A 115,343-nucleotide genomic window follows, 5' to 3' on the forward strand; every position below is an offset into this window, starting at 1 on the left:
GTAAAGATTATCTACTGCAGTTACCTTAATCGTTCTTGGTTTTGTATCTGGTTTTACTATATTTGTGTTTTTGTATGTGATCGCTTTTATTAATGCCTCAACATTGGTATCGTTTGCATTTAAATTTAGTAAAACGGTTAATCCCGTTCCTGAAGTTCCTCCTGAATACGTGCCAATAGAGGTTCCGCTATAGAGGACATCGCTTCCGCAACGTGTGATCCCACCTGTCTGGGCAATTTCAAGCACATCTTCTGAAGCAACTTTATTACTGGTAATGGAAGCAGTAACTGAACCGCCAGTATAGAAACTGCCGTGAGCGGAATCTACCTTTACTGTGGAATCGCTGTCTTTATCCAGAGGTAATGCAGATCCTCCTTCTGTAAATGACACTGTATCTCCATCTAAATTTGAGATAATGGGAGGTGCGGCTGCGTCAGTAAGTGCTACACTCAGACCGTCAAAATCCACATAGTCACCTGCATCGCCTAAGTAAGTGACTTCGGCTTCCAGCACAACACGTATCATTTTAACTTTTGATTTTACATACAGAACCGGCACCGTAACTGTTTCCCAGGCAGGAGTACCTGTGCTTATCCCAGCTGTGCTCTTACTCACCTCATAATTGCTCTCAACAGGCTCGCCACTTCCTGTTTCATTATCGTACAATTCAATTCGCAGTGTTCCTTTATCTGTATTCATATAGGGAAAAACCTGAACAGAAGCATTCAGATTATAGTATCCCGGAGTCTTTACAATATAATCTTTATATATTTTCCCCACAGCCGTATTGGTACCATATGCAGTACAGTATTCTATAATATCATTGTTACCATCGTTATCGTTCAGATCCTTAGGTGAAGGTACCCCTTCCAGGTTTAATTGATTATACTGATACCATCCTTTCTCTGGGAACACCGTGGTAAAATCAAAATTATTGTTGAAATCAATGTTTCCAATCCAGTCTGAAATTGAGGTTGCATCCTGATCTTCTGTACTAAATAATTCTCCTGTTTCACCATAAACACACACTGGCACTGTAGTAACAAGCAGTACCACGGTCAGTGCCCCGCTTAAGCAGCGTAACTTTTTATTTAAAAACATTCAATCCCTCTCTCCCATACAATTCTCAAAGGCATAGAGGGGAAACAAGCTTCCTCCTCTATGCCGCTGAAAATATTTTTGCATATTATGACGTCTTATTTATATTGAAAATATAGGTTCTGCTATCAAGTCCAGTCTTAGAAGCTACCACAATCTCGATTGGATTTAAGCCTTTAATAAGTGATATTGCCTGACCGCTGTTAAATGTGGTGCCATTTAAAGAAATGATAACAACTGCTTCTTGATCTTCAGGTGTTGGAGTGACTTTTGTACTGGCAAGATTCCGGGTTGTAAGATTATAACTATACGTGGTCTTTGAAAAACCGGGTATGCGGAATCCTGTCATTGTCACAGAAGCCAGATAAGGGCTGCTGGCCCTTGTAACAGTTACCATATATGTCACTGTATAACCGCCTGCTGAAGTCACCTTAATTTCAACGTTATTCAAACCACTAGTCATTGTAACAGAAGCTTTTCCCCCTATCAATTCCTGCCCATTAACCGTAATAGCTGCCGTAGTTTTTGATGCAACCGGAATTACTGTGATGCAATCAGAATCATATCCCACATTGGAAGTATATGACAGTGTATCTGAATGAAAAGCAGGAGTCAGCACTGCTGTGTGTTCTTCCTTATCTTTTATTACCAATGAAGTCAGTACGTCTACATCTGTTTCTATCAGCTCCAGCTCCATGACAGACGCGGCGGATTTATTGGCTAGTAATCCTCCATTATCAGGAACAAAGAGCCTGAAATATCTGGCATATACGGGGCTGGCCAACACACGGGTACAAACATTATATGTATTGCCTGCTACTGAATCAACTGTGATCCAATTAGTTCCATCTATGCTTCTCTCTAAACTAAATGAAGTCATACGATAATCGGCCGGCCAGCCAGCATATCCACTAATACTTTTCACTGTCCATTCACCGATCCAACATGATTTATTCAGATCCAGACGCAGCCATCCTGGCAATGCAGCACACAACCATCTGGAGGTTGGGTCACTTACTATACCGTTTACAGCTCTGCCAGGTTCGTAAGGATCGACATAACTGCTTGCAGTTATATCCGCATTTAAAGCTAAATTTTTACCCATATTTATCTCATCAATCCTTTCCGGTAAATTGAAATACGGTTATTCTTTCATCCCCAGCCTGATGACTATGACCGAGTGGGATAGTAACCATACATGGCAATAACATAATGAACTCCGGGATTTGGCTCAAACCCCTTTAAATTGGGTACACAAAATGTGGTATTAACATTGCCTCCAAATGTATATCCAAGCAAAGAAAACAACGCCTGATATTGCATTATGGGGTATTCCTTTCCATCGCAATACACTGAGCCCATAGGAGCAAACGTATAGGGTACAAGTAATATTTGACCTAACAAAACTTCATCCATGTATCTTCTCTCCTTTCCTATCCAGAAATCACTGCAAAATCATGGTCTCTGGGGATACAGACCTTCGACTGCAATGTAATATTTCATCTGATTGGTTACAGCAAGGGGATTTGCATTTCTCAAGTCCGGCAGCTTAAAACTAGTAGAATTTCCTCCAAAGGTGATGCCTAATAGTGAATATAATGCCTGGTTGTAAGCAATTTCTAATGATCTTCCATCACAGAGCATCCAGCCTCTCGGTTCAAAGTTATAGGGAAATAACTGAATTTGGCCAATTATTGGATCCATAAATAATTCCTCCTTAATCTGATTGTTTTTGTCAATCGGTTGATTGAAACAAGCTCCGCTTGATTGGGCGGTATGCAGAATAGACGCGAGGTGAGAATGGCTTGTTAAAATTAAGCCTGCCTATTGCGTTTTATCATGCTGAGTATGCTTTATGATACCAATTAGAGAGGTATAAAACCCGAAATTATTTATGACTTTTTGATCAAAACCAAATGCAACAATCCGCAGCTATACGGTTAACTCCCCAAATTTCCAAATTAATTTGCAACATATCATTTACTATCCACAATTATCATGTAAAATAGAAATTATATATAAAACAGATACAAAGGATGGGGAAACGTGAAAAGCATGACAAAAAGGCAATATTCAAACAATCAGTGGCTAATCCGTCAGGAAAAAGCTGCAAAAATAACCGGGTTCTGGCATACCATAGAATTTCTAAACCAGTCCACTTTTCCTGCAGAAAGCAGAGCTAATCGGAAACTGATTAAAAAAGAAGAAGAAATCCTTCTTCTGGCAGAAGATACAAAACCCAGCGGCAGTCTTTCCATGTATCACAAACTGGACTGCACCAGCATATTAAATGATCTTATAAAAGCAGATGACAGTAAATTCGTCAGACACCCCGAAAAAGGGCGGGAATGCTGGATATGTATCGGTATGCTAGAGCGCAGAGAATTAGTCAAAAAGCTGGATGAACTGTTAAATATCCAGGAAGAAGAAATCGAAAAAGATCCTGGAGTATTAGTATGCTTTGGGCTTAAAACTGATTCTTCCGGTTATTATATTGAGAATTCTTTTAATATTTCCCCTCTTTTATGGGGTATTGGCATGATTGCCCGTTATGGTACTAACGCGCAGATGGAAATTACCACTGAAAGATATCATAATGATCTGGAAAAATACGAAAATATTTTACAAAAAGATAAAATAATTACCAATGAACTACTGGATCATACTTTGCAGGAGCTTAATCATGACTATATTATTCCCTTAATAAAAAAGGCCTGTACTTACGAAGGTTTATTAATCTATAACAGATATATTAATCAAAAGGTTCTTGAAAAATCAGATGGTAAAACAGAGGATTACAGTGATTTATCCCACGGATACTTTACAAAGGATCTGATGATGGTGACAGATGCAATTCTTGATAATAGATTTGGCAGCTACAGCGAAATCCAGGAGAACGTAATTGACTATATCATCTCGCCATGGGGTACAGACTGCAGCGATCAGACCTCAGTTAATTCCGAAAGCAGAATTGATATTAAAAATGACCGGGCTGAAATCACCAAATGGCTTATGCCAGATAGACTCCCGCTTGGTAAGTGGCCTTCCAAATATGTCCCTTCCCTTATGCAGCAGGTTGCAATCAACCTCCAGATATCCGAGGATCCCTCAACTAATCCCGTCTTTTCAGTAAACGGACCTCCTGGTACCGGAAAAACGACTTTGTTGAAAGAAATCATTTCCCACAATCTGGTGGAACGTGCCAGACTGTTAGTGGAATATGATACTCCTGATGATGCCTTCCTGGAATGTTTTTATTCCGATGGGAAAAAGAAGTATAATGGGTATGATGAATATTATTACCGTTATTTCAAATTAAAAGATAAGGCAATATCCAATTATGGAATGCTTGTTGCCTCCTGTAACAACGATGCTGTTGAGAATATTACAAAAGAATTGCCAAATGGATTAGATTTGGTAAAAGCCTTAAAAAGCGATAATAACAGTGATTCTGAACAATTAAAATGTGGATTATCTGAAATAGAAAATCTTTTTCATCTTCAAAATGTCAAACAGCGTGAGACATATAAAGTAAAGCGAAAGATAAACGATAAAACATATATCACTGAATCTGCCGATCTCCCGGATATCTACTTTTCCTGGCTGGCGCACAGACTTATTACCGGTGATGAAGCTATGGAGAAAGAATTTACGGAATGGGGGATGATTTCCGCTCCATTAGGTAAGCGTTCCAATATTAATCAATACTATTATCACGTTTTAAATCCCCTTATCGACGAATTTTTAATACCAAATGATAAGCGCAGTGACCGATTAGCTACTTACAGAGAAAGTGCTGCCGTATTTAAAGAGCAGCTGGAAATTGTAAAAAGACAGCAGACGGAACTAACTGAATTCAGCCGACTGAATAAAACTTTTGAAACTGAAATTCATAAACATGAAATATCAGCGGAACAACAAAATCTCCTTATTAACGAAAAAAGAAATGCAATTCAAGAAGCCAAAAGCAGGAAGAACGTGACGGAAGCCTCACTTTACGAAGCAGAGAGTGAATTATTCTCAATTGAACGCCAGCTTTCTGCATCAAATCAGGAACGGCAACGGCTGATCGCCGGGCTGGAAGAATGCAGACAGTCACGTACTGCGCTATCTGACCGCATAATTGAATTGGAAAATTCATATAAATTGTTTGATCATATTTACAATATCATCGGTAAGGATACAGAGAAAATACGCCGACACAAGGAATTCACCATAGAAAAGAGCGATCTTACAGCCAGAGAGTCCTGTATAAATGAAGAACTATCAAAAAATTCAGACATCTGTTCTCAGCTCATTGGAAAACAGCAATATTATATTAACTGCATACAAAATATGAAGAAAGTAATCAGCAGCCTTACACAAGACATTAGGGAACAGGAGTCCTTCCTTATGGTCTGTCAGAAGAAAGTAGAAAGCATAGATCAATCCATTTTAAGCTTGAAACTAAAATTAGTAGAGAGAATGAATGAGGCCAGAAAACAGGTTGATGTGCTTGACTCTCCATTCTGGGAAGATTTTTACAGCAAAGAGGAGAAAGCCAGCACCAGGGCTCAATTAATTAATCCTTGGATAACTGAGGAATTTAACCGCTCCAGAGAAAAACTTTTTTATCTTGCACTTCAGGTACACAAGGAATTTATACTATCCTCTACCGCCTGCAGAGATAATTTCATCAATTTATCCATGATGTGGAGGGTAAGAAATAACACTGATGGTGATTTAGTAAACTACAGTAGAAGTGACAGAGAAAAGGTATTTCCAGAACTTTTAAATACCCTTTTTCTTTTCACGCCTGTTATATCTACCACATTTGCTTCCGTACAGACTTTTCTAGCAGATATTAAAGAACCAGGTAAAATAGGACTGCTAATAATAGACGAAGCCGGACAAGCCGCTCCGCACATGGCTGCTGGTGCCCTTTTCCGATCTAAAAAAGCTATCATTGTGGGAGATCCAAGACAAGTAGAGCCTGTAGTAACAAACGATGCTGACCATATAAAAACAGTCTTCTCCGACGAAAATCTAAAACCCTATATTTCAAAGCATATCTCTGTGCAGGAATTTGCTGACCGCATCAATAATTATGGTACCTATCTGAAAGGTCTAAATGAAAATGATTCAGGCACGTGGGTCGGCTGCCCTCTGATTGTACACAGAAGATGTATTAACCCTATGTTCCGAATCTCCAACCACATATCTTACGGAGATTCCATGAAGTTAAAAACCGCCTCGCCCAAACCGGAATTAGCAGTTAAATTCTTATATAATAAGGCAAAATGGCTGGATGTACCGGGAACAGAAAAAGATACACAGGGAAAAAATCATTATGTAGAAAAACAGGGAGAGAAGGTCTGTGAACTGATTGCAGAAAGCTTCCGAAGATACTCCGGCTCACCGGATTTATTTGTGATCTCACCATTTAAGTCCGTTATATCTGGTATAGTAAAACAGTTAGAGACCTGTACGGAATTGTCCGAATACGGAGATGCGTTGGAAGACTGGTGTCTTGATAACTGCGGTACCGTCCACAAATTCCAGGGAAAGGAAGCCGCAGAGGTAATCTTTATATTGGGATGTGACAGAAACTCTTTAGGAGCAGTCAGATGGGTGAATAGCAATATTGTAAATGTCGCCGTCACCAGAGCCAAATACCGGATCTATGTTATTGGTGACAGTGAGGTGTGGAGGCATTCGAAATATGTGGAAATCTTGCGGGAGGGGCTTTTTTAAGGTTCTATACTGAATGTTGGGGTGTGCTTGATAAGCACACTTCCAACATTCTTTTTGTTGTATTAAAATACATCTATAAGAAGCCTCCTAAATTCATTATCCCGACGAAAGTTTAATGTTAACTGAGGTGACCTCTCATAGATGTACCCTAATTATAGCAAGGCTTTCTTAGACTTAAAAGATGTTTTTGTAAAAAATGTTATACAGGCAGACTCCTTTTTAAAGGTTTTCATTGAAACTAAACCTTCTGAGCAGATCTGTCCTTGTTGTGGCTGCAAAACAAAAAGAGTTCATGACTATCGAATCCAGAAAATCAATGATACTCCTTTTCACGGAAAATCTGTTACCCTGGTCCTTCGCAAACTTCGTTATCTCTGTTCCTCCTGCGGAAAAAGATTTTTGGAACACTATTCTTTTCTTCCTTCCTATCACCGCAGAACAAGGAGACTGGCTTTTTATGTTATATCTCTCCTTCGACAGACTTTTTCTCTCAAGCAGGTTTCAATCCTTACTGGGGTTTCCGTCCCTACAATCTGCAGACTTTTGGATACCATCCATTATTCACCACCAGATAAACTTCCTGAGGCTGTTTTTATTGATGAATTTAAAGGCAATGCCTCTACTGGAAAATATCAGTGTATCCTCGTTGATCCTAAAAGCACCGGATTCTGGATATTCTTCCAGACCGCACTCAGAGCCATCTGGCTGATTACTGGAGAAACATTACCAGAAAGGAAAGGCTGAAAGTAAAGTTCTTTATTTGTGACATGTGGCTTCCCTATGTGGAGCTAGCCAGAACCTTCTTTCCAAACGCAAAGATTATCGTGGACAAGTATCATTTCATTCGTCAGGTCACATGGGCTATCGAAAATGTTCGTAAACGGCTCCAGAAATCCATGCCGGCTTCTCTTCGAAAATACTATAAACGAAGCCGGAAGTTGATTTTGACCCGCTATAGAATGCTAAAAAATGAGAACAAACAGGCCTGTGATCTGATGCTCCTCTATAGTGATGACCTACGGCTAGCGCATATGATGAAAGAATGGTTTTATGACATCAGCCAGCTACAGTCCTATCGTAAGCAACAGCAGGAATTCGATGATTGGATTTCTAATGCAAGAGGATGCGGTATTAAAGAATTCGAAAAATGTGCGAAAACATTCCAGTCTTGGAGAAAAGAAATCTTAAATGTCTTTAAATATGGCATTACAAACGGCGTTACAGAAGGATTTAACAATAAGATTAAGGTATTAAAACGAAGTTCTTATGGAATCCGAAACTTTAACCGGTTCCGGACCCGAATACTTCATTGTACATCATAGTACAGAGGTCTTTGCAGGTTTTTTCAGATATCTTATGAAATCTGGGTTGGTGTATACAAAAGAAAAAACTCTAATAGAGATTATAAATAGGATTGGTTTTTTGAAATGAGGGAATGAGAATAGAAATATGTATGTAATAGGGTCGAGATAAGACATTGCATATCAGTGAAAATGTCAATTGGACGGATTCTTCATTTGATTTACGATTCAGTCCTGCATTAACAAGTTTGTATGCTTCATGATCCAGTTAACTTTGCATTGTTAAAAAATAGCTAATCAATTGGAGTTAAAATGATCTCACTACAAAATACAGTGGTATTTGTACATGCTCCGGTTGAATGGATAGGCATGAGTGACAATGTGAATATTCTCATAAATTTGATCGCAGTGTTAAAAAACTAATCAGCAATTTATTATCCATACATCATCTCATGCCTTTTATCATAAATTATGTATTATATACATTCAATCATTTAATGGTCTAAAAAAATCATTATATATTTTTTTTGACAGTTTTATACCATTTAAATCAATATATTTATATACATAATAAGATAAAGATATTATTACACCTAATGATATTATTAATACTATAAAAAAAGCGTGAGAATATTTATAATAATTAACAAGATTTATAAATAAAAAGCTGGAAAGTGAATTTAAAATCATAAAGTGTATTATATACATCGAAAATGATATTTTACCTAGAAAAACAAATAATTTATTAGAAAATATTTGTTTAAGCTTAGCTGAACTTAATATTACTATCATAATTAAAAAAGAGCCTACTGAGTGATAAAAATAATATACATTTTCAATAAAATTTATTTTCATAAACTTATACATAGTATTTTCCACTGGCATATATGGTGGATATGAAGCTAAAAAAAGACCCAATAATAATAGAATTGAATTTAGATATTTTGTATTATATTTATCCATAACATGTAGTTTAGTATTATATAAATCACTTAAAATTAATCCAAATATAAAAGGTAAAAATTTAGTATGAATTGTTATATATAAAGCTACAACATAAACGATATATCTATTCCTGCTTTTTCCAATCAACAATACAAAAGATAATACAATTAATGAACCATAAAATTCATAATACATAGTCCATAAAGTGGGATTATATATTACGGATTGTCTAAAAAGGACTCCCCATATTCCGTGCTTAAACATTTCCAATATATTAGGGCTAAAATTATAAAAGCTTCCTAACCAAAAAGATGTTGTTATCTCTGATGCTTTTACATTATAAAATAACCGTAACTTCATGAGTATATAGGCTATAAATACCGAAAACAATACTGGCGGCATTAGCCTAAAATATCTTCTAATACCGGCTGAAATTATTGCACTGGTATCGTTATATTTAAAGAATTTATATGTGAGTACATATCCGCTTAATATAAAAAAAATACAAACCGATACATCACCATCATATATTAAGTTTAAAGGTGTACTAGCAATAAACAACTCAACCCCGCTACCTGTTCTAACATTATTAATATTTCCGTAATATAAAGCAGGATAAAATCCTGAAATGTAGTGGTAAATGACAACAATAAAGGCAGCTATCCCCCTTATTCCATCTAAATGTTTTTCTTTTTGCATATTTTCTCCTTTTTGTATATAATTTTATCGAAATCTTATAGTCAAAGGTTTTATATAATTTTTTTGATATAAAAAAAGAGTAACTTTAATAAGTCATATGACATAGATGACTCTAACGCGCTTTTTCTCCACATGAGTAATCGCAACTCAATGTAGCTTGCCTTCTCCGCGTTTCTTGGAATAATAAGTTGCAAAAGTCATATCAAAACGGATTAATGGAAGACAACAATTAATTAGAACATACCGTAGCTAGATAATCAGCACTTGACAAGGCTTGATCACCCCCAAGTACCGACATGTCGCACAAACAGTTGGATCAACTCGCTTCAAGGAGTAAGGCTGTGATAGATAATTATGCAAATGTAAAATAAAGCGCTTGCATCTCTGGCAATCTAGTAAAGAGATGCAAGATTATTTTTGATGACCGTAGAATTACTTTGCGGTTATATTAAATAAAGCATTTTATAATTTCAATAACATCAATGAGTTAAAAAGTACTAGCATATACACTTAATAAAAACATTATCAAGTGCAGTTGTTGAAACAACAATATTAAGAAATATAAATACGCTACTTTATTTAACAATTATGAACCATAAGAGCCAACCTACCGCTGTAAGGTCCACTCTTATGGTTATTCTAATAGAAGTTTTGCCATACCTAATGCTGAGGCAATAACTGCATCCATATCATAATATTTGTATTCTCCCAATCTACCCCCAAATATTACATGTTCCTCTTTTTTTGCAAGTTCTTTATATTGCTGATATAGCTTATTATTCTTCTCATCGTTTACAGGATAGTAGGGCACATCCCCTAACTTCCATTCAGTACTATATTCTCGACTGATAATAGTTTTTGGAATGTCATTTCCATTTTCATCCTTACCAAACTCAAACCATTTATGTTCTATAATTCGAGTCCAAGGAGTCTCCTTATCAGTATAATTTACTGCAGCATTTCCCTGAAAATTCGAGGTGTCTAAAATCTCAGTCTCAAACCTTACAGACCTATATTCCAGATTGCCTAAGCAATAATTGAAATATTCATCTATAGCTCCTGTAAAAATTACTTTATCCGCTAATGCATCATACTCTATCTTATTTATAAAATAGTCTTTATTAAGATGCACCTCAATTCCATCAAGTAGATTCTCTACCAGCTTTGTATATCCACCAATTGGTATTCCTTGATATAATGCATTAAAATAATTATTGTCAAAAGTGAATCTAACCGGAAGTCTTTTAATAATAAAAGTTGGTAAATCTTTGCAATCTCTCCCCCATTGCTTCTCTGTATATCCCTTTATTAATTTCTCATAGATATCTCTACCAACTAAAGAAATTGCTTGTTCCTCAAGATTACCAGGTTCTCTAGTTATTTCTTTCTTTTGCTTCTCAATCATTGCTAAAGCCTCATCAGGAGTAACGACTCCCCACATTTTGTTAAATGTAAACATATTAAATGGCAACGAGTATAGTTCACCTTTATAGTTCGCAACTGGGGAATTAGTAAATCTGTTAAACGATGAAAATTGATTAATGTAGTTCCACACCTCAGTATTATTAGTATGAAAAATATGAGCTCCATATTTATGAAAGTTAATTTTTTCAATATTTTTTGTATATATATTTCCTGCTATATTAGATCGCTTATCTATCACTAAAACCTTTTTTCCAGCACGCTTTGCTTGTTGAGCAAAAGTTGCGCCATATAATCCTGCACCAACAATTAAATAGTCGAACATTCTAACCTCTCTGCAATCATAAATTAATCAATCTCAATCCACTTATCTCTTAATTACACATTTTTGCTATTCTTAAAAATAATCAATTTGCTAGCAATATAATTCAACACTATTACCAATATATTAGCTGCTATTTTTATAATAACGTCATTATATTTAAGAATATCAACACAAATAAACATACATAGCCAGTCCACAGCACCTGTCGCCAATCTACAAGCAAAAAAAGAAAACAACTCCCTAATAATCGCTTTAATACCTTTTGCTCGACTATGAAATACCCATTTTCGATTTGTAATATATGCAAATGACACCGCAATAGTCCATGCTAATATAGTCCCAATCATAACAGGGAGTAAAAATAAGTGAACAGCTATCCAATATGTAATAACGTTAACTATAGTAGTTAATACACCAAATATTACATAAGAAATGATATCTCTAAACTTATTGATCAATCTCACTATACTCGACATATATTATAATTCCTTCTTAAATTTTCTAAATCCTTTCAATGCATTCCACCCGATCTTAATAATTCTTGGTATGTTAACTGAATTTACACCTCCTTGTCGAGGTTTAAACGATATTTCTTTAAATACCATCTTTTCGTTATAGTGTGCAAAATATGTTGTCATCATAATATTGGGTATATTATAATCATATGGCAGTTTATTTATATATTTTTCAACAACTTTAACCTTCATTAATCTAAATGGCGCATTAGCATCTGGAACTTTAATTCCAAAGTATATTCTCAGCAATAGACAGACTACATGCTCAACAAACGCTCTTGATTTCCCGTCACCACGAACGGATCGATGCCCAATAATACAATCATATTTATCTCTCAAATGCCAGAATTCATCAAATTCATTAGGATTCGTTTGTCCATCTGAATCCGTCTGAAAAACATAATCCACTTTATCGGCAATCGCTTTTTTATATAATGCAATTAACTTCGGACCATGTTGTTTTTCTGTATTAGATACTATCTCTAACTGCGGAAAATCATGCTTCATACTCTCTAAAATTAAATGTGTCTTATCAGTACTTCCATTATCCGCAATCACTATTCGAGATGATTTACTCTTTCCTTCCAAAATTTTATACCAGTCCTTTACTGCAGCTTCAATATTAGCCTCTTCGTTATAGGCCGGCATTACCACATACAATGAATCTTCCATTTTTTATCCTTCTCCTCTTATGTTGAACTAGATTATAATCTAATACTTAATTCTTTTATACTATTTATTAATTGTTAAAAATATGACGAAAAAATGTTTTTCCATTTCCACTTACTTTTTCTAATCCACTTATTGCTGAAATTATAAAGAATGGCGTATAATTAAATAGGTATCTCGGCCTTGCCTCCCACAAACTAAAAAATATATAAACTCCAAATATTGTAATATTTATGACGAAAATCATATCTAATTCACCACTTTTAGCCCCTCTAAAAAACGCACCTAAAAGCAAAAATAAAATTAGCACCTGAATGCACTGACTCCAATAGCAAAACACTGGGCTTCCTATTTTATCTCTAATAAAAAAATTTAAAATTTTAGAATTATTGGTATGCGGAAACCAACCTAATAACTCTGTAGCAAAATATCTGCCCTCTCCCCACATCCAATTATTCTTTGTTGTTAAAAATTTGATGTATCCCGCCATCCCATATTCTTTTATTCTATCTATCGTCATTTGAATTGATGCATCTCTCTGCTCTTCTCTTGTTTCTAATCCTATAATAGCATTAACATCAACCGGTGGATATGCACCTAATCTCTTTTCATTTGAACCCATTAAAAACCAAAATTCCTTTGGGTATCCCTCTTCATTTGATATTTTATATCCGAACCAATTCTTTTGATCAATGTAAGAATTAACTACAGTTTTAAAGCACGAGGATACAATAAAAAAGCTCAGTAACACACAGCCAATTTTAATTATTGATTTGCGGGACAAAATCATATGGAGAAAAATAGCTATAAGTGCTATTCCAACAGTTGCCTTTATAAAAATTCCTAATACAAAAACCATAATCATGACAATCCCTAATAAAACAGTCCTCCAGAGAGCTATCTTTGAGGAGTTAGTATTGAGATAAGCATATATATATACCCCCCATATAGCGAAAGGAATAGAAAGCGAGTCAGTATAATAGTATGTAATATATGTATAGAAAGGAGAAAACACTATGGAAAAAAGCAAGAAAATATTTGCCATTTTATTACTTTTCCATATTATCCTAGACGTAAAAAAGCCGCCGAGAATTGCGAGATCAATACTAATAATATTTAGTGCGATACAGTTTGCATTGAAAGATTTAATGCCAACGCCCATTAAAATCCTGTTCCAAATTATAATCTCACTAATTATGCCTACTTGATAAGGTGTGTTTTGAAAATATACGTTTTCATATGTTCCGCCTGATAATATGCATTTCGCTGAATCAACTATTACACCAAAATCTGAAAACTTTGAAGTATCAGATATGTCATATTCTAGGTATCGTGCCAAAAATACTTGTATGCAGAATATAAACACAAATAGTATGACCGGCACTATTTTTTTACTTATAATATCTGATATATACAATTTTGATATTATGATGTAAGCTATTCCCACTAAAAATAATATGATAAAAGGATTATAATAACTTGTTATTACAAAATCTCCTCCGTAAGATAATGGATCCACATAACAATTATTCAAAAGAATATTTAAAACAAGCCATAAAAAAATTGAACCCGAAATTAGGTAGAATAGTTTTATTGCGTTTTTTAAAATTAATTTTATCTTTTTGTTTTCTAATTCTGACATGTCTTAACTTTTCCCTCCGGTTTTTCTTTTTAATTTAAGACCTTTAAAATCATTATAACTAAAAAACAACCATTAAAGTATACTTTTTACATACTTAAGATTTATTCTTCAATGAAAGTAAGCGCAACATAATTTGCGCTGTAAAATACGATCAACGTGATATCGCATGATGAGCTCACAAAGAATGTACCGCTCAGAACCGTTGAACTGAAAGGTGATGTGCGTAACTGACTTTAGTGTAATACTCCATTGGAAGATAACAGCTCGAGGATGTTCGTGAAGAGATTCATATCACTCCAGCGAAAGTCGAGCGTGTCCACAGTGCCGTTAAGATAACGAATCAACTATTGAGAAAGCACCTGTGCCAGCACCACTAATCAATCACAGTATGGCTGTACACCAGCAGTGCATTTAAAGAACACCGTGTTCTGATTTACGAGTTTTAGCCATCAAGAGGTGGCTACCACGCAGCAAAGTACCTTGCTGATTATCACGGGTTTATCCACACAGACAGATTCAGCGGCTACAACCGCTTGAGCGACAGACTTAGAACCAGAAGAGCGACAGAAAAAGCGTCTTGAACTGGAGCTATGATAAAATCCTGTGGCATGAATAATGGTACTATTTATTTTTTTCAGAGGTAAAAAATCCTGAAAGATCAAAACACTACTTTATCTAGGGCTTACTTACGAAAGAGTATTTTTTAAGTTTAAATAGCAAACAGCATATAGATAATATCATTATTCTCCACAATAATTATATATCCATTATCTATAATTTGCAACTATATAATAATAAAAGAGACGCTATTAAACGTCTCTCATCTTTATTTATATAAAGTTAACTAGACACCACTAAATACGCTTAACTGTACTGCTGTTAAGTTCAAAATATGCAACTGATTATATATATCACCAGTAGCATTAATTAACTTATCCCCAAATTTTCTCCATTTCTTTTACCATTGCAACTTCAGTCTTCTCCGCAGCATTACGGTTCTCAGCACTTACAGAAAGATATACTTTTAACTTAGGTTCTGTTCCAGAAGGCCGAATCACAACGGAGGCGTTTTTCTCCAGCATAAACTTTAAAACATCAGATTTGGGAAGTTGATTAATTCCTTCAAGATAATCCCTAACCTCAATTACATTCATTCCCCCAATTTCTTTTAAAGGATTCTGATGCAACTCCTGCATTATTTGCTGCATTTTCTGAAAACCTTCCGCCCCCTCAAATGTATAACTATGCAATGTATTTAAACAGTATCCATACTTTTTATATAATTTCTCCAAAACATCAATTAAACTTACACCCATAGTTTTATAATAAGTAAACATTTCGCAAATCATCAACGACCCAACTACTGCATCCTTATCACGCACGTAACCACCGGTTAAATATCCATAACTCTCCTCAAACCCCAGGATGAAACGGTCCTCTTCTCCTTTTAATTCCAAAAAGCCAATTTGCTCACCAATAAATTTGAATCCGGTTAACACATCAATTACTTGTACTCCATAATCTTCCGCAATTCTATCTGCCATATCTATAGTTACAATGGTTTTAACCAAAATAGGGTTATTTGGCATTTTTCCAAGAGCGATTCTGCGTTTACAGATATAATCGAGAAGCAGCATCCCGACTTCATTTCCTGTTAAAAGTACATAATCATTGTTATTACGTACAGCGATTCCTACACGATCACAATCAGGATCTGTAGCTAATAATAATTCGCTCCCTCTTTCCTTCGCATCCCTCAGTCCCAACTCCAGTGCCTCTTTAATTTCCGGATTCGGATAGGGACATGTCGGGAATTCTCCATCTGGTTTTTCCTGCTCTTTCACTACTGAAATATTGGTGAAGCCGTTTTGCCTTAAAACGCTTGTAACACACTTTAACCCCGAACCATTCAATGGAGTATAAACGATAGAAACTTCCTTGTTTATATTATCATCACATAAAGATTGGGATGATACAGCATTAAGATAAGCTTTCATCACAGCCTCTGGTATGTATGATATTTTTTCTGTATCCAATCCATCATTAAAATCCAGACGTCTTACATCATTAAATATATCTAAATCTTCTATTTCTTTTAAAATGGAGTTGGCAGCTTCAGTCGTAATCTGGCAGCCATCACTGCCATAAACCTTATACCCATTGTATTTAGAAGGATTGTGGCTTGCAGTAATTACAATACCTCCACTGCATCTAAGTTCTCTAACCGCAAAAGACAAAGATGGAGTTGGCATTAATTCCGAGTAAATGTAAACTTGAATCCCATTAGCTGCAAATACTTCAGCTGCAATATGCGCAAATTTTTCTGATTTTATGCGGCTATCATAAGCAATCGCCACTGATGGATGGACTGAATCTTTCTTTAAATAATTGCTGTAACCCTGAGTTGCTTTAGCTACGGTGTAAATATTCATACGATTAGTGCCTACGCCAATTTCACCTCTTAATCCACCCGTACCAAACTCCAACTCACGATAAAAGCGGTCATGTATTTCAGATTCCGACGCCTCAATCTTATCCAGTTCAATTTTAAGATCCTCATCAGTAAGATTTTGTTCTTTCCACTCACACCACTTTCTTTGTACTCGTTCATCCATTACTTTTTCTCAGCTCTCTTTCCTTATAATTTTTTAGTTATTAACCGTTAATAATTATTATTTACTTAATACCCAAATATCTTATTCTATACAGCTAAATTATTATCAACATTAATTTTGATTTTATACCCAGAACATTTTCCAAACAAGTTTATTACTTTAAAATCTAAAATAAATAAATGGATTGAATTTTGATCCTACCACAAATATTATTGAAACAATAAATAAAAATAAATAGTTTATATCCACTAAAATTATTCCTAAGCTATTTACCATTGTCCCCTGAATCCAACTTTTAATTCTGCTTTTTATTAAGGGAACGACAGGAGTACTAAGAACAACCCCAAGGATGATAATAAAAATTGTAAAAGAGTCTAAATCAAGATAAAAATATTCCATATGTTGCATATCAAACACAAACATCTTCTTTATGTATCTTAATGCCTCTCCTATTGTATTTGCTCTAAAAAGCACCCAGCCGATCATAAAAACAAGTGTTGTATAGACATGTCCAAAAAATTTTGGCATCCTACCCAGTAATTTATTAAGCCCCATACGCTCAACTATCAAAAATGCCCCATGATATAGTCCCCAAACAATAAAATTTAAAGCGGCTCCATGCCATAAACCGGTACAAAAAAACACAATTATATTGTTGATATAAGTCCTCCTAGTGCCTTTTCTATTACCCCCTAATGGTATGTATAAATAATCCTTAAACCATGTAGATAATGAAATATGCCATCTTCGCCAAAACTCTTGTATTGATTTTGATATATATGGATAGTTGAAATTTTCAAGAAAATGAAATCCAAATATTCTACCCATTCCAATAGCCATATCAGAATAGCCAGAAAAATCAAAAAATATTTGCAAAGAATAAGAGATAATGCCCAACCATGCTAATGGTGTGTTTAAATATGGTGATGTAAATGCAACATCTGCAAATTTAGCGGCAAAATTAGCCAAAAAAACCTTTTTGGCTAATCCAATGATAAAACGTTTTAAACCAAACCTTATATCTTCTATACTTATTCTTCGTTCATTAATTTCATTCTCAATATCGATATAACGGACAATAGGGCCTGCTATTAGTTGAGGAAATAGCATAATATATAATCCTAAATTAACAAACTTACTCTGTGACTTAACGTCTTTTCGATATACATCAATAATATAAGACATTATTTGGAAAGTAAAAAACGAAATTCCAATTGGCAGAGGAATGGTAGGGACACTTATAGTAAAGTCAGCATCTACAAATCTAATAACATGAGTAATTAAATTTAATATAAAATTAAAATATTTAAAAAAGCCAAGTATTCCTAAGTTGAAAACAATAGATAATACAACTAACTTTTTAGGATTCTTACAATCATCTTTATCGATTAACTTTGCAAAAAAATAATTTACTATAATTGAATAAAACATTAATAGTGTATATTGAACCCCTCCCCATGAATAAAAGATAAGTGAAGAAGCAAATAACCAGAAATTTCTATACTTGGGGTTAATTAAAAAATATACAACTAATACTATTGGAAAAAATAATAATAGAAAAAATGGTGAAGCAAATACCATTTCTTTAATACCTCCTTCTATAATATATTAATTTTTCATTAGATATTCGGATAGTGCTTGAACAAAGTCAATATGTGACTGTGGTAATTCGCACGCATTATTTTCTATTATAATAAGATCCGATTGATCTACAATTTCTTCAAAATTCATTTCATTAACCGCAACACCAGGCTGCATACTTTCATAATATGTTCTTTCTACATCTGGATACAATTTATCTTGAAATTGTGTATATTGACTTCGCCAATAATATTTAAAAGGAATATCACTTTTTCCAAACAAGTTCATTATGCTACGGCTAAAACTGGTCGACATTGAAAACACTCGAAGATTTGGTTCTTCTCCTTCTTTCAATTTTATATCTGAAGTATAGTAATCATCAGCATAGTTAGATTTATACAAATTCAAAAGTGCTAAATAATCCGCTTCGTCTAATTCAGGCTTTGCGATTTTATTATATGACAATTTAATAAAAGGAGTATTGAAAATAGTATTATTTTTTATAAACTTTAATAACTCTAAAGTAGCATTCGAGGATGCATATTGGCTCCAATGAATTCCGGTCCGATAAAAAACAGGATACTCTCCTTCTGCTTTTAATCTTAGCATCAAATCCGTATAATCAATATATTTAACACCATAATCTTCTAAATTGGTATTTAATTCCAATCTTATATTTGCTGTTTGATTTAGAGAATCATAAGCTGCCCTATAATTCCATGGTAAATCCTCTGGCAAAATTTCCGCTTTACTCGGCGTTATTATATATATTAAATCCTTTCCTCTTGCTTCTAATCTGTCCTGTATAAATTTCAAGTTCCGGGCATAATTATCAACTTGTGTTTTATCCAGTGTTCCAATAAGTGATTGCCTAGTAAAATATTCGCCAAAAAGATCGCCATTTTTTCCAGCCTTAACCCCATTTACAATACTGTGAGTATTAAACATAACTTCGTCGTACATCTTTACAATATAAGTTCTAAACGGAAAATTATCAGAAAACCAATTAGAATATTCTGTCTGGTATTTTCCATTCATAATAGTTTTAAACTCTCTCTTTGGTTTTTCATTATACTCAACTACACCATTTAATGTTGTCTGAGGTATTATTCCACTGAAGAAAAAGATTGCAAAAATCAACATTATTGAAATACTTATCATTGAAAAAAGATATTTCCACTTTATCATAATATTATTCAAGATTATTTTCTAATCTTATTACTCCTTATTGTAAGTTTACATATTTATTAATTATTACTTCTTACCAGTAACACTTTTTATAATAATAACAATGATAGAAGCTTTATATCAAATTTATTAATATATAACTTCTATCATCTTTAATTATACTGATTGACTAATCAAAAAGATAAATAACTTGATAAAACGGTCATGTGACTTATGCAATGGTAAGAACTTATTCAATGTCTACTATTATAATTTCTTTCAATTCCTTATAAATATTTTTATTTGTATTTACTGTTCGTTGACTATCTCATCTAATAGATTACAAACTTGATCTGCACATTCTTCCCACGAAATTGACTGCCATTCCCTTGCTATCTTTTGTTCACGATTCATTAATTCTGTTCTATTTACAGAATAAAATAATATCTTTTCAGCCCACTTCATTGTATCTATCGGATTAACATAATCAATAAAATCCTGACCTATTTCTCGTAATGGATCAACATCTGATGCAATACAGAATTTACCATAATTTAAACTTTCTGGTAAAGTTAGACTCCAGCCTTCATATAAGCTTGCTAAAACAGTAAACAAACAGTTTCTATATAAAACATCCATTTCATCATCGCTTGGTGAGACCACGATAATTTTATTTTTAACCCGCTCATCTTTATTAAGTATTTTTATAAAATCTTCTGTTTTCCAACCTGGATAACCCGCAAAAACCATCTGTGGTACTTCATGATTTTTTTGTTCGAGCATTTTCAGATAAGCTTTATATAGCGTCTCATGATTTTTTCTCATTTCAATAGATCCAACTGTGAGTGTATACGGTCCATTTATACCTAAATTTTCAAGTACTTTAACATCATTTACTTCCTTTACTGAGTTTTTCACAATATTACTTCCAAATTTAATCGCAAACCCTGGTTTAACTTTTAGATTATTATTGCGGAAATACGCTTCTGCGTCTCGCTTTGCAGTATCTCCGCCATAAAATATGAAATCACATAATTCACTTGTATTTTTTAAAAATGGAATATAAGATTCTATTGTCTTTTCCATATGCACCTGCGGATATAAAATGGGCGTTAAATCATAGATGAGCTGTATAAACTTAAAACCTATTTCCTTTTTAGCTTTAATTATAGAAGGATACTGTTCTTGAAGATAGCCTGTACCTGTTGTAAAAATAACGTCTCCCTTATTAAATGGAAAGGCATTTACACTCAGTCCATCAGAGCTTATACACTCAGGTTTTAATCCTTTTTTTTGCATTTTACGTTTAACTTCTAATCCAAATTCAATATAAGACTGTTGTAATTTAGCTGGTAATATGCTACAAATCAACCAGAATGGACCAACTGTTTGCTGAATTTCTGTCTTAATACTATCATTTTTTTCATTATAGCTTTCTGATGTTAAACTCGCTAAATACGGCCGTAAATGATTAAATGAAGTTTCAATATCAACACTATCGAACAGCGGCGCTAAAGTACATTTATCAATATTAATGCAACCGTCTTTTGTTAGAACAACAAACTTAATATCTGGTCTTATACGTGATAAAAAGCGAGCAATGATCAACTGTGTTCTTAATATTCCACTGACAAAAGCGCCACTATGACTCAGTGTCCATGCCAACGTCATATCCATATAGATATCAGTTGTACTTTTCACTTTTTTCTCATCCCATAACAAAAACAACTTCTCTTCTATTGTTTTAGCACATTCATTCCAGGTTATAACTTTCCATTTATCTTTAATCTTCTTTTCAAATTCTTTTACCGATTCAGGATTTCGATAAAAATAAATAATTCTTTCTGCCCAAGCCCTAGCATCCAGTGGATCCACAAATTCAGTTATTCCTTTTCCAATTTCAATTAGCGGATCTACATTAGAAGAAATACATAATTTTCCATATCCTAATGCTTCAGGTAATGTTAAACTCCAACCTTCATACAAACTAGGTAAAAGTGTAAAAAGACAATTTTGGTATAATAAATCCAGTTCTTCATCCGTAGGGCGTATCATTATTATTTTACCTTTTAGCCTAGGATCTTTTTTTACACAATCAACTAAATTATTTTGTATCAGTGCCCCTCCAATAATAACAAATTGAGGAATTTCTTGTGCATTATACTTTTCTAGCATTAAAATATATGCACGATATATAGTATCATAGTTTTTTCTTGGTTCAATAGAACCAACAGCCATTATATACTTTTCTTCAATACCAAGTTTTTTAAATATTTGCTCTTTATTCCCCTTATCTAAAATCTTAACGATTTCTGAACCAAACTTAATTGGATATCCTTTAGGAGCTGGAAGATTATTATCTCTTAAATACTTTTCAGTATCTCTTTGTGCCGTAGCTCCTCCATATAATATCATGTCACAGTTATTTGCTATCCAATTAATATACTTATCAAATGAATTCTCGCCATATAAGTGCGCCGTTCCTTCTTTCACAAGAATTATATCATATACCAAATAAACAAGACTGATATTGTTCTTTTCACTTTTTAATTTTGAAAACAAAAACTCCTTATCTGTACCAAACCAACCACAACAAAAGATAATATCATTTTCTCCATATGGATGACAAAATTTTTTTACCGCTTCCACTTCTATCTTCTTTTTAGTAAGTTTTTTTATTAAGACACGTAATCTAGAAGCAAACGATACCGGCAGATATATTAAGCCAAATGTCACCTTCAGAATCGGCCTTATAGCAGGTGATTTTCTTGCTATATATAATCTTCCCGCCTCCTTTAATCGTTCCCGCCTACTATCTGAAAAAGAGTATGCATTATCTAATCCGATAGGATTTTGTAAAACTTTCTGTTTCTGCTTAGAAGATATATTGTTTCTACCCATAGCAGTTAGATATGCATCTGCAACACTATCAGCATTCCATAACCACTCTAACTTATCAGATGTAACTTCTATGAAACAACCATTATTACAAATACTAAACCTTATATTTTTATAGTTCTTTTTAAGATTATATGCAATTTCTAATTCTGCTCGAATAATGCCAACAACGCCCCCGCGCCATGCCTGCATACTATTCGTTAAATCCATCCAAATATCCATTGAATTTCTCCTCTACCTAAACATTCTTTTATCCATAAAATGGTTCTACACTCAGAAGAGAAATAATCCATTACTTCTACCTCTAAAATAGAACCATTTTATTAATTAATATTTATTTAAATTATTTTTAACAAATCCCAAATCATTTTCAACCATTCTCTTAACTAAGTTATCAAAGTCAATTTTGCGTCTCCACTCAAGCACCGATTCAGCTTTTTTAGGATTTCCTAATAATACTTCCACCTCTGCAGGTCTAAAGAATTTCGAATTAACTTTTACTACTATCTTTCCGGTACTTTTATCAATGCCTACTTCTTCTATACCAGTTCCTTGCCATTCTATATCCATATTTGCATAATGAAAAGCTTTCTCCACAAATTCGCGAACAGTACGGGTTTCATTCGTAGCAATAACATAATCATCTGGAGTTTCCTGCTGGAGCATTAACCACATAGCGTGAACATAATCCTGTGAATGTCCCCAATCACGTTTACTATCCATATTACCTAACTCCAGGCAATCCTGTAAACCAAACTTGATCCGGGCAACTGCATTCGTAATCTTACGTGTAACAAACTCTTTACCTCTTCGCTCACTTTCATGATTAAAGAGAATACCACTGCAAGCATACATATTATAGCTTTCACGATAATTCTTAGTAATCCAATGACCATAAACCTTAGCAACACCATAAGGACTTCTTGGATAAAATGGCGTATTTTCTGTCTGCGGCATTTCTTGAACCAAACCAAACATCTCACTGGTAGATGCCTGATAAAACCGGGCTGCTGGTTTAACAATCCTAATAGCCTCAAGTATGTTAGTTACACCAATTCCGTCAATATCTGCAGTTGCAAGAGGCTGTTCCCAGCTGGTTGCCACAAAAGACTGAGCTGCCAGATTATAAACTTCATCTGCTTGTGAAATCTTCATTGCATTTATTAATGAAATAGGATCTGTCATATCAGCATAAATGAAATTAATCTTTTCCTTTATATGTTCAACATTGCCATAATCAACAACGCTTTTTCTTCTCATAATACCGTAAACATTATACCCTTTTTCAAGCAACAGCTCTGCAAGATAAGAACCATCCTGTCCAGTTATACCAGTTATTAATGCTGTTTTCATAATCAATCTCCTTTGATCTCTATAAGTATTCATTTCTATTACAGATTTTCAGATTTTCCAGTACCTTCTTTATATCGCCTGCACTGTCTTTATCACATATCAGGGTAGCATCCTCAGTATCTACAATTACTAAATCTTTCAGGCCGACCGCTGCTATTAACTTTTTATCGCCTTCAATAATACAATTCTTAGTATCAATTGTAATTATATTACCACTTACTACATTGCCAAATTCATTTGTTTTTCTAATTCTCTCTACAGCCAGCCACGATCCAACATCATCCCAGCCGAATGTTCCCGGTAACGTATATATATTACTAGCCTTTTCCATAATTCCATAATCAACAGATTCTGAACGGAAATCCAAAAACGCTTTTTCTAATACCAAATCTTCGTGTTCGGAACCAATTGCATTCTTTATTTCATTCAGCCCGCTGAATATATCTGGAAGATATTCTTTGAATTTAGAAAGGATAGTCGATACTTTCCAAACAAACATTCCGCTATTCCACAGATACTCTTCAGAAGCAATATATTCTTTAGCAGTCTCTAAGTTTGGCTTCTCAACAAAACAATCAACCTCAAACGCATGACCGTCGCATTTATCTCCATTAAACTTTATATAACCATATCCGGTCTCCGGATAGTCAGGGGTAATTCCGATTGTAACTAAATTTTCATCTTGCTCAGCTTTTTCAGCTGCATCTTTAAGCGTATTAATAAACATTCCATTGTACTTTATTAAATGATCCGACGGTAATACAAACATTATTGCATCTTCATATTTGCTTGCTATATGTACAGCCCCCAGCCCAATGCAGGGCGCCGTATTTCTTCCGACAGGTTCACAAAGTATATTTTTTTCAGGTATCTCTGGCAGCTGCTTTTTTACAAGTTCCTTATATTCCCTATTTGTAGCAATATAAATATCTGCCATATCAACAACAGGAAGAATTCTTTCAATGGTTAATTGAATCATTGTCTTTCCATCATTGGTTAAAGATAAGAATTGCTTTGGCATTTCCCGTCTACTCTTCGGCCAGAAACGTTCGCCTCTACCGCCGGCCATAATAAGTGCCGTTCTTTTCATAGTAATTACCTCACAACTTTCCTAACATTGTCAATTATTTATCTTAATATAAATTATACGTTTAAATATGCCTTTTGGCAACATGAAATCAAATACATTTTTTGTCTGACTCATTACAATAATTATGATACATTCTGTTCAAAATATCATGTATACTATTACCGTTATATTTCTCTTCCCCAAGAAATTCAAGCATTCTTTCATTTGAGCCAACCAATCTCCAAACTTCATTTTTCCTAACAAGATTGTTTGATATCTGTATTTCCGGTGTATAGCCAGAGATCTCTTTTAACATATCAATAATATTAGTTCCGCTGGTAGCTATTCCAGAGCAGATATTAAGTTTATTGATGTCAATCTTTGATCTTAATAACAATTCCATAAGCACATTAACGCAGTATTCAACATTGACATAATCTCTTTCAGATCCAATATTTCCCAACTTGATTGATTCCTGCCTGTATGCAAAAGCGCGCACTAATTTGGGTAAAAAGAAATTATGGTTCTGACCATAACCTACTATATTAAATGGGCGAACAATTTTAATGTCCAGTTTATCTGTATATAGCCTGCTCATATATTCCATCACCATTTTACTGTAGGAATAATGATTTACAGGCTCATACGGCATATCTTCATAATAATACAGATCCTTTTGATTTCCGTAAATACCTGCGGTGCTAACCAAAACGACTCTAGTTCCTGATTCGCAGGCATTATATATTGCTTCTAACAAATTCTCTGTGACACTTATATTGGTGTTGTAAATTTCTGATATATTTCCGAATGTAACTGCAGCTATAGCTGCCAAATGAAGAACAGCGTCAGGTTTGTATTCTTCAATCACTTTCACTAATTCATCCTTATTGTTAAGGTCTGCTAACACAGCTTTCGCATTCTCCTGTAAATCAGACTCTTTTCTAACAATAGCCAGGTAATCATTCCCTCTTGCCAGTATTTCTTTGCAGCAATATCTCCCGATAAATCCAGTAGCACCAGTAATCAATATCTTCTTCACAATGTCACTTCCATTCTACTTATTCTGCATGTATTCAAGATACATCTTATGCACTTCTTTTGGTTCTCCTTTCATCTGAATCAACCCCTCTTTGATCCAGATCGACTCCTCACATATCTCTTCAATCTGATTTAAAGAATGAGATACAATTACAATAGTCGTTCCATTTCGCTTTATTTCTTTTAATCTCTCAAAGCATTTATTCTGAAACGCAACATCTCCAACCGCCAGAATTTCATCAATTAGCAAAATATCTGCATCTACATGGATAGCTACAGAAAACGCCAGACGCATATACATACCCGAAGAATATGTTCGTATTGGGTTGTCAATATGATCTCCCAACTCAGAAAACTCTATGATTGATTCTAATTTCTGATTAATTTCTGCTCTTGATAATCCAAAGATTGAGGCATTAATATAAATATTCTCTCTGCCACTCATGTCCGGATGAAACCCTGCACCTAATTCAATTAAGCTGGACACTCTCCCAAGCATTTCTATCTTTCCACTATCTGGATACATGATCTTAGTCAATAATTTCAATGTAGTACTTTTACCGCAGCCATTCTGTCCGATAAGACCGATACCCGTACCTTTTTTAACTGAAAAGCTAATTCCCTTTAGTACCTCTCTCCTTTCGTATTTTCTCCGATTACGAAATAATACCTTTTCTTTTAATGTAGAACCTTTATCTAAATAAACTTTAAATGATTTGGTTACATTAGTAACCTCTATAGAATTCTCCTGATTCATTACAGTTCCTCCGCAAAACGCTTTGACAATTTATGAAATACAAACAGGCTAATTAACATCAACCCTACACCCATCAATACGGCATTAAGCAATGTTGATACTTGTGGAACCTGTTTATAATACAATATATCTCTATATGCAGTTAATATGGAGGTCATTGGATTAAGCAGGAAAATAGGTCTGATTTCTTCTGGAACCTGATCAATTGAATATATAACCGGGGATAAAAACTGCCATGCCATTGTAATGATACCGAGAATATATTCTGTATCTCTTAAATATACTGTTATAGCTGATACCAGCATAGCCATGCCAAGCGCCAGTATATATTCTATTATCATAATTAGTGGCAGAAAAGTTACCGCCAGTAAATCGATACCCTTGTCGCTAATTATCAGGATAGGTATTACAACAACAAATGATAATAACATATTAACAAATTGACTTGTTACAAATGCTAAAGGCAGAACCTGTCTGGGAAAATAAATCTTTTTTACCATTTCTTTTTGGGTCATTATACAGGTTGCTCCGCCAGATACACAGGTACTGAAAAATATCCAGGGAATTAACGCTACAAACAAAAATAAATAATAATCTTTAATACCGTTTCTCATTATTACAGAAAATACAAGCGTATAGACACCTAATTGTAATAAAGGATTTAAAAATGTCCATAAGAAACCTAAGACAGAACCTTTATACCGTCCCTTTAAATCTCTTCTTACTAAACTAAAAATCATTTCTCTATACACGTATAATTCATTCATCAATTTCATATCACTTAACCTCTACAGTCACCGGTATTGTAAGAACACCTTTTTCAGAAAACCATTGTGTATTTGATTCAAGAACGTCAATATAATAGATATAAACTCCTGCCTCATCAGGAATATTCAGGGTAACATTACAGGTTCCCTCTTCATTATTAAAAATATCTTCAATATTAGATAATTGATTATCCCATGCAATTAATTTTTGCTCTTTATTTTCATCTACCCCATAAAGATGATAACCAATATTAATATTATTGCGGGAAGAAATTAAACGATTGGACTTGTTTTTAATAGTAATTGGTACAAAAAGTTCTCTATTAGCATCTTTCGAAGATACTTCATAACTCACCTGGCTAGCACTCGTAAATATTCTGTACGGATGATTGTTCATTTTTACACTAATAATACTAAGTGTAAAAACGTATATAAAAAGCAATATGCTAACTAAAATACTATATTTTTTCATTTTTTTCATTTAGATTCTACCTCTATTTTATTGCATATTTTCATAGACTGATCGCAGCAGCTCTGCAGAACCTTTCCATGTAAATTCTTTTGCTCTTTTAAGACCTTTTTCTATTAATCGCTCTCTTTGCTCTAAATTATTAATAATCTCAAACATAGCCTCGCTTAGATCTTCAGCAGAGAAGGGATCAATCAGGTATCCGGCATCCTGCACCACTTCAGGAAGGGAGGATACGTTAGAGGTTATGATAGGGACTCCGCATGCCATAGCTTCTAATGGCGGCATGCCAAACCCCTCATAAATTGAAGGAAAGACAAAGGCTAAAGCGCCTTTTAATAAAGTTACTGCCTCTTCAGCTTTGATATATCCTGTAAATATAACACTTTCATTTATTTTATAGTCGTTTACCTTTTTGTACACATTGTCGTAATTCCAGCCATTTTTACCCGCAATAACTAACTTGGGAAGCAGTGTATCACGCTTATGTAAAGCTGCATATGCATCTATTAACCTTTCAATATTCTTCCTTGGTTCTAATGTTCCCAAATATAAAAAATAATCCTGGTCTATATTAAATTTGTTCTTAATTACAGTAAGCAGATCCAAATCTATAATATTATTGTAAACACTATGATCTACAGCACAAGGTACAACAGCAATCTTTTCACTGGGAATGCCCAGATATTTAATAATTTCCTGCTTACTAAATTCCGAGATCGTTATAATACGGTCTGCCCGTCTGCATGACTCCGCCAGGTTCTCGTTCAGCATCCTTAAAGTTTTCTCTCCAATAGTTTCAGGATATACTTTATATGCCATATCATAGACATATAAGGCCGTCTTTCCTTTAACGCCTGGTGGAAGTACATAATTGAAAAATTGGGTGACATCTGCCTCTTCACGAAAAAACAATTTATATGGTAGGCGCAAATAGCGATTTAATCTATTATATAATACACTATGAAACCATTTACACTTATTTATATTAACTTTATGATTTGATAAATAATGGTCAATTATTTCTTCTCTTTTATTTTCTTCTAACATCCTAAAATAATTCAATACAATATCATCAATATCAAGTTGTATATAATTACTTATAATAGCTTCTGAATTTCTTCCTATCCCTGTCTTTTGCCTTTCAAACAATATTTGAGAATCAAATGCTATCTTCATTTTCTCTCCTATTCTTAATCTTTAGCCAATTCGCAATAGATATGCTCGATATTTTCAAGCATATTTTTAGTAGTGAATTGTGCTTTCACTCTCTGCCGACCGTTTTTTCCCATAGTTATCCGGGCATCTTCATGGTCTACCAACCATTGCATAGCCTTTGCTAACTCTTCAGGTGATCCGGGTTCAACAGTCAGACCAGTCTCTTTATCAAGGCTCACATAAGGAACACCACTTGGTAAGTTAGTATTTATAACAGGTTTTTCAAATACCATCGCTTCTAATTGCACAAGACCAAATGCTTCACTTTTAACTATGGACGGTAATACAAGTGCATCACAATCATAAATACATTGGATCATCTCATCATCAGTTATCGCTCCGCGAAACATGACTTTTTCAGCAATACCCAAATCCATGGTTTTTTGCCTCAACTTTTCTTCCAAAGGTCCTGTGCCTACTAAACATAGTTCTGCATTTTTTACTTTCGAAAACGCTTCTATTAAAATCTCACACCCTTTATAATATACCAGTCTGCCTATAAACAAAAATTTAACAGGTTTCGGATAACTTTCATTATCCAATTCCTTACAGGACAGATATTCATCAGCCAGCTGTTCAATACGCGGTTCTACACCATATGGTACTACTTTACATTTATTACGATATTCAGGCAGGTAATCAGATCCATCTATATGGCCCTGGGTTGCCACCAGTATTAAATCTGCTCTTTTTAAAAATTTTTTCATCAAGGGTTTATAAAATTTCATCATTTTTTTTTGTCTTACAATGTCGCTATGCCATGAGACAATTATTTTGCCTTTATAATTGGATAAAAGGCAGGCCAAATCTGCGAGAGGAAAAGGTAGATGAACATGTACAATATCCGTTTTTTTAGACATCTTTCTAAATTTTAATAAAAAAGATAATGAAATTGGAAGAGACAATAACATCCCGGCACTGCCGGCCCTTATAACTTCAACACCATTAATCAGCTCTTTCGTGCCAAAACCCTTTTCTCTGCATACCAATACTTTAATATCCATTTTTTTATATAGACCTTCTGCTATCTGCTGAACTAAACGTTCAATTCCACCAGTCACTGGATAATAAAGCTTATTTACTTCTAAAACTCTGATTTTTTTATCTGACATCTCATCACCATTATTATAATTCTTCATAAACTTTAGTAAGTATTGAAGCAGCTTCGCGCCAAGTATATTTTCCTGCATGGTCAAGGCCTTTCAAACGATATTCATTTAAAGTATCTTCTTCAAACATGAATTTCTCAATAGCTTTTGTGATTTCAGATGAGTCCAGAGGATTTACTTTTAAAGCAGCTTCACCGCTTATTTCATTAAGGGAGGTTGTATTGGAAGTAATCACTGGCGTACCGCAAGACATCGCTTCAATTACTGGCATACCAAATCCTTCATATAAACTAGGGAATAAAAAGCATTTTGCTCCGCTCATCAAAATAGGAGCTTCTGTATCTGATAAATATCCAGTAAATATGACTTTATCTTCAATATGTAATTGTTTCACCTTTTCAAATATAGAGTCATACATCCAACCTTTTTTACCTGCCAATACCAGACAAGGAATTTCTATAGTATTATTTCTCTCTATAAAATTACTGTATGCTTCTATTATTCTTTCAATATTTTTCCTTGGTTCTAATGTACCTAGATATAAAAAATACTCTCCTTTGATTTCATACTTTTCCTTGACCGAAAGTATCTGTTCGTTTTTATATTTACTATTAAATAAATCAGTGTCAACTCCCATGGGCATAACAACGATTTTTTCTTCAGGTATTTTTAAATATCTAATTATTTCTGATTTACTAAATTCAGAGATGGTTACTATTCGGTCAGCCCTTCTACACGATTTTTTAACTGTTAATTCTAACCATATTCTAGTTTTCTTACGAACTGTCTCAGGAATTGATTTATATGCCATATCATAAATTATAGTTACTTTTTTCCCATTAACCCCAGGGGGTACGGAATAATTAAAAAATTGTGTAATATCAGCTTTTTTTCCAAAAAAACCTGAGTAGCTAATGGGTATTATGTTCCATAATAACTTATAAAGCACATCATTGAAATATCGACACCTGTTATCCATGCAACCACTCGTTCTATATTTATCGAGTAAAAAAAGCTTTTCTCTAGCTTTTTTAGTTTCAAAATAATTAAGTTGATAAGAATTGTTAGTGTTTTTTGATATTTCTTTAATTAGATTATCTGCACACCAGGCAATCCCAGTCTTATCCCCTTTTAAAAATAATTGAACATCAAATGCTATTTTCATAAATCCTGATGTACTCCTTCTGTTGATTCTTTCATAAACAATATTTTAGGTGTCATTAAAAACAATTTCAGATCAAGCAGAAACGAATAATTTCTAATATATGTTAAATCTAATTTTAATTTATCATATGATGTAGTATTATACTTCCCATAAATTTGAGCATAACCCGTTAAACCAGCCTTAACTTTTGTTCTATATGAAAATTCAGGAATTTCTTTTAGAATTTCCTCTGCCAATTCTGGTCTTTCAGGGCGAGGACCCACAAATGACATATCTCCCTTTAAAATATTGAACAATTGAGGCAGTTCATCTAACCTGGTTCTACGGAGTAAATGTCCAATAGGTAATATTCTGCAATCTCCTTCAGCGGCCAAACGCGCAACTCCATCTTTTTCTGCCTCTTGAATCATTGTACGAAATTTGTATATAACGAATTTTTTATTGTCCTTTGTTATTCTGATCTGGTGAAAAAAAACAGGACCGGGATCTGTCAACTTAATACATAGACTTATTATTAAAAGCAGAGGGCTCGCCAAAATTATGCCTATTAAAGATATTAATATATCAAATAATCTCTTTATAAACTGTTGTTCAATCGTTAGCCCTTCATTCCTGGATAGTAACAATGGTGAATCAAATAGATTAAACTCTATTGAGCTTTTAAGTATAATATCAGAAATTTTAGGAACACTGTAAGTTCTAATGGAATTATCATAACAATACTTTAATATTAAATTTCTTTCATGACTGCTTATATCACCTATTATAATTCCATCATAATTGTTAATCTCTCCAAAAATATATAATACGCCAGAATCTATATCTACAATTTTACAAATCTCGTATTTATCTTCCCTAGAATTTATTTTTTCTGCAAGATGATAATCAGATCGTTTACCTGAAATCAAAAGCATTTTTCTAGGTGGAAATAACCTGCTATATATCCATTGATAAATTAAGGTCCAAAGAATTATGACGAGAAAGTCCTGCGATGTCATCTTTATAAGTTGTAATGGACTTAAAAAATGTTTATCTAAAACCGCTATTTGTAAGTATGTAAAAATATTGGTAAAAACAACAGCAAGCATTTGCGAATATATTAAATTAACCTTTTTTAAATAACCAACTTTGAATCCTCCATAAGTGTTCATAAATAGAACCAGAATAATGCCATACAGAAAAATCATCATCCAATTTCCTCTTCTAAAAAAAGGAAATTCTATTATCCTATTATAGTAATTATTCCATGTACAACTATATAGATAAATTAACATCGTAGTTATTCCCAATGTAAATATTAACTTAATTAGACGCTTATACTTTTCATCGATCTTCATATTATTAACACCTTTTATCTTATTAGTCAAAACCTGGAAATTAATAATAATGTTCCATTATGCTTCATACACTGTTACATCTCTAATTATCAAGAGTATAAATTTTTGTAATTATTTAAGCCATATTAGTATACCATATAAGTTGTTGTAAGTACAATCTTCTTCATTACAAAAAGCACTGTTAATATTTAAGAATTTATGAATATTTTACCTATCAAAAAAACACTTCATCTAACCGATAATTTTTTTGGCATTTTCCGGTCAGATGAAGTGCATTTAATTATATTATTTATTTTATATACTTGTATTACTCTCGTGGTGGAATTTTGATGCTCCTAGTCCAGCCAACAGCCAAAAAATAGGAGTCACTATAGGAAGATTCAAATTTACAAATGCTTGTACAGTATAACATATCACCCCAAAAGCAACCGCCATAATATAAGGATTTTTGCTATTCTTAGTGCAACAGTCCTTAATAAGACCAAAGATAAATACTAAATAAGAAACCAATCCCGCAACACCCATAGTTATCAAGATATGCAAATATTCATTGTGGGCACTATCAAATATTTCATTATATGGGTTATTTTTAAATCTTTCCAACATTAATATACCAAAAGTTTCAGGACCATATCCTACAATTTTTTTCCAAATAGGTAATTCCTTATAACGTTCAAATGATTTTCTCCATATAAACCCTCTATGCGTCCCCCAATTATCATTAAGCTGAAAATAGCTGCTAATTCTTCCATATCGATTAGCATGACCTGCAAAATTACAATCAACTAAGAGGAATAAGACGATTAATAGGCCAATGCAGACAAATAACAACCATATTCTACGGAACTTGCAATTAAACTCTAGTTCCGATTTTTTCTTTTTCATATAGACCAATAGAAATATAGTTACCCACAGACCTACTATAAGATATATTAACAAACCACCCATTGTAATGACATTAAAAACACCATCAACCCCTAAAACTTTATTGGGAAGTGTTTTATTTAACCAGTCAATCCCTTGAACAACTGATAAAAAAGTAGCTAAAATGGTTAAATATTTTCGCACGCCTAATCTATTTTCAAATAAATAAAAAGGCAAAAAGACAAATAAAGCAAGTAATGAGAGATACGCGTTATCACTAGCCCCCATAACAATAGCAATAAAGCTTATTATCAAACATATATAATAAACAGTTATAAGTTTTTTTTCTTTACTAGTCGCATAAAGAACAGCCGAAATAGCCACAATTATTCCAACATATGCTGTATAAGTATTAATATTCCCAATAGTAGAGGTAAATATAGCTCTCTGTTCATCTAACATTAGCACTTTAAATTTAAAAATATCTAATTTAAAATAATCTGTAATTCCAAATAAACAGACTAAAACTCCGGTGCCTAATATTAAGTCAATAAAATACGATTTAAAAATCCAGAATCTGCTTATTAAAAAGTATGATAATATATACCAGGTTATTAAGAATAATCCTGTATATCTTCCTTCATTTCCCCAAAAAGATTCATACAAATAGCTTGATGTAAACGTAGATAAAACTGCATTAAAATAAAATATCAATAAGCTAACATCCGCAACCGAAAGTTTTACATATTTTTCTTTTGTTGTGCTATCATTTAAATATAAACTAACGCATCCTCTTCCAGCAGTTAAACCATATAATATAATAACAATAGCCAATAGAATAGTGCAAAAGCAATAATAGTAGTATTTAACAACTAATATATCAAAATATCCATTTCTTATTATTAGCGGAGTTCCTATACCAATAGCCAACACGTATATTCCCACTATCAACGCTAAAAAACGTGACTTTTCATATATTATTTTCATTTGATACAACCTCTCGTATCCAGCCTTTCTAACGAAGACTTAATATATATTAAACAAAATAGTCCTAACGTTTCTTATTATACGTAATACTAGATGAAAATGCAACCCCGATTCTCATAACCGAATCTTTTATGAGTTTCTTAGTTAATATTTAACAACTCCTATTGAGAATATCATCTTACTCTCATAAAATACTAAGATATGTAAAACATTTTTTTGTACCCTAATTATAGCAAGGCATTGTTATACTTGAAAGATGTTTTTGTAAAAAAAGTAATTCAGGCAGATTCTTTTTTAAAGGTTTTCATTGAAACCAGAGCTTCTGAGCAGACCTGTCCTTGTCGTGGCTGTAAAACAAAAAGAGTTCACAACTATGGAGTCCAGGATATTGGTAACACTCCTTTTAAAGCTTAAAATGTTATTCTGGTCCTAAGATAACAACGTTATTTATGTACCTTCCTATCACCGCAGAACAAGGAGACTGGCTTATTATGTTATATCTCTCCTACCACAGACCTTTCCTCTCAAGCAGTTTTCAATCCTTACTGGGGTTTCCGTCCCAGCGATCTGCAGACTTTTGGATTGCCATCCATTATTCACCCCAGATAAGCTTCCTGAGACCGTTTCTATTAATGAATTAAAAGGCGAAGCGTCAACTGAGAAATATCAGTGTATACTAGTTGATCCTAATAAACACCAGATTCAGGATATTCTTCCAGACCGCGCTCAGTCCCATCTGGCTGATTACTGGAGCAGCATCACCAGAAAGGAAAGGTTGAGAGTAAAATTCTTTGTCTGTGACATGTGGCTTATCTATGTGGAACTGGCTAGGACCTTCTTTCCAAATGCAAAGATTATTGTGGACAAGTATCATTTTATTCGTCAGGTCACATGAGCTATCGAAAATGTTCGCAAACGGCTCCAGAAATCCATGCGGTTTTCTCTTCGTAAATACTATAAACGAAGCCGGGAACTGATTTTGACCCACTATAGAAAGATGAGAACAAACAGGCCTGTGATCTGATGCTCCAGTATAGTGATGACCTACGGTTGGCACACATGATGAAAGTATGGTTTTATGACATTAGCCAGCTAGAGTCCTATCGTAAGCTACAGCAGGAATTCGATGATTGGATTTCTAATACAAGAGGATGCGATATTAAAGAATTCGAAAAATGTGCAAAAACGTTTCAGTCCTGGAGAAAAGAAATCTTAAATGCCTTCAAATATGGCATTACAAACGGTGTCACAGAAGGATTTAATAATAAGGTTAAAGTATTAAAACGAAGTTCTTATGGAATCCGGAACTTTAACCGGTTTCGTACACGGATACTTCATTGTACATCATAGGAAAAGTGGTCGGGATATGGAGGCCTATTTTGCATGCCCAAAACAGCATACAGTAGAATGAACCATTGAAATAGCTCTAAACGCAAGAAAGGGGCGGGATTCATATGAATCCCACCCCAACAGTTGACAAAGAGCCATAAAACCGAATTATTTCTTAGTATAAATTCTCTCAATATTTTCGGATTTAACCTGGAAATAGTTGTCTTCGCCATCTTTTGCAGCTGACTTGGTAGTCTGAATAGAACCAGCAGTATTGATTAACTTAAATTTAGCACCATCTGCCTTATCTGCATCAATAACATATGCTGCGCTCTCATTATCCTTTGTTGTATCTTCTTTAGTATAAGTGCGAATAAATGTCTCAGAATCCATAATTGAGTAGTAATCTTTACCATCAGCACCAGTAACAACCATAACTACTGCATACTTATCATCCTTTTCAGCCTTTAACAGCATACCACCCATGTAAACCTTATCTTTATCAATTTCGTTTTTACCTGCTCCTCTGGAAGCACCAGATTTAGCTAAGCTAAAGGTAAAGCTCTCACCATCAATAGAAAGAGTCTGCTTACCAGTTTTCATAGATCCGTCATCGCCACTGCCAAAATTATACAGCTTATATCCTTTTACTAACCAAGCATTGATATTAGCATAGAAATCATCCTTAGTATCAACTAATGTCTTACTAGAATCATCGTCAATTTTGCCATCAAGCCCACGAATTTCTGCGATTTCAGTAGAGCTAGCGCCTAATTTGATCAGTCTGAAGCCATCCTTCATTCTGCCCTTCTCATCAAACGCATATCTCTTACCATTGATTTCTTTGATCTTGTTAGCGATAATAGAACCCTTACCATCTGCATAGAACCAAGCATCTGAATCATCATTGTAATCATCTGTATCAAGAAGTTTATCAGGTACTACCTTAAACCAACCCTTAGTAACTCTAGCTCCATCTTCAATGGAATTGAAATATCTCCACTCACTAGTAGTTGCTGTACCAGGAGTTGCATCTTTCTTAGTAACCCATTCAGCATTCATTCTGCCATAAACATCGAAGCTGTATTTCTTACCGTTAATGCCTTCTCCATCTTCATTAGATACCTTTTTACCATTAGATTTGAAGTAGAACCAACGAGTCTGATCTTCATCATCAAATACATTTCCGCTTGAGAAGTTAGGTGCAACAGTATCTACATCATAATCTTCATCAGTGACTGTAAGGAACTTCCAGCCAATAGACTGTGAACCATCGTTCTCGTCTCCACAGTAATAATCAGCAGTCTTCCATGCATCATCAGCTGTGTTTCTCTTACCATTCTCATCAAGCCAGCCATACTGCATCTTGCCATCTTCATCAAAGGTGTACTTCTTGCCATTGACTGTTTTGAAGGAAGCTTTTTCACTGCTACCAGTATAAGCCTTACCATTGGATCCAAAATAATACCAATAGTTAGCCGGCTCATCTTCGCCGTCATAATCTTCATTCTCTACAGAAACCCATTTATTAGTTACCATAGCGCCATTTTCATCTACATAATAGAAGTTGTCTTTGAACTCAACGACCAGATCGGTAGCCATCTCGCCATCATCATTTAAGTAGAACCAGTTGTCACCAGATTTTTCCCACTTCTCTGTTTCTTTGTCTCCGCTCTTGTCATAGTACACCCATGTACCATTTTCTTCCTGCCAGCCAGTAGCTGCGAAAGAGGACATGGAAGCGCCTAATGCCAGCAGTGCTGCTGTAGATAAAACAGCAACTAATTTAGTCTGCTTTCTCATAATTAATGCACTCTCCTTTTTTCTTTTTGAAATACTTTCTGAAATTCCTAATAGCATTACGAGGTAATTATACTTCCTATAATGGAAATTATCAATACTTTTTTTACTTTTTTTGCATAATTTGCATATTCAAAAAAATATTAACAATTCCGGAAGAAGCTATCAATTCCTCCATCACATGGAACATTATAATACATTTTTTGTAAAAATGCTATAACATTTATCTGTTCAATTTCTTACAGAATTATTACAGAATGGCATTTTTTAGGGTAAATTGTTTTTTAAAAATACACAAGCCCAATTTGAAGCCAAAATCCTTATTTTATCTGCATTTTCTACAATTTCCGCAACGTGAATCATCTATTGATTTTTACCAGTTCAATGGTATAATGTTCATATAAATTTACACTATTATAATTTTGAACATCAGATTATATCCAATTTAATATATGTGGAGGTTATATTACTATGAATCGTAATGTTATTATCTGCCGTCTGATTCTGGAAAATCCGGCAGTCACACAAAGAGAGATATCACAGGAACTTATGGTTTCACTTGGTACGGCAAACAGTCTGGTTAAGGACTGTATCGAAAAAGGATTAATCGCAACTGGTAAGATGAATGAATCCTACGAACTCCTTCCTGCCGGAAAAGCACTTCTGAATGAACATAAAGTTGATGGCGCCGTAATCATTGCTGCCGGCTTCGGATCCCGTTTTGTTCCGCTGACCTTTGAAACGCCAAAAGGACTCTTAGAAGTATTCGGTGAGCGCATGATCGAACGCCAGATCCGTCAGCTTCATGAATCTGGTATCTATGACATCACAATTGTAGTCGGATACCTGAAAGAGAAATTCGAGTACCTTATAGATAAATATAAGGTTAAGCTTCTTTATAATCCTGAATACGCTAAAAAGAATACTCTGGCTACCATTTACCACGCCAGGGAGTTATTCAAAAACAGAAATATGTACCTCCTATCCTCTGACAACTGGATGCGCCATAATATGTATCACGCCTACGAAGGAGGCGCCTGGTACTCCTCCTCTTATATGGAAGGGGAAACTTCTGAATGGTGTTTTGATTATAATAAGAAGGGACGCATTTTGAATGTGACAGTTGGCGGGCAGGACAAATGGGTAATGTACGGCCCTGTCTTTTTCTCCAAATCCTTCTCAGTCCAGTTTCTGCCTGTACTGGAAGCTTATTATGAGATTCCCGGAACCGAACAGTTTTATTGGGAAAATGTCTTAATGGAGATGCTCTCAGGTGAAACCGCAAAACGACTTCCTGAATTTTCTGAAACAGGACGTGAAATTGAGCTGTATATCAACCGAAGACCAGCTGACGAAGTTTATGAATTTGAAAATCTGGAAGAGCTGCGCCGGTTCGATATCAAGTATCAGCACCGCTCTGACAATGAAGCTCTGGAGCTGGTCTCCGAGGTTTTCTCTGTTCCTGAATCTGATATCACAGAGATCAGATGTTTAAAAGCAGGTATGACCAACAAATCCTTCCTGTTTAAGATTAAAGACCGTCATTATATCTGCAGAATTCCCGGTCCCGGCACGGAGCTGCTGATTAACAGACAGCAGGAAAAGGCCGTTTATGATGCGTTATCTCAATATGATATTACAGAGAAGGTTATCTATTTTAATGGTGAGTCAGGGTATAAAATTGCAGAATATTATGAAGGTGCTCACAATGCCAACCCCAATAGCCTTGAGGAGATTGAACGCTGTATGGCTCTTGTACGGGAATTTCATAAATCTGGAATTGAGGTATCTCATACCTTTGATTTCCAGGAACGGATTGCTTTTTATGAAAACCTCTGCAGAAAATATGGACCAATTCCCTTTGAGGATTATTCAGATGTCCGTAGCCAGATGTGTGAGCTGTTAAATAAATTAGAGAAACTGGGACATAAAAAAGTTCTGTCTCATCTGGATACGGTAGTGGACAACTTCTTAATGCTTCCCAATGGAACCGTTCGTCTCATCGACTGGGAGTATGCGGGTATGTGTGATCCACTTGTTGATATATCCATGTGTGCAATCTATTCCTATTATAATGAAGAAGAAACTGACCGGCTGATTGAAATATATTTAAAGCGCACTCCAACCACGGAAGAACGCTATACGGTTTATGCTTACATGGCTCTGGGTGGCTTTTTGTGGAGTCTCTGGGCTATTTATAAGGCATTTCTGGGAGAGGAATTTGGCGAATACACCATAATTATGTATCGATATGCAAAAACATATTATAAGAAATGTATGGAGCTTCCGAATATTTGACATTTTTGGAAATTTGTCTGCAAATCGTAATAAAATGTTTAGGTATTATGATTAGCACTATGTTATAATGTCTATATGTGTAATTTAGAAATAGCTGGAACAGGAGGAAGAGAACGGTATGCGATACGGAAAGAAAACAGCGGCTCTGCTGCTTGCAGGACTGATAGGAACCGCAGCTTTGATACCAGCTAATACAGCCTGGGCTGCGACAGGCTGGGTTAAGGAAGGTTCTCAGTGGAAATATCTAGATGCAGATGGATCTGTTCATAAAGGCTGGGTTAAGACATCTGACGGCACGTTTTATTATCTTGATTTAACTACCGGTATCATGGCGGCCGGATGGAAGCAGATTAACGGAAACTGGTATTATTTCCATTCTAATGGATCTATGGCTACCAAGTGGATCAAGGACAACGGAAAGTATTATTATCTCATGGACGATACCGGAGTTCTTGTAAAAGGATGGCTTAAAATAGGTAACAGTTACTACTATATGAAGGGTGACGGTTCCATGGCTACCGGCTGGAGAGAGATGGATAACGGCTGGTTCTATTTTAAGGAAGACGGCACCTGCGTCATCGGTTGGGGACAGGTTGGTAATGACTGGTTTTATTTCGGTTCTGACGGAAAGATGATAACCGGCTGGAAACAGATTGACAACGCCTACTATTATCTGAATGCCGATTCCAAATCAGTATTAGGTAAGATGATGACCGGTTGGCTCAGCGACGGTACCAATAAGTACTATATGGATACCAGCAATGGTAAGATGGCTCATGGCTGGAAGCAGATTGAAGGAGCCTACTATTATTTCGGAGACTCAGGACATATGACTACCGGTTGGATTCAGCTTTCAGGTGTTTATTATTATCTGGATCCTTCAACTGGAAAGATGGCAGCAAATACCACACTCACAATAGATGGAAAGAGCTATAGCTTTGCTTCCAACGGAGCATATCAAAACGGCTCATCCGGAACACCAACGGGATCTTCTAACAGCAATACTCCCGGAGGCACCGACAGCAACAGCAGTGCCCCAGGAAGTTCTTCTACGACGAATTCCGGAGGACCAGGCGGGTCATCGACTGGAGCGAATAATTTAACTAGCCCTCCTACCAGTCAGTCCAATGATACGCCAGGTGGAACATCTAATTCCTCCGGAAGCGGTACCTATCAGTTATCACCTGGATTAACCAGCGGACCAGGTTGATCATAACCGTTTTTTCTGTGTGGGTATCTGCACTTTTCCGCAGATGCCCGCACTTATTTTTTTGGTCTTTTTATGTACATATATGATTGTATTATTAATACTTAAGGAACAAAGGAGGATATTACATTGAGACACACGAAAATCAGCATGCGTTTTGCCACAGCTGCACTCAGCGTTTTGATCGGCATGTCGGCCGGATTATATCCGGCTATGAACACTCAGGCAGCACCGTATGAACGGGTTAATGGTTATTATCAGTTAAAAGACGGCACAGTGATTAAAGAAGCAATTGCCAGAGGAATTGATGTATCCCGCTGGCAGGGAAATGTGGACTGGACAGCGGTTGCTGCCAATGATGTCAGTTTCGTAATGCTTGGGACCCGTTCCAAAGGTGTGATTGATCCTAATTTTCACACAAATGTACAGGGTGCCTCAGCAGCTGGACTGAAGGTAGGCGCCTATATCTATTCTCTGGCTACCACTACAGATATGGCAAGAGCAGAGGCAGATTTTGTCCTGGATTTAGTTAAAGATTATCCCATTTCTTTTCCTATTGCCTTTGATGCAGAAGACAGTTCCACACTGGGTACTCTTCCGCCTTATCAGGTAAGCCAGATCATCAATGCATTCTGTGACCGAATAAGAGAAGCCGGGTATCATCCCCTTGTCTATGCCAACGATTACTGGCTGACAAATAAAATTGATTTATCTCAGATGAAATATGACATCTGGGTTGCCCGTTATGAAGCAAAGCATACGTTCCAGAATCCGGTTATGTGGCAGGTGACCAGCACCGGACAGATTCAGGGAATTAACGGAAATGTGGATATTGATTTTCTTTATCAGGATTTAACGCCGAAGCTTCCGGGTAATCTTTGGAGAAAAATCGGAGACAAGACTTACTATTACCAGAATTACGCCATGCAAAAGAATACCTGGATCAATGATGGAACGGGCTGGTTTTATATGAATAATGAAGGACAGGCTTCTACCGGATGGTTTGATAAGGATGGGCAGCGCTACTATCTCGATGATACCAATGGACGGATGTTCACCGGTTGGAAACAGCTTTCTGACAAATGGTATTTCTTCAATGCAAGCGGCTCCATGAATACCGGATGGCTTCTGGACAATGGTGCTAAATATTATTTAAATTCTGACGGTTCCATGGCTACCGGATGGGTCGATTTAAACGGGCAGCATTACTACATGAGCGACACATCAGGGCAGATGAAGACCGGATGGATGGATCTCAACGGGAAGCGTTATTTCTTACAGGACAGTGGTGTTATGTCAACTGGTTGGCTTGATTTGAATAACAAACGGTATTATTTAAATAATGACGGTACCATGGTAACAGGCTGGCATACAGATGGAATTACCAAATATTACATGGCGGAAGATGGCAGTGCCACTTCTGGATGGAAGCAGCTGGATAACAGCTGGTATTACTTTAATACCAATGGCAGCATGAGCAGCGGATGGGTCAATGCAGACGGAAGCTGGTATTACATGGAGAGCGACGGTAAGATGCATTCTGGTTGGCTTGATGACCGTGGCGCTAAGTATTATTTAAGCAACTCATCTGGTAAGATGACCGTTGGCTGGAGACAGGTAGACGGCAGCTGGTATTATTTCGGAGATAGCGGGGCTATGGCTTCCGGTATGATAACCGTTAACGGCAAACAGTATTATTTAAATCCGTCTGATGGTAAGATGAAAGTATCAGAAACATTTGCGGTTGATGGCGTTTCCTATACTGCTGATGCAAGCGGTGTCTGCACCTTAACTCCTGCTGAGACTACTCAGGAGACTACTGGTGAAACACAAACTGCTACTCCTGATACAACACCACAAAATAACTCTACTGGGTCAGGTAACACGAGCTCAGGTAATACAGGAACTGCAAGTGAAACTGCTCCGGGCAAAGAGATTGGGCCTGGAATACATTAAATGATGATATAGGAAGAGGCTTGGGAATGGAAAATCCCAGGCCTCTCTTATTTTTTGATTCTATGTTCAATTGTATAACTTATATATTGAGTAGAGTTGCTCACGAAATTTCGTATTAGAAATGGACCTTTGCAAGTCCGCCAGTTTTCCTTCTAACAACAGAATTTCAGTAAGACGTGCAAATTGGAAATTAATGAATGTTTTTCGTCTCTTCAACAATATAAATTGGCCTGTCCTTTAGTTCCGCAAACAGGATCGCAATATAATTTCCAATAATTCCAACGATCAAAAACAGGACCGCAAACATAAAGCACATAAGAACGATAATGGTGGCATACCCGCTGGGCGTTCCCACTCTTGCCCAACTCCATATGGTATAAATCATCATGATAATTCCCAGAATACCTGCACCGCAGCCAGCATAAATCCCGAGTTTTAAAGGGAGATTGGAAAAACACATAATGGTATTTACAGAAAATGCGATTAATTTCTTTATGCTATATTTGCTTTCGCCTGCAACTCTCGTTCTTGCTTCATATTCGATTGTGGTTCTGGGGTAACCGATGTTTTGTACGTATCCTCTTAAAAAACGAACTTTTTCTCTGTAGTTGTCTTTCAGCACCTTTGCCGCTTTTCCTGAAACCGCAAAAAAATCGGAAGCATTGGGCTCAAATTTCACATCAGAAAGCACATTGATCAGACGGTAGAATGCAGAGGAGGCAATATTTTTAAACCAGCCAGCGGATTCATTTCTGGTACGGACCATGTTAATTACATCGAAGCCCTCTTCCAGCTTTTTCACAATCTCAGGTAAATATTCCGGAGGGTGCTGTAAATCTGCATCCATACACACAATTCCGTCACCCTGACTGTAATCCAGTCCTGCAATCATGGCTGCTTCATGTCCGAAATTTCTGGAAAAGCTTATTACTTTTACCCTTTCATCTGACTGGGACAGTCGGGTAAGTACAGAAAGGGTCTGATCCTGGCTTCCGTCGTTTACAAAGATAAGTTCATATTTCCAGTTTAGTTTTTTCAAAATGCTGGCGGTTTCCTCATAGAACCGGTCAAGAGCCAGTTCTTCATTGTAACAGGATACAACCACCGATAATGTCTTATTCATATATTTGCTCCTTAGCTACTGGTTACCCTCTCGAAATACACTGTAACCATTTTCTTTTAATATAGTCAGTGCACTTCTAACTTTCTGTCCGCTGTCCTCTCTGCTGGGCCGGTATTCAAAATTAGCCCGGAGCTCATCGTCAGTCAGTTCTTCAAACTTCAAAGCCATTTCAGCCCGTTTTTCATAAGCATCAAGCCTATAGGGGGCTTTTTTTATCTCAATATAATTGGTATAACAATTTCCTGCTAAAAATACAAAACAGGCAATTCCAGCCACCAGTTTTACAGACGAACCAACCCGGTATCTCTTCTTTCTGAAAAGCAGTGCAAAGGTAAGTATAATACCAAGTATACCGGTCTGAAACTGGAGGGCATACCTTGAGCTGAGACCGTAATTCTCCAGAAGAAAGATCCATCTGGACAGTACGATCAGCACATGATTCAATCCCCCCGATATAATTAACAGCACCGGTAAAATCGTTTCTTCATAAAGGCGGTAATACCAGTTATACCACAGTGCCAGCAAATAGAATGCAATCACAAGAAGACCCAGGAACAGAAATGGAACATTGGTACGAAAGATCTCTTCCGCCCTCTCTCCTTCAATTACCATGGAAGAAAATGATTTGACAAAAAACCGGACAAAAAATCCGGGAGTGTCCATAAGCTGGGTAAGGAGCGACACAGTTGCAGGTGCCGCATGGTCCTCCACTGCATAACTGTTGCTCCACAGATACAAAAGAAACGGAGTCAGGGCACTAAGTCCGTAAATGGCTGGCCAGCTTCCCCGTTTTTTCCGTTGATGAAAGAACAACATGCCACAGGATAAAAGCACGGTAACGGAATAGATCGCACAATACGGTCCTGCCACAAGAAGGGTAGTTGCAAACGGGATTACAATCAGGCAGATCCGGTCGTATAACCGGTCACTCCCATTCCATACCCGATCGAAAACTTCATAATGCCAGTAAAAAAGGGCAAATGACAGAAAGTGGGCAAATCCACTTCCGTTATTTAACATCTCCCATTTATTCAGGCTAAACAGTACAACCATGAGCACCAGAAACCAGCCAAAAGAAAGCTTCTTTCGGACGCAGTAGGCAGTAATGGCGGCACCAGAAAGTCCCAGTGCCAGTACGCCCAGTACACGGTCAAACATGATGTTGTAATTAAAAAAGGTAACATTTATAATTCTTGCCACATAATTGACCGGAATCCGCGTCAGGATATCCGGTACGAAAAAGTGTCCTGGATCAAACACATCAGGAAGATAGCTGTTTACCAGACGGACATAGTCTGAGTAAATCCCGTCGCAGCTTGCCGAAAAGATGTACCAGAGGCAGAATATGGTTCCCAGAAGAGGGACTGTATAGTAAAGGTATTTTTGCTTCATCATTTCACCTCTGTCTCTTAATCGGCTGTAATTTCAGCAACGACTGCCAGATGCTTATCGCTCCGCTGTTCCGTTGCTGCCTGGTAAAAAAAGTTACTTTCAAACCTTAATTCTGATACCTTATACGCAGGGACATCAATCTGCGCAGTCGCAGTGCTGGAATCAATGGAAACAACCGTTTTATCTTTTCCTTCTACAGTAACGGTGATGTGTTCCAATCCGGTTACCACTCCAGGATAATAGAACTTCAGTTTGATCTTACCCTCTTTGCCTGCCATGATTCTGATCTTTGCGTCTTCATCAAGCCAGCCGTCTTCGTAGCTGCCGTAAACACGCTGAAATTTCAGATCTTTTACAAATGCAGTCACATCCTGGAACGCATTGTGCTCCGGATCCTCCCGCAGTATCAGCATGTTGGGAGTAACCAGACCAATATCTCTGATGGAATCAATAAATATGACTTCAGTTCCTTCCGCCAGACGTTTGCTGTCAAAGGTCTTAAAAAAGGTGCGGGCTGTGAAATCACTCATTTCATAAGTATTGCCGATAATATAGATCTTTTTACCGAATATATTGTTCCCATACTTTCCATAAGTCTCTTCTGCCAGAGAATTGTATCGCAGCTGTGAGGACCAGTAGTAAAGATTATGGTATTCTCCCCGGTAAAAGCTTTCAACAGGAAGCATCAAAAGTCCATAAAGCACAAAAAGACCGCAATATAAAAGAGGTTTTGCAGTAAGTATCTGTCCCTCTTTCAGCGGTACTGTTTCTCCGCATAGATAAGCGGCAAACAGCCATGCGGCAGTCATTGAAACGTAGATCCATCTGGTTTCCACACGGATGGTAACACTTGAAGATCCAATGCACAAGGCTATGAAAACAACGAATAATGTAATAATCGGCAGCCTTACTTTTAATTTCTCTCTGTCTTTAAATAACGTGATCAGAAATCCCACAATCATGATCACAAGAGATAAATTGGCAAGCATAACAAGTACCCGTACCCAGGAAGGTGACTGGCTCCAGCTTAAACCACTTAAATAATCAGGACCTGCATTGATACCAAATATATAAAGCACCTGGTTGAACGCATATCGGATGCTTTGGGATACACTGAATGTGTCAGCTACTGTAGTTCCTCCGGTTCCAGCGGGAGAAATACTTCCAATGGTGAGAAAACGGATAAACTGAACTGCCAGAAATGCTCCGGTTATGCTAAGCCAATAGGTAACTTTTTTTTCCTTTTTCATTAGGAATGCAATGAAAAACAAAGGAAGAAGAACCATATAACGTTCATGGACAAAGCAAACGCTGAAATACAGCCCCACCGCTGTCCAGATATATCGATCGTTCTGCTCTTCTCCGGATAAATACTGGTACAAAGAGTAGAGGATTCCGATTGCCATCCAAAGAGCCATACTTTCCATAAGACCGTATACCTGGCTGATCTGATAGTAAGACATTCTGGAAAGAAGATATAAGACTCCGCAGCCCAATCCAACAAACCACCGATGGGAAAGTCGTTTTCCGAAACGGTATATGGTATACGCAATACAGCTGTTTAGCAAAATATTAAAGGGCACAAACCATTCCGTATGACTTCCGAGAGCCATCATTTCCAGCCAGGCCGCCAGGTAATAAACAAAGCGGAACCGGGTACTTCCAAGTGGAATTACAAACTGCCGAAAGGATTGTTCCCCATAGCAGGACCATAAATAGAGATCATCCATATAAAGCCCATTTATTTTAATGCCTCTGTTAATGAAAAAAGCAAAGGAAATCAAAAGCAGAGCTGCAATGACTTCGTTTTTCCATAATGCTTCCTTACCCATCCATTGTCTCTCTTCCATATTTTCCTCCTTTTCCCGTAAATATTAAAAAAACCGTTCTTCCAGCATCAGACATAATGCATGATATACTGGCAGATGAAGCTCCTGAATTTTAAAGGTTTCTTTCTCTGGCACCACGATGGATACGTCAGCCGTCTCTTTTAACTCACCGCCGTCTCTTCCGGTCAGGCCAATGGTTTTCATACCGATTGCCTTGGCTGCCGTCATGGCATACATAATATTTTTTGAATTTCCTGATGTGGAAATACCAAGTAGAACATCTCCCTCTTTTCCATAGCCGTATGTCTGCTGAGCATAGATAAGATTTCCGTCTACATCATTTAAATAAGCAGTGGAGAGTCCCGGGTGGCCTGTTAAGGCAATGGCTGGAAGTCCTCCCTGTAGTTTATCTGCAAGTTCCTTACCGCGAACTGAATCTGCCCCGGTAAGCTTTTCTGCAAATTCTGCTGATACTGCTCTGGGTTTTACGAAACCTTTCATCAATTCACCAACGATGTGCTCCGCGTCCGCGCAGCTTCCACCATTTCCGGCAATTAAAAGCTTTCCTCCGTTTTTATAACAGTTCTCAAGAAGCTCATAAGCTTCCTTTATGTCATCCTTAACACTGATTAATACCGGATAACGTGTAAGAAGCTCCTCCAAATAATTCATGGGTTCCATCAAGCTCACACTCCTTCTCTTTTTAAGATCCATTCTGCTGCCGATGTCATATCTTCTGCATAAGCATCGAATGCTTCCATTTTTTCTGCTTCCGCCAGGCCGTTATATAATTCTTTTCCATATCCCGTACCTACAAGAATAGATTTTACTCCATATCTGCGCCCTGCCTCTGTGTCCAGAAGCTTGTCTCCGATCATGTAGGAATGGGACTTATCCACCTTAAAAAACTTCTCTGCCATCTCAAACATTCCGATATCCGGTTTGCGGCAATGACAGGACTGTTTATATTCTCCGATTCCATGAACCGGATGATGAGGGCAGTAAAAATAGCGGTCTATCTCTGCTCCGTCTTTTGCAAGAAGACGGTTCATGTATTCATGCAACTGTTCTACATCCGACTCGCTGTAATATCCTCTGGCAACTCCCGCCTGATTGGTCACAACAACCAGACGAAAGCCCTGTTCCTTTAATCGTTTTAATGCAGCAGAGACACCGGGAAGAATCACTAGGTCCGAGGGTTTGTGTAAATATTCCACTTCTTCATTGATAGTCCCATCCCGATCTAAAAAAACAATTTTATCCATTCTTATCCCTTCCTCTGCTGCCTGTTTTTTCACGCTTTATTTTAAATTAAAATTATACTGTCCACCCGGTATGGAAACCTTGATGTCCTGATAATCCCATCTTGCTTCATCGGTTATCCAGCTTTGGGCGCCTCGTAACTCAAAATTCCAGTCAGTCAGCTGTCCTCCCGCTGCTTCCATCCTTGCAGCCACTTTATGGCGTACATTATAAGGACAGTAAACCAGTAAAAATCCGCCGCCGCCGGCTCCAAGAAGCTTTCCGCCCAGTGCACCGGCTTTTAAGGCCTCTTCATAGAGTTCATCAATCTGTGGGGTGGTAATCTTGCTGCTCATTCTCTTCTTGCTTTTCCAGCCATAATCCAGAAGCTTGCCAAAGCTGTATAAGTTGCCCTTTAAAAGTTCATCCTTCATAGCATAAGCAAGGGCCTTCACTTCACACATCGCCTCAAATGGATCCTTTTTCTCATAGTTAGAGACCTGATCCTTGATAATGTTGGCAGATACATGAACGTTTCCTGTATAGCAAAGCAGAAGGTTATACTGCAGTTCATGAATGATTTCCTTTTTAATTCTGAGGGGATTCACTACCACGTTATTGCGTCCGTGGAATTCTATAAAATTAAAACCTCCGAAGGTTGCGGCATACTGATCCTGATATCCGCCGTCAATCTTAAGGTCCTCTCTCTCCACCTGATAAGCAAGATCAGCCATGGCGTAGCTGTCAAGCTCTACACCTTTCCATCTCGCCATGGCAGTTAATAGTGCTACCATCACAGTAGAAGAAGTTCCAAGACCAGATCCGGGAGGTGCGTCACACTGTAAGTAAACTTCGCAGCCCTGTTTGATATCCATTGCTTTTAAGGCAGCCGTAACAAGATCCAGCCGTCCATCGTATACATAATTTTCTTTTGTGTTATACTTGACTGTCATGTCAAAATCCAGGGAATGAACGATGATCTGGTCATCTTGTCTTGGAACAATGGAGCAGTATGCATATTTGTTGATGGTACTGCCAATTATGGCTCCTCCCTGCTCGATACAGAAGGGGGCAACGTCTGTTCCTCCTCCTCCAAAGCTGACACGCAGGGGGGCACGTCCTCTGATTATCATATGATCACCCTTCCTTCCTTTACATCTTCCATGAAACGGTAATAATCTTCCGGGATTCCGATATCAATGAAATACCCGTCGTTTACCAGACCGCCAAGCTTTCTTCCCTCCGAAAGCCACAGTGGAATCATATCATGCTCAAGGGATACCTTTCCTTCCGGAATGGTATCTAAAAGAGCGCGTTTTATTAAATAAAATCCGCCGTTGATGGTTCCTTCTTTGGACTCCTCCACCTTTTCGTCAAAGGCGGTCAGACGGCCGTTTTCTAACACCGCCTGTCCATAGCGGGATACATCAGGAACTTTCCGGAGAACAAGAGCCATATCAAGGTCCTTTTCCTCCATCAGTTCCATAAAGCTGCTGCAGTCGATCTGATAGAAGGTATCTGCATTCAAGGCGAAAAACATGTCTTCTGTCACCTGTTTTCCGGCATTTTTTATGGCTCCTGCCGTTCCTAACAGCTCCTCCTCGTAAGCATAAGAAACACGGATTCCCCACTGGGATCCATCTCCAAAATAATCTTCTACCATAGAACCTTTATATCCTACTGCAAAGATAATCTCTGTCACGCCATACCGGATAAGCTGTTTCACCACATATTCCATAAAAGGCTTGTCTTCTATCAGCGCCATAGGCTTTGGCCGGTCACTTACTACGGATCGCAGTCTGGTACCAAGCCCGCCTGCCAGCAAAACTGCCTGCATCTTAATGTCCTCCCTTGTTATATATTAAAAATCCTCTCCCACTACGCTCCATGCCGCATCAATGCTGTGATACGTCCGAATGTAGTTCTGGGTATTCTGGCTCATCTGCCTTAAGCTGTCCGGATCATTGTAAAGAGCAACTACTTCCTCTGCAAATGTCCCCGGTTCGTCTCTTACTACCATCACCTGATCTGCCTCTGGAATTCCTTCAGCCCCGATAGAAGTAGTTACAACAGGAGCGCCATAATAAAGTGCTTCAATAACTTTTCCCTTTACACCTGCCCCGTATCGCAGAGGAACAACTACGATCCGGCAGCTGGCATAAAGACTTGCCAGTTCTTCTTCCGTAACAAAACCTTTTACAATAATCCCGTTATCCGGCTGCTCCAGGGCTTTAATCTCGTCGGTAACCTTGGAACCTACAATGTAGAAATTAACCGGTATCTGCTCTCTGATTAATGGGAATATCTCTCTTGCAAACCACAATACCGCATCTGCATTGGGCGGATGGGCAAAGCCGCCCACAAACAGCAGACCTTCCCTCTTTTCAAAGTCATTGGGTATTTGATTTAAAAACCGGTCAAATACGTAAGCTACAATTGCTTTTACAGGAACGGAAGGCTCGATTTCATGAATGGCTTCCCGCTCAACATAGGACGGATAATAGGAAACGGCCGCTTTTTTCATCAGGCGCAGCTCCATAGATCTCCAGTATTCGGAAGCTTCCCGTTTCTTAGGATCTCCGGTAAGCTCGTATTCCCTGCCTTCCCGAAGGAAATGAAGGTCATGTCCGTAATAAATCAGCTTCATGCTGGTATGTTCCCGGAGAAAATCAATGTATTTCTGAGCGATATGGGGGCGGTTTAAATAAGCTGCCTTTATATCATCACCATGTGCCTTTAACCAGTCCCAGATACCTGCCTGATATTCCCTGCCGTACAGAATCTCAATTCCCATCTGCTGTAATGCGGTGGAATAAGGTTCTTCATGAAGGAAATTGTCTCCCAGGAACTTGACTACATATCCCTTATCAATAAACATTTTTAAATACTGGAATGTGGTTTTGGAACCTGCATCCCTGTCATAGGTAGGTACATAATGATCCACCACCAGGATGATATCCTTTCCCTGGCTTCTTTCTCTGGCACGGAATGGATCAGGGTTACCGTTATTTTCGCTCTGACAGCTAAACTCAGCCGCCCATTTTTCTTTCAGCTTTTTACTGTTTTCCACCTGATAGCGTTTTAAACCGGATCCATTGACATCTGTTCCGTTTGAAATGCCTTCAAAGTGGATTACTTTGGAAAGGGGCTGATAAACCACCCGGTAACCGGCTTTGCGTACCTCAAAGGCAAGATCGGAATCTTCACAATAAGCCGGTGCAAAGAGTTCATCGAAGCCGCCGATCCGTTTCCACAAATCATTGGAAAGAAGGATTGCAGCACCGGAAATATAATCTACGTCTTTTACATAATTGTATTCAGGTTTCTCCGGATCATCGAGACGTCCGTAATTCCATCCAGAGCCGTCGCTCCATAAGATTCCGCCTGCTTCCTGAAGCCGTCCGTCAGGATAAACCAGTTTAGAGCCCACCATTCCGATGGAGGGATCTGACTCGATTAGATTAACCAGACTGTCCAGCCAGCCGTCGGTTACCTGAGTATCATTGTTTAAAAACATGATATACTTTCCTCTTGCCGACTTTGCCGCCTGATTGCAGTTTCTTAAAAATCCCTGGTTGGTTTCATTGCGGCAGATCACCACATTTTCTGTGAATTTGGACAGTTCTGCTGTCGCATCCGTTGATACATCATCTGCAATGATTATCTCATAATCCACATTTTTTGTGTGCTCCAGTATGGACAGGAGGCATGCATAAGTATAATGGATCTGATTGTAAACCGGTATGACGATGGATACCATGGGATGTCCTTCTTTTACAAAACGAAGTTTTCCATGTATCCGGTATGCTGCTCCGATTTTCATATCACCTTCCATGAGATTTCTTCCCTCATCTGTTGTATAGAGGGAAATGGATTTTATAGGGTGAAGTATGGTTTCCTTTATATAAAACAGCACTTTCCGTTTCTTTGTGCCTTGAGGGAATTTCTCATTAAAGATTCTTTTTAACCTGCGCAGTACCTTATAGGAGAAGGATTCATGCTTTCTTAACTGTTCAATAATCCCCTGCATGGTTTCACAGTCTTTTCTAAGGGAAGCAATAATCATGTCCTGGTTGGCAACATGGTTATCCGTTAAGCGCTTTTCCTCCTGCTGTTTTGTAATGGTCAGATCCTTTTCCTTTAATTCAGCCTTCATCTGGGCTATCTGATCCTTGGTATCATCAATCATCTGAGATACCTCAAACATGCTGTCCGGCAGGGCAAATGTCTCATGCATGTAGTTTAAGAGATAGATCTGCTGGTTCTCACCGTGAACATATTCCTGAAAATGGCGTTCCATCTCTTCATAAATACCAATCAGTTCACCGTCTACTCCCTGCTCTTCCATAAAAACTTCCATTGACTCATAGTTCAGGATGCTTTTATACTGCTCATAAAAATAATACAGCACCCGGAATTTTATGAAGTTAACAGGAACTGGAAAAGAGAATACCCATTCATAATCCAGACAGTAAGGACCGTCTTCAGTGATCATGATATTCTCAAAAAGGCAGTCTATGTTGGAATGTTTAAATGCCCAGTCTCTTCTAATCTGCTCTGCAGAATCCGGAAGCACACCGAATACTTCTTCAAACTCCGGCGTGATATGGAACGGCGTCATGTAATCATCATGTACCTTTAAAATCATGGAGATGCCGTCTTCCAGAGAGGCTTCCGAAACTTTCCCGTTTACGATCTGCCGGCCAAGAATCTCAGCATACGTCTCTCCTTTTAAAAATGCAAACCGGGCGGTTGTTCCATCTGAGCTGACCGTTACGTCTGCCACATGTAACCCCTGATTTTGTTCCGTTAAATTATTGTATTTTTCTTCAAAGGAACGGATATGAGGGATTCCCTCAGCCGTCAGGGCAGTCTTTTCCACATAAGGCAGTCCATTTTCTTCCACCAGACTGGTGCGTATCTGAAAAGCTTCTCTTCTTGTTTTATTATATTTTACAAAATTAATTTTCTTCATGACGGCTCCAAATGGTTAAAAATGAATTGGCAAATGTCTCAAACTGTTTTCCTTCACATACTTCATCAAACATCTTACCTAAATCGAAACGTAAGTACTTGGGATAATCATAGGCAAGAATGGCATGGGTTAAATCTCCCTTACCCGGAAGATATCCATCGGAGTATAAAGTTACAGGAAGGCGGTAATCGGGCATGGGATAGTAGAATTTCACAGTTCCCTCGTTCCCTTCACTTCCGCATAAAAGTTCCTTCAACTCGGTTCTGGAAAGGCAAAACTGCTCCGCCTTTGCACCAGCCTGATACTTTAATCCCAGACGGTTTGAAATGGCAGTAATCAGCATTCCGTCGGGTTTTAAAAGTTCTTTGGCCTTTTGCATCATGTCCTGATACGGTTCGCAAAGAGAACCTGCAAAAACGATATAATCAAAGCCCTCATCACTGGTAAAAGAGTCTAAATCATTGTTTACGTAGTGGATATTGTTTTGTTTCTGATTGCGAAGGCGGTTGAACGATAAATTGTTGTGGCAGGGGTCTAATACAGTTACTGCTCTCACTCGTCTGCTGTATAAGCCTGTTAACGCGCCGTAGTCAGATCCCACCTGCAAAAGTGTTGCATCTGGTTTAAACTCAAACCAATCCAGCAGATTTTCTCTAATTTCCGATAAGGCATATAAATAATCCAGCCTGGGATTTTCCTGCAGCAGCTTTTTAATATCTCCATTATAATTCTGATACAGCTTTTTAAGTTCAGGGCTGATATCATTCATGCATCATTCCTCCTTACTTTTCTGCACGCATAAGTGTTAGGCTTACATCCGGTTCCATATCATAAACGCCAACCGTATTCTTGTTGGATATAACGGTAATGTTCACAATATCATACAGACGGTGGTAAACCACATGCTCTCCGTTTTCAAATCCGGTACAGCTCATGGACAGTAAGTATTCTCCACCCTGAAGAGTCATCTTCTGGGTAAATTCCACGACGTATTCATCGCCTTTTTTAACAGATTTTACATCGGAGGACTCAAACATGGTATTGGTACCGGTAAGATCAGCCCCACGCTTGTCCTTGATGGTATAAGTGAAAATCGGTGTTTCGATCTCTCCATGGAAATGAATTCGTTCCTTTATGGTAAAACGCTCTCCCTTTAACAGAAGATTAGTAATATTTCCTCTCTCATCAAGAAGGCCAAAATCTATGATCTCCGCCCTCTTATCGCCGTATTCCGTGCGGTTTGGATTGATGGTCAGCTTATCCTTCATCATTCCGCCTGCTGCCGCCCTGCTTCTTTCCGCAATTGCCTGGTCGCCGGAAAAATCGTTATACAGCCGGTTATCCACAGCTTCCAGTTCTTCGTTCAAATCATCCATCTGGTTTGCCAGAATCTTCTTGTAAAGATCAACCATTTTCCCTGGCTCGCCCTCTGCAATGAAATTTCCTTTGTTCAGCACCACCACGCGGTCACAATACTTGATGATAGCACCCATATCATGGGTAACCATGAGAATGGTGGTTCCATTTTTACGGATTTCCTCCATACGGCGGTAGCATTTTGCCTGGAAGAAAACATCTCCTACGGAAAGTGCCTCATCAACAATGAGAATCTCCGGCTCTACATTAATGGCAAGGGCAAATGCAAGGCGGACAAACATACCGCTGGAATAGGTCTTTACCGGCTGATAGACAAAATCTCCGATGTCGGCAAAATCCAGGATGTCCTGCAGTTTTTCATCCATCTCTTTTCTGGAAAATCCCATCATGGTACCGTTCATGTAGATGTTTTCAATTCCTGTATAGTCCATATTGAATCCTGCTCCAAGTTCCAAAAGAGCAGAGATCACCCCGTTTACCTGCACATCTCCAGTAGTTGGAGTCAGAACTCCGGTAATAATCTTTAAAATAGTGGACTTTCCAGAACCGTTGGTACCGATAATACCTACAGTCTGTCCCTTTTCCACATCAAAAGAAATCCCGTTTAAGGCGAAAAAATCACGGTGGTAATTTTTATGAGTCAGACTCATTGCCTCTTTTAACCGGTCAATGGGTTTTTCATATAATTTATATATTTTGGTTACATTATTAACCGTCAATGCTTTGTTATTCGATTCTACGGACATTGAATCCTCCATGGTAACTGCCTACAGCACATCGGAAAAATGCGGGCGCAGCTTTTTAAATACTTTCAGTCCTATTAAAAACAGGACAATAGTGACAAACCAGAAATAAAGACCAAGAGTTGGCCGTTCAGTAACCCAGTTCCCATATAACATGCTGTCACGGTATCCGGCAACGATATAATAAACCGGATTTATTTTCAACACGCCGGGGAGCCACTCAGGAGCTTTTGGAAACATCTCCGGAGCCCACATAATCGGCACCATCCACATACCAAACTGCAGGCAAATACCCACAATCTGTGCCATATCTTTGAAAAATACATTAATGGCACTGGTAAAATAGGTAATAGCCAGAGATAACATGGAAGCAGCAAAGGTATAGTAAATGATCTGAAACCAGCTGGCCTTTGGCAAAAAGCCATAACATAAAAATACTACAAACATAATGATAGCAAATATTCCATGTACCATCAGACAGGATAACATCTTAATAAATGGAAGAATCTCCACACGGAAAACTACCTTTTTTACCAGATAATTGTATTCCTGCAGGCAGTTGGTCCCCATGTTTAAAACCTCACTGATAAAAAACCATGGCACAATACCTGGAATCAGCCACAGTACATAGGGGTAAACCTTAATTGGTGGCACACTTTTAAATCCCATCTGGAACACAAAAAAATAAACAAGAACCGTGGCAATCGGCTGCAGAAACATCCATGCAATTCCGAAATAAGAGCCTACAAACCGCTTCTTAAAATCCGCTTTTGCTAAATCCAGAATCAGTTTTCTTTTTATATAGATTTCTTTTAATAAGGAAACCAGATAATTCATGGTTTTCTCCTCTCGTTAAAATTTAAACGTATCCCGGATACCGTTCCACTTCTGGTCTTTATCGGAAATAGTAAGTTCCATTCCCTCTGAAATTGGCCATTCAATTCCGATCTCGGGATCACTCCAAAGAATTCCGCCTTCGTCGCCCGGATGGTAGAAGTCCGTACATTTATAAGCAAATTCTGCTTCATCAGACAGAACTAAAAATCCATGTGCAAAGCCTTCTGAAATATAGAACTGCTTTTTGTTTTCTGCAGACAGCTCCACACCGAACCACTTACCATAAGTTTTGGAATTAGCTCTTAAATCAACTGCCACATCAAACACAGTTCCTCTCACTGCTCGTACCAGTTTTCCCTGGGGAAACTGCTTCTGAAAATGAAGTCCTCTAAGCACACCTTTTACAGACATGGACTGGTTATCCTGTACAAAATTCATGTTCAGTCCCGCTTCGTGAAAATCATTCTGGTTATAGGTTTCCATAAAATATCCTCTGGAATCCGGAAATACGGTTGGTTCAATGACATAAAGCCCTTCTATCTCGCATGCTGTTACTTTTATCTTTCCCATATTTTTATGCTCCTTTACATATCAAAACATTCTTTTACTTGTAGCATTCTACCACAACTCAGCCAAGATTTCTATATATAGGAAAATTTTTATTGGTTTCTGCCCGGTTGACGTCTCATTTCTGATACATCTATGCATAAATGCCACCCAACTGAAAAATTTCAGATGGACGGCGACTTTATTACTCCTGAATAAATTAAAGATGCCGCCTGGCTATACGAATCAGCCAGACGGCAACGTTTTTTTATTAACTTACAATTATCCGGTCAGATTCACGCACCGGTCCATGCACCATCAGTTCCTACATAATACCCATCCGGTGTTTTAGCACTGGTATACATGGCACCGTTGTCTCCACAGTAATACCATTTTGCATTCCATAACACCCAGCCTGTTACCATATATCCATGTTCATTGAAATAGTACCAATATCCGTTAATATACTGCCAGTTACTAACTGTATAGCTTTTGTCTGCATTACAGTACCACCAGCCACTGTCATCCTTTAACCATGCACCGGTGCCTGCTGAAGCTCCGGGACCTGCAGAATTGGTGGTGCTGACAGAACTGCTGGTACTGATCTCCTGCGCCACCGAAGAAGTCACGTACCAGGAATCCGACTCTTCCCAGCTTCCTTTGTTGGAAGAATTATAGACGCCTCTTACTTTGAATGTATAATAGCCGCTTGAAGTAATATAACTGGAAAAATTATAGCTGGAACCTGTAGTGGTAAGCACAGAAGTCACAGTACTGCTTCCTCTGTATAACCTGATTTCATATTTTTTTGCATCTTCCGCTTCATCCCAGTTAGCCGTTCCAGTGGATTCATTCCATGATAAATCACTGGCATCGAGAGAGTAACTGTCGCTGCTGTCATCGTCCAACGCGTCAAGAGTAATATAGACTATCAGTTCGGAACTGCTGCTCCTGCTTACAGAGGTAACTGTACCATCAGATCCGCTAATGCTTACACTGCTTTTGGAGAATCCACTGGCAAAATAGTAATCATCATCGGCCTCCAGATAAACCTTCAGTTTTGGCTTATCTCCATCTTCCCACTCATCATTAGGAGTATTGGTAACGGTTGTATCTTCCACACTGTATTTACTGGAACTGGTAGTAACTGTTACATCACTGGAACTACTTCCTGTTTCTATGTCTGAATCAATGACCAGCGAGACACTGCCAATCGTGGTTTGAGTCGATGCCATAGAAGAAAGCGGATATAAGGTCATGAAAACTGCGGTACCCAAAATAGCCATAGTCTTTTTATATTGAATCATGTCTGTTACCTCCTGCAATTTTAATCCGGGCCAAGATACCAGCCAGCGGTTTGTTCTGTTTTCTCCATAATAATTTATCACTATATGCTTAAATCTGTCTTAAATATTACAGAGAATTCCAGAAACAGTAATTTTATGCAGAGACAACCGGTTTACTTTTAAATATTATAAGCTTACTGCTTCACAATAAATGATTTCCTCTTACTTACCACATCAAATATAACTGCCGCCAAAAGAACGGTTCCCTTTACCACTTTCTGAAGGTTCTGATCTACACCCATAATGCTCATACCCAGGTTTAAAACACCCATCAGTGTGGCGCCTACAATAACACCTGGTACGGTTCCTGTTCCACCGTATGCAGAGGCTCCGCCGATGAAGCAGGCTCCGATGGCATCCATTTCATAGTTATTTCCTGCTGTTGGGTTAGCAGAGTTCAAACGGGCCAGGGTTACCATGCCTGCTACGGCTGCCAGCAGACCCATATTTAAGTAGGCAAGAAAATAAACCTTATTGGTATCGATACCGGAAAGTCTGGTTGCTTTTTCGTTTCCGCCCACTGCATAGAAATATCGTCCTGTGGTTGTTTTGGAAGATATGTAGCTGTAAATTCCGATGATTACCACAACCCAGATCAGAGCATTGGGTATTCCTTTGTAGAGAGACAGCTTATACATGAAGAAAAGTATTACTGCAGTCATCAATACCATTTTAATGATCATACTGTTTAGGGGATCTACCCGGTATCCCTTTTTCAGTTTTCTTTTTCTGGTGATCAGTTCTGATACAATAAAGATGCAGCAGGCTGCAATTCCTACAAGGAAGCAGGTGAGGTTAAAGCCCTTCATACCAAACACATCAGGAACATAGGTATTAAACAGATTTAAAAAGCTGTCCGGTACGGGAGAAAGGGTCATTCCCTGAAGGACTACGTTTGAAAGCCCGCGGAAGATGAGCATTCCTGCCAGTGTTACGATAAATGGGGGGATTCGTACGTAAGCAATCCAGAAGCCCTGCCAGGCTCCGGCCAGTATGCCGATGATGATCATGGAAAGAAGGGAAAGATAAGGATTCATTCCCATCTTAATCATCATGCTTCCGCCTATGGCTCCTACGAAGCAGACCACAGAACCAACCGATAAATCAATATTACCGCCTGTCAGAATACAGAAGAGCATTCCGGTTGCCAGAATAAACACATATGCATTTTGTGCGATTAAGTTGTTTACGTTCTGGGCAAGAAGCATTTTACCTCCTGTATTTACAGTAAACAAGATTACGACTACTGCCAGAACGATTACCATCGTATATTTTTTTAGTGCTTCCGACAATTTTAATTTATTCTCCATCTTCTACTCTCCCTTCCTCTTCCATGCCCATGTTATCCGGGGTTAAAGGTATTCCCGAAGGATGCTTATCTGATTTTAAAATGCATGCCATGATTTTTTCCTGTGTGGCCTCCTGTGAGTTCATCTCTCCAACAATACGCCCCTCGTTCATGATATAAATGCGGTCAGACATACCAAGAATCTCCGGCAGCTCTGAGGATATCATGACAATGGATTTTCCGGCGGCAGCCAGTTTGTTTATGATACAGTAGATTTCATATTTGGCGCCTACGTCAATTCCTCTGGTTGGCTCATCTAAAATCATAATATCCGGCTCTGCAAACATCCATTTGGATAAAAGAACCTTTTGCTGGTTTCCTCCGCTTAAGTTTCCTACGGTCTGTTCCACGGAAGGGCATTTGGTCTTTAACTTATTAATATAATCTTCAGCAGCCATGACTTCCCTGTCTTTATCAATGATGGTTCGGAAGCTGACTGCACGGAGATTGGCAAGGGTGGTGTTGATTCGTATGGGATTTCCAAGAATCAGGCCATTGCCTTTCCGGTCTTCAGTCACGTAGGCCAATTTATGCCGGATGGCATCCCGCACAGAACGAAGATGGACTTCCTGACCGTGAATCTTTAACGTACCGGAAATATTTGCTCCATAGCTTTTTCCAAAAAGACTCATGGCAAGTTCTGTTCTTCCTGCCCCCATCAGGCCGCAGATTCCCACAACTTCTCCTTTTTTTACATAGAAGGATACGTCGTTTACTAACTTACGCTCTGAATAAAGGGGATGGCTGGCATTCCAGTGTTCCACTTCCATGGATTTTTCACCGATCTGAATGTCCGTACGCTTGGGGAAACGGTCTACCAGTTCTCTTCCCACCATTCCTTTTATAATCCGGTCTTCTGTTACATTATCTGTCTTCCTGTTCAGTGTTTCTATGGTTGAGCCATCGCGGATAATGGTGATTTTATCTGCTACATAGGCAATTTCATTCAGTTTATGAGATATGATGATAGAAGTCATACCTTCTGCTTTGAACTTTTTCAAAAGGTCCAGAAGTGCTTTTGAATCATCTTCATTTAGGGATGCAGTTGGTTCATCCAAAATCAGCAGTTTTGCCTTTTTTGCAAGTGCCTTTGCTATTTCTACCAGCTGCTGCTTTCCTACTCCGATATCCTTAATAAGCGTATGGGAGGATTCGGAAAGTCCTACTGTTTTTAAATACTGATCAGCCTCCCCAAAAGTTTCATTCCAGTTGATTGCGAATTTCTTTCCTTTTTCATTTCCAAGATACATGTTTTCCGCAATTGTCATATAGGGAACCAGTGCCAGTTCCTGATGAATAATGACAATTCCCTTTTTTTCACTGTCACTGATATGACTGAATTTACAAATCTCTCCGTTATAAATGATATCTCCTTCGTAAGAACCGTAGGGATAGATACCGCTGAGTACATTCATCAGAGTGGATTTCCCCGCTCCATTTTCGCCCACCAGAGCATGGATCTCCCCTTCTTCTACCTGAAGGTTTACTAAATCCAGGGCTTTCACACCCGGAAACGTCTTGGTGATGTTTTTCATTTCCAAAAGTATATTTGCCAAGAATATCCCTCCCTCTTTATATATTCAGAGGACGGCTTTCATTGATAAAAGCCGTCCCCCATAAGGAAATCCGCCTGATTACTTTAACTGGTCTTCGGTATAATAACCGGAAGTGATCAGCATCTCTTTATAGTTGTCAACGGTAACAACCACTGGATCGCAAAGATAGGTTGGAATAATTCCGGTTCCGTTGTCATAGGACTTGGTATCGTTGATCTCAGCTTTGCCGCCCTGCATAACGGAATCTACCATCTTAACTACCTGGGTAGCCAGAGTTCTGGTATCCTTAAATACGCTCATGGCCTGTTTTCCCTGGATCATGTTCTTTACGTTTGCAATATCGCAGTCCTGGCCTGTGATAATTGGATATTTTCCGGTGTAAGAAGAAGCAAGTGCATTTTCAACACCAAGAGCGGTGGAATCGTTGGAGCAGAGAACTGCGTCAAGTACGGTTCCGTCTGAATAGTTACCTGCAATAATGGTATCCATACGGTTCTGAGCTTTCTCAGAATCCCATTTCTCGGTTGCAACCTGCTCAAATGCTGTCTGACCGGATTTAACAACCAGTCTGCCGTTGTCTACATATTTCTTTAAAACATCCATAGCTCCTCCGAAGAAGAACTTGCAGTTATTATCAGCAGGATCGCCTGTGAAGAATTCGATATTCTTGGGATCGCCGGCTTTGTCAAGTCCAAGAGATTTCTCTAAATACTCGCCCTGCTTCTGGCCTACTTTGTAGTTATCAAAGGTTGCGTAATATGTAACTGCATCTGAGTTCATGATCAGACGGTCATAAGCAATAACCGGAATTCCCATGGATTTTGCCTGGGAAAGCGGCTCTCCTAAAGAACTTCCATCGATGGAAGCGATCACTAACATTTTGCAGCCATTGGAAATCATGTTTTCAATCTGGGAAACCTGAGTCTGAACGTCGTTGCTGGCATACTGTAAATCTACCTTATAGCCTGCAGCTTCCAGTTCTTTCTTCATGTTGGAGCCATCCTGATTCCATCTTTGTAAATCCTTGGTCGGCATGGCAACACCGATTAAGACTCCGTCTTTCTTTTCTGTTTTTGCTGCTGCGGTAGTGGTTTCTGCTGCTTTGGTTGTCTCAGCAGCTGCTGCCGTAGTGGTGGTCTCTGGAGCTTTGGTTTCCGGTGCCTTGCTTCCCCCGCTGCACCCAGCCAGCATTCCTGCCGTCATGGCAAGAGTCATTGCGACTGCTAAAAGTTTTCTTTTCATTGATAAATCCTCCTCCAATACTTGTTTTTGATATGCATATTTTAGCATGGAAGAATCAGGACTTGTTTGCTAACCGTTAGCACGGATTCATCCACATAAAAAAAGCCCTGTGTGAACAGGACTTTTTTAACTGGCAAAAAAATGCTACTGCTGTATGACATTTAAATATACATCTTCCCTGGCATGAAAACCGCCCTGAATGATGACAGAATCCATGTTTTCCCGAGTCACTGCAACAGGATTTAGCTCCAGATACGGCACATCATAGGTTCCGTCGTTTATGGTCTGGTCGATTCCTTTTAGGGGCTCCCCCTTCCCCAGCATGACCGCATACTCTGCCGCCAGCCTGGCTTCCTCTTCCACCGATTTAAAAGCAGTCATATTCTGGGTGCCCTCCACAATCCGCTGGCAGGCCATCAAATCGCCGTCCTGACCAACAAGACACACCTTCCCTGCCAGCCGGTCTTCGGACAGCACTTTGAAAACCTGAGTGGCCAGATCGTCATTTCCGCACATGATTCCCTTCACATCGGGATATTTTTCAAGTGCCTCTTTGGCATAATCGTAGGCGTGCTCTGCAAGCCATCCCTCACAATTGTTCTGATAGACCACATCTAAATTTTTACCTTCTAAAACAGAATTGAAGCCCTCACGGATCATTGCCACATTATGATCGGATTCCGGTCCCTGAATCATGATGACTTTTCCACCCTCAGGTATGTTCTGAACCAGATTTTCTGCCATCAGGCTCCCCACGCCCTTGTTGTCAAAGGAGATGTACATATCACTGTTTGCATTTAAAACCAGGCGGTCATAGCTCATGGTTTTTATTCCTGCCGCCTTTGCTTTCTTCATCACATCTGACAGAGCCTCGCAGTCACCTGCCACCACCACAATGACATCCATCTGCTTCTTAATAAAATACTGGATCTGCTCGATCTGTTCATTCACATCACCGTTGGCATTTTGTACATTGACTTCCGCACCCATTTCTTTTGCAGCAGAAACGAAGACATCCCGGTCTCTGATCCACCGCTCAATGACAAATGAATCAATGCTCAGACCGATCTGCAAAGGCCTCTCCCCCGCCTTTTCCTGTTCCTGCTCTGCAGTCTCAACCTTTGCCTGTCTGCACCCTGACATCAGAATACAACAGGCTAATCCCATCAGTAATAACCTCCCGCCCCACATTTTCATAACCTTACCTCTCCCTGTATTCGGTTGGTGTCATCCCTTCATATTTCTTAAATATCCTGCTGAAATAATTGGGATCACTGTAGCCGGACATCACGCAGATCTCTTTAATGCTGTATCTGGGATCCTCCAGCAGCCTTCTGGCGTTTTTGATTCTGTTCCTGGTCACATATTCTATGAAATTCTCCCCTACCTCCTGTTTGAACAGCTTGCTGAAATAATAGGGGCTGATGTCCACCATTCGTGATACGTCGTCAAGAGAAATGTCCCTGGCGTAATTCTCGTCTATATACCCCTTGACCCTTGATACCACATTTTCAAATTCCCGCTCCCTGGAGGTACTGATCTTATCGCAGATATCCCTGGTTTTACTTAAGAACCAGCGCCGCACCCCTTCTCCATCAGCTGCTTCCTTTAACTCTGCCATATAGTTTTCCCGGTAACGGAATCCGTAGCGGACATTCCCGGCTTCAAAAGCCCTCCGCTCCAGTCTCATCACCAGTTCCAGAACCTTGATTTCAATGTTGGATCTCATATCACCGTCATGTACCAGCATCCAGTCAAAAAATTCATTGGCACAGGATAACGCACCCTCCCGGTCTGCTTTCATGCCTCTTTGCAGGTACTGATTCTCCAGATCAAGAGGATATTCCCCATCGTATTCCGCTACTGCCGGAATATCGGTTATATGCACCACATGGCTGTCACTTTCTCTTAAGGATTTTAAGGCCTCCGTATAGGAATGACGGATTTCGGCCAGAGGTTTTACAGATCCGATTCCGCCCCTGCACTTAATGTCCATGCTGTTTTCCAGCTTATGAATCATGTTCCTGGTCCTTGTGATCACTTCCACCCGCTTTTCATACTGCATCTTTTCCTGATCGAAGGAAAGAAATAAAACCAGTCTGTTTCCCATGGCAGGACCGATGACGCATTCAAAATAGTCCTTAAGAATCTCCCGTACCATGTTGTAATATTTATTGACCTTCACCCCCACTCCGATGGCATTGGTCATGGTTCCCCCTTCCATGCTGTCTCCAAATTCCAAAACCACGATGAAACCATAGGGCTTTCGGATATCTAGCATTTCCGGGTACCCGCTGTGAAAGGGGTCTGAATCTTCCTGAAGTATGGTGTAAATAAACCCGCTTTCGATCATGGGAACGACAATTTCCAGACGTTCTCTAATCTTTAGATCATCACTGATCTTCTGCCTTGCCTCCTCAACCTGATGCATGGCCTTTACGCAGACATCGAGAATTTTCTTCTTATTTACCGGCTTCATAATGAATTCCATCACGCCAAGATTCACCGCTTCTTGGGCGTAAGAAAACTTATCAAAGGCTGTCATAATGATAAATACCATGGTCTGGTTGAATTTACGTATCTCCCTGATTGCCTGGATTCCGCTTAATCCAGGCATCTGAATGTCTACAAAAGCAATATCCGGGCGGAATTGACCCGCCTGTTCAATTACCGCTCTTCCTGTTTTTACGCAGACGATCTCACACTCACTTTTGAAGTTTGATTCAATAATACTCCGTATGGATTCCAGCATAATCCCTTCATCATCTGCTACCAGTATCCGAAACATGTATCTCTTCCCCCTTTTTAGGAATCCGTAAAATTACTGAAGTCCCCTGATCCTCCCCTTCACTGACAATAGAAAACAGTTCCTTTCTATTATAATAAAGCTCCAGACGGGAAATCACATTGTAAATACCAATTCCGGTAGATGCCGTATCTTCCTGGATTCTTACGCCTTCCTGTATCCGCTTTAATTTTTCTTTCTCAATTCCCTTTCCATTATCATCAATGCGGATTTCTATGGCGTCCTCCTGATTTTTCACAGAGAGACGGATATTTCCCGGCCAGCTGATATTCCGGATTCCGTGTGTTACTGCATTCTCTACCAGCGGCTGCAGGGTCATGCTGGGCATGGAATAGTCCAAAGCATCTTCCTCCAGGCTTGATTCATAGTGAATATCACCTGCAAACCGGACATTTAAAATGTAGATATAGTTTTCAACCGTACCCACCTCTTCCCGGATGGTAGCATCTTCCGCACCTTTTTTCACATTGTAACGAAAGAAATCTGCCATTTTTTCCATGAATACTGAGGTTTTCTCTGCATCCTCCATCATTGCCAGCTGTACGCCTGCATTGAGCGAATTAAAGAGAAAATGAGGATTAATCTGGGACTGGAGATATCGTAAACGGGCTTCCTTTAAATGATTTTCCATTAAAAGCTCCCGTTCCTTCATCTCCTGCTCTTTTTCTGCACTCTCTTTAATTTTATTCACATAATCGGCCAAACTGTCCACCATTTGGTTAAAAGTCTTCGTTACAATCCCAAGTTCATCCCCCGAACGGATATAAGGTACTTTTACATGGAAATTCCCCTGTCCAACCAGCTTTGCCGTATGTGCCAGACTGGTGAGAGGGGTAACGATGTCCCTGGTCATCATCATCATGACAGTGAGGCTGATAATCATAACAATGACCAGTATAACAGAGCTGATCACCTCTAAGTACTGGAGCGCAGCCTGAAGAGTCTGATAGCTGGCGGAGTTGTTCTTAAACTGTCTACTGTTGAGAACAGCAATATCGTGGTTTATGAACTGGTAAAGCTTTAATGCGGATTCATAGGAGCTTTTGTACTTTTCTACATTCTGTCCCCGCTTTGCCTGTACCGTTTCATCTGTAACCGCCAGATAGCTGTCAGACATATTCCGGATATTTTTCTCCAGAAGCTGTACGGGGTTGTCCGTTACCAGAACATTCAGTCCATCTAAAAGCTTCCTGTAATCCTGTTCTGCGCGGTAATAATCTGTTAGTGACTCGGAGTCTTTTACCTGTAAGTATTTGTACATAAAGTTCTGAACATTGGTCAGCGCATCGGATAATTCGTTTAGATTCACATTGCTCATATAAACGGAATTCATCCGCTCCACCATCTGATTGATCTGGGCATAGATAAACAGATTACTGGCAAAGAGGACCACTGCTGTTACCGCTATTTCCAGAAAGAGCTTTCTGGTGATGGGTAAATTCTCCCAGATTGAATTTGGCTTATTTTTCATGGGCTTTTCGCTCCTGCCTCTTGTATTCCGGAACCTGTTCCTCTGTCACAAACTGGAGATCTACACTGTAAAAGGAATTGGTCCGCCCATCCTTTATGGATTCTGTCAGAGCCTGTACGCTGTATTTGCCCATCTGACTGGTATCAATGCAGAGAGTCATTGCCATGGTTCCCTTCTCCACTGCCTCTAACGCTGCTTTTGATTTGTAATAGCCAATCACCTGGGTTTTTCCCACTCTGTTATAATCAATCACCGCCTGGTAAACCGCTTCCGTATCCACCTCATCCATGCACACAATCACATCCGGCGGCCCCTGTGCATTCTGAAAAAGGTTGCGGACAATCTCTTCTGATTCAAAGGCTCTACCGGATGGAATCCTGATTTCTTCCACTTTAATTCTGTCTGCATTTTCTTTGGTAGTAACCATACGGTTGTTAATCTGATTAAAGATCTGAGCCTGATTGCTGTCTATGGAATTATCGTGGAGCAGCATCATAACCCGCGTAATCCCATCGTGGTTAGGCAGGATTTTTAAGATCTGATTGCCGTATTCCTGCCCAAGCTGATAGGAATTGATCCCTACATAGCTTTTCCGCTCCGTATTAGGAGCATCATTTAGAATAGTTACCACCGGAATCCCGTTCCTGGCCGCTTCATTGATCCGTTCCTCCAGCATTTGTTCTCCGGTAAATTCAAGTAAAATCCCATCCACTTTGGCAGCGATACTCATATCCATAAAATCCAGGGTGGAATACTCCGATGACTGGTTTTTCCCCTTCAGTTCTACATATGCATCGTATTGTGCCGCTTCTTCTTTCACACTCTGGTATACGTCATTCCAGAACTGGGAATCTAAATTGTCAATGATCATCACGTAATGATACCGGTATGTAACCGTGTTTTCCGCATGCTCCACCCCGATCTTCTTGAGCACATATCCATAAAAAGAGGAGGTTAAGAGTGTAAGAAACACGATTCCGGATAACCCGGCAAGCATTAAAAAAAGCAGACCCTTTTTTCCGTTTTGCATAGACTCCCCTCCAAGTCATTTAACTGTTTTATTTCATTATACTAGAATACATAGGAAAACAAAAGTAGGATAAATTTGCAATGGAGTAGCATTTTTTGTATAATGACAGTAGTTAAATGGAAAGGCGGGATTCCCACATGTCTTCTTTACTGGAGCTTTGTAAACAGTTCACAGAGGGAGCAGCTTCACACCTGCCCAGTGAGCACGCAATTGGAAAGAGACTTGTTTGTCCTGAATACTCAAAATCAGAACAGGAAGTAAAAACTTATCCTTTTATTAACAATGACAAATTATTTCTGGTGTGCTGGAATTTTACAGAGGGAGGACAGCTTCTTTCTACAATGAAGCCCTCCCCCTTATCGTTTTGTTATCATGGATCATTTCAACACGGAGACAAAACGCAGCTCCATACCCACGACTACCTTGAGCTGGCTTATATTGTTGAGGGGAAATTTACTCAGAGAATACTTGGCAGGGATATCACTTTTACAAAAGGGGATTTATATCTGATCGATAAAAATTGTATTCACCAGGACTTCCTCCTTGATCAGCCTGCCATGATCCTGTTTCTCGGTCTCTCCAATGACATTTTCGATGAAATCATGGTTGAACATATATCGGCAAAGAAGATGATTTCCTTTCTCCAATCTGCTCTGCTAAAGCAAAAAAGCTTAAAGCAATATCTTCACTTTAAGCCCATAGGAACTGTTACTGCTCAGATGGAGTCCCATCTGATTTCTCTTTTAAATGAGCTGGAATTAAACGATCCAGGTTCCCGTTATATCTGCAAAGGGATGTTAATACGCATATTTTTGCTGCTGAGCACGCGGTATGAATTTTCTCTTTCCAGTGAACAGAGAAGAACAATGAACTGGTTTATGTTTGAAGAAATTTCGGATTATATAAAAGAGCATTATGCGACCGTAACCATACGGGACCTGGTAAATACATTTCACTTTCAGGAAGATTATTTTAACAGGCTGATTAAGGATAAAACAGGGTTAACTTATTCCGGTTATGTACAACAGATCCGCCTGTCTGCCGCGGAGCATATGCTGTTTCACACTCAAAAAAGCATTGATGATATAATCGAAACAGTTGGTTACCGTAACAAGGGTTATTTCTATAAGATATTTACTGAAAAATACGGTGCAACCCCCTCTGTTCTGCGAAGGAGCCATACATAAGCACTTGATTAAGGGACCGGAAAAGAAACATACCCTGACGGGTTTCTTTTTCGGTCCCTGTTCTCATACTATTATTTTCCTAACGCTGCTTTGTAAGTATCCATGTTCTGCTGAATGGATTCTTTTACCTTATCATAACCAGCTTCTTTCAGCTTTTCTCTCATTTCATCTACTGCTTTCTTTGGATCCGGGTATTTACCATATGCCAGCTGGGGAATGTACTCTGAAAGTACACTTGCCATTGCAGACATTTCCGCTTCTACTGAATTCTTATCTACAACCAGTCCTGTGTAAGGATTATCATACGCAAAGGTATTATACATATCAATCATACCCTTGGTTCCATCCCACCACTGAACGTCCTGCAATTCTAAATCATCATTTCTACCGCACCAGTAATTGGAATCCAAAGAATCTTTACTCTTATCCCAGCCCTCCGGATGATCCAGTTTTCCATCGGATGTAATCGTATAATCGACTCCTTCGATACCATAGTTAATCAGCCTGTAACATGTCTCATCATTACGAAGCAGATCATATACCATAAGTGCACGCTCGGGATGCTGGGAATTGGCACTGATTGCCGCTGCACCGTGTGTTTTTAATGGCTTGGAGACATTGTTATTTTCTGTTCCCCACCAGTACATTTTGGCATCAGATCCTGGCTGCTTCCGGTCCATACTTGGTCTGATCTTGGAATAGTAAGTCTGGGAATGATGTTCATCGGCTCCGGAAGTACCAGCATACATTGCCTCCCTGCAATCACCATCATAGTTAAGGACATCTTCTCTCCAGAATCCTGCATCATTCCACTTCTTCATCAGCTCTGCCGCATCATAGATTGTATCACTTTCCATATAGGGAGAGGTTACGGTAAATGGATCATCCTTGGAAACTCCCATCCAGAACTCATAATTGCCTACATTTACACTTGGAATTACAATATTATCTGTTTTTGAGTTCAGATATCCACCCAGTAAACCACCGGGATTAATCTTTCCGCCTATATCCCACGGAATTACTCCCTCCTTATGATCCTTGATCCACTGGAAATAAGTTCCGATCTGCTCAAATTCTTTGATATCACCATTCTCAATTCCTGATTCTTTTGCCCAGTCGCCGCGGTAAAACAAGCCATGGTTGGTATACTGGGTATAATGATCTTCCGGTATAAAATAGATCTGATCCTGGTATTTGCAATATTTCCAGTCATCCATGGAAGAAACCTGTTCGTATGTCTTTGGAGCATACACTTTTAAAAGATCCTCAGAGAGGGGCATAAATGCACCCTTCTGGGTGTTTTCCCATGCATAAAGCCAGTCTGTAGCAGTTGTAATAATATCCAGACTCTTATCTCCGCTTAAAAGCTGAACATTATATTGTGTCTGCCAGTCAGCCCATTCCACATACGTCAGCTTAAGCTCTGCATTTACTTTTTCCTTCAGTACTGCATTGAGTTTCTCAAGCATGGCTTCACACCGTCCATTGCTGGGCTTATCACCTAATACCAGCATGTTGATCACCTCGTGTTTGGATGTATCAACTTTACCATCCGCTCCGACAGCAGTGGCTTTTTGTTTACCTCCGCAACCAGCAAGGCTCATAACCATAGCCCCTGCCAATAGAGCTGCAGTAATTTTCTTAACTGCATGTTTCCTCATATTTTACCTCCCTTAAATATTTTTTTATTACCACACATACCGTTTGGCATGCAGCAGTATACTCAGCCTTTCACAGCTCCAATGGTAATACCTGAAATAAAGTATCTCTGAACAAACGGATACAGGAATATAATTGGTCCTGTCGCCACAACAGCAGTCGCCATCTTTAATGTGTTACTTGGCAGATCTGTAATCGTGATTGCCGCCCCTGCCATGGAACTCTTAAGCTGTGCTGCAGTATTGATAATGCTGTACAGATAATACTGCAGAGGCTTATAAGTCACCGCGGAGCCAAGATACAGCATGGAGTTATACCATTCATTCCAGTAGCCCAGTGCCAGGAACAGTCCCACTGTTGCAAGTGCAGGCTTTAACATGGGAAGAATGAGCGTGATAAATATTTTAAAATCATCCGCTCCGTCCATCTTTCCGGATTCTGTAATTTCATAGGGTACGGATCTGGCAAAATTCTTCATAAGAATAATCAGCCAGGGCGTCATTAAAAGCTGTAGAAATACCGCCATGTAGCTCCCCTTTAAATTCAGATAGCGGGAAACCCAGATATAAGTAGGCGCCATCCCCGCAGAGAACAGGGTCGTAAAATAAATAAAAAAGGAAAGAGCATTTCGAAATGGAAAATCCTGTCTTTGCAAGGCATATCCTGTCATGGCGATAAGGAAAAGACCTAAGATTGTTCCGAAAACAGTCATTGTAATTGTGACACCATAAGAACCAAGAATAACTTTGGGATATCGAAAAACCCAGCCATAGGCTGCCAGACTGAAGCCCTTTGGCAATAACCCGAACCCCTCCCTTGTGATGATCCCTTCATCACTGAAGGAAGCTGATATCATGAGTAAAAATGGCATCAGGCACATTAAGGAGAAAAACAAAACACAAATATAGGATATTATTCTGACAACAGCCGTACTGGCAGTCATCTTTACACCGTTCTTTTTCATAATCTGCCTCCTAGAATAATGCATAATCAGGATCAATCTTTCTCACCACCCAGTTGCTGAACATAACCAGAATAAACCCGAAAACAGACTGGTATAGTCCTACTGCAGAAGAGGTGGCGAAATTGTTCTGATTCATCATTGTCCGGAATACAAAGGTCTCAATGATATCCGTATTGGGGAAAAGCTGGGAGTTGGCCGGACCGATCAGATTGTAAAACAGTCCGAAATTCCCCTTCATAATACCACCAAGTGCAAACAGCATCAGGATAATAAACGTTGGCTTTAAGCTGGGCAAAATAATATAACGGATTCTCTGCCAGCTGGTGGCACCGTCTACTTCTGCTGCCTCTATAATCTGGGAATCAATCCCACAGATGGCGGCAAAATATACAATAGAACCGTAACCGGTCTGCTGCCAGATATTACACAGAATAATAATAAATGGCCATATCCCTGCCATACTGTATATTTTTACCGGATTTGCCCCCGCCGAGCGAATCAGCGTATTTAAAGCGCCTGTATCATAGTTTAAAATGTTAAATGCCAGAACTCCGATCAGAACTGCTGAAATAAAATATGGCAGAAACATGATTGTCTGTGATACCTTCTTAAACCAACTGCACCGGATTTCATTTACCATAATAGCAAGTATGATCTGCAGGACATTTCCCAAGAGTATAAATGCCAGATTGTAAAGAACTGTATTTCTTGTAAGTGCCCATAACTGACCGGATTTAATTAGAAATTCAAAATTTTTAAATCCAACAAACGGACTGCCGAAAATTCCGTCCCGGAAATTATAATTGGTAAATGCTATGTATACGCCCGGCAATGGACAATAAAAGAATACTATGAAAAATAACACCGCCGGAAGGCACATAAGGATTAAGATCCGATTATCTCTGATTACTCTCCCTATTGGTTTTCTATGCGGCAATGCCTGCACTCCCTGTTTTTTTCCTTTTGCTTTCAACCTCATATCCTCCCTGTTCCTGTTGTAATTATTATTCATGAAACCGGTTTCAAACAAAGGGTAAATTTAAGTGCCTTTATTTAAATTCCGGCATGAGTCTCTTATGATCAGTTCTGTAGGTATGATCTGAATCTTTTGGGGCTTTCCCCCCTCTAAAACGGCAAGGGCTGTATCAATCAGAGTTTTCCCATACTGGTCATAATTGTAGTCCATGCTGGTCAGACGGGGAACACTGGTTTCAGCAAGGATTGTATTGTCAAAGCTGACCAGTGAGATATCCTCAGGAATACCAATGGAATGCTCTCTTAATGACTGTATTATTCCAAGTGCGGTTAAATCATTAATTGCAATCACTGCGCTTGGCAGCTTTCTGGTACTCTCAATCAGGCTGTTCATGCCCCTGTATCCTGATTCCATGGAATAATCACCGGTTTCCACAAGATAGTCCGGACAAAATTCAATTCCGTGCCTGTGCAGCATACTGCGGTAGCGAGTCCTCTTTGTATAAGTGGAATCTACCTCTTTCCTGCCTCCAATCATGCAGATATCACGATGCCCGTTGGTGATTAGATATTCCATGATCCGATCCATGGATGCAATGTCATCTAAGTTTACCTGATAACAATCACTGCCATCCAGCTTTCCAGTGATCACCACAGGCATTAAATTGCTGATATGATTGATGCGTTCTGCGTATACTTCATCAGTAATCAGTTCATCAACTCTGCCTCCCATAATGATTAAGGCATCAATCTGCTGACTGATCATTTTATAGAGGCGCTGCTCCTCCAACTCCATATCGTTCATATAATTACTGAGCATCAGACTGTAATCCCTATCATGTGCCGCCTGCTCACATTCCACCGCCAGACCCGCATAAAACGGATTGCGGATATCCGGTATGAGAACCCCTATAATTCCGGACCGGCTGCTTGTAAGCCCCCTTGCCATTGCATTGGGACTGAAGTGGTATTTGGAAATAAGCTTCTCCACTTTTTTCTTCTTCTCGTCGCTTACATTGGCTTTCTGGGTTAAAACCCTGGATACTGTGGCAGGAGATACTCCCGCCTCCTTAGCAATTCGATAGATGCTTACCTTGTCTCTCTCCATATCAGTTCCGCTTTCTGCTGTACTCCTGCCAGGTTTATTGTGTGAAACCGGTTTCTCGTAAATTTCAGAATCAGTCCACCACAATTTTCAAAGTGTTTTGTGTAATAGTATCAATCAGATACCTTTATTATATTTTTATTTGTGCAATATTATAATTACGTAACTCTGCAACTGAGATGATAAAGTTACCAATTCCGACAAGTTATTGTAAAAAACAGTGCTTCAAAAATGATATTTGGAAACCTGCCCTTTAGCAGAGTCTGCAATCCATCATGATTGAAGCACTGAACTTTATTTATTCTTTAAATATTCGTCAATCCCTTTTGCACCGGCCTTTCCTGCTCCCATTGCCAGAATAACAGTTGCGGCTCCTGTAACGGCATCACCGCCTGCAAACACACCCTCTTTTGTGGTCTGTCCGTTTTCTTCATCAGCAATAATACATTTCCACCGATTAATATCCAGACCTTTTGTAGTGGAAGAAATTAACGGATTGGGAGAGGTACCCAGAGACATGATCACTGTATCTGTTTTTATTTCATACTCCGATCCCGGTATTTCCTCCGGTCGTCTTCTTCCTGATGCATCTGGTTCTCCAAGCTGCATCTTAACCACCTTCATGCCTTTTACATAGCCGTTCTCATCCACAAGTATCTCTTTGGGATTGGTTAGAAGGTCAAAGATAATGCCTTCTTCCCTGGCATGATGAACTTCCTCCGCTCTGGCTGGAAGCTCTGCCTCACTTCTTCTGTAAACAACATGTACGCAGGCTCCAAGCCTTGCTGCTACTCTGGCTGCATCCATGGCAACATTGCCACCGCCTACTACAGCAACGTTTGTTCCGGCAAATATAGGGGTGTCATAATTTTCATCAAATGCTTTCATTAGGTTGGCTCTTGTTAAATATTCATTGGCGGAGAAAACACCGTTTGCATTTTCTCCGGGAATTCCCATAAACATGGGAAGTCCGGCGCCGGAACCTATGTAAACAGCTTCAAATCCCTCATCTTCAAACAGCTGATCTATAGTCGTTGATTTTCCAATGACCACGTTGGTCTCGAATTTTACACCCAGTTCTTTTACCTTTTCTATTTCTTTTGCTACGACTTTCTCTTTTGGAAGACGGAACTCCGGTATTCCGTAGACAAGCACTCCTCCTAATTCATGAAGTGCCTCAAAAACCGTTACATCATATCCCTGCTTTGCCAGATCTCCTGCACAAGTAAGACCGGAGGGGCCGGAGCCGATCACAGCCACCTTATGTCCGTTCTTCTCCTTGGAAGATTCTGGCCTGATATCATGTTCTAAGGCATAATCTGCTGCAAACCGTTCTAACTTACCAATGGAAACAGGCTCCCCCTTAATTCCACGAATACATTTTCCTTCGCACTGGGTTTCCTGGGGGCAGACACGCCCGCAGACTGCAGGCAGGGCTGAAGATTTGCTGATTACCTTATATGCTTCTTCTATATTACCTTCCTGAATCTCTTTAATAAATCCGGGAATATCAATTGCTACAGGACAGCCATCAATACATTTTGCATTTTTACAGCCGAAACATCTGGACGCTTCCCTCACCGCTTCTTCCTGATTATATCCTTCACAGACTTCTTCAAAATTTGTAACACGTACCTTTGCTTCCTGTTCTCTGACAGGTACTTTCTTTAACATATCAGCCATTTGTACTCTCCTCGCAGTTCCCGCAGCCGCCGTGATGTGTGTTTCCTTCCTGTTGTTTTAACATGACACGGCCTTCCTCTGTTTTATACATCTGGCTCCTTTTGATTGCCTGGTCAAAATCCACCAGATGCCCATCAAATTCCGGTCCGTCAATACAGGCAAATTTAACCTGATTTCCCACCATAAGACGGCATGCACCGCACATTCCTGTGCCGTCCACCATAACGGGATTCATGCTGACAACTGTTTTTAAATCATACTTTCTGGTCAGCAGGCATACAAACTTCATCATAATCATGGGCCCAATTGTTATACAGGCATCATACTTCTTTCCCTGGTTCTGGATTAAGTCCTCTATAACATTAGTCACAAGACCGGTTCGTCCGTAAGAACCATCATCGGTTGTCACATACAGATTACCAGAGACCTTTTTAAGCTCATCTTCCAGAATAAGCATATCCTTTGTCTTTGCTCCGATGATAACGTCTGCCTCAATTCCATTCTCATGCAGCCACTTTACCTGGGGGTAAACCGGTGCAGCACCTACACCTCCCGCAACAAAAAGGAGATTTTTATGTTTTAATTCTTCCAGATCTTCATGGACTAAATCAGAAGGATTTCCTAAAGGTCCTGCAAAATCACGAAAACTGTCATTTTCTTTTAAATCTGCCATCTTTACGGTGGAAACTCCTACTTCCTGGAATACAATGGTAATTGTTCCTTCCACCCTGTTATAATCACAGATCGTAAGCGGGATTCTCTCACCATTCTCTCCCATCTTTACAATTACAAACTGTCCTGGCTGGCAATTGGCTGCAATGCGCGGCGCATACACATCCATAAGAACTATTTTATCTGCCAGCTTTTGTGCTTTTAATATTCGATACATCATCTTCTCCCTTCTTTTGTGACCCGCTTTTTCCCATAATAATCGTTATATTCTTACTGGATTATTTATATCATAACCAGTATAGATAATTTATTAACACTTTGCATCGGAGCATGATGACAAAAAAGGAAAAACGGTTTATCCAACCTGGATAAACCGCTTAAAGTCTATTTCTTGTTATAGTTTTCAATCATTCTGTAAACGACAAGACCGATTCTCACCGCCAGCCTTTCGTTGGCATTATCAAAATCAATCCCTGTTATTTTAGCAATTTTTCCAATCCGGTAAGCAGCTGTTTTATAGTGAACGTATAAGTCCTGAGCCGTCTTGGAAAGATTCTGATTGTAGTTTAAATAAGTCTTCAGCGTTATAATAAGATCCTCCTGCTGGGGCTTTTTATAGTTAAACAGCTTTTGAAGGGATTCTGGAACATATTCCATTAAAAGCGCCGGATCGTCTACCTGACAAAGGAGCTTAAAGATTCCCAGATCGGAAAACATCATGATATAGGCGTTCCCCTCATAGGAGATATCCGCTGCAATGTCAATAAAGGAAAATGCATCTGCAGCTTCCTTATATGACCCCTCCAGCTGCATGATTCCCTCCACGATCTTGCCTGCACCTGCCTTTACCACAAGCTTTTTGTTATGCTGTGCCATTCCTGCCTGAACCTTACTCCACATCTCTTTTAAATCTTTGCGGTACTCGGCCTGGGTCCGGTTGGGATTGGCAGTTTTTATGGCAACCACTTTGTCCATATCGGTATGTACTTTTACATCAGTCAGTCTCTGTCTTACCACATCTTCCAGCCAGTTGATCTGCTGGAGCTTTTCATTCATTTTCTTCTGGGTGCTTCCTTCATAGGTGACTCCAAAGACAATCACACGATAATGTCCATTGGGGTCCATACCAAGGAGGCTGGCATTCTTTTTCAGTTCATCCGCAGAGGTGACTTTTCCGTTGAGAATATTATTTAATAAGTCATGCTGGTATTTTTTCTCCAGTTTTGAGACGGCAAACTTTCTTGAGAATTCATATTGAAGGGCAACAATGGCATTTTCCACCGCAATGCAGTCCATCATATTAAATTTATCGTATTTTTCCGTTATAACAAGATACATCTGTATTCCCACATTCAAATTCATTCTGACAACATAACAGGGGTATTCCCCCTCCTGCCTGGTATACTCGTAATTGGAGAAAATACCCGGATCAAACTCAGCTGCCTTAGGGGATAATTCAAATTCATATTCCTCTCCGCCAGTTGCCGCATAACAGGACATATCCTGATTATAAAGAGCAATGGGATTGCGGATCAGCTTATTTAACATATCGAGAATGTCCCCTACCGGATTCTTCTTATAGCTATTGGAAAGGGATAACGCCATAAAATTATCATGAGTGGTTTTATAATACTTTAATTTTGTCACTTCCTCATTAAAAAGCCGTTCCATTACCAGTGACATTATGGTCTGGAACGAGACTTCAAAAGAGACTTCGATCAATGGAATCCCAAAGTTTTCTGCGTATTCCCGTAAAAGGACAATCTTACTTTCCACTCCTTCCACCAGTTTTCTCTTTTTTAAAATCAGTCCGCTGACATTCTTCTTCTCAAGTTCGGAAATATAGAATTTAAATTCTTCAATGGTACAGGAGTTAAATGCATATAAACCAGTCAGCAGCAGTTCTCCTCCATTAATAAACTTAACAATATCCGGTGCCTCAATGATTGTCGCGCCCTTAATTTCCTTCCGTAAGCCACTCTCTCCGCAAATCAGAGTCATTTTTCCCAAGTTCTCCGTTTTGAGAAATTCTTCTACTGTAAATTTCATTTCCTTCTTTGCACAGCCCCTTCTTATTATTTTTTCTCCTTTATCAGTATAACATAATGCTGCAGTAACTGGTAGTTCATGCAAGAAAGGCCGGGCTTTCCTGCCCGGCTGATTCCCTGCTGTATATAAATGACTCATTGCCCCCCGGCTCATTTATACAAGCAGTTTTATTGCAAGTTCCTCCATTATAATAGAAGCTTTGGCGAAATCACTGAATTTCGTAAATTCAACCGGACAATGGCTTCTGCCATCCTTGCTTGGTACAAAAAGCATCACGGTTGGTATTACCTGTCCGATCTCCAGTGCATCATGACCGGCTCCACTTGGAAGATACTCATAGCTGAAGCCATGTTTTCTACAGCTTTCTTCCATCGTGCTCAGCATTTCCTGGGATAAGTTCACGGAAGTAATGGTAAGCTTATTGTCCATTTCATAACTGCCCCCAATTGCTTTTACTTCCCGATCTAAAGCGGCACGGATTCTTTTCGCAATATCATTAATGTGATCGTTGTTTCTGGACCGGATATCAACGGTAAACTGGCATTCTTCCGCTACAATATTCATACCGCCCGGTACTGTATTGATATAACCAACTGTTGCAACGGTTCCATCGGCTTTTTCTCTTGCCCAGTCTGCAATTTTTGAAATAACCTTGGAAGCTGCATCCACCGCATCCTTTCTCATGTCCATGGGAGTTGTACCCGCATGGTCTGATCTTCCGTGTACGGTAACCATATATCTTTGAATTCCAACAATACAGTCAACCAGTCCCAGCTCAATTCCCTCTGCATCAAGAACCGGTCCCTGTTCAATGTGGGTTTCCAGGAAATACCCGATGGAACCGATTGGCCATCTGGCTTCTTCCACTCGTTCAGGATCCAGACCATATTCTTTCATGGCGTCATAAATGGAAATGCCATCGGTATCTTTGTATTTCCTGCAATACTCTGCATTCCTGTTGCCTAACATTGCTCCGGAACCAAAATATCCGGTTCCAAACCGCATGCCCTCTTCATCACAAAATCCAACAACAACAAAGTTTCTTTTTGGTGTCAGGTTTTTACTCTTTAATTCCCGTGCGACTTCGATTGCACATACAATTCCGGCAATGCCGTCAAAATCTCCGCCATTTACTACGGAGTCGTAATGAGATCCCATCATAACACAGGGCAGATTGGGATCTTCCCCCTCAAGAATTCCAAATACATTTCCTGCCGCATCTTCCTGTACCTGAAGTCCGGCTTCTTCCATAACTGTTTTAAGATAATTCACCGCATCTCTGGACTCTTTTGTAAAAGGAAGACGGGTGCATCCTTCTCCAGGAGTCGCAGTAAACTTTTTTAAACATTCCAGATCCTTGGCAATTCTGCCTGTTTTTTCTGCAACAGCCATTTATTTACCCTCGCTTATTTTGATTTATCGTATTTCCGGCAATCGTAAATATACTTTTTACAAGGTGAATAAAGCATTGCAGCAATAATAATTACTAAACCAGAGAAGCACAATACTTTATTGGCATGATTAAGTCCAACTATTATTGTAACAAATGCAACCATAATTGCAAGAAAGGCAATGGTTAATCCCCCTTCTTTTGTCCGAAAAAAATCATTCTTTTTCATCTCACATTTACTTTCACTTTCTATGTATTTCCTAAATTGCCAGCATGAAGAACAAAAATACCCCAATTGCAATTGTTACCGGAACTGTAACCATAAGAATTCTTTTTAATACTTCCCCTTCGCTTCCAAGAATATTGGCTGTTGTGGTTCCCAGTATGATTTTGCTTGGACTGACCGCACTTCCAATGGAACCTCCGGCTGACTGTGCTCCCAGAACCGCTGCAGGATTCACATGCAGAAGATTTGCTGTGGTCATCTGGAACCCTCCGAATAAAATATTGGAACTCATGTTGCTTCCAGTCATAAATGTTCCTAAAAGCCCTACAAAAGGTACCAGAGCGATATATGCTTTTCCCAGCACTTTTGCAATTCCATCTGCCAGTACTGCAGTCTGTCCCGTTCCGTCCATGATCTTAGACATAATCACCAGGCCGATCACCGCAATTCCCGAAGGCATGGTCATAGATACCGATTTGACAAATACACGCTTTGTTCCTCCCTCTTTGATCCAGCCATTCTTCTTGTAATAAATCAGTCCGGCAAGGGAAGATACCAGCAGGAAAAAGCTTGCATGGGTAAATGGGGACAGCGGAGAGAAACTGCTGCTTGCTTTGTTTATATGTCCGTATCCGGTTACTGTCTCCGGGAATGCAAAACCAAACTGAAACTTTCCTAAAAGATCATGTACCGGTTTTATGGTAAGAACAATCAGAGTAATCGCTGAAAGAAGAAAATAGGGAACAAACGCCTGTACAAGGGTCATACCCTGGGGAAGTTCTTCCCCTTCCTGCTTTGTAAAATCCCGGTTCATAATTGGACTGTCTTTCAGACTCCACTCCTCTTTGTACATACGGGTTCTTCCCAGAAGAAGAATCACAATTAAAGAGATGCAGGAGGGAACAAAACAGGAAATAGTTGTGTTGACCTGGGTCAGCAAAAGCTGTCCGCCTCCCTGAATCAGGGATATTAACATTACGGCAGCCAGACCTTTCTTAACAGCCCTGCCTTTTCCGTAAAACCAGCATACCACAACTCCTCCAACAACGTTCCAGAACCAGATAAATACAGCGGTCCAGAATGCAGTTAATAAGTATTCTTTGCTGCCTGCTTCCAGATTTACGCTCATGGCCAGGGAATCCCATGCAACTCCCAGTGTTCCGAAGGTATTTCCCCATGCCTGTCCAAGCAGGGGGATAATAACTGCCCAGATTGGCTGGACACCGATTCCGATTAAAAGCGGGGCACCCACTGCAACGGGAACACCAAATCCTGTGATTCCCTGGAGAAAGCTTTCAATCACCCAGCCCATGGCAAATACCAGAAGCAGCTCGTTAGGCAAAAGCCTTCTCATTCCATCCCGGATAACCAGAAAGGCTTTTGCTTCGTCTCCCACCTGGTACAAAAGGATTGCGGTCCAGACAATAATTAGAATAATCAGTGCATTCCAGATTCCCTTGGCACTTTCCGCTGCAATGACTGTGACACCTGCCTTAAAAAGGAATACTCCTGTAACGACTGTGATCATAAGCCCCACTGCCGCAGCCTCCGTTGCACCCCAATGAAACTTAATCATCAGAATTATGAGTGCAATAATTGGCAGAAAAGCCATTGCCCATGTAAATAGATTTACTGGTATATTCATTTTAAATTTCCTCGTTCTTACTAAGCATGAATAACAGTTCCTGTCTTCCCGGCAATGCCGTCAGCGGCTTTATCAAGCAATGTGATTAATGTTTTTCTGCCTTCTCCTGATTCTGCAAACCGGAGAGCCGCTTCAATTTTAGGAAGCATGGAGCCTTTGGCAAACTGCCCCTTTGCAATGTATTCTCTGGCTTCTTTTGTGCTCAGTTCTGACAGCCATTCCTGGTTTTCTTTTCCAAAATTAACCGCAACCTTTTCCACTGCTGTTAAAATAACCAGGTAATCCGCATCAATCTGGGAAGCCAGCAGACTGCTTACATTATCTTTATCAATAACTGCGTTGACACCGATCAGCTTTCCTTCTTCGCTTACTACCGGAATTCCTCCGCCGCCGCAGGTGATGACTACATGGCCTGCATTCATTAAGGTTTTAATGGTTTCCAGTTCCCGGATTCTCACCGGCATGGGAGAAGGAACTACGATGCGGTAACCTCTGCCTGCATCCTCCATACACCGGATTCCTTTTGCCTCATTTTTTTCCGCTTCTTCTTTTGTAAGAAATCTTCCAATGGGTTTTGCCGGATTTTGAAACGCTTCATCATCCTTACTGACTTCAACCTGAGAAAGAATGGTTGAAACTTTTCTGTCCATGCCCCGTCTGTGAAACTCATATTTAATTGCATTCTGCAAATCAATTCCTATGTATCCCTGGCTCATTGCCACGCTGGTGGGAAGAGGTACCTGTTTCATGCCTTCCTGCACCAGGGTAAGGTGATCCATGGCAGTCTGGATCATCCCAACCTGGGGTCCGTTACCATGTGTGACGATAAGGGACAGCCCCTGCTGTGCAAGATCTGCAATTACCTCTGCTGTCCTGGCGACAGCTTCTTTTTGCTCTTCGATATCATTGCCCAGGGCGTTTCCGCCCAGAGCAATTACTATTTTTCTATTTTCCACAACCTTCTCCTAAAATCTACTGAGTATAACCCAGTTTCTTTGCATATGCTGTGATTGCTTTTTCAAAGCATTCCATTGGCGGGTGTACAGTTCCTGCTCCAATTTGTCCATATCCTGCAACTTTATGAGCAATTCCCGTATTAATTACCGGTGTAATGCTTTTTTCTACTACAAGTCTTGCATCAATTCCAAGAGTGCATCCCTGGAAATTCCAGTTGGGGATGATAAAATTGGGGTTTCTGTCTATGGTGATCTCCGCCATTTCTGTGCTGGTACGAAGAGCATCTTCATATCCGCCTGCGCCCACAAATCTGGTAACAGCTGGGGCTGCAATCATTGCCATACCGCCTACTCCAAAGGTCTCAGTGATGGCGCTGTCACCCATATCCGGACAGCCGTCCTCTTTGTCATATCCGGTGAAATACAGTCCCTGAGGTGTATTAACCGGCCCTGTAAACCACTGATCTCCCATACCTGCAATGCGGATTCCAAATTCCACACCATTTCGGCACATGGCAGTCACTATCGTACCATCGGTCACAGTACGGGCAGCATCCATAACGGACTTGCCGGTTGCCATCATGATATTTAAGAAGAACTGGTCCGTATCGGATAAGAATTTAATAACATCATAACGATCCTGATCGGATATCTTCATTTTTGTAATAACAGGTGCAACTTCCTTTAAAAATGCCAGGGAAGCAGCAATATTTCTCTGATGGAATTCATCACCCATCGCAATGGCTTTTGCTACCAGAGGATTCACATTAATTCCGCCAAGCTCTTTAATCGCAGCCTGCAGCACTGGTCCAAGAATATCTCTCATCCAGCGAAGTCTGTTAACAACCTCTTCAGAGTAGGCACCAAAACGAAGTACCTTTCCGATTCCTTCATTCATGGTGCAGTAACCTTCGTTGCCGTCTGTCTTATTTTCCACAACGAATACTGGCATGTTTGCAGTCGTAATTCCCCCCATGGGGCCCACTGCTCTTACACTGTGGCATGGCAGAAACTTCACTTCTCCGGATTCCAAAAGCCGTCTGGCAGCTTCTTCGGTATCAGCCCATTCTTCAAAAAGGACTGCACCCACACAGGATCCCTGCATCGGATCTGGCATGTCTTTATAGGCAACCGGCGGACCTGCATGAAGAATCACTTTTCCATTGTTTAATTCAGGAATTACATTTTTTGCCCGTGTATTGTCTGTAATAACAGGCTGACTGGCAACCACTTTCATGATTACTTTTCGGTTTGCCTCATCAATGTCCAGATCTTTATTGTTTCTAAGGAAATTAAGGATTTTGATCAATTCCACATTTCCCCCAGCGGGAGGCATCCAGTCGTACTGAACCACTTCACAGCCAAACTCCCTGGCAACTTCAGAAAAGCTTTTCAGTCCGATATTGATAATTCTTGGTTTCTCTGCCAGCATCTGAAGCAGTTTATCGGATGCCTTTCCAGGAATGGTATCAGAAGCTTTCTTTGACCGGATCTCTTTTTTCACCTCAGTAAAGTCAAGACCGATTGCCTGAATTGCTGTACGGACAGCCAGTTTATTGGTTTCGCATACGATTACTCCGGCATCAGTCAGTTTTTTCACTGCCTCATCATACCCCTGGAAATCCTTTCTGGTTCCGCATACCGTTGCAATAAAGAAAACCTTTCTGCCTTCTCGTTCTGCCTGATCGCCAAGTTCCCTGATCGCCGGAAGCAGAGCACCTGCCATATCGGCATGGGAACCATATCCCAGCATGACATCAAGAAGAATAACTCCAGTTGATTTGTCATTAATGGCTTCTTTCATACATTCAATTCTCTTAGCCGGATCGATCATCGGGTGGGGCTTACCTTGTGTATATACATCATCGCCAAGATCAACGACGATGTGCCCTCCGGTTTTTAACATGTATCCTTCTGCTTTTTCAGGCGGGATCTTTAAATCCAGTGCGTCTTTGATCAGCATGGCAGCTTCTCCAGCAAGGGTACCACCAGAATAATAAGCCTTAATTGTCTTCTTTTCTTCCCTGCGGTAAAATGAAGAGCGATCCACAGTTACTTCGCCCTCTTTTACCGTCTCTCCCCGTACCAGGCTGACTGCCAGACGGGCTGCTTCATCAAGGGTATAGGTATGATAGAAATTTTCCTCATGATACTCTGGTTTTTCTCCCAGGAATAAAGTAATAACCGGCTTTTTGCAGACACTGAGCCTTGCTGATACTTTTTCCCGAACTGCCTTTGCCGGGGGCTTGGAAATAACAATCATGACAGCAACACTGTCATCGTCTTCCATTGCATCAATCATATCCATCATGGTGATTCCACCCACCTGGGTTGATAAATCCCGGCCTCCGGTACCAATGGCATTTTTTACACCTTCTCCAAGGCGGTCTATAATGGTAGTCAGCTCCTGGATACCAGTTCCGGAAGCACCTATAATTCCAATGGCTCCCGGTGTTACACTGTTGGTAAATGCAATAGGCACACCCTGAATGATGCTGGTTCCGCAATCAGGTCCCATAACCACAAGCCCTTTTTCATGAGCCTTCTCTTTTAATTTCTTTTCGTCCTCAATTGTGACATTGTCGCTGAACATGAACACATTCATGCCCTCGTCAAGCGCACGGTCCGCTTCCAGAGCCGCGTAAGCTCCTGGTATGGAAATCACCGCAAGATTGGCATCTGGCAGCTGATTCAGTGCCTGATCCCATGATTTTGCAATTCGGGATTCTTTCCCATTTCCTGCTGATACGGACTGCTTTTTAAAGAATTCTTCTGCCTCTTTCATAATGGTATCCAGAAGACTGTCATCTTCCACGTCAGCAACAATAACCATATCATTGGCTGTAGATTCCATTAATTCTTTTGTATCAAGGCCGCTCTGCTTGAAGATGTCCTTGTTAGCAGGTGTGGCCATCATAACAGAAGCCTTCTTTACACCCTGAATCGTTGAGATCTGATTGGTAAGAAGCATCAGTACTACAGAATCGTGATAACTTCCCTTTTTTACTGCTGTTCTTAACATAATAATATTTCTCCTTATTCTGCAAATCGGTTCTTGTGGTCATATCGGTTAAAATGAATGGCATCACTTTTTAAGTACTCATAGATTGCATCTACAATTTCAATTCCGCCATTGTTATGGTATTTATCTCTTCTCATAACGGCTCTTTCGCCTGGATAATAAACTTTGTCATATCCGTCTGCTGGTGGGATTGCATTTAATTCATCACAGGTAATGGACATGTTTTTCATAAACTCTTCGATGTTTGTAAAACGCTTTGGATCCATAACGATATGCATATGACCCAGTTCTCTGCCCTTTGAGCAGTCATGGTACATGGAGCTTACATGCTTGCCAAACGGTACGCCTAAGAGAATACCGGAAAAAATATCAACCATCATCATCAGACCATATCCTTTTGCACCAGCAATTGGAACAAGAGCATTGACTTTGTTTGGATCTGTAACCGGATTTCCTTTTTCATCTACCGCCCATGTATCAGGAATGGATTCTCCTCTAGATCGTTTATCCAGAATTTTTCCCCATGCCTGTACGGTCGTTGCCATGTCAAATACCACTTTTCTCTCATCTGCGGTAGGAGCTGCAAAGGAAATTGGATTGGTACCGTAATACGGTTCTGTACCACCAGTTGGTACTGCCATTGGATCTGACTGGCAGAAGGAAATTGCAACCAGGCCCTGGTCTGCTGCCATTTCTGTATAATAACCAAGAGCGCCGCTATGGGATATGTTGCGGACACCGACAACTGCGATGCCGTTTTTCTTTGCCATTTCAATTGCCTGTTCCATTGCTTTTGTAGCAGCCACATATCCGCAGCCGTTGTCACCTTCAAAGATTGCAGAACAGGGACCAGTCTCTTTGAATTCAAAATGAGGATCTACGGTAATGCCTCCCTTTGAAATTCGTTCACTGTAATACTCCACTCTTACTGCTCCATGGGAGTGGTATCCTCTTTCATCTGACCATGTAAGAATCTCTGCTGTGATATCAGCATGTTCTTCTTTCAAACCGGCTCTCATTAATTTTTTCTTCATCAAGTCTTTTAATTCAGCTCTTACAAGTTTCATTTATCCTTCCTCGCCTTCCTGATTTATGGTTATTTTTATTCAGCAAATAGCTGCCAACCAGCTTTTCTTTATCTATTATGGCTATTTATTGACCCCGTTTCAATCAAATAACTAGATAAATGTAGGTTTGATTTTTATCCACTTTCGTGGTATTTTGGAAAAATCGGCAAATAAAAAAACTGGCTTTCCGGTATGAATCAGTCACCGGAAAGCCAGTTTTTTTGTATCTATAAAAATTCTTAGGAAGAACATCAAAAACAATGGTTACAGTTTTACATCCCTGTTGCAGTCCTTGGAATAGATATAAGTTAAATCTTCTTCCCGTCCTACTGCATAGCAGGCCTGTGGGCAATAAGCATCCATAAATACATAATCACCCTTTTTCACCGGAACCCAGTCATTATCCAGTCTGTACATCGCACTTCCCGTAAGGAAATACATGCCATGCTCCTGAATATGAGTCTCTATGTAGCCGTGGGATGCACCTAAATGGAATTTCAGAATATGCATATTCATATCGAATCCAAAATTCTCTGCTGCAGGCAGGAAATCACGGATATAGCAGTTCTCCATACCTTCATATGGAATCCATGGAAGATCGTTTGCATTCCCCACTACTGTGTAGGCACTGTATCCAGTCAGCTCGTCATATCTGCGTTTATAAGCAAAGAGCTTTGCATCCTCTTTACCCGCATTTTCAAAAGAAATGGTGTTGCTGGCAGGGGAATAAATATAACCGCCCTCTGTCAGAGTCTCTTCTTTGTCCGCATTTTTAACCTTAATGGAACCTTCCATTACATAAATGAATGATTCCAGCCCTTCCCCGCCGAATGCAGAATTCTTCCCGCCTTCGTGAACTGTCACTAAGTAATCCGCAAAGGAAGCTCCCATCTGAGGAGAGCCAAGAATTGTGACATCACACTTCTCATATCCTGGAATCGCATTTTTCACAATTCCGTCCGGCTCAATTAAAACATAATTTTCTTTTTTAACGACGGATCTGGTGGCTAATAAGTCATCACGGTATCCTGTCTGCCCGTTTAAATAACTCATAATAAAGCTCCTCACTTTCCATTAGGTCATATTCATTCAGTCAACCAATTTATACCTGTTTATTATGGCAGGTATTATAAAGTATTTCAATTATATTATGAGATAAAATACCGTTCCCGTTTTATCCACTTTTACCCTGCTTGTTTATTTTTTAACAGTTATAATGGTCTTACATTCATGTATTTTTATCGAAAGCAGAAAGGAATTACCACAATGACGGAACAAATTGAAATGACGCTCAATGAATTATCTTACCCGGTTAATGTTACGGTATATCATAATACGGCGGTTGTACCTAAGGCCTGCATCTTATATTTTCATGGCGGAGGTCTTTTGTACGGCTCCCGTCTGGATCTGCCACAGCTGCATGTGAACAGCCTTACCAATGCCGGATATCTTATTATTTCCTATGACTATCCCCTTGCTCCCGCCGCCAAAATTGAGATAATACTGAAATCTGTAATTGATTCCATTAATCACTATATTTTGAACCGGTCACTTTATGTTTCCCAGGAACTTCCCTACTTTCTATGGGGCCGTTCTGCAGGGGCATACTTATGTCTGCTGGCTTCAAAAGATAAGCGTCTTCTGCTTCCTCCAAGGGGAATCCTGTCTTATTACGGTTATGGTTTCCTGTGTGACAGCTGGTTAGATACTCCAAACAGTTACTATTGTTCTCTTCCACCTGTTAACAGTTCCTGCCTAAATGCAGTTTCTGATCAGGTTCATACTGAGGGCAATTTAGATACCCACTACAGCATTTATGTTTACGCCAGACAGACTGGAACATGGAAATCTCTTTTTTACAATGGCAGGGATAAATATTTCTTTCTGGATTATTCACTTAGAACCTGTGAAAAACTTCCCGCTCCTTTATTCTGCGCCCACAGCATGAATGATACAGATGTTCCTTATACAGAATTTCTTAATCTTTGCAGTATGTATCAGGCAAAACAGTTTGTTGTCCCGGGTTCTGTACACGATTTTGACAGAAATGAAGCGGCCCCTGCAGTTGCTCAACTTTTAAATAAAACCGTTGAATTTTTAAACAACCACACGGACCGCTTCTTATAACCGTAAACTTGATTGCGGATTCTTATGAATCCGCTTATTACAGTTTTTTAACCAGGTTTCCAAATCCTTTTTCACCTACAACTTTTCCGTCCTCTGCAACTACCTCACCGCGGACAATGGTGCAGACCGGCAATCCTTTTCCCTTCATCCCAACAAAAGCAGAAATCTTGTTCACATAGAGAAGGGAATCTTCTGTTATCTCCCATTCCTTGTCTGCATCTACAATAATAAAGTCCGCATCAAATCCGGTTCTGATGTCTCCTTTTTTTCCATAAATTCCAAAGGCCTCAGCCGGTTTCTTTGCCATTGCATTTGCAAGAATTGATGGTGAGATTCCACGTTTTACGCATCCTTCATGGAAGCTTACCTGAAATCCACTCTGGATTCCACTGATTCCTCCCCATACATCAAATGGAGTTTCGATTTTATTACCCAGGATTTCCTTGAATTTTTCATCATAGGAACAAGGGGAATGATCACTTGCAATACCGCTGAAGGTTCCATCTTCCACATAGGTCCACAGCCTGTCCACTTCTTCCTGGGAACGCAGAGGAGGAGCGCATTTAAACAACGGTCCGTTCTTGATCACATCTTCATCTGTCATGCTTAAATAATGAGAACAGGTTTCTGCTGTAATATCGTAACCTTCCTGCTGCGCCTCTTTAATTTTCTGAGCAACATCAGGACTGCTTACGTGGCAGATGTGTGCTTTGCAGCCGGTGGCTTTTGCAAGTTCAATGACATCAACCGTGGCTACCATTTCTGCAACTACCGGTCTTGATTCTAAAAATCCTTTCCAGTCCAGTCTGCCCTCTTTTTTCATTCTCTGTTCCTGCCACTTAATTGCGGCAAAATCTTCGCAATGGAAACCAGCACGTCCGTCAAACTCATGAATGATCTGCATTGCCTCATATACCTGTCCATAATTTAAGGAGCTGTAATCAGGAGATACGGGGCCGATAAAGGATTTAAACGCAACGCAGCCCTTCTCATCCATCCCCTTTAAATCCTGAAAATTATCAGGAATCAAACCGCCCCAGAAGCAATAATCCACATATGCATTGGGAGATACCTTTTGGAACTTCTTATCAAAAATAGTTGCGTTCGTCATGGCTGGCTCGTTTTGCAGCGGCATATCAATAATGGTTGTATATCCGCCTACCGCAGCTGCAGCAGTTCCGTGTTTATAATCCTCACGCCATTCGTAACCAGGATCATTTAAATGTGCATGGGTATCAATTGCACCTGGGAATACATAATTATCTTTAGCATCAATAACTTTTTTTGCTTCCGGCTCTTCTCCTGCAAGAAGCACCGCTGCAATTTTACCCTCTTTTACCGCAATGTTTCCCGAAAACACACAATCTGCTGTTACAATCTTCCCATTTTTTACTAATAAATCATACATACCTTCTCCTCCGTTTCTGGTTGATGAATGATAACTGACTGATGAAACATTTCATTATTTTATTAAATAATGCCTGGGAAAACAATGCAAAATGAGGTAAAATTTCGTTAGGATTTTTGTCCAATATGTATAATTTATTTTATTGTATTTGTGTTTCTTTAAGCTTTTTGCTAGAATTTATACTATCAGCGAAAGGAGATAACAATTGATCATGCATTTTAATATTACAACCATTGGTTCCTATGCTCTGGAGATACTAAATTCTCTGTCAGAAGGCCTGATACACTCTATATACAGAAAAACCATTAACATACAATTCGGTGATTATTTACTGGCTTTACAGGCGGATTTATCGCCTGTATCACCTGTCAGTCTCATTACGGAATTGGACGCTGAATCCATGAAAACACTTCCTGTTTCTACTGGTTTGAAGGTGAAGGTGAGTCCGGGTACCCTGTCTATATACGGCTCTGTTTCCGTTATTAACTTCTATTTTTTAGAAGCAGACCTGTTTGAATCCAAACTAATCAGTAAATCTCAACAGCTTTTGCGGGATACGTTAAAGTCAGTACTGGATTATTCTGCCACAGGAGGTTTTTCCACCATATTTGCTCCCTCCTGTGTGAAGGAGCAGGAAAACAATCTGGGGACAGAGCTTGTAACTGCAGCGGCAAAGAACCATCTTACAGCCTGCAGTACCTATATGCAGACAGCGGATTATGAAAAAGCCACTAAAGAGCTGGTTTCTCTGATCGGGCTTGGAGTGGGTCTTACCCCAAGCGGAGATGACTTTTTGTGCGGTGTGCTGGCGGGACTGATACTAACGGGAAACTCAGATCAAACGTTTACCTCCATTCTTAAGAACAGTATTGGTACGTCTCTCAACAATACAAACGATATCAGCCGTACATTCCTTCGATGTGCTCTTTCGTCACATTTTAGCAAGCCAATTAATGATCTTGTTTTTCCAGCATCTGTCGAAGATATTCATGCCTCATTTAAAGCTGTGGGGCATTCCTCCGGCTTTGATTCTCTCTGCGGAATTTATTACGTTTATACTCTTACTTTTAATTAGGATTACACTAAAAAAAGAAGCCTGCCAAAGACAACTTATGTCATGCAGACTTCTTTCTTTTTCATTATTTCTTCTTTTTTTCAAAATACTTTATCAGCACATAATAAACAATCCCCGCAGGCAGAATGCTTGCCAGCCATGATATTTTTATAAAGGTAAGGGCTGCAGCCATACCTGCTATTAAACCTCCGATTGCAGCTAGGTTGATTCCCTTAAACGCTCCGTCCGGATTGTAATAATCACTCAGATCAATTTTCTGTTTTTTGATGATATAATAATCCACCACCAGAATAGCAAAAACCGGCCCCAGTACAGAAGAGGAAATCAATACAAACAGGTTGAGTCCAGCTGCAGATGATTCCTTTACAAGCTCCCATGGAAATGTAGCATATGCAAGCAGTCCCACAATAATCGCACTCTTTTTCACTGATACTTTTAAAAGATCTACCAGTACATAGATGGGGGGAAGTGCGTTATTGAGCATATTGGTAGTCAGTGTACCGCAAACGATACAGAATAATGTAATTACAACGATTGCTTTATTGGGCATGATATATGCAAAGCCTACGATGGGATTTGCAATTCCGGTTACACTTGTAACAAGAAGACCGATAACGCCCATAAATACTACAGCGGGAATCATTGCAAAGGCATAAGCAGAGCCACGTTTCACAGGGCCGCAGCCAGGCTTTAGCTGCCTTACTGAATCGCCGATATTGACCAGAAGCGCGCAGTTAACTCCAATAAAGGTGGTTACAGCTCCAAAAAATGGAAGTCCCCAGGATCCCTTCTTATTAACTACTTCTGTCACTACATCGCCATGCATACCAAGAATTGTGACCAGCATATAAACCAGAGCAATAATAACAACAGCTCCGCCAATGTTATTGATTACCTTAATTCCCTGAAAGCCCAGTGCAGAAAGTCCGATCTGCATTGCCTGAAACAGAATGAACCATAATACAATGCTGTCAAAACCAATGACGATTTTACTGATTTCATTCAGGGCCGAAGCGCCAATCCAGCTTTGAAAGCCATACCATATAACGGCCGGAATACCTCTGCACAAAGCAGGGATAACAGTCCCTTTAAAGCCAAATGCACCTCGCAGCTGCACCACATACGGAATTCCGGTTGTGTAACATAGTTTATCGTTTAAGACCATGCATATAACGCAAAGGGCTGATCCCAACGTGATTGCAATAATTGCCTGTACAAGGTTCAGCCCTCCTGAAACCAGATCTGAACCAAGTGTCAAGTTTGCGGTAGAGACACAGCCCCCAAGCCAGACCAGCCAGTAGGAAAATGCTCCCATTGTTCTCTTACTAACAGGAACCGGCTCCATCCCATCCTGTTTTATTACACCTTCCAATGCCTTTTCTTCTGTCATAACACTTTCTCCCATGATTTTCTCCTTATATACGTTTGTGACTTACGACATTCTGGCAGGAGTGATCAGCTTTCCGCCTGAAACGGCTGTAATCTTACCATCCTGAAAGATCGTTCTTCCCCGCACAATCGTCTGTGTAACCTGCCCCTTAAACTTCATGCCCACATAGGGACTTACTTTATGTAAATAGAATAAGGAATCTGAATCCAGCACGTATTCTTTATCCAGATCAACAATTGCAAAGTCCGCATCAAAACCGGTCTGAATCTTTCCTTTTCCTTGGATATGAAATACTTCATTAACATTGGAGGCAGTAAGCGCTGCAACCTTTGTAAGCATCAGCTTTCTATCGTGGTAACCATGAGTTAAGACAGCCGGCAGCGTACTCTGACATCCAGAGATGCCTCCCCAGGCTTTCATAAACTCTTTCTCTTTTAGTACAGGATCGCTGGGGGAATGGTCGGAGGAAATAAATGTGATTTCACCATTAAACAATTTTCCCCACATCTTCTGCTGGTTTGCTGCGTCACGAATTGGCGGAGAACACTTTCCAAGAGTACCCAGTCTTTCTACGTCCTCATCTGTGAGAATCAGATAATGTCCAATTGTTTCACAGGAGATGTCCACACCCCGTTTTCTTGCCTCTGTTACCAGTTCCACGCCCTTTGCAGTACTTACATGGGCAATAATCAGTTTACAGCCTGTTTCTTCTGCAAAGGTGATCATTCTGGAAATGCTTTCGATCTCTGTAATAGGCGCATGAGCTTCAAAGTAATCCTTCACTCCAGTTTTATTCTGCGCATTTTTTAAACCGGTTACTTTTCCTGTGATACCGTCATTTTCGCAGTGAACCATAAGCGGAAGGTTCAGTTTCTTTAATTTCTCCATACCCTTATAAGCAGTATAGTCATCAATTCCTGGGAACTCATCAATTCCGCTGAAGCAGGAAAATGCTTTAAAGCCCACAACTCCGCATTCCGCAAGTTCCTCCAGCTTGTCCAGGTTTGTGGGACATAACCCTCCCCACAGACCGAAATCACAGACGGAATCTCTTTTTGCAATGGCAAGCTTCTTTTCAAAATTAACTCTGTCCAGTGTACAGGGAGAGCTGTTTAAGGGCATATCGAAAAATACACCGCCGCCGCCTGCTGCAAGAGCCTGACTGCCATTTTTTATGGTTTCCCATTCCGTTCTTCCCGGATCATCAAAGTGTACGTGACCGTCGGTGGCTGCTGGAAAAATGTGTTTGCCTGCCGCATCAATTACTTCTTTTCCGTCCTGAGAAATCTCCTGTGATATCTCCACGATTTTTCCGTCACTTACCCCAATATCAGCCTTTTCCACACGATCTGGGAAAACAACCACTCCATTTCTAATGACAAGATCCATGCTTTTACCCATTCTGATACCTCCTCTTTTGCACTTTGTTTACTTTTTTAATAAATACCGGCTATTTATTGTGTTATTTGCATTATAGTTTTCACCATAGTATAATTCATTGGTAAAAAAAGACAAAAAAATAAAGTATTTTTATCTGCAATAGTTAAAAATACTTTATTGATTGGTATATTCTTATTCAGTTTTATGCTTGCCCCAGTAAGACTGGTTCATGGTACAGCTTAATATGAGCCGCCTGGGAAGTGTCCGATACCGTTTTCCCATGAGATATCCCATATATTTAAAACCGCTTTTTATAATCACTCCCGGTATCAGCCAGGGCTTCTTTTCCTTTGCCAGCCAGGCGCATGTATTTTTCACCAGCCGGATTCCCTCGCTCTCCGAGCGGATTCCGCCAAACACTTCCGGGTGATCTGCCTGAGACACCGCCAGGTCGAAATTCCGCTTAAACTGGGCGATGCAGCCGTAATTATGGGAATGGATCACCTTTGCATCAGCCGCATACGCCACAGCCTCGCCTCTGTACCGCACAGCATTTCCTGCATAGATCATATCTTCGTTGAAAATGGTGGTTTTGGTGAATCCGCCTGCTTCCAGGAAAATACTTCTGTCATAGGCACAGCAGACATTGGATGCAAAAAACGTTTTAATTCCCAGCTCTTTTAAATCTGCCTCTGTCTTAACCCGGCTCTCAGATGGATAATTAAAGGAACGGGTGTACTGTTCCGCCAGGGCACAGTCAGGATTTGGCAGCTGTCTTGCATATGCCATAACCACCTTTTCCCCGCCTCTTCCTGTCTTAAGAAATGAATTTACAAGAGCACTGATTAAATTTTTGTCTGCTGGAACTGCATCATCCGTCATAAATACCATGATATCAGCCTTGGAATAGCCGGCTCCTCTGTTTCTTGTTCCGCCGTGATCAAATTCTTCTTTTGTCACATGATAAACTTCCAGATTCTTCACATGTGCATACTTAGAATCCTCCCAGTAGGATTTCTCCGTATTCATCACAATGATTTTACGTATGGGATAAGACTGTTCTTCCAGTCTGTGAAAAAGCCGCATTAGTGTTTCGTCAGGTTTATAAACCGGTATGATCACATCAACGGTTCTTTGATCTGCCATCATTTCTTCCATTGAAACTCCCTTCTTTCCTATCAGTAGCGCAGACACGATGTGGAGCAGATACGGATCAGAGCATAGATACTGACGAAACATTCCAGATACCATGCACTTTTTCTTAAATCCACACCCATAACCAGACGCCGGTCATATATGGTCAGTAACAGCAGGGGCAGAAGGGGAATGAAATAACGTCCCTGGACTCCTGTAATATACGTTAAATTTCTGGGTGTATACCCCAGGAACATGGAAGTCAGAACCAGTACTGCACTTGTAAATACCAGAAACAAGATCCATAGCTTCTGACCGTCTGTCATTTTCACCACTTCCCCCTCTCTCTTTACCACACTGATAAAGAGCGCATACCAAAGAAGGGTAAGGCAGACCGGCGGTACCGTTAAGTTGGGATCTAAATTCCCTAAAAAACCGCCCAGCATAGTCACCAGATAATAGTCATACTGAGTTACCAGAGTTTCATAAAAAACCGTAAATACGTAAAACGGCCGCTGCCATACATCGGATAAATTATAACCTGCCGCTTCACTCCACCCCACATAGCTTTCCGTAGCACCTGCCCAGGCAGAGAGAATCAGGCGGTTTACCAGGAAAACTGCCAACAGCATGACCCCAAGGATACAGAAAAGAGAAATCCAGTAATGTCTATTCGATTTAAATTTAGATTTTGGAATCAGCAGACAGATTCCAGCTGCAGGCAAATAAACGATTTTCCCAGGCTCTAACAGGATCAGTAAAAGTGTAAGAACCAGCAGATCTTTTAATTTTATCTCTTCCTTTTCGTAAGCCAGATGGAAACACCAGGAAAGCAAAAGCATGGACAGGCCAATAAATGCAGTATCATAGGAATAGGACGATGCCAGGTGAAGAGTCATGGGCAGGCAGGATACCGCCATTAAAACTTCCTTTTTAAAGGGCATTAGCCGGACAGAAACTGCTGCCATAGCTGCAAACGCCAGAAGATTCATCAAACGTCCCAGATACACCAGAGGAATATAACCAAGATGCAAAAGTCTGGCGAGAGTGATCCCTGCCGCCTGAGGCAGATAGACCACAGGGGTAGCATTCACCGGCACTTCCTCCCGCACCGTCTCTGACTGGCTGTGATCAAGAGAAAACAACTCTGTCAGAATACGGTTGTAGGTTCTCTGACCAGGCTCTGCATAGAGACCTAACACATCATCACCGCTTCGAACCAGGACATTTGCCCCTTTTTTCAACCGTTCCTTTTCTTCTGGTGTTGCATGCTTTAAAAAGTCTTCCCCAGCCACCGCCTGTTTTCCCATCATCTGACTGGAGAGGCGATAGGCAGTCACGAAGTGAGCTGCTTCATCGGGCGCAGTAAAAGGCGTTAAAGCAAACAGATAAAAAGTACCCAGTCCGATTACCACCAACGGGAACAGCCACTGGTTAAAAACATCCTTTATCCACAAAAGAAAGGCTAACGCAGCAAGAAATCCACAACCGAAGACAATAAACCACCAGTAAAACCGGCGAACCGGCTCAAATTCCGGAGAAGGAATTCCAACGATGGTTTTCATATAGGTTCTGACAAACAGGAACATCAAAAGCAGAATGCTTCCGGCTGCAAGCCACAAGCCTTTCGTCCTTAGCAAACGTTTCACAGTTTATGCTCCTCCTTCTCTATGGCTTCCTCCTTATCAAGCGCCAGCATCTGGATTAATTCCGTCACTCTGCGTTCTAACTGGGATATCTTAATTGACTGAAAAAAGACCTTGGTGAGCAGTATAAAGATCATCAGGGTAAAAATAAAATTAGCTGTGGAATAGGTTCCAACCATACTGGATATAAAATCAGCCACCTTCGGAAAGATGCTGAAAACCACTAACAGCATGGAAAACATTACCCAGAAAATGGAATCCTCTATCCTCATTTTGGAGTGGCGAATTCTTCCCAGTACATAAACAGTCAGTACCAGGGAAACGCATATCAGTACGCAGCGAAGTAAAAACGTCATATTACGTACCCCCTTCTTTTATCTTCTGTCCCGGATGCGAAAGCTCTGAACCAGTAAAATGGAAAACAGCATCTTTCCCATATACCTTGCCGCATTTAAGGGATTTAAGTAGCTCTCTCCCAGTATCCGCTCATCCATGATTACAGGGATTTCCGCAACTCTGGCACCATGTCGGATGAGGTAGGAAATAGTATCCGGTTCCGGACCGTAATTTAATCCGTCTGCAAATTCCTTAATCATCTTTCGGCTGAACATGCGCATACCGGAAGTGGGATCGTTTACCTTAACACCTGTTGTAAACCAGATGGCACCGCTTAGCATCCGGCTGCCAAGCATACGGAGAGAGCGGGGCTTTTTTTCTGTTACAAACCGGGAACCAATCACAATATCATATCCCTGATCCATCTTTTCTTTCATGGGAAGAATAAACTCCGGTCGGTGCTGACCGTCACCGTCAAACTGTATGGCGTATCCGTAGCCCTTTCTGTGTGCGTACTTAAGCCCGGTCTGAAATGCACCTGCCAGACCTAAATTCATAGGCAGATCAATGATCTTCCAGCCATGCTTCCTGCAGATTTTGGCGGTATTGTCCGTAGAACCATCATTAATGATTACATAGTCATACATGGGATAATTCTCAATCACTTCTCCCACTACCCGCTCAATATTTAAAGCCTCATTGTATGCAGGTATTACTACCAGTACCCGGTCTGTCATATGCTCTGCTCTCTCCTTCCTTTTTCTTCTGTACGAATAACCCGGATTGCCTGTCCTATAAAGCACAGCATGAGAATCAGCATCTCAATCATGTAGGAATACGCACCACCGTTGATTCCGCCTATCTTCACAAACTGATAGGAAAGAACAAACGAAAGGAGGCAGACCGGAACATATCCAAAAAATATCAGTCTCTGTTTCTTCATAATTACCAGGACATAATAAAATAAATTCATCACTGCAAAAAATCCGCCGCCCAGGATAATAGCAAGTAGTCCCGGAAGGTAAGGCGCCAGTTCCACATTAAAGACAGCGGAAAGTACCGGAACTCCGATTACCCAGGCTCCGGTCAAAGCGACTACTGTAAGAAACAGGATAATTCCGGACAACTTTCTAAGAACCCCAAGAAACTCCGAAGTCCTGTTTTCATCCCAGAGTAAAGAAAGTCTGGTAAGGAATGGACGGATTACAAAATTAGCTGCAAGATTGATTACAGAGGTAGGCATAAATATTGCCACAAATACAGCATTGTCCGCGGAAGTCATCTGGGAATCCACTGCATACTTCGCCATTGCAAAGATAAGTCCGTCTAAAAATACAGACAAAAACAAAAGGAAGCTGTCCTGTAAAAGCTGTTTGTGTCTTCCTTTTGCATGTACATAATTGATTTCCGTTATTCTATCTGCTGTCCTTTTATCAAACAGCCAGATTCCAACTGCCTGAGAAGCAGCTGCAACCGCTGAAGCAACAATCAAATCCCGTGTTAATGCCAGAGTGCCTAAAAACAGACACACAGAAAACAGGGTTCGCCAGGTCATAGCCTGTCCGGTTAAATAAAGCTTTCCTTTTCTTTGAAATTCCGACTCGTATACATCAGCAAATCCGTCAAGCACCTTATAAAGAACCATGAAGAAAACAACCATGATTTTTTCGTAGGTATAATCGGACGAAGAAACGAAAACCTTCCATAGAATGTAGCAAATCCCAAAAATCAGAGCCATACCGCAGGTAACCATACGTGCCAGCCGGTATTCGCCAAAAGTATAGCTCTCTCTCACATCAGTACTCTGAATGGGTCTCATTCCAAAATAGGCCACAAGAAACATCTGCTGTCCGAATGTGCTGAAAGCAAAACCAAAAATGCCTCCCTGATCCGTTCCCACCAGATGATTAACTAGAGCTGTCAGCAGCATGCTGGATCCTGCGTAAACCAGGCTTCCAATCATATTCCATGCCACATTTTTACGTTCCATTATAGTTCCTCTATTTCATTTCATTTAACAAGTTCTTTTTATTCTACATGATTCGCCTAAAAAAGTAAACCGCTAACGTCTATCTTACCTGCCCATGTTCTTAACTGTTCTGCATAAATAAAAGAAACTTTCAATCTTAAACAGCCAGGAAAAGCCTGCATAAAACAGGACTCCTGTCACAATCTGCAAAGTCAGTGTCAGCAGAGTTCCATCTACCAGAAACTGCACGCTGTAAACCACACCGCACATGGCAGCCGATAAAAGCAGAGATGGGAATACATCTCTCCACTGCTGAAGAAAGCTATAGTGCAGAAGCTTCTTATTGGGATAGGCATTGATAAATGTACAGATAAAATCCGTCACCGCTCTTAATGCTACCATGGTATAAATTCCAAAGGGAATGCTGATAATCAATGCCACCACACTGACTGCTTTTTTAATAATCTCCAGTTTTAAGAAAATCTCACTTCTTCCAAGGGCATTGATCGCCTGTAAATTGGCCACATGAAGGGGCCAGGTAGCATAGGCAATACAAAGGAGCCGGAGCATGGGAACACAAGGTAAATACTGGTCTGTCAGTAAAAGCTTTACCATAGGCTCTGCTACGGCAATCAGACCTGCCATCATGGGAAAAACAAGGTAGGAGCTTGTCACAATCGACCTTCTTACCATGCTTTTTACCCTCTCCCTGTCATCCTGACAGGCAGAAAAAGCAGGGAGCATAACCGACTGGATCGCTGCCCCTAAATTATTGGCAATGAGTGCAGGGAACTGATTTCCTCTAGAGTATTGCCCCATCATAGCCGAATTATATATTTTTCCAATCACCAGACCATAAACGTTGGTAAAAATCGTGTCAATGAGACCAGACATGAGAATCTTCCAGCCATATGAGAATAACTCTCCCGCTTTTTGAATGGAAAATTTCAGACTTGGTTTCCAGGTCTTTAAAAAATGCAGCACAGCCATGAGAAAAAAACTGTAAAAAAACTGCTGCATGGCAAGTGCCCATAGTCCATATCCTTGTAAAGCCATCAGCACTCCGATGATGCCGGAACCTGCCGCAGCAAAGAGACTGGCCATACAAAGCTTTCTAAATTCCATATTTCTGGAAACAGAAGCGGACTGCACCGATATGACTGCACCGAAGAACAACGTCAGGGACAAAATCCTTAACACTGGTACGAACACTGGCTGTCCATAAAAATCCCCGATTGCAGGAGCAGAAAAGAACAAAATTATATATAGAACGAAGGCAATCAGAAAGCTTACGCAAAAAGCGGAAGAATAATCTCTTTCATCCACTTCCTGCTTCTGAATCAGAGAAGTGTTAAAACCGCTCTGGACAAATACATTGCCGATGGTAATAAATATCATAATCAGCATGACTTCCCCGGATTCGGACGGCGTTAAAAGTCTGGCTAAAAGTACGGATACAAGGAACTGAATTCCCTGTGTTCCCCCATTTTCCATGACTTTCCAAAACAGTCCGGAAAGCACTCTCTCTTTCATATTTTCCTGGTACATACTGGCTTTTCTCCTCAATCATCCAATTTACATTTCCGCCTTATTGTACTATATTGCCCAATAAATGTAAATCGTATATAGCATTTTCCAGTTAGTTATGTTAAAGTATTATGGAATCACTTTAAAATTTTTAATGATTTACAGGAGGTTTTTATCATGCGTAAACTGACACGCGGCCTGGCGGCATTCTGCTTGACAGCTGCTCTTGTCCTGGGACAGGCTGCCCTTACGCGGGCGGACGAGGCATATGGACCGGGTTACAGGAATGGCGTCAGCCTCAGCGATAGCAGTAAGTCTGAAAAACAGAGTACAGCTGCAAGCGAGACTGAGGGAGGCGTAACTACAGAGGAAGCTGAAACCGCTTTGGCAAATGCAGGAATAGATATCGGAAAAGAAGGAGCTGGAGGAGGAGAAGACGGTGTTGTTGATGAAGCGACGCGGGCTGCTCAGGAAGCATTAAAAGCCAACTTCCCACGACTTCAGACCACTGTTATGATTGGTGATGGCAACTGGACACAGCCTTTTGTCAACGATGCCTGGATCACCAACGATGGACAGGGCTTTCATGGATTATCTACATTTCTCACGAATATCGTAGGAAACGTACTCTACCGGACCTACACATCAGGCACTGGCTGGTCCCCATGGGTCATGAACGGACAGCAGACAACCAATTACCCCAATGACGTGAATATCGAAGCCATACAGATGAGGTTTTCCGGTTATGTAAACAACCAGTTCAATCTCTATTATTCAGCAAAATTAGACGATGGTACCACCACTGACTGGGCAAAGAACGGTACCAGTGCGGGAACCATGGGAACCGGACATTATATCACGGGCTTTCGTATGGCATTCTACGCTAAGAACTCTGCCTTCCCATATAAGACGGATAAGCCACTGATTTCCGCCACAAAAGACGGAATGCAGATTGTTGACGGCGGACTGCGCTACTTTAACGGAGACGGTACCCCTTTTACCGGCTGGGCATGGATCGAAAATGACCGGTATTATTTTAAGGACTCGCTTCCAGTTGTAGGCTGGCAGTACATCGACGGCTTCAAGTACTATTTTGATTTAAATTCTGGCAAGATGCTTACTGATTTAGAGCCCATCATTGGAAACTCGGGGCCATTTTTTATCAGCATCAACAAACAGATGAACTGCATGACAGTCTTTGCAAAGGACGGTGCCAACGGATTCATTATTCCGGTAAAGTCATTCCTTACCTCTACAGGTCCGGATACTCCGCTTGGAACCTTCCAGACACCGGTGAAATACCGCTGGCGGGATATGGATCACGGTATCTTTACCCAATATGCAACCCGTATCTGGAAGGGCTTTTTAATCCACTCCATTCTTTACAGCCGCCCGGATAAGATGACTCTCGATCCCTCTACATATAATTATTTAAGCATTGCGGAATCAGCCGGCTGTATCCGTCTCCTCTCCGGTGATGCCAAATGGATCTATGATCACTGTGCTCTTGGAACTACCGTAACGATTTACGAATCTCCCGTTCCAGGACCATATGAAAGACCTGCCATCGAGCAGATCATACCGGATACACAGACCTGGGATCCGACTGATCCAAACATGTAACAGCAGTGTGAAATTTAACCTTTACTTCCGGTAAATGATTTTCGAAGGAAACCATACAGGCCGGGAGTCCGGTATTGAAACTGAATAAAGAACCTGGTCATTGGCGTAAGTTCCTTATAATACCTTCGGTATGCAGGATTTAATATCTCCTTAAAATCCCTGGTATTGACCTTCGTCTGGTAATAGGTTCGTTTAGAAGCACTTATGGCGGCCGCCTTAAAACGGCCGCCTGTTGCTTTGTCAAATTCTTTATAAACCTGTCTCATACGCTCATAATAGGCCTGCTGCTTCGCGGCATAATTTCCCTTTTTCCCCTCAGCAGTCCAGGAACCAGAGACTCCAACCCGGTATACACTCATGGGTTCATCCATATAATAACCATAACCATTCGCAGCTGCAATCAGCTGCAAAGGGGTATCTCCTACCGGACAATCCGTATAGTAATCAGGAAGCTCTTTTACAAGTCTTGCAGGAAATGCCATGGAAGACATGGCATACCCGGAAGTTTTATCGATGATCTCTTCTGGCGTGAGCACAGTGGTTTTCCGGTATGGTCTCATCTGGCTTTCGGTCACTGCTTTCCCCATCAACTGGATCTTTGCACTGTGAATGCAAAGGGTGCAGTCCGGATGGGACTCCATATAATCCACCTGCTTTTGAAGCTTGTCCGGGGAATCAAAGTAATCGTCCCCATCACACATGAATATATATTTTCCTCTTGCACGGGGAAAATTAAAAGCACCGCTTATGTTATCGATGCCCTGGGAATACTGATTTTCTGTCTGAATCAGAGGCCGGATCTTATCCGGATACTTTGCTGCATATTCCCTGATGATATCCCCTGTCCCGTCCGTGGAAGCATCATCGTGAACCAGAATCTCATACTCAAAGTCCGTCTTCTGCATCAGAAAGCTGTCAAGAGCCTGGCGGATGAAGGCACCATGGTTATAGGTGACACAGTTAATGCTGGCCATGATTTCGCTATTTGATCCGTCTTTCATATCTTAGTCCCTTCCTTATCAAGTACCTTTGTTACGTATTCCTCGTATTTTCTGGCAATATACATTTCCTTAACAGGGACGGCAGGCATAATGTCCTCCCCCTGGAAACACCTCACATGGTTTAAGACGCAGTCATATCCAGCCATACAGGAAAATTCCACGCCGCCTGAAAACCTGGGATTGCATTCCAGCATGGAAAAGGTTCCATCTTCCCCTTCAATAAATTCAAAATTGACACAACCCTGAATTCCCAAGGCTCTTGCTGCCTCTTTGCATACTGTTTCCAGAGTCGGATTTGAAAATACCAGAACAGATGTGCCAGCGCCATTGGGGGTCCGAAGCAATTCCTTACGGCACACAGCTGCTGACCGCCCTGTGTCCGCCTGGTGCACTACATCTACAGTAATAATACTTCCCTTAAAATAGGGCTGCACCACGTAATTATCTGCTTCCCCTCCGGCAAGAAACCGCTCCATTTCTTCCTGATTGTGAAGATAGGAAAGGCCCTGGCTGCTTCTTCCATTATATGGCTTTACAACTGCCGGATAGGAAATGGATTCAGAAGAAATACCAGCCAGCATTCTGGTAGGTATCATATTTCCAATCCCTCTTTCAGAAAGAAACTCATAAAGTTTCATTTTATCTCTGCAAACCGTTATGGTATCTTCTGGTGACAGGCATAACGTCACTCCTGCTTCCTTTAATTTGTTTCTGTGATGGTTCCATACATCTACTTCTGCATCGGTTAAAACGATCAGTCCGTCAGCCCCTTCCTTTTTGCAGATATTCAGAATTTCCTCCACATACTGTTCCTCCTGCGTTGCAAGAGGAACCTGATAAAAAGCAGAAACACTGGAAGAATCAGCAATCCATTCTGCCGGATATATATCGCAGCCGATCACTTTAAGACCCATAATTTTCAAATTTTTAATAACAATGTCAGCGGAAAATGATCCGATTGCGGTTACAACTGCTGCTTTCATACGCTCTGCTTCCCTTTCTTTGCGGCACTTAGAATTATCTCGCATATCCTGTCCACATCTTCAAGAGGCAGATCTGCATAAAGGGGCAGGGTAAGAACACTGTCTGCTGCCCGTCTGGCACATGGAAGCTCAAGATCCGAAAAACGCTCCCTGTAGCATTCAAAATCCGTAATGAGGGGATAGAAATATTTTCTTGCAAAGATATTATGGGTAGCGAGAAGATCATATACCTGATTCCTGGTCAGTTCAAATCCATCAAACGACACAGGAAAATACGCATAATTCTGACTGATTCCCTGCTTTATGGGATTAAGGCGAATTCCCGAAACTCCTTGTAAATGCTCCCGATAACGTTCTGAAACCAGTCTGCGTTTTTCAATATTTTCCTCTACATGACGCAGATTGCAAATTCCCATGGCAGCCTGGAATTCATTCATCTTTGCATTACCGCCTATATATTCCACGGATTCTTTTCCGGTTATTCCAAAGTTTTTTAAATAATTAAGCAGAATTTCCAGGGATGGATCTTTAAAAGTAACTGCTCCGCCCTCTATGGTATTATATACTTTAGTAGCGTGAAAGCTGAACATGGATGCATCTCCGTAGGTTCCAATTCCACGATGATTCACCTCTACGCCAAATGCATGTGCTGCATCGTAAATCACTTTTAAGTTGTGCTTTTTGGCTATGGACTCTATTTTATCCACATCACAGACATTACCATACACATGCACCGGAAGAATGGCTGTGGTTTTATCTGTAATCAGCGCTTCAATCTGATCGGCATCGATGGTGTAGTCGTCTTCTCTGATATCGCAGAATACTGGCGTGAGATTATTTCTTATAATCGCATGGGTGGTGGAAGCAAAGGAAAAAGGGGTGGTAATCACCTCTCCGGTTAGGTTCATCGCCTGCAGCGCCATCTCAAGAGCCATATGTCCGTTCACAAACAGCAGAAGATTTTCCGCTTTTAAATATTCCTTCAGCTGATCCTTTAATCTGTCGTGAAATTCACCCATATTGGTCATCCAGGCAGTTTCCCAGATCGGTTTGATCTCAGCAATAAATTCTTCGTAGGAAGGCATGGAAGCCCTCGTTACCAGTATTTCTTTTTCATTTGGTATCATTCTACCATTCTCCTCATTTCCCATGTACTGCTTTGTTAAATAGAAAACATCTGTCCAAGCGTTCTGACACGGGTACTTTTAAACAATTTGTATTTTAAAATAGTCTTTATTTTTCCTGCCCTGCTTTTGCGGCAAAGGGTTATAAATTCTTCAAACAACTCTCTCTGAGCGGGCGTCATGGACTGACTGTAGATAGAAAGAAAGGATTTCGCCTGCTCAAACAGGAGACGATAATTTTCCCGGACTTTCTCCTGTCTTCTCATTCTCTCAGACAGCTGTTTCATACCGCTTTTTGCACCAACCTGATTGTTACCATGCTGCCGGTAGCGAACCAGTGGACGGTCAATATAGGAAATTTTCCCAAAACAGCTTGCCACAAGACCGAGCCACCAGTCATGCATGACACAGGTATTCGGGATTTGCTCCGTCAGATTTTTTAAAGACCGGTTAATCATCATGGTATTGCCTGTGATATTATTTTCCACCAGATAATGGCCGGTACGGTTATCAAAAACTCCAATCTTCTGGTATCTTGCCATGGAAGGGTGAAGTACCGTTCCCGCCGCATCTGTAACAGACAAATCCGAATGGATCAGAATAGGCATATCCTTTCCCCATTTCTTTTCCATCTTCTTCATCTCTCTTAAGGTAACCTCTACTTTATCTGGCAACCAGATATCATCCTGATCACAAAACATCAGATACTCATCAGACGCAGATTTTAAAAGCCGAAAGAAATTGTCCCTGGCACTGCCTGATGGTTTTAAATTCTTTAAGCTTTTTATCCGGTCTGGAAATCTGTTTTCATATTCTGAGATGATTTGGGGAGTTCTGTCAGAGGAACCGTCATCGGAAATTAAAATGGTAAATTCCTGATTGGTCTGTCCCAAAAGTGATTCCATCTGTTCTCTTAGATATCTCTCTCCATTCCAGGCAGCCAAAAGTACTGTTATCATTCTATCCCCTCTTTCCCTGTCATTTACCATGACATTCCCAGAATCTTTGTTAAAAACCAGATCTCAAACATGAGAAATTCCAGGAATACTTTTGCAGCAAATTCCTGAAACCGGTTTATTTTTAAATATTTTATATAATAATGAAGCTTACTTTTATGAAGCAGCGCCTGTTTTTTCAGAATAGAGCTAACGGATTTGTCAATGGAGACGGAATGAAGATGTAAGTAAGTCCGGTCAAGAAGAAGGAGTGTTCGGTACCCCTTTTTCTTCAACTGATACCCAAGTATCTTTTCTTCATAATAAAGAAATACTTCCTCATCATAAAGGCCGCATTCCATCATTGCCTTCACGTCAGCCAGTAAAAGAGAACCCGGAACTGCATCCGCCCACGCACAGCGTTCCGCTGCCACAGGTGTTGTCAGTTGAAATGCCCGTTTTCCCGGTTCATCCGTGAGCCACCGTTTCAATAACCGCCGTGTAACCAGCCCCGTATCAAGCAAATCCGCAAACAGACCAGTCAGTTTCCAGCCCATCAGTCCTTGCCTGCCCCTTTGGTCGACCGGCACGGCAGCAGTGACTGCAATTCGTTGGTCCGCCAGAAATGCGTTCTTCATGGCATCGATCGTCTCCTCTGTAACCATGACATCGGGATTTGCAATTAATACGTGAGTGGCGTCAAGCTCCCTGTAAGCATAACGGATTCCAAGATTATTTCCATAACCATACCCGCCGTTTTTTAAGGAGCCGATCACGTGTACACGGCCGCCATCTAAATCCTTTAATCTGGCGGCCGAATCATCTGTGGAATGATTATCCACCACAACAATGGAATCAAGAGATGAATAATTTTTCAACCCCTGAACCAGTTTTATCGTAGTATCAGCATCATTGTAGTTTAAAATGATACAACTTACATTCATACCTGCTCCTTTTAAGATCCTTTTCTGGAATTTACAAGCTTCATTCCAAAATGGTGGCTGATAAAATCACGAAACGGAGGGCACAAATAGGTGGCATAATTCATAAGATGATAAGCTGCCATATAAAACCGGTTTCCCTTTTCTTTTGGAGTTCCTGCCCATGGAGTTTTCGCCAGATACTTGTCGTAAGCTCTGCGGTAGTGATTTAGATTCCCTTCCTTCCAGGGTCTCTCGTCCCCCATAAAATGAAGGATGGCCGGATGTCTGCCAGCTTCCCGGAAGCCATTTTCCGTAATGAGTGCGTACACCGGAGACAGTCGGACTAAATGCCTGTAATGGAAATACCGGTAGTTGGTAAAATAATTGTAACGGGGAGAAAGAGGTCTGATTCGGCCCTTTAAACTTCCATTAATGGTATCCTGATCTCCTGCAAACAGTTTACCTCCCTTGGATCGGTAAAAGTCAAGAAGCTTCTTTTGAACATTCTCTTCTCTCCAGCGGTTTAAATCAATTAAAAGCACCCCTGAATTAAAATAGGGTTCTTCCGGTCTTAATCCGATCTCTTCTTTAATACAAGGATAAATGGTTGGCTCCATGACAGCGCCTAACAGGAACGGACCCAGATCAGCCTTCCATAATTTTTCCAAAGAAGACAATATCACGGTATCGCAATCCAGATAAAGTACCCGTTCCACATGTTCTGGGAGTACATCTCCTAGAAACAAGCGGGCCATAATGCTTAAATCAAATCCTCCTGTGTCCACCTCGTGGGAAAACCGTTCCTTTAAATTCCCCAGTTCAATCACAGAAAGCTCACGATCAAATTCCTGTGCGATCCCGCATAAGCGGTCTTTTGATTCCTTTGACAACCCCATGGATAAAACCCAGACATCAAGCGTTTCAATCTTTTGATTCCGATCAAGAAGAGAGTAGAGAGAGACAGCAAGGTGTCTGGCAAACTTATCGTTGGAAGCGTAAACTATATTCATAATAACCTCCCCGCATACCAATTTTATCGTTGTATTGTACTATATCTGCCTGGAAAAGTAAACAGCCGGCGGCTAGGGGAGGAGACCCAGCTCTGACTCAGCCATTTTAAAAGCTGACTCAATCACTTTGTCCATATCGTAATATTTATATTCTGCCAGTCTGCCTCCAAAGATAACCCGTTCCTCTTTTTGGGCAAGTTTTTCATATGCCTGATACAAGTTCTGATTGGTCTCATCATTGACGGGATAATAAGGTTCCATACCCTCACTCCAGTCAACGGGATATTCTCTGGTTATAACCGTCTTATCCTGGGTTCCGAACTCGAAATGTTTATGCTCAATTATTCTCGTATAAGGAGTTTCACGGTCTGTATAATTTACAACTGCAACCCCCTGGTAATTGTCTGTATTAAGGGTTTCCGTCTCAAACTTCAGACTACGGTATTCCAGCTTACCAAACTGGTATCCGTAGAAAGCATCGATCATTCCAGTGTATATGATTTTCTCTCCAAGACTGTCATAATGCTCCTTATTGTCTAAATAATCAACAGAAAGCTCTACATCGCAACCCTCAAAGAGCTTGTCTGTAATTACGTTATAACCGCCGATGGGAATCCCCTGATATAAGTCATTGAAATAATTATTGTCATAGGTAAACCGTACAGGAAGGCGCTTAATAATAAAGGCCGGAAGCTCCTTGCAACCTCTTCCCCACTGCTTTTCCGTATAACCCTTTACCAGTTTTTCGTAGATATCCGTTCCCACCAGGCTGATCGCCTGTTCTTCCAGATTCTTCGGCTCACTGGTAATCACCTGTCTCTGCTCATGAATCTTTGCTTTTGCCTGCTCCGGAGTTGACACCCCCCACATCTTGCTGAAGGTATTCATATTAAAAGGCAGGTTGTACATCTCCCCTAAATAATTGGCAACGGGACTATTGGTATACCGGTTAAACTCTGCCAGCTCATTGACAAACTGCCAGACCTTACGATTGCTTGTATGGAAAATATGAGCGCCATACCGGTGTACATGGATTCCTTCTGTCTCTTCGCAATACAAATTGCCACCTAAATGTTCCCTTTTCTCAAGTACCAGGCATTTCTTTCCCTGTTTCCTGGCCAGATAGGCAAATACGCCGGAATAGAGACCACCTCCGACAAGCACATAATCATATTTCTTCATCTTTACTCTCCTGTCGTTTTATAAACTGAATTAATTATACTAGAGTCTTTCAGAAAAGTAAACGCCGGTTCTATCTGTGTAATTTTAAATAATGATTGTTTCAATAAATCGATGGGTTTATAATTATTATGAATGTGAGAGGAGATGATATTTAAACACAATGAGCGAGAATAATAATATTAAAACAGCACTTCAGATTATAGAGGCTGATATTAACACAGATGAGTCTCTGTCACTGCTAAACGAATTATCCGGAAGTCTGAATCACATAACCGGAAACAGCGGAGAATCCTCATTTTCAATCAACGACATGGAAGATGAAAAATCTATTTTTGTCATTGCAAGAAGTGGAAGTACGGCAGCAGGCTGCGGCGCAATACGCCGAATAGACGATTCCACTGGGGAATTAAAACGGATGTATGCAAAAGAACGGGGACTGGGTGTTGGCACTTCTATCTTAAATTTTCTAGAAAATAAGGCACTGGAATTTGGATATAGCAGACTGATCTGCGAAACCAGAAAAATCAACGCAGGCGCATGCAGCTTCTACATTAGAAACGGCTTTCACATCATCCCAAACTATGGGAAATATCAGGGGCGGGATGAAGCTGTTTGTTTTGAAAAAAGAATCAGATAACTAAAAGGGATCCTGCCTCAAAAAAGACTGGATCCCTTTCATTATCTGATATTAATAAAATAACCGGTTTACCGCACTAAAGATACCCCGAATAGACGCTCTGGTAATGTTGGAACTGATTCCCACGCCATAAGTAGCCTTTCCGGTCTTTACATCAAGCAAATGGATGTATGATGCAGCCTGTGCCCCAGATCCGGAAGCAAGTGCGTGCTCGTAGTAATCCAGCACCCGGATCTCGATACCAAGCTCCTTCTCCAGGCCTTTTTGAACAGCATCGATAGGTCCGTTTCCCACACCCTCGAATACTTTCTCCACTCCATGGTCTGTGTAGCGGACTTTTGCAAGTGTTGAGAACTCCACGTCTTCCTCTGCCTCTGTAATCTGGCTCTTTCTGAAATGAATGGGTTCCTTCCGTTCGGTATAGCAGCTCTTGAATTCTTCCAGAATCTGTTCTGGAGCAACCTCACCCTGCTTTTCGGAAATCGCCTGAATCACATCGGCAAACTCCTTGTGCATACCCTTTGGAAGCTTGAATCCATAGAAGGTATCCATGACAAATGCTACGCCGCCCTTGCCGGACTGGCTGTTGATTCTGACAATCGGCTCATACTGTCTGCCAATATCGGAAGGATCGATCGGAAGGTAAGGAACCTCCCAGTATGGATTCTTCCTCTCATGCATCGCCTGCATGCCTTTGTTAATGGCATCCTGATGTGATCCGGAAAATGCTGTAAATACAAGTTTTCCTGCATAGGGGTGTCTGGGTTCCACTTCCATCTTGGTACAGCGTTCGTAAACATCCACGATTTCACGGATATTCTCAAGATGAAGTTCCGGATTGATGCCCTGAGAAAACATATTATAGGCAACTGTTAAAATATCCACGTTGCCGGTACGTTCTCCATTCCCAAGCAGAGTTCCTTCCACACGGTCAGCTCCTGCAAGAAGAGCCAGCTCAGTGGCTGCAATTCCTGTTCCTCTGTCGTTGTGAGGATGAACACTTAAAATAATGCTGTCACGGTTTTTAAACCGGGAATTCATCCATTCAATCTGATCAGCATATACGTTGGGTGTTGTCATCTCCACAGTGGAAGGAAGATTGAAAATAATCTTCTTTTCCGGAGTGGCTTCCCAGGTTTCCTGCACTGCCGTACAGATATCAAGTGCAAATTGAAGTTCAGTTCCAGTAAAGCTTTCAGGAGAATATTCAAGCATAACTTCTCCCTTAAAATCCTGCATATACTGTTTCACCCACTGGGTTCCCTGTATAGCGATCTCCTTAATCTCATCCATCTCTTTGCGGAAGACCACATCACGCTGTAATGTAGATGTGGAATTGTAGATATGAACGATTGACTTCTTAACTCCCTCTAAGGCTTCAAATGTCCTCTTAATCAAATGCTCTCTGCACTGAACCAGAACCTGAATCACCACGTCATCAGGAATCAGTTTCCGTTCCACAAGCTGTCTTAAGAAATCAAACTCAATCTGGGATGCAGCAGGAAATCCCACTTCAATCTCCTTAAAACCGAGTTTAATCAGAAGGTTAAACATCTCAATCTTTTCTTCCACTACCATAGGCTCAATAAGAGCCTGGTTTCCATCTCTCAAATCCACACTGCACCAGATCGGCGCTTTCTTAATCTCCCTGCACGGCCATTGTCTTTCCGGATAATCTACTACCGGTACCCGCTTATATCTTTCATAATTCAACATGTCTGATCTCCTCCATATTCCTTTATTGTCTGCATTTCTTTCATAAAAAAATCAGTTCAGGCTTTGGAGTCGATAAATCACGCTGTATTTTTTGACAATGAACAACGTGGGTTTTAAAGGTCTAACCCCATCTGTCATCATTCCTTTGCATTAAAATCACATGCCGTGCTCTGACAAACCACCACGGTAAAGTGTTATGTTATTATAGCACGAGTAAAATTTACTTACAACTAAAACTTTAAAAACCATAAAATCTTTTATCTGCTCATCTGTAGAAGCTTGGTCTTTAATTCCCCTTCCATACGGGCAAGTTCCACTTCTGCTTCTTTTCGTTTTTGTCTTCCCTCTGCCTGAATCCGCACTACTTCATCAAGGGTTGTAATCAGGGACTCATTGGTCTTTTTCAGGGTTTCCATGTCAACGATTCCACGCTCTGACTCTTTTGCCGTCTCAATGGTTGCAGTTTTTAATACCTCTGCATTCTTTCGAAGCAGCTCATTGGTCATATCGGTCACTTCTCTTTGTGCCTTTGCCGCCTGCTCTGAATGATTGATTCCGATGGCAAGAACCATCTGACTTTTCCACAGAGGAATGGTGTTTACAATGGTGGACTGGATCTTCTCTGTCATTAAAGTATCATTATTTTGAACCAGTCTGATCTGGGGAGCCATCTGAATGGAAATCATACGGGTGAGCTCCAGGTCATGGATCTTCTTTTCAAACCGTCCGCACATGGCAGATAAATCATTGGCTGCCTGGGCATCCTCTGGAAGACCGCTTCTTGCCGCCCGTTCCATTAAAAGAGGGAGCTCTTCCTGCTGAACTTTTGCAAGTTTTCTCTTTCCAGCCAGGATATACATGGTCAGTTCCTTAAAATATGTGGTGTTTAATTCATACATTTTATCCAGAAGGGCGATATCCTTTAAAAGCTGAATCTGGTGATTCTGAAGAATCTTGCAGATCTGGTTCACATTAGTCTCTGCAGATGCATACTTTGCTTTCATGTTATCAAGACGGTTAGCGCTCTTTTTAAAGAAACCGAAGAAGCCTTTTTCCTCTCCTTCCGTTTCAAAGCTTTTTAACTCTGTCACCACATTGGTGAGCATCTGTCCCACTTCACCCAGATCCTTTGATTTTACATTATCAAGGGCGGACTCAGAAAAATCAGCAATCTTTTTTTGCGCTCCTGCGCCATACTGAAGAACCATATTGGAATCTTTTAAATTAATTTTATCAGCAAAATCAGAAACCAGACGTTCTTCCTCGGGGGTAAGCTCTGGTGCGGGCACTGGTTCAGATACAGGTACTGCCTCGGTCAGTGCATGTCCCTCTTTCACACCTTCTGTCTGATCAAATGGCGTAAGAGTCAGCTGTGGCGCTTCATTTATCATCTCTTCCAAATCTTTGCTCATTCTTTATTTCCTCCTGTAAAATCACTTTCGGCCCAGCCATTCTTCTTTAACATTGTCTGGAGTACCGATGCATCCGTGGTAATGTCCATAGCTGTATCCTGGTACAAATCATCAAGCAGCCGTTCGAAAGCCAGATTGATGGTATCAAGAGTTCCTTCAATTTCTTTTTTTGCATTGATAATATTATTGCCTTCTATACCCGTGCTGTCAAAATCCCGGTAAGCATTCACCAGCTTTACTGTTGTAGGGAGATAATAATCCATAAACTGTTCCATCTCTCCCATTTGATCCGGATGCTTTAAAACGGTGTCAAAAATTCTCTGAATTACATCCTCCAGCATGGATATTTTTCGGGAAATCACTTCGCCCGGAATGGCATCATTGGCTTCTTTTAATATTCTTAAATAATTTCTTCCCTGAGTCATCATTTCCTGCAACGCTTGATTTCCCTGGGTTTCATTATCTGAAATCTTTTTCAGTTCTTCCTCTTTTTCCCGCTCCTTTAACGCTTTCTGACACTCCAGGTACTGGTTATATGTGGTTTCACTTAAAATCAGGCAGGTTTTCTGCTCGTCTAAGTGTGCCTGGGGAAAAATACCCAGTCTCATCATTTTCTCCACGTCTTTTAATACATATTCCTGAGATTTACCAATACTTGCAGCCAGTTCCTCAAGATTACAATACATTCGCTTTTCGGACTGTTTTGCATAAATTCTGGCTCTTTTTAATCTTCCGTTTATGGAAATTCCAGTAAAAAGCATGCAGCCCGACACAACTCCGGCTGCCAGAAGAAAGGTAAACGCACCGGCTGCCGCCCATGCGACAGGTTTCAAAATCATGGAAGCAAAAAGAGAGATAAGAATCCCGATCAGATCAATTCCAAGAAAAAGACTTCCAAAAACGGTTAAAAGTACTCCGCCCACACGCCCCTGCTGGTTAATTTTAATCTCTTGTTTTCCGGCGAATGAACTGCCTGTCCGTTCTTTTACCGTGCGGCTGGTCTGAAACGCCCGGTATCCCGGTTCGTCATCTACCACCTTTTCCGCCTCACCAGTTTCGTCCCTGCTATCCCGCACCGGCGGCTGCGTCCAGCTTTTTGTTCCTTTTGCCAGCTGATTTTTCGCTTCATCCAGCGCAAAATTTACGGAATCGGATATGATTCGGTTCAGCTGGTTAAAATCTCTGGAATCAATGGCGCTTTGCACCGTACTGCGGATTTGTTCTCCTAAGTTTGATTTATCTTTTTTATCCATTTTTCCGATCTCCCAAAATAAATTTGCAGATAAGTACAATGATATCATGAATTGTCTTCATTTACAATGAGACGCCGTTATTAAAACTGAAAAAGTCATTGAAAAACCGGCTGTTATCTTCGGTTTTCAATGACTCTCATTTACAATCAGGAAATGACGTGGCCTCTTGATTTCATGACATCAATTACCTGCTCCACGTACTGTTCACAGGTTTTTAAATCAGCTGCTTCTACCATGACTCGAACCACCGGCTCTGTACCTGACTGGCGCAGAAGAATTCTTCCGCTGTCTCCAAGACTTTGTGCCACTTTCTCCACTTCCGCTTTAACCGCTTCGTCATCCTGAGCCGCTGTCTTGTCATGAACCCGTACATTCTTTAATACCTGTGGAAAGATCTCCAGCTCAGAAGCCAGCTTTCCAAGGCTTTCTTTCTTTTCAAGAATTACTTCCATTACCTTTAATGAAGTCAGGATTCCATCTCCGGTTGTTGCATGCTTACTGAATATAATATGTCCTGACTGTTCACCGCCAAGACAGTTTCCATTGGTTACCATGTTCTCGTAAACATATTTGTCGCCAACTGCTGTTTTTTCGTACTCAATCCCTTCCCGGTCCAAAGCTTTATATAACCCGAAATTGGACATTATAGTTGTTACCACTTTGTTATTTTTAAGCAGCCCCTGTTCTTTCATATATTTACCGCAGATGTATAAGATACCATCTCCATCAACTACATTTCCGTTCTCATCAACGGCC

The 115,343-nt window shown here is 40.1% G+C and carries 88 protein-coding genes and 3 pseudogenes (2 of these 91 running past the window's edge); 12 read left to right on the forward strand and 79 right to left on the reverse strand.

Translation table 11 applies throughout. The features are described from left to right. The 4 genes from ACOAOT_RS18150 to ACOAOT_RS18165 form a co-directional block, all read right to left on the reverse strand. Positions 1–1,101, reverse strand: partial view of an N-acetylmuramoyl-L-alanine amidase family protein gene (locus tag ACOAOT_RS18150; RefSeq protein ID WP_420218254.1) — the beginning only. The gene continues 3,315 nt to the left of window position 1, outside the view; only the first 1,101 of its 4,416 coding nucleotides appear in the window; it begins with the start codon at positions 1,099–1,101; its stop codon lies off the left edge, out of view. 85 nt (positions 1,102–1,186) lie between these two features. Further along, positions 1,187–2,203 carry a cadherin-like beta sandwich domain-containing protein gene (locus tag ACOAOT_RS18155; RefSeq protein WP_420218255.1) on the reverse strand — a complete coding sequence of 339 codons (1,017 nt, stop codon included), beginning with the start codon at positions 2,201–2,203 and terminating at the stop codon, positions 1,187–1,189. A 65-nt stretch (positions 2,204–2,268) separates the two neighbouring features. Further along, complete coding sequence (locus tag ACOAOT_RS18160; protein ID WP_420218256.1) at positions 2,269–2,514, reverse strand: phage tail protein; 246 nt, start codon at positions 2,512–2,514, stop codon at positions 2,269–2,271. A 39-nt stretch (positions 2,515–2,553) separates the two neighbouring features. After that, on the reverse strand, positions 2,554–2,802 hold the full coding sequence (locus tag ACOAOT_RS18165) for a phage tail protein (RefSeq protein WP_420218257.1): 249 nt from the start codon (positions 2,800–2,802) through the stop codon (positions 2,554–2,556). A gap of 351 nt (positions 2,803–3,153) precedes the next feature. Between ACOAOT_RS18165 and ACOAOT_RS18170 the strand changes: the two genes are divergently transcribed. After that, positions 3,154–6,831 carry an AAA domain-containing protein gene (locus tag ACOAOT_RS18170; protein ID WP_420219449.1) on the forward strand — a complete coding sequence of 1,226 codons (3,678 nt, stop codon included), beginning with the start codon at positions 3,154–3,156 and terminating at the stop codon, positions 6,829–6,831. Positions 6,832–6,972: 141 nt separating this feature from the next. Continuing rightward, positions 6,973–8,153 (forward strand): annotated as a pseudogene (locus ACOAOT_RS18175) (ISL3 family transposase). Between the two features lie 465 nt (positions 8,154–8,618). Here ACOAOT_RS18175 and ACOAOT_RS18180 read toward each other — a convergent pair. From ACOAOT_RS18180 to ACOAOT_RS18200, 5 genes are all read right to left on the reverse strand, one after another. Next, on the reverse strand, positions 8,619–9,776 hold the full coding sequence (locus ACOAOT_RS18180) for an acyltransferase family protein (protein WP_420218258.1): 1,158 nt from the start codon (positions 9,774–9,776) through the stop codon (positions 8,619–8,621). Between the two features lie 634 nt (positions 9,777–10,410). Further along, entirely contained in the window at positions 10,411–11,523 is a 1,113-nt protein-coding gene (gene glf, locus ACOAOT_RS18185; RefSeq protein ID WP_420218259.1) for a UDP-galactopyranose mutase, read from the reverse strand. Between the two features lie 53 nt (positions 11,524–11,576). Further along, entirely contained in the window at positions 11,577–11,999 is a 423-nt protein-coding gene (locus ACOAOT_RS18190; protein WP_420218260.1) for a GtrA family protein, read from the reverse strand. 3 nt (positions 12,000–12,002) lie between these two features. Continuing rightward, positions 12,003–12,710 carry a glycosyltransferase family 2 protein gene (locus ACOAOT_RS18195; RefSeq protein ID WP_420218261.1) on the reverse strand — a complete coding sequence of 236 codons (708 nt, stop codon included), beginning with the start codon at positions 12,708–12,710 and terminating at the stop codon, positions 12,003–12,005. Between the two features lie 67 nt (positions 12,711–12,777). Further along, positions 12,778–14,349, reverse strand: coding sequence for a hypothetical protein (locus ACOAOT_RS18200; protein WP_420218262.1), 1,572 nt, complete (start codon positions 14,347–14,349; stop codon positions 12,778–12,780). A 458-nt stretch (positions 14,350–14,807) separates the two neighbouring features. Between ACOAOT_RS18200 and ACOAOT_RS18205 the strand changes: the two are divergent. After that, positions 14,808–14,930, forward strand: a pseudogene (locus tag ACOAOT_RS18205) (hypothetical protein); the annotation flags it as partial. A gap of 351 nt (positions 14,931–15,281) precedes the next feature. Here ACOAOT_RS18205 and ACOAOT_RS18210 read toward each other — a convergent pair. The 15 genes from ACOAOT_RS18210 to ACOAOT_RS18280 all read right to left on the reverse strand — a co-directional run bounded on the left by ACOAOT_RS18210 (position 15,282) and on the right by ACOAOT_RS18280 (position 34,743). Further along, positions 15,282–16,964, reverse strand: a complete 1,683-nt coding sequence (locus ACOAOT_RS18210; protein ID WP_420218263.1) for a phospho-sugar mutase — start codon at positions 16,962–16,964, stop codon at positions 15,282–15,284. Positions 16,965–17,123: 159 nt separating this feature from the next. Next, on the reverse strand, positions 17,124–18,545 hold the full coding sequence (locus tag ACOAOT_RS18215; RefSeq protein ID WP_420218264.1) for an MBOAT family O-acyltransferase: 1,422 nt from the start codon (positions 18,543–18,545) through the stop codon (positions 17,124–17,126). Between the two features lie 27 nt (positions 18,546–18,572). Continuing rightward, positions 18,573–19,706: an alginate O-acetyltransferase AlgX-related protein gene (locus tag ACOAOT_RS18220; protein WP_420218265.1), complete on the reverse strand. Its 1,134-nt coding sequence runs from the start codon at positions 19,704–19,706 to the stop codon at positions 18,573–18,575. A 315-nt stretch (positions 19,707–20,021) separates the two neighbouring features. Then, positions 20,022–22,832 (reverse strand): glycosyltransferase, encoded by a 2,811-nt coding sequence (locus ACOAOT_RS18225; RefSeq protein WP_420218266.1) that lies wholly within the window; start codon positions 22,830–22,832, stop codon positions 20,022–20,024. A gap of 105 nt (positions 22,833–22,937) precedes the next feature. Then, positions 22,938–23,963 carry a GDP-mannose 4,6-dehydratase gene (gene gmd, locus ACOAOT_RS18230; protein ID WP_420218267.1) on the reverse strand — a complete coding sequence of 342 codons (1,026 nt, stop codon included), beginning with the start codon at positions 23,961–23,963 and terminating at the stop codon, positions 22,938–22,940. Positions 23,964–23,982: 19 nt separating this feature from the next. Beyond that, on the reverse strand, positions 23,983–25,053 hold the full coding sequence (locus ACOAOT_RS18235) for a mannose-1-phosphate guanylyltransferase (RefSeq protein WP_420218268.1): 1,071 nt from the start codon (positions 25,051–25,053) through the stop codon (positions 23,983–23,985). Positions 25,054–25,141: 88 nt separating this feature from the next. Then, the gene (locus tag ACOAOT_RS18240; RefSeq protein ID WP_420218269.1) at positions 25,142–26,071 is read right to left on the reverse strand and encodes an NAD-dependent epimerase/dehydratase family protein; all 930 of its coding nucleotides are present in this window, start codon (positions 26,069–26,071) and stop codon (positions 25,142–25,144) included. Between the two features lie 15 nt (positions 26,072–26,086). Next, positions 26,087–26,827: an ABC transporter ATP-binding protein gene (locus ACOAOT_RS18245; protein WP_420218270.1), complete on the reverse strand. Its 741-nt coding sequence runs from the start codon at positions 26,825–26,827 to the stop codon at positions 26,087–26,089. After that, positions 26,827–27,603: an ABC transporter permease gene (locus ACOAOT_RS18250; RefSeq protein ID WP_420218271.1), complete on the reverse strand. Its 777-nt coding sequence runs from the start codon at positions 27,601–27,603 to the stop codon at positions 26,827–26,829. The genes ACOAOT_RS18245 and ACOAOT_RS18250 overlap by 1 nt, the downstream gene beginning before the upstream one ends. 1 nt (position 27,604) lies before the next feature. Continuing rightward, positions 27,605–28,075, reverse strand: coding sequence for a hypothetical protein (locus tag ACOAOT_RS18255; protein WP_420218272.1), 471 nt, complete (start codon positions 28,073–28,075; stop codon positions 27,605–27,607). An 18-nt stretch (positions 28,076–28,093) separates the two neighbouring features. Further along, entirely contained in the window at positions 28,094–29,242 is a 1,149-nt protein-coding gene (locus ACOAOT_RS18260) for a glycosyltransferase family 4 protein (RefSeq protein WP_420218273.1), read from the reverse strand. Between the two features lie 14 nt (positions 29,243–29,256). Beyond that, a complete protein-coding gene (locus ACOAOT_RS18265) occupies positions 29,257–30,471 on the reverse strand; it encodes a glycosyltransferase (RefSeq protein WP_420218274.1) in 1,215 nt (404 codons plus the stop codon). Then, positions 30,407–31,555 carry a glycosyltransferase family 4 protein gene (locus ACOAOT_RS18270; RefSeq protein ID WP_420218275.1) on the reverse strand — a complete coding sequence of 383 codons (1,149 nt, stop codon included), beginning with the start codon at positions 31,553–31,555 and terminating at the stop codon, positions 30,407–30,409. Before ACOAOT_RS18270 ends, ACOAOT_RS18265 begins: the two co-directional genes overlap by 65 nt. Beyond that, positions 31,552–32,892, reverse strand: coding sequence for an exopolysaccharide biosynthesis polyprenyl glycosylphosphotransferase (locus ACOAOT_RS18275; RefSeq protein ID WP_420218276.1), 1,341 nt, complete (start codon positions 32,890–32,892; stop codon positions 31,552–31,554). Before ACOAOT_RS18275 ends, ACOAOT_RS18270 begins: the two co-directional genes overlap by 4 nt. A 294-nt stretch (positions 32,893–33,186) precedes the next feature. Then, a complete protein-coding gene (locus tag ACOAOT_RS18280) occupies positions 33,187–34,743 on the reverse strand; it encodes an O-antigen ligase family protein (RefSeq protein ID WP_420218277.1) in 1,557 nt (518 codons plus the stop codon). 216 nt (positions 34,744–34,959) lie between these two features. On the opposite strand from ACOAOT_RS18280, the pseudogene ACOAOT_RS18285 reads away from it, so the two are divergent. Next, positions 34,960–36,093 (forward strand): annotated as a pseudogene (locus tag ACOAOT_RS18285) (ISL3 family transposase). 147 nt (positions 36,094–36,240) lie between these two features. Here the strand turns inward: ACOAOT_RS18285 and ACOAOT_RS18290 are convergent. Further along, positions 36,241–37,875: a PspC-like choline-binding domain-containing protein gene (locus ACOAOT_RS18290; RefSeq protein WP_420218278.1), complete on the reverse strand. Its 1,635-nt coding sequence runs from the start codon at positions 37,873–37,875 to the stop codon at positions 36,241–36,243. Between the two features lie 468 nt (positions 37,876–38,343). Between ACOAOT_RS18290 and ACOAOT_RS18295 the strand changes: the two genes are divergently transcribed. From ACOAOT_RS18295 to ACOAOT_RS18305, 3 genes are all read left to right on the forward strand, one after another. Further along, on the forward strand, positions 38,344–40,170 hold the full coding sequence (locus tag ACOAOT_RS18295) for a phosphotransferase (RefSeq protein ID WP_420218279.1): 1,827 nt from the start codon (positions 38,344–38,346) through the stop codon (positions 40,168–40,170). A gap of 118 nt (positions 40,171–40,288) precedes the next feature. Continuing rightward, positions 40,289–41,380 carry a PspC-like choline-binding domain-containing protein gene (locus tag ACOAOT_RS18300; RefSeq protein ID WP_420218280.1) on the forward strand — a complete coding sequence of 364 codons (1,092 nt, stop codon included), beginning with the start codon at positions 40,289–40,291 and terminating at the stop codon, positions 41,378–41,380. Between the two features lie 126 nt (positions 41,381–41,506). Next, on the forward strand, positions 41,507–43,333 hold the full coding sequence (locus tag ACOAOT_RS18305) for a GH25 family lysozyme (protein ID WP_420218281.1): 1,827 nt from the start codon (positions 41,507–41,509) through the stop codon (positions 43,331–43,333). A gap of 190 nt (positions 43,334–43,523) precedes the next feature. Here the strand turns inward: ACOAOT_RS18305 and ACOAOT_RS18310 are convergent, their stop codons facing one another. The 20 genes from ACOAOT_RS18310 to ACOAOT_RS18405 form a co-directional block, all read right to left on the reverse strand. Continuing rightward, positions 43,524–44,456 carry a glycosyltransferase family 2 protein gene (locus tag ACOAOT_RS18310; protein WP_420218282.1) on the reverse strand — a complete coding sequence of 311 codons (933 nt, stop codon included), beginning with the start codon at positions 44,454–44,456 and terminating at the stop codon, positions 43,524–43,526. 15 nt (positions 44,457–44,471) lie between these two features. Next, positions 44,472–45,848 (reverse strand): hypothetical protein, encoded by a 1,377-nt coding sequence (locus ACOAOT_RS18315; protein WP_420219450.1) that lies wholly within the window; start codon positions 45,846–45,848, stop codon positions 44,472–44,474. A 17-nt stretch (positions 45,849–45,865) separates the two neighbouring features. After that, positions 45,866–47,698, reverse strand: coding sequence for a hypothetical protein (locus ACOAOT_RS18320; protein WP_420218283.1), 1,833 nt, complete (start codon positions 47,696–47,698; stop codon positions 45,866–45,868). A gap of 24 nt (positions 47,699–47,722) precedes the next feature. Next, the gene (locus ACOAOT_RS18325) at positions 47,723–48,358 is read right to left on the reverse strand and encodes a D-sedoheptulose-7-phosphate isomerase (protein ID WP_420218284.1); all 636 of its coding nucleotides are present in this window, start codon (positions 48,356–48,358) and stop codon (positions 47,723–47,725) included. Between the two features lie 5 nt (positions 48,359–48,363). Further along, positions 48,364–48,942 (reverse strand): D-glycero-beta-D-manno-heptose 1,7-bisphosphate 7-phosphatase, encoded by a 579-nt coding sequence (gmhB, locus tag ACOAOT_RS18330; RefSeq protein WP_420218285.1) that lies wholly within the window; start codon positions 48,940–48,942, stop codon positions 48,364–48,366. Between the two features lie 36 nt (positions 48,943–48,978). Continuing rightward, a complete protein-coding gene (locus ACOAOT_RS18335; protein WP_420218286.1) occupies positions 48,979–50,052 on the reverse strand; it encodes a GHMP family kinase ATP-binding protein in 1,074 nt (357 codons plus the stop codon). Next, positions 50,049–50,756, reverse strand: coding sequence for a nucleotidyltransferase family protein (locus ACOAOT_RS18340; protein WP_420218287.1), 708 nt, complete (start codon positions 50,754–50,756; stop codon positions 50,049–50,051). The genes ACOAOT_RS18335 and ACOAOT_RS18340 overlap by 4 nt, the downstream gene beginning before the upstream one ends. Before the next feature lie 24 nt (positions 50,757–50,780). After that, positions 50,781–53,894 (reverse strand): glycosyltransferase, encoded by a 3,114-nt coding sequence (locus ACOAOT_RS18345; protein ID WP_420218288.1) that lies wholly within the window; start codon positions 53,892–53,894, stop codon positions 50,781–50,783. Further along, a complete protein-coding gene (locus ACOAOT_RS18350) occupies positions 53,881–54,663 on the reverse strand; it encodes a class I SAM-dependent methyltransferase (RefSeq protein WP_420218289.1) in 783 nt (260 codons plus the stop codon). Before ACOAOT_RS18350 ends, ACOAOT_RS18345 begins: the two co-directional genes overlap by 14 nt. A gap of 13 nt (positions 54,664–54,676) precedes the next feature. After that, a complete protein-coding gene (locus ACOAOT_RS18355) occupies positions 54,677–56,017 on the reverse strand; it encodes an ABC transporter ATP-binding protein (RefSeq protein ID WP_420218290.1) in 1,341 nt (446 codons plus the stop codon). A 21-nt stretch (positions 56,018–56,038) separates the two neighbouring features. Next, positions 56,039–56,851 carry an ABC transporter permease gene (locus ACOAOT_RS18360; protein WP_420218291.1) on the reverse strand — a complete coding sequence of 271 codons (813 nt, stop codon included), beginning with the start codon at positions 56,849–56,851 and terminating at the stop codon, positions 56,039–56,041. Positions 56,852–56,866: 15 nt separating this feature from the next. Beyond that, a complete protein-coding gene (gene rfbC, locus ACOAOT_RS18365) occupies positions 56,867–57,421 on the reverse strand; it encodes a dTDP-4-dehydrorhamnose 3,5-epimerase (protein ID WP_420218292.1) in 555 nt (184 codons plus the stop codon). A 272-nt stretch (positions 57,422–57,693) separates the two neighbouring features. Beyond that, complete coding sequence (locus ACOAOT_RS18370) at positions 57,694–58,704, reverse strand: hypothetical protein (RefSeq protein WP_420218293.1); 1,011 nt, start codon at positions 58,702–58,704, stop codon at positions 57,694–57,696. Positions 58,705–58,877: 173 nt separating this feature from the next. After that, positions 58,878–60,053, reverse strand: coding sequence for a multiple monosaccharide ABC transporter permease (mmsB, locus tag ACOAOT_RS18375; protein ID WP_420218294.1), 1,176 nt, complete (start codon positions 60,051–60,053; stop codon positions 58,878–58,880). Further along, positions 60,043–61,647, reverse strand: coding sequence for a multiple monosaccharide ABC transporter ATP-binding protein (gene mmsA / locus ACOAOT_RS18380; RefSeq protein WP_420218295.1), 1,605 nt, complete (start codon positions 61,645–61,647; stop codon positions 60,043–60,045). The genes mmsB and mmsA overlap by 11 nt, the downstream gene beginning before the upstream one ends. Positions 61,648–61,725: 78 nt before the next feature. After that, positions 61,726–62,889: a multiple monosaccharide ABC transporter substrate-binding protein gene (chvE, locus tag ACOAOT_RS18385; RefSeq protein WP_104434347.1), complete on the reverse strand. Its 1,164-nt coding sequence runs from the start codon at positions 62,887–62,889 to the stop codon at positions 61,726–61,728. 144 nt (positions 62,890–63,033) lie between these two features. Continuing rightward, positions 63,034–64,086 carry a substrate-binding domain-containing protein gene (locus ACOAOT_RS18390; RefSeq protein WP_420218296.1) on the reverse strand — a complete coding sequence of 351 codons (1,053 nt, stop codon included), beginning with the start codon at positions 64,084–64,086 and terminating at the stop codon, positions 63,034–63,036. A gap of 4 nt (positions 64,087–64,090) precedes the next feature. Beyond that, positions 64,091–65,677, reverse strand: coding sequence for a response regulator transcription factor (locus ACOAOT_RS18395; protein WP_420218297.1), 1,587 nt, complete (start codon positions 65,675–65,677; stop codon positions 64,091–64,093). After that, on the reverse strand, positions 65,652–67,166 hold the full coding sequence (locus tag ACOAOT_RS18400; RefSeq protein WP_420218298.1) for a sensor histidine kinase: 1,515 nt from the start codon (positions 67,164–67,166) through the stop codon (positions 65,652–65,654). The genes ACOAOT_RS18395 and ACOAOT_RS18400 overlap by 26 nt, the downstream gene beginning before the upstream one ends. Further along, positions 67,156–68,196, reverse strand: coding sequence for a substrate-binding domain-containing protein (locus ACOAOT_RS18405; RefSeq protein ID WP_420218299.1), 1,041 nt, complete (start codon positions 68,194–68,196; stop codon positions 67,156–67,158). The genes ACOAOT_RS18400 and ACOAOT_RS18405 overlap by 11 nt, the downstream gene beginning before the upstream one ends. Positions 68,197–68,333: 137 nt before the next feature. On the opposite strand from ACOAOT_RS18405, the gene ACOAOT_RS18410 reads away from it, so the two are divergent. Then, positions 68,334–69,383, forward strand: a complete 1,050-nt coding sequence (locus ACOAOT_RS18410; RefSeq protein ID WP_420218300.1) for an AraC family transcriptional regulator — start codon at positions 68,334–68,336, stop codon at positions 69,381–69,383. Between the two features lie 71 nt (positions 69,384–69,454). Here the strand turns inward: ACOAOT_RS18410 and ACOAOT_RS18415 are convergent, their stop codons facing one another. From ACOAOT_RS18415 to allE, 14 genes are all read right to left on the reverse strand, one after another. Continuing rightward, the gene (locus ACOAOT_RS18415; protein WP_420218301.1) at positions 69,455–71,044 is read right to left on the reverse strand and encodes an extracellular solute-binding protein; all 1,590 of its coding nucleotides are present in this window, start codon (positions 71,042–71,044) and stop codon (positions 69,455–69,457) included. Between the two features lie 62 nt (positions 71,045–71,106). Continuing rightward, positions 71,107–72,006: a carbohydrate ABC transporter permease gene (locus ACOAOT_RS18420; RefSeq protein WP_420218302.1), complete on the reverse strand. Its 900-nt coding sequence runs from the start codon at positions 72,004–72,006 to the stop codon at positions 71,107–71,109. Between the two features lie 10 nt (positions 72,007–72,016). Continuing rightward, complete coding sequence (locus ACOAOT_RS18425; RefSeq protein WP_420218303.1) at positions 72,017–72,979, reverse strand: ABC transporter permease; 963 nt, start codon at positions 72,977–72,979, stop codon at positions 72,017–72,019. A gap of 66 nt (positions 72,980–73,045) precedes the next feature. Continuing rightward, entirely contained in the window at positions 73,046–74,089 is a 1,044-nt protein-coding gene (locus ACOAOT_RS18430) for a LacI family DNA-binding transcriptional regulator (protein ID WP_420218304.1), read from the reverse strand. 291 nt (positions 74,090–74,380) lie between these two features. After that, positions 74,381–75,769, reverse strand: coding sequence for an NADPH-dependent glutamate synthase (gltA, locus tag ACOAOT_RS18435; RefSeq protein WP_420218305.1), 1,389 nt, complete (start codon positions 75,767–75,769; stop codon positions 74,381–74,383). Further along, the gene (locus ACOAOT_RS18440; RefSeq protein ID WP_420219451.1) at positions 75,762–76,658 is read right to left on the reverse strand and encodes a sulfide/dihydroorotate dehydrogenase-like FAD/NAD-binding protein; all 897 of its coding nucleotides are present in this window, start codon (positions 76,656–76,658) and stop codon (positions 75,762–75,764) included. Before ACOAOT_RS18440 ends, gltA begins: the two co-directional genes overlap by 8 nt. Positions 76,659–76,825: 167 nt before the next feature. Continuing rightward, complete coding sequence (locus ACOAOT_RS18445; RefSeq protein WP_420218306.1) at positions 76,826–78,490, reverse strand: PucR family transcriptional regulator; 1,665 nt, start codon at positions 78,488–78,490, stop codon at positions 76,826–76,828. A gap of 153 nt (positions 78,491–78,643) precedes the next feature. Further along, positions 78,644–79,882: a M20 family metallo-hydrolase gene (locus ACOAOT_RS18450; RefSeq protein ID WP_420218307.1), complete on the reverse strand. Its 1,239-nt coding sequence runs from the start codon at positions 79,880–79,882 to the stop codon at positions 78,644–78,646. A gap of 14 nt (positions 79,883–79,896) precedes the next feature. Then, positions 79,897–80,109, reverse strand: coding sequence for a hypothetical protein (locus ACOAOT_RS18455; protein WP_104434321.1), 213 nt, complete (start codon positions 80,107–80,109; stop codon positions 79,897–79,899). 31 nt (positions 80,110–80,140) lie between these two features. Next, on the reverse strand, positions 80,141–81,751 hold the full coding sequence (locus ACOAOT_RS18460) for an L-lactate permease (protein ID WP_420218308.1): 1,611 nt from the start codon (positions 81,749–81,751) through the stop codon (positions 80,141–80,143). 20 nt (positions 81,752–81,771) lie between these two features. Continuing rightward, positions 81,772–82,707: a carbamate kinase gene (arcC, locus tag ACOAOT_RS18465; RefSeq protein ID WP_420218309.1), complete on the reverse strand. Its 936-nt coding sequence runs from the start codon at positions 82,705–82,707 to the stop codon at positions 81,772–81,774. A gap of 16 nt (positions 82,708–82,723) precedes the next feature. Beyond that, entirely contained in the window at positions 82,724–85,729 is a 3,006-nt protein-coding gene (locus ACOAOT_RS18470) for a bifunctional FdrA/YlbE family protein (RefSeq protein WP_420218310.1), read from the reverse strand. Positions 85,730–85,743: 14 nt separating this feature from the next. Beyond that, entirely contained in the window at positions 85,744–86,796 is a 1,053-nt protein-coding gene (allD, locus tag ACOAOT_RS18475; protein ID WP_420218311.1) for an ureidoglycolate dehydrogenase, read from the reverse strand. 264 nt (positions 86,797–87,060) lie between these two features. Next, positions 87,061–87,849, reverse strand: a complete 789-nt coding sequence (gene allE / locus ACOAOT_RS18480; protein WP_420218312.1) for a (S)-ureidoglycine aminohydrolase — start codon at positions 87,847–87,849, stop codon at positions 87,061–87,063. 213 nt (positions 87,850–88,062) lie between these two features. On the opposite strand from allE, the gene ACOAOT_RS18485 reads away from it, so the two are divergent. Beyond that, positions 88,063–88,923 (forward strand): alpha/beta hydrolase fold domain-containing protein, encoded by an 861-nt coding sequence (locus ACOAOT_RS18485; RefSeq protein WP_420218313.1) that lies wholly within the window; start codon positions 88,063–88,065, stop codon positions 88,921–88,923. Between the two features lie 37 nt (positions 88,924–88,960). Here the strand turns inward: ACOAOT_RS18485 and allB (ACOAOT_RS18490) are convergent, their stop codons facing one another. Next, on the reverse strand, positions 88,961–90,331 hold the full coding sequence (gene allB, locus ACOAOT_RS18490) for an allantoinase AllB (RefSeq protein WP_420218314.1): 1,371 nt from the start codon (positions 90,329–90,331) through the stop codon (positions 88,961–88,963). Between the two features lie 211 nt (positions 90,332–90,542). Between allB (ACOAOT_RS18490) and ACOAOT_RS18495 the strand changes: the two genes are divergently transcribed. Then, positions 90,543–91,406, forward strand: coding sequence for an oxamate carbamoyltransferase subunit AllH family protein (locus ACOAOT_RS18495; RefSeq protein WP_420218315.1), 864 nt, complete (start codon positions 90,543–90,545; stop codon positions 91,404–91,406). 64 nt (positions 91,407–91,470) lie between these two features. Here ACOAOT_RS18495 and ACOAOT_RS18500 read toward each other — a convergent pair whose 3' ends face one another. From ACOAOT_RS18500 to ACOAOT_RS18535, 8 genes are all read right to left on the reverse strand, one after another. After that, positions 91,471–92,811: an NCS1 family transporter gene (locus ACOAOT_RS18500; protein ID WP_420218316.1), complete on the reverse strand. Its 1,341-nt coding sequence runs from the start codon at positions 92,809–92,811 to the stop codon at positions 91,471–91,473. A 27-nt stretch (positions 92,812–92,838) separates the two neighbouring features. Continuing rightward, the gene (allB, locus tag ACOAOT_RS18505) at positions 92,839–94,197 is read right to left on the reverse strand and encodes an allantoinase AllB (RefSeq protein ID WP_420218317.1); all 1,359 of its coding nucleotides are present in this window, start codon (positions 94,195–94,197) and stop codon (positions 92,839–92,841) included. Positions 94,198–94,368: 171 nt separating this feature from the next. Next, on the reverse strand, positions 94,369–95,334 hold the full coding sequence (locus ACOAOT_RS18510) for a glycosyltransferase family A protein (protein WP_420218318.1): 966 nt from the start codon (positions 95,332–95,334) through the stop codon (positions 94,369–94,371). A 20-nt stretch (positions 95,335–95,354) separates the two neighbouring features. Further along, positions 95,355–96,959, reverse strand: a complete 1,605-nt coding sequence (locus ACOAOT_RS18515; RefSeq protein ID WP_420218319.1) for a DUF2142 domain-containing protein — start codon at positions 96,957–96,959, stop codon at positions 95,355–95,357. After that, the gene (locus ACOAOT_RS18520) at positions 96,956–97,312 is read right to left on the reverse strand and encodes a DUF2304 domain-containing protein (protein ID WP_277409274.1); all 357 of its coding nucleotides are present in this window, start codon (positions 97,310–97,312) and stop codon (positions 96,956–96,958) included. Before ACOAOT_RS18520 ends, ACOAOT_RS18515 begins: the two co-directional genes overlap by 4 nt. A gap of 18 nt (positions 97,313–97,330) precedes the next feature. Continuing rightward, on the reverse strand, positions 97,331–98,029 hold the full coding sequence (locus ACOAOT_RS18525) for a glycosyltransferase family 2 protein (RefSeq protein ID WP_170822687.1): 699 nt from the start codon (positions 98,027–98,029) through the stop codon (positions 97,331–97,333). Then, positions 98,026–99,282 (reverse strand): lipopolysaccharide biosynthesis protein, encoded by a 1,257-nt coding sequence (locus ACOAOT_RS18530; RefSeq protein ID WP_420218320.1) that lies wholly within the window; start codon positions 99,280–99,282, stop codon positions 98,026–98,028. Before ACOAOT_RS18530 ends, ACOAOT_RS18525 begins: the two co-directional genes overlap by 4 nt. Before the next feature lie 84 nt (positions 99,283–99,366). After that, a complete protein-coding gene (locus ACOAOT_RS18535) occupies positions 99,367–100,809 on the reverse strand; it encodes a lipopolysaccharide biosynthesis protein (RefSeq protein WP_420218321.1) in 1,443 nt (480 codons plus the stop codon). A gap of 156 nt (positions 100,810–100,965) precedes the next feature. Here ACOAOT_RS18535 and ACOAOT_RS18540 point away from each other — a divergent pair, with 156 nt between their 5' ends. Next, positions 100,966–102,411: a L,D-transpeptidase gene (locus tag ACOAOT_RS18540; RefSeq protein WP_420218322.1), complete on the forward strand. Its 1,446-nt coding sequence runs from the start codon at positions 100,966–100,968 to the stop codon at positions 102,409–102,411. Between the two features lie 14 nt (positions 102,412–102,425). Here ACOAOT_RS18540 and ACOAOT_RS18545 read toward each other — a convergent pair whose 3' ends face one another. The 7 genes from ACOAOT_RS18545 to glf (ACOAOT_RS18575) form a co-directional block, all read right to left on the reverse strand. Next, positions 102,426–103,412 carry a glycosyltransferase family 2 protein gene (locus ACOAOT_RS18545; protein WP_420218323.1) on the reverse strand — a complete coding sequence of 329 codons (987 nt, stop codon included), beginning with the start codon at positions 103,410–103,412 and terminating at the stop codon, positions 102,426–102,428. Further along, positions 103,409–104,395, reverse strand: coding sequence for an ATP-grasp domain-containing protein (locus tag ACOAOT_RS18550; protein ID WP_420218324.1), 987 nt, complete (start codon positions 104,393–104,395; stop codon positions 103,409–103,411). The genes ACOAOT_RS18545 and ACOAOT_RS18550 overlap by 4 nt, the downstream gene beginning before the upstream one ends. Then, complete coding sequence (locus ACOAOT_RS18555; protein WP_420218325.1) at positions 104,392–105,522, reverse strand: DegT/DnrJ/EryC1/StrS family aminotransferase; 1,131 nt, start codon at positions 105,520–105,522, stop codon at positions 104,392–104,394. The genes ACOAOT_RS18550 and ACOAOT_RS18555 overlap by 4 nt, the downstream gene beginning before the upstream one ends. Before the next feature lie 35 nt (positions 105,523–105,557). Continuing rightward, on the reverse strand, positions 105,558–106,478 hold the full coding sequence (locus tag ACOAOT_RS18560) for a glycosyltransferase family 2 protein (RefSeq protein WP_420218326.1): 921 nt from the start codon (positions 106,476–106,478) through the stop codon (positions 105,558–105,560). Between the two features lie 23 nt (positions 106,479–106,501). Further along, the gene (locus tag ACOAOT_RS18565) at positions 106,502–107,398 is read right to left on the reverse strand and encodes a glycosyltransferase family 2 protein (protein ID WP_420218327.1); all 897 of its coding nucleotides are present in this window, start codon (positions 107,396–107,398) and stop codon (positions 106,502–106,504) included. Positions 107,399–107,409: 11 nt separating this feature from the next. Continuing rightward, positions 107,410–108,387, reverse strand: coding sequence for a glycosyltransferase family 8 protein (locus tag ACOAOT_RS18570; RefSeq protein WP_420218328.1), 978 nt, complete (start codon positions 108,385–108,387; stop codon positions 107,410–107,412). Positions 108,388–108,459: 72 nt separating this feature from the next. After that, complete coding sequence (glf, locus tag ACOAOT_RS18575; RefSeq protein WP_420218329.1) at positions 108,460–109,569, reverse strand: UDP-galactopyranose mutase; 1,110 nt, start codon at positions 109,567–109,569, stop codon at positions 108,460–108,462. Positions 109,570–109,729: 160 nt separating this feature from the next. On the opposite strand from glf (ACOAOT_RS18575), the gene ACOAOT_RS18580 reads away from it, so the two are divergent. Continuing rightward, complete coding sequence (locus tag ACOAOT_RS18580; RefSeq protein WP_420218330.1) at positions 109,730–110,206, forward strand: GNAT family N-acetyltransferase; 477 nt, start codon at positions 109,730–109,732, stop codon at positions 110,204–110,206. Between the two features lie 51 nt (positions 110,207–110,257). Here the strand turns inward: ACOAOT_RS18580 and leuA are convergent, their stop codons facing one another. The 4 genes from leuA to glmM form a co-directional block, all read right to left on the reverse strand. Next, positions 110,258–111,922: a 2-isopropylmalate synthase gene (gene leuA / locus ACOAOT_RS18585; RefSeq protein ID WP_420218331.1), complete on the reverse strand. Its 1,665-nt coding sequence runs from the start codon at positions 111,920–111,922 to the stop codon at positions 110,258–110,260. A 257-nt stretch (positions 111,923–112,179) separates the two neighbouring features. Next, positions 112,180–113,334 (reverse strand): toxic anion resistance protein, encoded by a 1,155-nt coding sequence (locus ACOAOT_RS18590; RefSeq protein ID WP_420218332.1) that lies wholly within the window; start codon positions 113,332–113,334, stop codon positions 112,180–112,182. Then, positions 113,331–114,587, reverse strand: coding sequence for a 5-bromo-4-chloroindolyl phosphate hydrolysis family protein (locus tag ACOAOT_RS18595; protein WP_420218333.1), 1,257 nt, complete (start codon positions 114,585–114,587; stop codon positions 113,331–113,333). Before ACOAOT_RS18595 ends, ACOAOT_RS18590 begins: the two co-directional genes overlap by 4 nt. Before the next feature lie 146 nt (positions 114,588–114,733). Beyond that, a protein-coding gene (glmM, locus tag ACOAOT_RS18600) for a phosphoglucosamine mutase (protein WP_420218334.1) crosses the window boundary here: on the reverse strand, positions 114,734–115,343 show its 3' end. The gene runs 746 nt beyond the window's last position; the window shows 610 of its 1,356 coding nt (coding positions 747–1,356); the start codon falls outside the window, past its right edge — the gene reads right to left on this strand; the stop codon is at positions 114,734–114,736.

It is taken from the genome of Lacrimispora struthionigena, from assembly GCF_048627165.1.
Classification (GTDB): Bacteria; Bacillota; Clostridia; order Lachnospirales; family Lachnospiraceae; genus Lacrimispora.

Bases quoted from the DNA above. Each gene is read 5' to 3' on its own strand.
- ACOAOT_RS18225 (WP_420218266.1), bottom strand. From the start codon at position 22,832: ATGGATATTTGGATGGATTTAACGAATAGTATGCAGGCATGGCGCGGG.
- ACOAOT_RS18170 (WP_420219449.1), top strand. From the start codon at position 3,154: ATGACAAAAAGGCAATATTCAAACAATCAGTGGCTAATCCGTCAGGAA.
- ACOAOT_RS18190 (WP_420218260.1), bottom strand. From the start codon at position 11,999: ATGTCGAGTATAGTGAGATTGATCAATAAGTTTAGAGATATCATTTCT.
- ACOAOT_RS18530 (WP_420218320.1), bottom strand. From the start codon at position 99,282: ATGGAACGTAAAAATGTGGCATGGAATATGATTGGAAGCCTGGTTTAC.
- ACOAOT_RS18235 (WP_420218268.1), bottom strand. From the start codon at position 25,053: ATGAAAAGAACGGCACTTATTATGGCCGGCGGTAGAGGCGAACGTTTC.
- ACOAOT_RS18160 (WP_420218256.1), bottom strand. From the start codon at position 2,514: ATGGATGAAGTTTTGTTAGGTCAAATATTACTTGTACCCTATACGTTT.
- ACOAOT_RS18195 (WP_420218261.1), bottom strand. From the start codon at position 12,710: ATGGAAGATTCATTGTATGTGGTAATGCCGGCCTATAACGAAGAGGCT.
- ACOAOT_RS18295 (WP_420218279.1), top strand. From the start codon at position 38,344: ATGAATCGTAATGTTATTATCTGCCGTCTGATTCTGGAAAATCCGGCA.
- allE (WP_420218312.1), bottom strand. From the start codon at position 87,849: ATGAGTTATTTAAACGGGCAGACAGGATACCGTGATGACTTATTAGCC.
- ACOAOT_RS18510 (WP_420218318.1), bottom strand. From the start codon at position 95,334: ATGGAAGAAATGATGGCAGATCAAAGAACCGTTGATGTGATCATACCG.
- rfbC (WP_420218292.1), bottom strand. From the start codon at position 57,421: ATGGGAAAGATAAAAGTAACAGCATGCGAGATAGAAGGGCTTTATGTC.
- gltA (WP_420218305.1), bottom strand. From the start codon at position 75,769: ATGGCTGATATGTTAAAGAAAGTACCTGTCAGAGAACAGGAAGCAAAG.
- ACOAOT_RS18555 (WP_420218325.1), bottom strand. From the start codon at position 105,522: ATGATACCAAATGAAAAAGAAATACTGGTAACGAGGGCTTCCATGCCT.
- allD (WP_420218311.1), bottom strand. From the start codon at position 86,796: ATGAAACTTGTAAGAGCTGAATTAAAAGACTTGATGAAGAAAAAATTA.
- ACOAOT_RS18260 (WP_420218273.1), bottom strand. From the start codon at position 29,242: ATGAAGATAGCATTTGATTCTCAAATATTGTTTGAAAGGCAAAAGACA.
- ACOAOT_RS18455 (WP_104434321.1), bottom strand. From the start codon at position 80,109: ATGAAAAAGAATGATTTTTTTCGGACAAAAGAAGGGGGATTAACCATT.
- ACOAOT_RS18595 (WP_420218333.1), bottom strand. From the start codon at position 114,587: ATGGATAAAAAAGATAAATCAAACTTAGGAGAACAAATCCGCAGTACG.
- ACOAOT_RS18335 (WP_420218286.1), bottom strand. From the start codon at position 50,052: ATGATAATCAGAGGACGTGCCCCCCTGCGTGTCAGCTTTGGAGGAGGA.
- ACOAOT_RS18345 (WP_420218288.1), bottom strand. From the start codon at position 53,894: ATGAAGAAAATTAATTTTGTAAAATATAATAAAACAAGAAGAGAAGCT.
- ACOAOT_RS18290 (WP_420218278.1), bottom strand. From the start codon at position 37,875: ATGAGAAAGCAGACTAAATTAGTTGCTGTTTTATCTACAGCAGCACTG.
- ACOAOT_RS18245 (WP_420218270.1), bottom strand. From the start codon at position 26,827: ATGAATCAGGAGAATTCTATAGAGGTTACTAATGTAACCAAATCATTT.
- mmsB (WP_420218294.1), bottom strand. From the start codon at position 60,053: ATGGAGAATAAATTAAAATTGTCGGAAGCACTAAAAAAATATACGATG.
- ACOAOT_RS18405 (WP_420218299.1), bottom strand. From the start codon at position 68,196: ATGCAAAACGGAAAAAAGGGTCTGCTTTTTTTAATGCTTGCCGGGTTA.
- gmhB (WP_420218285.1), bottom strand. From the start codon at position 48,942: ATGGATAAAATTGTTTTTTTAGATCGGGATGGGACTATCAATGAAGAA.
- ACOAOT_RS18300 (WP_420218280.1), top strand. From the start codon at position 40,289: ATGCGATACGGAAAGAAAACAGCGGCTCTGCTGCTTGCAGGACTGATA.
- ACOAOT_RS18215 (WP_420218264.1), bottom strand. From the start codon at position 18,545: ATGGTATTTGCTTCACCATTTTTTCTATTATTATTTTTTCCAATAGTA.
- ACOAOT_RS18200 (WP_420218262.1), bottom strand. From the start codon at position 14,349: ATGTCAGAATTAGAAAACAAAAAGATAAAATTAATTTTAAAAAACGCA.
- glf (WP_420218259.1), bottom strand. From the start codon at position 11,523: ATGTTCGACTATTTAATTGTTGGTGCAGGATTATATGGCGCAACTTTT.
- allB (WP_420218314.1), bottom strand. From the start codon at position 90,331: ATGTATGATTTATTAGTAAAAAATGGGAAGATTGTAACAGCAGATTGT.
- ACOAOT_RS18255 (WP_420218272.1), bottom strand. From the start codon at position 28,075: ATGAAAAAAATGAAAAAATATAGTATTTTAGTTAGCATATTGCTTTTT.
- ACOAOT_RS18210 (WP_420218263.1), bottom strand. From the start codon at position 16,964: ATGGATGAACGAGTACAAAGAAAGTGGTGTGAGTGGAAAGAACAAAAT.
- gmd (WP_420218267.1), bottom strand. From the start codon at position 23,963: ATGAAAACAGCATTAATAACTGGTATAACTGGACAGGATGGTTCTTAT.
- ACOAOT_RS18350 (WP_420218289.1), bottom strand. From the start codon at position 54,663: ATGAATGATATCAGCCCTGAACTTAAAAAGCTGTATCAGAATTATAAT.
- ACOAOT_RS18280 (WP_420218277.1), bottom strand. From the start codon at position 34,743: ATGAAAATAATATATGAAAAGTCACGTTTTTTAGCGTTGATAGTGGGA.
- ACOAOT_RS18445 (WP_420218306.1), bottom strand. From the start codon at position 78,490: ATGAAATTTACAGTAGAAGAATTTCTCAAAACGGAGAACTTGGGAAAA.
- ACOAOT_RS18440 (WP_420219451.1), bottom strand. From the start codon at position 76,658: ATGTATCGAATATTAAAAGCACAAAAGCTGGCAGATAAAATAGTTCTT.
- ACOAOT_RS18495 (WP_420218315.1), top strand. From the start codon at position 90,543: ATGCATTTTAATATTACAACCATTGGTTCCTATGCTCTGGAGATACTA.
- ACOAOT_RS18220 (WP_420218265.1), bottom strand. From the start codon at position 19,706: ATGATAAGTATTTCAATAATGTTGATTTTTGCAATCTTTTTCTTCAGT.
- ACOAOT_RS18315 (WP_420219450.1), bottom strand. From the start codon at position 45,848: ATGAAGCAAAAATACCTTTACTATACAGTCCCTCTTCTGGGAACCATA.
- ACOAOT_RS18470 (WP_420218310.1), bottom strand. From the start codon at position 85,729: ATGTTAAGAACAGCAGTAAAAAAGGGAAGTTATCACGATTCTGTAGTA.
- ACOAOT_RS18395 (WP_420218297.1), bottom strand. From the start codon at position 65,677: ATGTTTCGGATACTGGTAGCAGATGATGAAGGGATTATGCTGGAATCC.
- ACOAOT_RS18450 (WP_420218307.1), bottom strand. From the start codon at position 79,882: ATGGCTGTTGCAGAAAAAACAGGCAGAATTGCCAAGGATCTGGAATGT.
- ACOAOT_RS18415 (WP_420218301.1), bottom strand. From the start codon at position 71,044: ATGAGGAAACATGCAGTTAAGAAAATTACTGCAGCTCTATTGGCAGGG.
- ACOAOT_RS18360 (WP_420218291.1), bottom strand. From the start codon at position 56,851: ATGAATTATCTGGTTTCCTTATTAAAAGAAATCTATATAAAAAGAAAA.
- ACOAOT_RS18265 (WP_420218274.1), bottom strand. From the start codon at position 30,471: ATGCAGGAAAATATACTTGGCGCGAAGCTGCTTCAATACTTACTAAAG.
- chvE (WP_104434347.1), bottom strand. From the start codon at position 62,889: ATGAAAAGAAAACTTTTAGCAGTCGCAATGACTCTTGCCATGACGGCA.
- ACOAOT_RS18565 (WP_420218327.1), bottom strand. From the start codon at position 107,398: ATGAATGTAAGTTGTATCATTTTAAACTACAATGATGCTGATACTACG.
- glf (WP_420218329.1), bottom strand. From the start codon at position 109,569: ATGAAGAAATATGATTATGTGCTTGTCGGAGGTGGTCTCTATTCCGGC.
- ACOAOT_RS18550 (WP_420218324.1), bottom strand. From the start codon at position 104,395: ATGAAAGCAGCAGTTGTAACCGCAATCGGATCATTTTCCGCTGACATT.
- ACOAOT_RS18370 (WP_420218293.1), bottom strand. From the start codon at position 58,704: ATGATTCAATATAAAAAGACTATGGCTATTTTGGGTACCGCAGTTTTC.
- ACOAOT_RS18430 (WP_420218304.1), bottom strand. From the start codon at position 74,089: ATGGAGAGAGACAAGGTAAGCATCTATCGAATTGCTAAGGAGGCGGGA.
- ACOAOT_RS18275 (WP_420218276.1), bottom strand. From the start codon at position 32,892: ATGAAGATCGATGAAAAGTATAAGCGTCTAATTAAGTTAATATTTACA.
- ACOAOT_RS18525 (WP_170822687.1), bottom strand. From the start codon at position 98,029: ATGACAGACCGGGTACTGGTAGTAATACCTGCATACAATGAGGCTTTA.
- ACOAOT_RS18400 (WP_420218298.1), bottom strand. From the start codon at position 67,166: ATGAAAAATAAGCCAAATTCAATCTGGGAGAATTTACCCATCACCAGA.
- ACOAOT_RS18520 (WP_277409274.1), bottom strand. From the start codon at position 97,312: ATGACGTTTTTACTTCGCTGCGTACTGATATGCGTTTCCCTGGTACTG.
- ACOAOT_RS18410 (WP_420218300.1), top strand. From the start codon at position 68,334: ATGTCTTCTTTACTGGAGCTTTGTAAACAGTTCACAGAGGGAGCAGCT.
- ACOAOT_RS18340 (WP_420218287.1), bottom strand. From the start codon at position 50,756: ATGCAGGCAGTTTTGCTGGCAGGCGGGCTTGGTACCAGACTGCGATCC.
- ACOAOT_RS18570 (WP_420218328.1), bottom strand. From the start codon at position 108,387: ATGAATATAGTTTACGCTTCCAACGATAAGTTTGCCAGACACCTTGCT.
- ACOAOT_RS18535 (WP_420218321.1), bottom strand. From the start codon at position 100,809: ATGTACCAGGAAAATATGAAAGAGAGAGTGCTTTCCGGACTGTTTTGG.
- ACOAOT_RS18500 (WP_420218316.1), bottom strand. From the start codon at position 92,811: ATGGGAGAAAGTGTTATGACAGAAGAAAAGGCATTGGAAGGTGTAATA.
- ACOAOT_RS18560 (WP_420218326.1), bottom strand. From the start codon at position 106,478: ATGATAACAGTACTTTTGGCTGCCTGGAATGGAGAGAGATATCTAAGA.
- ACOAOT_RS18545 (WP_420218323.1), bottom strand. From the start codon at position 103,412: ATGAAAGACGGATCAAATAGCGAAATCATGGCCAGCATTAACTGTGTC.
- ACOAOT_RS18355 (WP_420218290.1), bottom strand. From the start codon at position 56,017: ATGTCCGTAGAATCGAATAACAAAGCATTGACGGTTAATAATGTAACC.
- ACOAOT_RS18165 (WP_420218257.1), bottom strand. From the start codon at position 2,802: ATGGATCCAATAATTGGCCAAATTCAGTTATTTCCCTATAACTTTGAA.
- ACOAOT_RS18270 (WP_420218275.1), bottom strand. From the start codon at position 31,555: ATGAAAATAGCATTTGATGTTCAATTATTTTTAAAAGGGGATAAGACT.
- ACOAOT_RS18325 (WP_420218284.1), bottom strand. From the start codon at position 48,358: ATGGAACCCATGAATTATTTGGAGGAGCTTCTTACACGTTATCCGGTA.
- ACOAOT_RS18580 (WP_420218330.1), top strand. From the start codon at position 109,730: ATGAGCGAGAATAATAATATTAAAACAGCACTTCAGATTATAGAGGCT.
- ACOAOT_RS18180 (WP_420218258.1), bottom strand. From the start codon at position 9,776: ATGCAAAAAGAAAAACATTTAGATGGAATAAGGGGGATAGCTGCCTTT.
- ACOAOT_RS18540 (WP_420218322.1), top strand. From the start codon at position 100,966: ATGCGTAAACTGACACGCGGCCTGGCGGCATTCTGCTTGACAGCTGCT.
- ACOAOT_RS18250 (WP_420218271.1), bottom strand. From the start codon at position 27,603: ATGAAATTGATGAATGAATTATACGTGTATAGAGAAATGATTTTTAGT.
- ACOAOT_RS18460 (WP_420218308.1), bottom strand. From the start codon at position 81,751: ATGAATATACCAGTAAATCTATTTACATGGGCAATGGCTTTTCTGCCA.
- ACOAOT_RS18590 (WP_420218332.1), bottom strand. From the start codon at position 113,334: ATGAGCAAAGATTTGGAAGAGATGATAAATGAAGCGCCACAGCTGACT.
- ACOAOT_RS18320 (WP_420218283.1), bottom strand. From the start codon at position 47,698: ATGGAAGAGAGACAATGGATGGGTAAGGAAGCATTATGGAAAAACGAA.
- ACOAOT_RS18155 (WP_420218255.1), bottom strand. From the start codon at position 2,203: ATGGGTAAAAATTTAGCTTTAAATGCGGATATAACTGCAAGCAGTTAT.
- leuA (WP_420218331.1), bottom strand. From the start codon at position 111,922: ATGTTGAATTATGAAAGATATAAGCGGGTACCGGTAGTAGATTATCCG.
- ACOAOT_RS18390 (WP_420218296.1), bottom strand. From the start codon at position 64,086: ATGAAAATGTGGGGCGGGAGGTTATTACTGATGGGATTAGCCTGTTGT.
- ACOAOT_RS18485 (WP_420218313.1), top strand. From the start codon at position 88,063: ATGACGGAACAAATTGAAATGACGCTCAATGAATTATCTTACCCGGTT.
- ACOAOT_RS18420 (WP_420218302.1), bottom strand. From the start codon at position 72,006: ATGAAAAAGAACGGTGTAAAGATGACTGCCAGTACGGCTGTTGTCAGA.
- allB (WP_420218317.1), bottom strand. From the start codon at position 94,197: ATGGGTAAAAGCATGGATCTTGTCATTAGAAATGGAGTGGTTGTTTTC.
- ACOAOT_RS18310 (WP_420218282.1), bottom strand. From the start codon at position 44,456: ATGAATAAGACATTATCGGTGGTTGTATCCTGTTACAATGAAGAACTG.